100 protein-coding genes, 1 tRNA gene, 1 pseudogene, 2 riboswitches and 1 other annotated feature (2 of these 105 only partly in view) are annotated in these 115,343 nt (G+C 42.9%); of the genes and pseudogenes, 84 read left to right on the top strand and 18 right to left on the bottom strand.

Annotated elements, in window-relative coordinates:
- The 13 genes from recQ to A5870_RS09780 form a co-directional block, all read left to right on the top strand.
- On the top strand, nt 1–582 hold the 3' end of the coding sequence (recQ, locus tag A5870_RS09850) for a DNA helicase RecQ (protein ID WP_086292624.1). 1,185 nt of this gene lie to the left of the window's left edge; only the last 582 of its 1,767 coding nucleotides appear in the window; the start codon falls outside the window, past its left edge; the stop codon is at nt 580–582.
- 57 nt (nt 583–639) lie between these two features.
- A complete protein-coding gene (locus A5870_RS09845) occupies nt 640–1,059 on the top strand; it encodes a GNAT family N-acetyltransferase (RefSeq protein WP_081118492.1) in 420 nt (139 codons plus the stop codon).
- Between the two features lie 57 nt (nt 1,060–1,116).
- On the top strand, nt 1,117–1,857 hold the full coding sequence (locus A5870_RS09840; RefSeq protein WP_081118493.1) for a MurR/RpiR family transcriptional regulator: 741 nt from the start codon (nt 1,117–1,119) through the stop codon (nt 1,855–1,857).
- A 359-nt stretch (nt 1,858–2,216) separates the two neighbouring features.
- Nucleotides 2,217–4,361, top strand: a complete 2,145-nt coding sequence (locus A5870_RS09830; protein WP_086292620.1) for a glycoside hydrolase family 3 N-terminal domain-containing protein — start codon at nt 2,217–2,219, stop codon at nt 4,359–4,361.
- A 223-nt stretch (nt 4,362–4,584) separates the two neighbouring features.
- Nucleotides 4,585–5,586: a LacI family DNA-binding transcriptional regulator gene (locus A5870_RS09825; RefSeq protein ID WP_081118495.1), complete on the top strand. Its 1,002-nt coding sequence runs from the start codon at nt 4,585–4,587 to the stop codon at nt 5,584–5,586.
- A 13-nt stretch (nt 5,587–5,599) separates the two neighbouring features.
- A complete protein-coding gene (locus A5870_RS09820; protein WP_170924082.1) occupies nt 5,600–6,517 on the top strand; it encodes an ROK family protein in 918 nt (305 codons plus the stop codon).
- 57 nt (nt 6,518–6,574) lie between these two features.
- Nucleotides 6,575–7,522: an ABC transporter permease gene (locus tag A5870_RS09815; protein WP_077453845.1), complete on the top strand. Its 948-nt coding sequence runs from the start codon at nt 6,575–6,577 to the stop codon at nt 7,520–7,522.
- A gap of 12 nt (nt 7,523–7,534) precedes the next feature.
- Nucleotides 7,535–8,410 (top strand): carbohydrate ABC transporter permease, encoded by an 876-nt coding sequence (locus A5870_RS09810; RefSeq protein WP_077453844.1) that lies wholly within the window; start codon nt 7,535–7,537, stop codon nt 8,408–8,410.
- Nucleotides 8,411–8,428: 18 nt separating this feature from the next.
- A complete protein-coding gene (locus A5870_RS09805; RefSeq protein ID WP_086292616.1) occupies nt 8,429–10,072 on the top strand; it encodes an ABC transporter in 1,644 nt (547 codons plus the stop codon).
- A gap of 13 nt (nt 10,073–10,085) precedes the next feature.
- On the top strand, nt 10,086–10,664 hold the full coding sequence (locus A5870_RS09800) for a hypothetical protein (RefSeq protein ID WP_086292614.1): 579 nt from the start codon (nt 10,086–10,088) through the stop codon (nt 10,662–10,664).
- A gap of 164 nt (nt 10,665–10,828) precedes the next feature.
- On the top strand, nt 10,829–12,457 hold the full coding sequence (locus A5870_RS09795; protein ID WP_081118500.1) for a PTS transporter subunit EIIC: 1,629 nt from the start codon (nt 10,829–10,831) through the stop codon (nt 12,455–12,457).
- Complete coding sequence (locus A5870_RS09790; protein ID WP_077453863.1) at nt 12,457–13,788, top strand: 6-phospho-alpha-glucosidase; 1,332 nt, start codon at nt 12,457–12,459, stop codon at nt 13,786–13,788. Before A5870_RS09795 ends, A5870_RS09790 begins: the two co-directional genes overlap by 1 nt.
- Nucleotides 13,789–14,007: 219 nt before the next feature.
- Nucleotides 14,008–15,381, top strand: coding sequence for a gluconokinase (locus A5870_RS09780; protein WP_242595957.1), 1,374 nt, complete (start codon nt 14,008–14,010; stop codon nt 15,379–15,381).
- 18 nt (nt 15,382–15,399) lie between these two features.
- Here the strand turns inward: A5870_RS09780 and A5870_RS09775 are convergent, their stop codons facing one another.
- Complete coding sequence (locus tag A5870_RS09775) at nt 15,400–16,140, bottom strand: MurR/RpiR family transcriptional regulator (protein ID WP_086292612.1); 741 nt, start codon at nt 16,138–16,140, stop codon at nt 15,400–15,402.
- A 151-nt stretch (nt 16,141–16,291) separates the two neighbouring features.
- Here A5870_RS09775 and A5870_RS09770 point away from each other — a divergent pair, with 151 nt between their 5' ends.
- The 5 genes from A5870_RS09770 (at nt 16,292) to A5870_RS09750 (ending at nt 20,486) form a co-directional block, all read left to right on the top strand.
- Complete coding sequence (locus A5870_RS09770; RefSeq protein ID WP_170924083.1) at nt 16,292–17,044, top strand: IclR family transcriptional regulator; 753 nt, start codon at nt 16,292–16,294, stop codon at nt 17,042–17,044.
- 110 nt (nt 17,045–17,154) lie between these two features.
- Nucleotides 17,155–17,802, top strand: a complete 648-nt coding sequence (locus A5870_RS09765; protein WP_086292608.1) for a bifunctional 4-hydroxy-2-oxoglutarate aldolase/2-dehydro-3-deoxy-phosphogluconate aldolase — start codon at nt 17,155–17,157, stop codon at nt 17,800–17,802.
- Nucleotide 17,803: 1 nt separating this feature from the next.
- The gene (locus A5870_RS09760; RefSeq protein WP_086292606.1) at nt 17,804–18,802 is read left to right on the top strand and encodes a sugar kinase; all 999 of its coding nucleotides are present in this window, start codon (nt 17,804–17,806) and stop codon (nt 18,800–18,802) included.
- 12 nt (nt 18,803–18,814) lie between these two features.
- Entirely contained in the window at nt 18,815–19,657 is an 843-nt protein-coding gene (kduI, locus tag A5870_RS09755) for a 5-dehydro-4-deoxy-D-glucuronate isomerase (protein ID WP_005229915.1), read from the top strand.
- A 22-nt stretch (nt 19,658–19,679) separates the two neighbouring features.
- Complete coding sequence (locus tag A5870_RS09750; RefSeq protein ID WP_005229917.1) at nt 19,680–20,486, top strand: gluconate 5-dehydrogenase; 807 nt, start codon at nt 19,680–19,682, stop codon at nt 20,484–20,486.
- Between the two features lie 258 nt (nt 20,487–20,744).
- Here A5870_RS09750 and A5870_RS09740 read toward each other — a convergent pair whose 3' ends face one another.
- The 5 genes from A5870_RS09740 to A5870_RS09720 all read right to left on the bottom strand — a co-directional run bounded on the left by A5870_RS09740 (nt 20,745) and on the right by A5870_RS09720 (nt 26,814).
- Nucleotides 20,745–21,416, bottom strand: coding sequence for a rhamnogalacturonan acetylesterase (locus tag A5870_RS09740; protein ID WP_086292602.1), 672 nt, complete (start codon nt 21,414–21,416; stop codon nt 20,745–20,747).
- Nucleotides 21,417–21,426: 10 nt separating this feature from the next.
- Nucleotides 21,427–22,815, bottom strand: a complete 1,389-nt coding sequence (uxaC, locus tag A5870_RS09735; protein ID WP_086292600.1) for a glucuronate isomerase — start codon at nt 22,813–22,815, stop codon at nt 21,427–21,429.
- A gap of 20 nt (nt 22,816–22,835) precedes the next feature.
- On the bottom strand, nt 22,836–24,347 hold the full coding sequence (locus tag A5870_RS09730) for a UxaA family hydrolase (protein WP_086292598.1): 1,512 nt from the start codon (nt 24,345–24,347) through the stop codon (nt 22,836–22,838).
- Nucleotides 24,348–24,359: 12 nt separating this feature from the next.
- Complete coding sequence (locus A5870_RS09725; protein ID WP_086292596.1) at nt 24,360–25,763, bottom strand: tagaturonate reductase; 1,404 nt, start codon at nt 25,761–25,763, stop codon at nt 24,360–24,362.
- Nucleotides 25,764–25,833: 70 nt separating this feature from the next.
- Nucleotides 25,834–26,814: a LacI family DNA-binding transcriptional regulator gene (locus tag A5870_RS09720; protein ID WP_005229927.1), complete on the bottom strand. Its 981-nt coding sequence runs from the start codon at nt 26,812–26,814 to the stop codon at nt 25,834–25,836.
- A 162-nt stretch (nt 26,815–26,976) separates the two neighbouring features.
- Here A5870_RS09720 and A5870_RS09715 point away from each other — a divergent pair, with 162 nt between their 5' ends.
- The gene (locus A5870_RS09715; RefSeq protein WP_086292594.1) at nt 26,977–29,190 is read left to right on the top strand and encodes an AraC family transcriptional regulator; all 2,214 of its coding nucleotides are present in this window, start codon (nt 26,977–26,979) and stop codon (nt 29,188–29,190) included.
- A gap of 60 nt (nt 29,191–29,250) precedes the next feature.
- On the opposite strand, the gene A5870_RS09710 is transcribed toward A5870_RS09715, so the two are convergent.
- A complete protein-coding gene (locus A5870_RS09710) occupies nt 29,251–30,138 on the bottom strand; it encodes a carbohydrate ABC transporter permease (RefSeq protein WP_015509917.1) in 888 nt (295 codons plus the stop codon).
- Nucleotides 30,139–30,397: 259 nt separating this feature from the next.
- On the opposite strand from A5870_RS09710, the gene A5870_RS09705 reads away from it, so the two are divergent.
- The 12 genes from A5870_RS09705 to A5870_RS09650 all read left to right on the top strand — a co-directional run bounded on the left by A5870_RS09705 (nt 30,398) and on the right by A5870_RS09650 (nt 42,261).
- Nucleotides 30,398–31,366: an ABC transporter permease gene (locus A5870_RS09705; RefSeq protein WP_077453828.1), complete on the top strand. Its 969-nt coding sequence runs from the start codon at nt 30,398–30,400 to the stop codon at nt 31,364–31,366.
- Between the two features lie 15 nt (nt 31,367–31,381).
- Nucleotides 31,382–32,059: a YesL family protein gene (locus tag A5870_RS09700; RefSeq protein ID WP_086292592.1), complete on the top strand. Its 678-nt coding sequence runs from the start codon at nt 31,382–31,384 to the stop codon at nt 32,057–32,059.
- A gap of 165 nt (nt 32,060–32,224) precedes the next feature.
- On the top strand, nt 32,225–33,346 hold the full coding sequence (locus A5870_RS09695) for a glycoside hydrolase family 88/105 protein (protein ID WP_086292589.1): 1,122 nt from the start codon (nt 32,225–32,227) through the stop codon (nt 33,344–33,346).
- Nucleotides 33,343–34,659, top strand: coding sequence for a glycoside hydrolase family 28 protein (locus A5870_RS09690; RefSeq protein ID WP_077453825.1), 1,317 nt, complete (start codon nt 33,343–33,345; stop codon nt 34,657–34,659). The genes A5870_RS09695 and A5870_RS09690 overlap by 4 nt, the downstream gene beginning before the upstream one ends.
- Nucleotides 34,656–35,546, top strand: coding sequence for a dienelactone hydrolase family protein (locus tag A5870_RS09685; protein WP_086292588.1), 891 nt, complete (start codon nt 34,656–34,658; stop codon nt 35,544–35,546). The genes A5870_RS09690 and A5870_RS09685 overlap by 4 nt, the downstream gene beginning before the upstream one ends.
- On the top strand, nt 35,507–36,424 hold the full coding sequence (locus tag A5870_RS09680; RefSeq protein ID WP_086292586.1) for a pectinesterase family protein: 918 nt from the start codon (nt 35,507–35,509) through the stop codon (nt 36,422–36,424). Before A5870_RS09685 ends, A5870_RS09680 begins: the two co-directional genes overlap by 40 nt.
- Complete coding sequence (locus A5870_RS09675) at nt 36,421–36,867, top strand: DUF4064 domain-containing protein (protein ID WP_086292584.1); 447 nt, start codon at nt 36,421–36,423, stop codon at nt 36,865–36,867. The genes A5870_RS09680 and A5870_RS09675 overlap by 4 nt, the downstream gene beginning before the upstream one ends.
- Nucleotides 36,864–38,456: a glycoside hydrolase family 43 protein gene (locus A5870_RS09670; RefSeq protein WP_086292582.1), complete on the top strand. Its 1,593-nt coding sequence runs from the start codon at nt 36,864–36,866 to the stop codon at nt 38,454–38,456. Before A5870_RS09675 ends, A5870_RS09670 begins: the two co-directional genes overlap by 4 nt.
- A gap of 3 nt (nt 38,457–38,459) precedes the next feature.
- A complete protein-coding gene (locus A5870_RS09665) occupies nt 38,460–39,953 on the top strand; it encodes an extracellular solute-binding protein (protein WP_086292580.1) in 1,494 nt (497 codons plus the stop codon).
- 149 nt (nt 39,954–40,102) lie between these two features.
- A complete protein-coding gene (locus tag A5870_RS09660; RefSeq protein ID WP_170924084.1) occupies nt 40,103–40,936 on the top strand; it encodes a sugar phosphate isomerase/epimerase family protein in 834 nt (277 codons plus the stop codon).
- A gap of 160 nt (nt 40,937–41,096) precedes the next feature.
- On the top strand, nt 41,097–41,969 hold the full coding sequence (locus tag A5870_RS09655; RefSeq protein WP_086292576.1) for a VOC family protein: 873 nt from the start codon (nt 41,097–41,099) through the stop codon (nt 41,967–41,969).
- A 64-nt stretch (nt 41,970–42,033) separates the two neighbouring features.
- Nucleotides 42,034–42,261 (top strand): hypothetical protein, encoded by a 228-nt coding sequence (locus A5870_RS09650; protein WP_086292574.1) that lies wholly within the window; start codon nt 42,034–42,036, stop codon nt 42,259–42,261.
- Between the two features lie 88 nt (nt 42,262–42,349).
- On the opposite strand, the gene A5870_RS09645 is transcribed toward A5870_RS09650, so the two are convergent.
- The 4 genes from A5870_RS09645 to A5870_RS09635 form a co-directional block, all read right to left on the bottom strand.
- Complete coding sequence (locus tag A5870_RS09645; RefSeq protein ID WP_086292572.1) at nt 42,350–43,621, bottom strand: hypothetical protein; 1,272 nt, start codon at nt 43,619–43,621, stop codon at nt 42,350–42,352.
- Between the two features lie 31 nt (nt 43,622–43,652).
- Nucleotides 43,653–43,982, bottom strand: coding sequence for an Ltp family lipoprotein (locus A5870_RS17655; RefSeq protein WP_242595956.1), 330 nt, complete (start codon nt 43,980–43,982; stop codon nt 43,653–43,655).
- 133 nt (nt 43,983–44,115) lie between these two features.
- Nucleotides 44,116–44,973 (bottom strand): hypothetical protein, encoded by an 858-nt coding sequence (locus tag A5870_RS17650; protein WP_242595955.1) that lies wholly within the window; start codon nt 44,971–44,973, stop codon nt 44,116–44,118.
- A gap of 406 nt (nt 44,974–45,379) precedes the next feature.
- Nucleotides 45,380–45,462 (bottom strand) — tRNA-Leu (locus tag A5870_RS09635).
- Nucleotides 45,463–45,654: 192 nt separating this feature from the next.
- Between A5870_RS09635 and A5870_RS09630 the strand changes: the two genes are divergently transcribed.
- The 4 genes from A5870_RS09630 (at nt 45,655) to A5870_RS09615 (ending at nt 50,250) form a co-directional block, all read left to right on the top strand.
- A complete protein-coding gene (locus tag A5870_RS09630; protein ID WP_086292570.1) occupies nt 45,655–46,767 on the top strand; it encodes a hypothetical protein in 1,113 nt (370 codons plus the stop codon).
- Nucleotides 46,764–47,978 (top strand): ABC transporter permease subunit, encoded by a 1,215-nt coding sequence (locus A5870_RS09625; protein WP_086292568.1) that lies wholly within the window; start codon nt 46,764–46,766, stop codon nt 47,976–47,978. The genes A5870_RS09630 and A5870_RS09625 overlap by 4 nt, the downstream gene beginning before the upstream one ends.
- A 10-nt stretch (nt 47,979–47,988) precedes the next feature.
- Entirely contained in the window at nt 47,989–48,864 is an 876-nt protein-coding gene (locus tag A5870_RS09620) for an ABC transporter ATP-binding protein (RefSeq protein ID WP_081118522.1), read from the top strand.
- Nucleotides 48,865–49,032: 168 nt separating this feature from the next.
- Nucleotides 49,033–50,250 carry a pyridoxal phosphate-dependent aminotransferase gene (locus A5870_RS09615; protein ID WP_081118523.1) on the top strand — a complete coding sequence of 406 codons (1,218 nt, stop codon included), beginning with the start codon at nt 49,033–49,035 and terminating at the stop codon, nt 50,248–50,250.
- 55 nt (nt 50,251–50,305) lie between these two features.
- On the opposite strand, the gene A5870_RS09610 is transcribed toward A5870_RS09615, so the two are convergent.
- Entirely contained in the window at nt 50,306–50,485 is a 180-nt protein-coding gene (locus tag A5870_RS09610) for a DUF2187 domain-containing protein (RefSeq protein WP_077453812.1), read from the bottom strand.
- A gap of 160 nt (nt 50,486–50,645) precedes the next feature.
- On the opposite strand from A5870_RS09610, the gene A5870_RS09605 reads away from it, so the two are divergent.
- From A5870_RS09605 to A5870_RS09585, 5 genes are all read left to right on the top strand, one after another.
- On the top strand, nt 50,646–51,491 hold the full coding sequence (locus A5870_RS09605; protein WP_086292566.1) for a helix-turn-helix domain-containing protein: 846 nt from the start codon (nt 50,646–50,648) through the stop codon (nt 51,489–51,491).
- A gap of 68 nt (nt 51,492–51,559) precedes the next feature.
- Nucleotides 51,560–52,705 carry an N-acetylglucosamine-6-phosphate deacetylase gene (gene nagA / locus A5870_RS09600; protein ID WP_086292564.1) on the top strand — a complete coding sequence of 382 codons (1,146 nt, stop codon included), beginning with the start codon at nt 51,560–51,562 and terminating at the stop codon, nt 52,703–52,705.
- Between the two features lie 122 nt (nt 52,706–52,827).
- Nucleotides 52,828–53,667, top strand: coding sequence for an SDR family oxidoreductase (locus tag A5870_RS09595; protein ID WP_077453809.1), 840 nt, complete (start codon nt 52,828–52,830; stop codon nt 53,665–53,667).
- 159 nt (nt 53,668–53,826) lie between these two features.
- Entirely contained in the window at nt 53,827–54,528 is a 702-nt protein-coding gene (locus tag A5870_RS09590; protein ID WP_086292563.1) for an ABC transporter ATP-binding protein, read from the top strand.
- The gene (locus tag A5870_RS09585) at nt 54,529–57,951 is read left to right on the top strand and encodes an FtsX-like permease family protein (protein ID WP_086292561.1); all 3,423 of its coding nucleotides are present in this window, start codon (nt 54,529–54,531) and stop codon (nt 57,949–57,951) included.
- Between the two features lie 44 nt (nt 57,952–57,995).
- On the opposite strand, the gene A5870_RS09580 is transcribed toward A5870_RS09585, so the two are convergent.
- On the bottom strand, nt 57,996–58,595 hold the full coding sequence (locus A5870_RS09580; RefSeq protein WP_077453807.1) for an FUSC family protein: 600 nt from the start codon (nt 58,593–58,595) through the stop codon (nt 57,996–57,998).
- 98 nt (nt 58,596–58,693) lie between these two features.
- Here A5870_RS09580 and A5870_RS09575 point away from each other — a divergent pair, with 98 nt between their 5' ends.
- Nucleotides 58,694–59,656 carry an aromatic acid exporter family protein gene (locus A5870_RS09575; RefSeq protein ID WP_077453806.1) on the top strand — a complete coding sequence of 321 codons (963 nt, stop codon included), beginning with the start codon at nt 58,694–58,696 and terminating at the stop codon, nt 59,654–59,656.
- Between the two features lie 30 nt (nt 59,657–59,686).
- On the opposite strand, the gene A5870_RS09570 is transcribed toward A5870_RS09575, so the two are convergent.
- The gene (locus A5870_RS09570; protein WP_086292559.1) at nt 59,687–60,643 is read right to left on the bottom strand and encodes a Gfo/Idh/MocA family protein; all 957 of its coding nucleotides are present in this window, start codon (nt 60,641–60,643) and stop codon (nt 59,687–59,689) included.
- Nucleotides 60,644–60,766: 123 nt separating this feature from the next.
- Between A5870_RS09570 and A5870_RS09565 the strand changes: the two genes are divergently transcribed.
- The 9 genes from A5870_RS09565 to purB all read left to right on the top strand — a co-directional run bounded on the left by A5870_RS09565 (nt 60,767) and on the right by purB (nt 68,996).
- Nucleotides 60,767–61,270 (top strand): hypothetical protein, encoded by a 504-nt coding sequence (locus A5870_RS09565; RefSeq protein ID WP_077453804.1) that lies wholly within the window; start codon nt 60,767–60,769, stop codon nt 61,268–61,270.
- A gap of 31 nt (nt 61,271–61,301) precedes the next feature.
- Nucleotides 61,302–62,312, top strand: coding sequence for a M15 family metallopeptidase (locus A5870_RS09560; protein ID WP_086292557.1), 1,011 nt, complete (start codon nt 61,302–61,304; stop codon nt 62,310–62,312).
- The gene (locus tag A5870_RS09555; protein WP_077453803.1) at nt 62,309–62,914 is read left to right on the top strand and encodes a glycoside hydrolase family 73 protein; all 606 of its coding nucleotides are present in this window, start codon (nt 62,309–62,311) and stop codon (nt 62,912–62,914) included. Before A5870_RS09560 ends, A5870_RS09555 begins: the two co-directional genes overlap by 4 nt.
- 20 nt (nt 62,915–62,934) lie before the next feature.
- On the top strand, nt 62,935–63,612 hold the full coding sequence (locus tag A5870_RS09550) for a hydrolase (protein WP_077453802.1): 678 nt from the start codon (nt 62,935–62,937) through the stop codon (nt 63,610–63,612).
- Between the two features lie 82 nt (nt 63,613–63,694).
- Nucleotides 63,695–63,792, top strand: a riboswitch (purine riboswitch).
- Between the two features lie 77 nt (nt 63,793–63,869).
- Nucleotides 63,870–64,451: a xanthine phosphoribosyltransferase gene (locus A5870_RS09545; protein WP_081118531.1), complete on the top strand. Its 582-nt coding sequence runs from the start codon at nt 63,870–63,872 to the stop codon at nt 64,449–64,451.
- Nucleotides 64,451–65,755 (top strand): nucleobase:cation symporter-2 family protein, encoded by a 1,305-nt coding sequence (locus A5870_RS09540; protein WP_081118532.1) that lies wholly within the window; start codon nt 64,451–64,453, stop codon nt 65,753–65,755. The genes A5870_RS09545 and A5870_RS09540 overlap by 1 nt, the downstream gene beginning before the upstream one ends.
- A gap of 329 nt (nt 65,756–66,084) precedes the next feature.
- Nucleotides 66,085–66,573, top strand: a complete 489-nt coding sequence (gene purE / locus A5870_RS09535; protein ID WP_086292555.1) for a 5-(carboxyamino)imidazole ribonucleotide mutase — start codon at nt 66,085–66,087, stop codon at nt 66,571–66,573.
- Complete coding sequence (gene purK, locus A5870_RS09530; RefSeq protein ID WP_170924085.1) at nt 66,566–67,684, top strand: 5-(carboxyamino)imidazole ribonucleotide synthase; 1,119 nt, start codon at nt 66,566–66,568, stop codon at nt 67,682–67,684. The genes purE and purK overlap by 8 nt, the downstream gene beginning before the upstream one ends.
- A 13-nt stretch (nt 67,685–67,697) precedes the next feature.
- Entirely contained in the window at nt 67,698–68,996 is a 1,299-nt protein-coding gene (purB, locus tag A5870_RS09525; protein ID WP_086292551.1) for an adenylosuccinate lyase, read from the top strand.
- A gap of 47 nt (nt 68,997–69,043) precedes the next feature.
- Here the strand turns inward: purB and pbp4 are convergent, their stop codons facing one another.
- The 3 genes from pbp4 to A5870_RS09510 all read right to left on the bottom strand — a co-directional run bounded on the left by pbp4 (nt 69,044) and on the right by A5870_RS09510 (nt 72,235).
- Entirely contained in the window at nt 69,044–71,092 is a 2,049-nt protein-coding gene (gene pbp4, locus A5870_RS09520) for a penicillin-binding protein PBP4(5) (RefSeq protein WP_086292550.1), read from the bottom strand.
- Between the two features lies 1 nt (nt 71,093).
- Nucleotides 71,094–71,699, bottom strand: a complete 606-nt coding sequence (locus A5870_RS09515) for a DUF1054 domain-containing protein (RefSeq protein WP_086292548.1) — start codon at nt 71,697–71,699, stop codon at nt 71,094–71,096.
- Between the two features lie 101 nt (nt 71,700–71,800).
- The gene (locus A5870_RS09510; RefSeq protein ID WP_081118538.1) at nt 71,801–72,235 is read right to left on the bottom strand and encodes a hypothetical protein; all 435 of its coding nucleotides are present in this window, start codon (nt 72,233–72,235) and stop codon (nt 71,801–71,803) included.
- Between the two features lie 214 nt (nt 72,236–72,449).
- On the opposite strand from A5870_RS09510, the gene purC reads away from it, so the two are divergent.
- From purC to A5870_RS09410, 19 genes are all read left to right on the top strand, one after another.
- The gene (gene purC, locus A5870_RS09505) at nt 72,450–73,175 is read left to right on the top strand and encodes a phosphoribosylaminoimidazolesuccinocarboxamide synthase (RefSeq protein WP_086292546.1); all 726 of its coding nucleotides are present in this window, start codon (nt 72,450–72,452) and stop codon (nt 73,173–73,175) included.
- The gene (purS, locus tag A5870_RS09500) at nt 73,166–73,438 is read left to right on the top strand and encodes a phosphoribosylformylglycinamidine synthase subunit PurS (protein ID WP_086292544.1); all 273 of its coding nucleotides are present in this window, start codon (nt 73,166–73,168) and stop codon (nt 73,436–73,438) included. The genes purC and purS overlap by 10 nt, the downstream gene beginning before the upstream one ends.
- A complete protein-coding gene (gene purQ / locus A5870_RS09495; protein ID WP_086292542.1) occupies nt 73,435–74,112 on the top strand; it encodes a phosphoribosylformylglycinamidine synthase subunit PurQ in 678 nt (225 codons plus the stop codon). The genes purS and purQ overlap by 4 nt, the downstream gene beginning before the upstream one ends.
- A complete protein-coding gene (purL, locus tag A5870_RS09490) occupies nt 74,105–76,333 on the top strand; it encodes a phosphoribosylformylglycinamidine synthase subunit PurL (RefSeq protein WP_170924086.1) in 2,229 nt (742 codons plus the stop codon). Before purQ ends, purL begins: the two co-directional genes overlap by 8 nt.
- Nucleotides 76,318–77,742, top strand: coding sequence for an amidophosphoribosyltransferase (gene purF, locus A5870_RS09485; protein ID WP_010749590.1), 1,425 nt, complete (start codon nt 76,318–76,320; stop codon nt 77,740–77,742). The genes purL and purF overlap by 16 nt, the downstream gene beginning before the upstream one ends.
- A 115-nt stretch (nt 77,743–77,857) precedes the next feature.
- Complete coding sequence (gene purM / locus A5870_RS09480) at nt 77,858–78,901, top strand: phosphoribosylformylglycinamidine cyclo-ligase (protein WP_086292540.1); 1,044 nt, start codon at nt 77,858–77,860, stop codon at nt 78,899–78,901.
- The gene (purN, locus tag A5870_RS09475) at nt 78,901–79,485 is read left to right on the top strand and encodes a phosphoribosylglycinamide formyltransferase (RefSeq protein ID WP_086292538.1); all 585 of its coding nucleotides are present in this window, start codon (nt 78,901–78,903) and stop codon (nt 79,483–79,485) included. Before purM ends, purN begins: the two co-directional genes overlap by 1 nt.
- Nucleotides 79,478–81,013, top strand: a complete 1,536-nt coding sequence (gene purH, locus A5870_RS09470; protein ID WP_086292536.1) for a bifunctional phosphoribosylaminoimidazolecarboxamide formyltransferase/IMP cyclohydrolase — start codon at nt 79,478–79,480, stop codon at nt 81,011–81,013. Before purN ends, purH begins: the two co-directional genes overlap by 8 nt.
- 16 nt (nt 81,014–81,029) lie before the next feature.
- Nucleotides 81,030–82,316, top strand: coding sequence for a phosphoribosylamine--glycine ligase (purD, locus tag A5870_RS09465; protein ID WP_086292534.1), 1,287 nt, complete (start codon nt 81,030–81,032; stop codon nt 82,314–82,316).
- Nucleotides 82,317–82,485: 169 nt separating this feature from the next.
- Nucleotides 82,486–83,400, top strand: a complete 915-nt coding sequence (locus A5870_RS09460) for an aldo/keto reductase (RefSeq protein WP_081118545.1) — start codon at nt 82,486–82,488, stop codon at nt 83,398–83,400.
- A gap of 210 nt (nt 83,401–83,610) precedes the next feature.
- Complete coding sequence (gene guaC / locus A5870_RS09455; protein ID WP_005230038.1) at nt 83,611–84,588, top strand: GMP reductase; 978 nt, start codon at nt 83,611–83,613, stop codon at nt 84,586–84,588.
- Between the two features lie 121 nt (nt 84,589–84,709).
- Nucleotides 84,710–85,810 (top strand): non-hydrolyzing UDP-N-acetylglucosamine 2-epimerase, encoded by a 1,101-nt coding sequence (gene wecB / locus A5870_RS09450; RefSeq protein ID WP_086292532.1) that lies wholly within the window; start codon nt 84,710–84,712, stop codon nt 85,808–85,810.
- 389 nt (nt 85,811–86,199) lie between these two features.
- A riboswitch (M-box (ykoK) riboswitch) is annotated at nt 86,200–86,371 on the top strand.
- 187 nt (nt 86,372–86,558) lie between these two features.
- Nucleotides 86,559–89,150 (top strand): magnesium-translocating P-type ATPase, encoded by a 2,592-nt coding sequence (mgtA, locus tag A5870_RS09445; protein WP_086292530.1) that lies wholly within the window; start codon nt 86,559–86,561, stop codon nt 89,148–89,150.
- Between the two features lie 434 nt (nt 89,151–89,584).
- Nucleotides 89,585–90,694 carry a pyruvate dehydrogenase (acetyl-transferring) E1 component subunit alpha gene (pdhA, locus tag A5870_RS09435; protein WP_005231936.1) on the top strand — a complete coding sequence of 370 codons (1,110 nt, stop codon included), beginning with the start codon at nt 89,585–89,587 and terminating at the stop codon, nt 90,692–90,694.
- A gap of 2 nt (nt 90,695–90,696) precedes the next feature.
- Nucleotides 90,697–91,674 (top strand): alpha-ketoacid dehydrogenase subunit beta, encoded by a 978-nt coding sequence (locus A5870_RS09430; protein ID WP_086292528.1) that lies wholly within the window; start codon nt 90,697–90,699, stop codon nt 91,672–91,674.
- 25 nt (nt 91,675–91,699) lie between these two features.
- Nucleotides 91,700–93,346 (top strand): dihydrolipoyllysine-residue acetyltransferase, encoded by a 1,647-nt coding sequence (locus A5870_RS09425; RefSeq protein WP_086292526.1) that lies wholly within the window; start codon nt 91,700–91,702, stop codon nt 93,344–93,346.
- Between the two features lie 7 nt (nt 93,347–93,353).
- Complete coding sequence (lpdA, locus tag A5870_RS09420; RefSeq protein WP_005230052.1) at nt 93,354–94,760, top strand: dihydrolipoyl dehydrogenase; 1,407 nt, start codon at nt 93,354–93,356, stop codon at nt 94,758–94,760.
- 110 nt (nt 94,761–94,870) lie between these two features.
- Nucleotides 94,871–95,124 (top strand) — a binding site (T-box leader).
- 50 nt (nt 95,125–95,174) lie between these two features.
- Nucleotides 95,175–96,446 (top strand): O-acetylhomoserine aminocarboxypropyltransferase/cysteine synthase family protein, encoded by a 1,272-nt coding sequence (locus tag A5870_RS09415; protein ID WP_086292524.1) that lies wholly within the window; start codon nt 95,175–95,177, stop codon nt 96,444–96,446.
- Between the two features lie 162 nt (nt 96,447–96,608).
- Nucleotides 96,609–97,808: an MFS transporter gene (locus tag A5870_RS09410; protein WP_086292522.1), complete on the top strand. Its 1,200-nt coding sequence runs from the start codon at nt 96,609–96,611 to the stop codon at nt 97,806–97,808.
- A 72-nt stretch (nt 97,809–97,880) separates the two neighbouring features.
- On the opposite strand, the gene A5870_RS09405 is transcribed toward A5870_RS09410, so the two are convergent.
- Nucleotides 97,881–98,405, bottom strand: a complete 525-nt coding sequence (locus A5870_RS09405; protein ID WP_077453782.1) for a type 1 glutamine amidotransferase domain-containing protein — start codon at nt 98,403–98,405, stop codon at nt 97,881–97,883.
- A 188-nt stretch (nt 98,406–98,593) separates the two neighbouring features.
- On the opposite strand from A5870_RS09405, the gene A5870_RS09400 reads away from it, so the two are divergent.
- The 15 genes and pseudogenes from A5870_RS09400 to A5870_RS09325 all read left to right on the top strand — a co-directional run.
- Nucleotides 98,594–99,484: a hypothetical protein gene (locus A5870_RS09400; protein WP_242595952.1), complete on the top strand. Its 891-nt coding sequence runs from the start codon at nt 98,594–98,596 to the stop codon at nt 99,482–99,484.
- Nucleotides 99,485–99,706: 222 nt separating this feature from the next.
- Nucleotides 99,707–99,979 (top strand): UPF0223 family protein, encoded by a 273-nt coding sequence (locus A5870_RS09395; RefSeq protein ID WP_008381425.1) that lies wholly within the window; start codon nt 99,707–99,709, stop codon nt 99,977–99,979.
- Nucleotides 99,980–99,987: 8 nt separating this feature from the next.
- Nucleotides 99,988–100,755, top strand: coding sequence for an inositol monophosphatase family protein (locus A5870_RS09390; RefSeq protein ID WP_086292521.1), 768 nt, complete (start codon nt 99,988–99,990; stop codon nt 100,753–100,755).
- 129 nt (nt 100,756–100,884) lie between these two features.
- Nucleotides 100,885–102,723, top strand: coding sequence for a translational GTPase TypA (typA, locus tag A5870_RS09380; RefSeq protein WP_005230064.1), 1,839 nt, complete (start codon nt 100,885–100,887; stop codon nt 102,721–102,723).
- A gap of 240 nt (nt 102,724–102,963) precedes the next feature.
- Complete coding sequence (gene rlmD / locus A5870_RS09375) at nt 102,964–104,331, top strand: 23S rRNA (uracil(1939)-C(5))-methyltransferase RlmD (RefSeq protein WP_086292519.1); 1,368 nt, start codon at nt 102,964–102,966, stop codon at nt 104,329–104,331.
- Nucleotides 104,332–104,754: 423 nt separating this feature from the next.
- The gene (locus A5870_RS09370; RefSeq protein ID WP_086292517.1) at nt 104,755–106,416 is read left to right on the top strand and encodes a phosphoenolpyruvate carboxykinase (ATP); all 1,662 of its coding nucleotides are present in this window, start codon (nt 104,755–104,757) and stop codon (nt 106,414–106,416) included.
- 74 nt (nt 106,417–106,490) lie between these two features.
- Nucleotides 106,491–106,919 (top strand): VOC family protein, encoded by a 429-nt coding sequence (locus tag A5870_RS09365; RefSeq protein ID WP_086292515.1) that lies wholly within the window; start codon nt 106,491–106,493, stop codon nt 106,917–106,919.
- A gap of 330 nt (nt 106,920–107,249) precedes the next feature.
- A pseudogene (locus A5870_RS09360) lies at nt 107,250–108,079 on the top strand (prenyltransferase).
- A 108-nt stretch (nt 108,080–108,187) separates the two neighbouring features.
- On the top strand, nt 108,188–108,880 hold the full coding sequence (locus A5870_RS09355; RefSeq protein ID WP_086292512.1) for a response regulator transcription factor: 693 nt from the start codon (nt 108,188–108,190) through the stop codon (nt 108,878–108,880).
- Complete coding sequence (locus A5870_RS09350; protein ID WP_086292510.1) at nt 108,873–109,856, top strand: sensor histidine kinase; 984 nt, start codon at nt 108,873–108,875, stop codon at nt 109,854–109,856. Before A5870_RS09355 ends, A5870_RS09350 begins: the two co-directional genes overlap by 8 nt.
- Before the next feature lie 93 nt (nt 109,857–109,949).
- Nucleotides 109,950–110,708: an ABC transporter ATP-binding protein gene (locus tag A5870_RS09345; RefSeq protein WP_010749611.1), complete on the top strand. Its 759-nt coding sequence runs from the start codon at nt 109,950–109,952 to the stop codon at nt 110,706–110,708.
- Between the two features lie 2 nt (nt 110,709–110,710).
- Nucleotides 110,711–112,684 (top strand): ABC transporter permease, encoded by a 1,974-nt coding sequence (locus tag A5870_RS09340; protein ID WP_086292508.1) that lies wholly within the window; start codon nt 110,711–110,713, stop codon nt 112,682–112,684.
- Between the two features lie 320 nt (nt 112,685–113,004).
- Nucleotides 113,005–113,697 carry a M23 family metallopeptidase gene (locus tag A5870_RS09335; protein WP_086292506.1) on the top strand — a complete coding sequence of 231 codons (693 nt, stop codon included), beginning with the start codon at nt 113,005–113,007 and terminating at the stop codon, nt 113,695–113,697.
- A gap of 134 nt (nt 113,698–113,831) precedes the next feature.
- A complete protein-coding gene (locus A5870_RS09330) occupies nt 113,832–114,368 on the top strand; it encodes a CDP-alcohol phosphatidyltransferase family protein (protein ID WP_086292504.1) in 537 nt (178 codons plus the stop codon).
- Between the two features lie 139 nt (nt 114,369–114,507).
- Nucleotides 114,508–115,343: the 5' portion of a serine hydrolase domain-containing protein gene (locus A5870_RS09325; RefSeq protein WP_086292502.1), read on the top strand. 148 nt of this gene lie beyond the right edge of the window; 836 of the gene's 984 nt are visible here — the first part of the coding sequence; the start codon lies at nt 114,508–114,510; its stop codon lies off the right edge, out of view.

Below are 115,343 nucleotides of genomic sequence, written 5' to 3'. Positions count from 1 at the left end.
GATGAAAGAGAACAAGTGGATATCACCGTGGATACACAAAAAGTGTTGTCATGTGTGAAACGAATGGGCGAACGCTTCGGGAAAGCCTTGGTGGGGAAAGTGCTGACTGGCTCAGGCGATCAAAAAGTCAAACAGTGGGGCTTTGAAAAATTACCGACTTATGGATTAATGAAAGATTGGTCCCAAAAGGAAGTCACTCAGCTGATCGATTACTTGACAGCCTCCGGGTACCTTTTGCCGTCCGAAGGGCAATACCCTTTGTTAAGTGTGACAAATGCCGGTATCGATGTATTGCTTGGAAAAGCGAAAGTTTATCGAAAACAAACCAAAGTCAAACAGTTAGTGGTTGATGATGAACTGTTCGATCAACTGCGCACCTTACGATTGAATCTCGCACAAGAACAAAACTTGCCACCGTATGTCGTCTTTTCTGATAAGACCCTGCGAGAATTAGCAGAAGTGCAACCAAAAACACCAATCGAATTTTTACAAATCAAAGGTGTCGGGCAAAACAAATTGGATAAATATGGCGATGCCTTTCTTACCTTGCTTTCGGACTACCGAGGGAAGGTAAGCGACTAAAACAAACGGCTTCCTCAGAGATAAAATGCAGAATAACAAAGAAAAGGAGTAAAAATCATGATTGCGATTCGACTGGCGGTAGCAACAGATGAAGACTTCTGGCTTTCATTGGATACCCATTTGCCAAAGGAACGATTCTTCAAAAAGGTAGCTGAACAAACGGCTTATGTCTTGATCGATAATGGACAGCCAATTGGGTTGTTACGCTATAATTTTTTCTGGGATACGATTCCTTTTTGTACGATGCTAGTAATCGCCGAATCCCATCAAGGTAGGGGATTTGGGAAGCGTTTGGTCGATCACTGGGAACAACAGCAAAAAGTAGCAGGGCATGCTCTTTGTATGACGTCCACACAAGTCGATGAAAATGCCCAGCATTTCTATCGAAAATTAGGGTATCAAGATGCCGGCGGTTTGCTTTTGAATTCTCCCGGATTTGAACAACCGATGGAATTATTTCTTGTGAAACAGTTGTGATGTTTTTGCTAGCTTGTGGTACATTGATAGGAGAATGATAAAATAGGAGCGTTTACTATGTCTTTTTTTGGAAAAATCGATTTCAATGAGTTATCAGAGACCGATCGTGCGATTTATCATTATATGTCGAGCCAAAGTGATAAGATTCCCTATATGCGGGTCCGTGAGATCGCGCTTGAATCCCACACCTCAGCTTCTTCGGTTATGCGCTTTATCCGTAAATTAGGGTATGAGAGCTTTACAGAATTTCGTACCCAGTTCAAAGCACCTGAGTTAGAGGCGGTCAGTTTTTTTAGCAGTATGACCGTTTTGGATCCGGAACGCTTCCCGCGAGACATCGAAGGAAAAATCCGGCGAATCGCTGAAAGAATGCTGGTATGTGAGAATATTATATTTTATGGCATCGGTGCGTCAGGTTCAATGTGTGAATATGCTGCTCGCCGTTTTGCTACGATCGGATTTAATAGTTATGCTTTGGTGGATAATACCTATCCAATCTTTGCGAAGCTGAAACATACTTCAGACAATATGATCGTTGTCCTTTCAATTACTGGAACGACCACTGAGATCATTGAAGTGGTCAATGGCTTTCGTAACAATCCTGACTTCACCACGGTAGCGATCACCAGTGATGCCAACAGCACCTTGGGACGGATGTCCGATTACGTCTTGGACTATTCGGTTGATGTAAAACGCATCAACAAATATGAAGATTTGACGACACAAATTCCTTGCCTTTTCTTAGTGGAAGCGTTGTCGGAGACGGTTCGTCAGTTTTCTTTAACAGCAGAAGAATAGGGAACGGATTTTTTGTATGTTTAATCATAAATCAACAAACAGCTTCATTCCATCAAAAGGAAGTTCCTTTGTTGGGATGATCCGGCTGTTTGTTTTTTTATTAGAAACGTGGACGAGATAATGGCGAATGTATCAGCAGATTTGGTGCTATACATATTTGTGGTACACCTTGTACCATGATGATGATTTTTCCTTTCTACGAAGAGTTGCACCAAAGTATAAAAACAATCTATTTTTGAAAGCGTTTTTAATTATACTAAATGAAAGGAATAGACACCATCTTGCTTCTGTCGAGAAGGCGCAAATCAGGCAATTTCGACAAGCAAAAGAAGCGAGCCTAATGATTGGAGAGAAGAATAGTGGAAACCGTAAAACTAAAAAAACTGATTGACCGAATGACCGTAGCTGAAAAAGTGGGCCAATTGGTTCAACTAACGCCAGATTTTTTTGCACAAGGAGGAGAAATCACCGGCCCGATGCAGCAATGGCAAATGAGCGAAGAACAATTAGGGACGATTGGTTCAGTGTTGGGAACCCATACTGCTGAACAAGTCTACACGATCCAAACGTCTTACCTAGAGAAAAGTCGGTTAAAAATTCCCCTTATTTTTATGGCAGACGTTATCCATGGATATGAAACGATTTTCCCAATTCCTCTTGCTTTGGCATCCTCCTTTGATGCGCAATTAGTGGAAGAAGTCGCAAAAGCCTCGGCAAAGGAAGCGGCAGAAGCGGGTATCCATGTCACGTTTTCACCAATGGCGGATCATGTCAAAGATCCGCGCTGGGGAAGGGTTTTAGAGAGTAATGGAGAAGATCCGACCTTATCTGCGGTGCTGACGGCTGCTTATGTACGAGGGTATCAAGGAACTGCTTCCCTTGCAGAAAATAAACAGCGAATTGCTGCTTGTGTCAAACACTTTGTCGGCTATGGCGCTGCAGAAGGTGGGCGGGATTATCATACGGTCGATTTGTCTGATCTTGAGCTTTACCAAAATTATCTGCCCGCTTTTCAGGCAGCAATTGAAGCTGGTGCAGAATTGGTCATGACTTCTTTTAACACGATCCATGGTGTGCCAGCTACAGCTAATCAACCATTGCTGCAGGATGTATTACGAGAAAAGCTTGGGTTCGATGGCTTGATCATCTCAGATTGGGCAGCTGTGGCTGAATTGATGGCCCATCGTGTGGCTGCTGATCGAACGGAAGCAGCGAAAAAAGCCTTTACTGCAGGTGTCGAAATGGATATGATGAGTGATTGCTATTTAAATGCACTAGAACAAATCATTGATGCAGATCCTGCTATGAATGAGCAGTTGAATAAGGCGGTTTTTCATGTGTTACATTTAAAGAACAAGCTAGGCCTGTTTGAAGACCCTTATAGAGGGTTAACACCGGAAAACTTAGCCCCTAGACTCCTAAAAGAAACCCGTCTTCTTTCACGAGAAGCAGCAAAGAAAACAACAGTCCTTTTGAAAAATCAAGCATTATTGCCTTTACAGAAAAAACAAAAAGTGGCGCTGATCGGTCCAAAAGCAGATTCAAAGGATCTTTTAGGGGCTTGGTCGTGGATCGGCAAACAGGAAGAGGCAGTTTCATTAGCCAAAGGTCTTTCTCAAAAAGAGATTGACCTCACTATCTTGCCTTATCCTGATGGGAAAGTTTTGACGGCAGCCTATATTGAGGAAGCGTGTAGATTAGCAGAACAATCTGAAGTCGTTTTGTTGGCTCTGGGGGAAACCAGTGAGGAAGCGGGGGAAGCGGCAAGTTTGACCAAACTTTCTCTATCAAGAAATCAAGAAGCATTAGTTGCAGCAGTTAGTCAGGTCAATCCTAAGATCGCAACGATTCTTTTCTGTGGCAGACCACTGGTTTTGTCCGCCATCGAGCCTCTTTGTCAAGCCATCATGATTGCTTGGTTCCCTGGATCAGAAGGCGGAAATGCGTTGGCAGATTTGTTGATGGGCGAGTCTGAACCGCAAGGACGTTTAGCTATGAGTTTTCCTCGAGCAGAAGGACAGTTGCCGATGACCTATGCTCAACTCTCTACAGGTCGGCCATTGACAGAAGAGAATAGTGATCAAAAATATATTTCGCGCTATATGGATGAAAAAAACGATTCTCTCTTTTCTTTTGGCGCAGGAATAGGTTATGGACAATGCAAGATTAGCAAGACACAAATCGTTCACCCTGATGAAAAAAATAAACCATTTGAGATCATTTGTACGCTGAAAAATGAGGGAGATAGTCCTCATACCACAACACTTCAATTGTATAGCAGAGACGATGTTACTGAAGTGGCACGACCGATGAGAGAATTAAAGCAATGGCAAAAAATCAATCTTGCTGCTGCTAAAGAAACGCAGCATTCCTTCTATGTTACACCAGAGGATTTTGCTTATGTTCATTCCGATTTCTCGACAAAAAGTGATCCTGGTACGATTTCTTTATACCTTGGCTTTGCTGCTGCCTCAGCGAAGTTGATTGGTACGCTCACGATTTAAAAGCCTTTCGAGGCTTTTTTTTGTAGGTACAACTTGTACCATGATGGCACAGGTTTCAAGGTGCTGGTACATGCGCCAACTAGTTCTAGAACCATTGTGGGTGAAAACGTTTTTATATATAGTTGGTTTATCGGATGACCAATCTTAGAGTGGTCGTTGATTTTTTTAGCAAAATAAAAACGTTTTTATTTTTGAGAGGAATCGTTCAGGAGGGGAGAATCATTTGACAAATCGAATCACGATTCGGGAAGTGGCAAAGGAGGCAAACGTATCAATTGCGACTGTTTCTAAAGCACTGAACGGTGTCAATGTTGTTCGACCAGCAACGAAAGAACGAGTGCTGGCTGCCGCGCAACGTTTGCATTATGTCCCCAATTTAATGGGCAAACAATTGAAAAACACAAAAACCAAGATGCTTGGTTTTTACACCACTAGCATTAAAGGACCTTACTTTAGCGTATTAGTTGAAGCGATTGCCAGAGAGGCAGAAACGCATGGGTATGCAGTCAACGTCTTCTTATCCACGGATAAACGAGTGGTTCTCAATAGTATTTTAGGGGGGATGGTTGATGGCATTATTGGATTTGAAGATTTTTTAACAGAGCAGGATTTGGCAGCGATGGAAAGAGAACAAATCAAAGCCGTCTTTATCGATCGAAACATTCAAGAGAAGAACTTTGGTAGTGTGGTATTTGATTCCTTCGAAAAAGGAAAAGCTGCTACTAAGTATCTCTTGTCACTAGGACATAAAAAAATCGTTTTTATCAGTGGGATTGCTGGTGTTTATGATAGTGATGAACGCTTAAGAGGGTATTGCGAAGCATTAAAAGAAGCCGGCATCTCTTGGCGCTCGGATTATCAATTGCAGGGATTCTTTGAAGAAGAACGGACGAGAGCCAGCGTGCAGCAGTTTTTGTTAGAGCAAAAAGACTTGCCCACAGCATTTTTGGCAGGGAATGATCTTAGTGCGATCGGAACAGTCAAGGCGATCCACGAAACCAAGTGGCGGGTGCCTGATGATTTCAGCGTGATTGGTTTTGATGGTATTGATCTTTTAGACTATTTTACTCCTCGCTTGACGACAGTGAAAAATCCGATCCAACAGCAAGGGATCACGGCAGTAAAACATTTAGTAGAATTGATTGAGGAAAACGCATTTGGTATCTCCTACGTTTTACCAGGAGAATTGAGTATTAATCAGTCGACAAAACAAGTAAATGAATAATGAGGGTGAAGCGATGTTTATTGGAATTGATGTTGGAGGAACGGCTATCAAATATGGTGTGATCTTGAGAACTGGTGAAATTGTAAAGAAAGGACAGATGCCAACGATTCATGAAAAAGAAAATTTTTTGCAGTCTATCGAAGCATTGATCAAATCGCTGCAGCAAGATGCAGTGATCGAAGGTGTCGGTATTAGCGCACCAGGCATTATCCAAAAAGATGGCACGATGGTCACGGCAGGATCAATCAAATCCCTGTATGGAATCAACTTGAAGCTAGAATTAGAGGGACGTGTTAAGCTGCCGGTCATTGTTGAAAATGATGCCAATGCGGCGGCGATTGCTGAAAAATGGTTGGGGCACGCACAGACCTGTGAAAACTATCTTTGTCTCGTTGTGGGAACAGGCATTGGGGGCGGGATCATCGTCAACAATCGGCTCTATCGCGGCAGTCATGGTATGGCGGGGGAATTTGGGTGGATGCTGATCGACTCATTGCCTGAACAGGGAAATCTAGAGTCAGTTTCCTTGAACCAACGAGCTGCCATCGTGGGAGGGCTTTGCCATCAATACCAACTGGCACTCCAGCAACTAGGGCGAAGTGATCTGCCCCTAGATGCAATCGAGATTTTCCAGCGAGGAGAACAAGGAGAAGTAGTAGCGAATCAAGTGATTGCACAGTTCTTCCAAGATTTATCAGTGGGCTTACTGAATTTGATCAGTACATTTGATCCCGAGCTGATTTTGATCGGTGGTGGAATCAGTGAAAATGATGGTTTCATGACAAGGCTTGAAGAGACCATGAGTCAGCTAAAAGCTCGCCATGAAAGTATTGGTTATTTAGAAGGTCGCACGATTGCACCGATTCAACGAGCAAAATTAAAAAATGATGCTGGTATGATTGGTGCGGTCTATCAATTGATGAACCAATAAAGGAAAGCATGTATTTCCTTTGGGTGAAAAAGTAAGCGTTTTAGAAAGGGTGGAAAAATGGAATCAAAAGGTGTCATGCTAAAAGCAACCCCACAGAAAAGGTCATTTTTGCAAAAATTAAGAAGCCAAAGTTTTTATCAAGCGATGGTTTGGCCAGGTATTCTCTTGATGATCATTTTTAATTTTATCCCACTATATGGGATCGTCATCGCGTTTAAAGATTACTCGGTTCTTGATTCGATCGCAAATGCGGAGTGGGTTGGTACCCAGTATTTTCAAGAGTTTTTTAGTGATTCAATGTTTTGGACGGTGATGAGTAATACACTAGGCATCAGCTTTTTTAAACTGCTGATTGGTTTTCCAGCGGCGATTGGCTTAGCGGTATTGATCAATGAAATCGTTCATGTTCGTTTAAAGAAGGTCGTTCAAACGGTCTCTTATTTGCCCCATTTTCTGTCTTGGGTCATCTTAGGTGGCATGTTTATTACGTGGTTATCTGATACGGGATTGGTCAATAATTTGTTGCTAGGTGTTGGGGTGATCGATGAACCGATCCGTTTCTTGACTGACCCAGAAAAATATTGGGCCATCGCAGTCATTTCCGATATTTGGAAAGAAGTTGGCTGGAATACGATTTTATACATTGCTGCTATGACAGGGATCAATCCAGCTCTTTATGAAGCAGCGAGAATGGATGGTGCCACGAAATTTCAGCAGATCACGCGGATCACGATCCCTTCAATCCGCCATATTATCGCATTGACGTTTGTTTTATCCGTTGGTGGGTTATTGGGTTCAAACCTTGATCAAACACTCGTCTTACAAAATCCTGTCAATTATCAGTCCAGTGAAGTCATTAATTCATTCGTCTATAAAATGGGGATACAACAAGGAGACTTCTCCTATGCGACCGCCGTTGGCCTGTTTGTGTCGGTTGTTTCTTTGATCCTCGTGGTAGGAAGTCATCTTTTGACCAAAAAAATCAGTGATGAATCAGTTTTTTAGAGGAGGGAAAGTATGAAGCAAACATTTTCAAAAGATGAGAAAATCTTCAATGTTGCCAATGTGATTTTTATGGTGTTCTTTTTAGCCATCATTGCTTTGCCTTTGTGGAATATCGTCGCTTTATCTTTCAATGATGCGACCGATGCCGCAAGAGGGGGGATCTACTTTTGGCCCCGGAAATTTTCACTAGAAAGTTACTACACCGTTTTTGAAGATTCTGCGATCTATAAAGCCTTTGTCATCTCAGTTGCAAAAACTGTGATTGGTGTTGTGTTGCATACGGCACTGACGGCGATGGTCGCCTACGGGATGAGTCGTAGAAACCTAATGGGACGGAAAATTTATATGAACATGGGGATTTTAACGATGTTCGTTTCTGGAGGGATGATACCCACATTTCTCTTATTTAAGGAACTGGGCTTGTTAAATAATTTTTGGGTCTACATCATACCTGTCTTATTTTCTTTTTACGACATGGTGATTCTGATGAATTTTTTCCGGAGCATTCCATTTTCGCTGGAAGAATCTGCCATGATGGATGGCGCCAATCCTTTTATTATTTTCGTGAAAATCATTTTGCCATTGTCCCTTCCAGTTTTGGCAACCATCGCATTATTCCACGGGGTCTTTCAGTGGAACGATTATATGACGGCTAATATCTACGTTGATGATCGCAGCTTATATCCTTTACAAATGCTGCTATTTCGGATCGTTTCGGAAAATCTATCGCCCGCAGTGGCGACCGGAACCAATGTGGTCAGAAATACGACTTCACAGTCATTGCAATTAGCAACCATGGTCGTCACGACGGTTCCTGTCGTCGTGATCTATCCATTTTTACAAAAGTACTTTATTCAAGGGATGACTCTTGGATCAGTAAAAGAATAGACAAAAGGAGAGAAAAAAATGAAAGCAAGCAAATTATTTTTAGGGATCGGTCTCGCACTTACGTCAACCATAGTATTAGGAGCCTGCGGCAATTCCAATAATGAGTCCAAAGGGGCCGCCGTCGTAGAAGATCTGCCAGAAGCCCGCTTTGAAGCAGATAAAGACACGCCTAGCTGGCAAAAGGACACCGACCATGAAGCTACTTTGAAATGGTATGTCAATTTTGATTGGTATGCTCAGCCGGGTTGGGGCAAAGATACTGTGACGCGAAAAATCAAAGAAGATATGAATATCAATGTCGAATTTATTTCAGGAAATGACGAGAACCTTAATACGATGCTAGCTGGTGGCGATCTTCCAGATATCATGACCTTCGATAAAAACCTGTCTGCTGCAAATGAAGCGACAAAATTTGCCTTGCCATTAAATCTTTTGGCAGAAAAATATGACCCTTACTTCTTAGAACATGCAGCGAAACCGGAATCTGTTCAATGGTTTACTTTAGAAGATGGCAACATTTATGGATACCCAAGCTTTTCCACGACTGCACAAGATTATGAGGACGGCAATGTAGTAGGAGACCAAGTTTTCATTGTCCGCAAAGATATTTATGAAGCATTAGGGGAACCCGATATGTCGACGCCAGAAGGATTTTTAGATGCGTTAAAACAGGCAAAAGAAGCATTTCCGACAGCAGATGATGGTGCGGCTCTAGTCCCATTTGCTTCGACTGCATTAGATATTTCCAATGGCGGGGATGGCGCCTATGGTGGTACTTTGCAAGACTTTCTCAGTATCTCACCAAGTGTAGATGGTCAATTCAATGATCGTGACGCTGATGAGGAGTATATCACGTGGATCGAGACTTTTAGAAAAGCGTACAATGAAGGATACATCACCAATGACCAGTTTTCAGACAATGACAACACGATGAAAGAAAAACTAGGACAAGGGCGTTATTTTGCTTACCTGCATACGAATACGAAGGGACTCAATGAGTTTATGTCCGATAATAATGCCCGTAATCCTGAGCAAACTTATATTGTCGTCGATGGTCCAAAAAATTCGAATGGCGATGATTCCACTTTTACTGGCGGAAATATTGGTGGATGGACACAAACATTTATCACGACGTCGACAAAAGAACCCCAAAAAGCCATGGAACTTTTGACCTATTTAGCAAGTGAGTATGGCACGATGGTCACTACCTTTGGTATCGAAGGGGAAACATACAATCTCGTAGATGGCGTGGTTGAATACTCAGAAGAAACAGAAGCCTTAAGAAATTCGGACATAGCTCGTTTTGACAAGGAAATTGGTTTAGGTTCTTATTGGTTTGTTGGCAATGACAATTACGCCATTCAAATGGGACAAAAACCAGCAACATCGATTCGGCAGATGGTGGAATGGTCGCAAGACAAATTGGCGCCGCGTTTTGAGATCGAAGACATTGATCCTCGCACCGGTTCTGAAGCAAGAAATCTCACTTCCATCAACACAGCAAGAGTGCAAGCGTTGGTCAACTTTATTCAGGCAGACTCGGAAGAAGCGGGACGTCAGATTTGGGAAGACTACTTACAAGAACGAGAAAACAATGGTTGGTCAGCAATCGTTGATTATCGAAATGAGAAAATCGCTGAAAATATTGAAAAATTAAAATAAAGGTGTGTGTGTGATGTTTGCTTTAGAGAGTCGTTTTTATCGTCTTTGCGAAATCGTTTTTCGTATGCTGGTATTGAATCTCTTGTTTTTGGTGGTATCGTTTCCGATCGTCACGTTTCCAGCAGCTATGCGAGCGGTGGTCGATGCTTACGAACATCCTGAAGCAAAACTGCTAAGCCCTTTTTTGAAAAATAGCAAAAGCGCGTTATTGAAGACCCTGCCACTAGGGGTCTTCAATCTCTTCTCATTATTATGCGGACTCAGCTTGTGGCGTTCTGCTGCGTTGACGAATTCCTTGTTTTTCTCTTTTTTGACCATCATTTTTCTTACTTTTTTGTTGTCCTACAACATTAACCTGTATGTGATGCAATCAAAAATGCAAGATCGGCAAAACCTGTTTGACCTTTTTCGTAGTAGTTTTTTCTTTACGATGATGCACTACCATAAAGGGATCGGAATCTTAGTCCTAGCAGCGATCGGCTATTTCTTCACATGGCAATCAGCACCAGGTATCTTCTATCTGTTTTGTCTGTCTGGGCCTTTGTATTTCTATCAAAAAGTGTTGCATCTAAAAAGAGTGGATCAATCTTGATTCACTCTTTTTTTGTTGCTGGTAATCGCCACTAGCAAGGAAGGAAACAGGATGAAACACATTCCAATCTTTGAAACGCATTGAATTGAAAACGTTTGCTATTCTATTAGTAACAAATGTTTCCTATAATGAACCTACAAATCAACTACAAAGGAGTTTCCTCAATGAAAGAAAAAGTGATGGATGCGATGCAGAAATTCTCCAAGGCAATGTTTGTGCCCGTTTTGATTTTGCCGATCGCAGGGATATTGATTGCCGTTGGGAATGTGTTTACGAATGTCCGCTTGCTTGAGCAGTTTCCCTTTTTGGATAATCCGATAACCACCGGTTTTGGTAGTATCTTATCCGCTTCCTTATTACCGATTTTAACCAATTTAGGCATTATTTTTTGTGTCGGGATCGCTTTAGGGTTAGCCAATAAGAAAAAGGCTGAAGCGGGATTTACCGCGTTGTTAGGTTATTTCGTCTTCTTAAATGCCATGAACAAATTCATGGAGCTTCGGGGGATGTTGGTTCCAGCCGATGCCCTTCAAGGTTCAGGACAAGCGATCGTTTTAGGAATCCAAGTGTTGGACATGGGGGTCTTTCTGGGTATCATTTTAGGGATCGTCGTAGCATTGATCCATAATCGTTTTATCGATACGACCTTTAACAATGCCTTTCAAGTTTATGGCGGCGCGCGCTTCGTCTTTATTGTCTTGATTCCGGTCGTCGTGTTATTAGCCATCGTTTCCACGTTTATATGGCCAGTAATACAAACTGGTATCGACGGTTTAGGCGGCATCATTCAACAAACGGGCAACTTTGGCATCTTCTTGTACGGGATGTTGGAACGCTTATTGATTCCAACTGGCTTGCATCACTTGATCTATACGCCGTTTTTGTATACTTCATTAGGCGGTGTCGCAGAAGTTGGCGGTCAAGTCTTTGAAGGGGCACGGAATATTTATTTTGCGGAAATTGCGGACCCAGCAGTCCGCGTATTATCGCAAAGTGTCATTTGGGACGCTCGTGGGATCTCAAAAATGTTTGGACTGATCGGTGCTTGTTTGGCGATGTATCAAACGGCAAAACCAGAAAATAAAGTCAAAGTCAAAGCCATTTTGATTCCAGCTGTCGTTACTTCCTTTATTGCAGGTGTGACTGAACCAATCGAATTTTCTTTTATGTTCGTGGCACCTGTTTTGTTCGTCATTCATTCTGCACTTAGCGGCTTGAGTATGGTGGCGTTAAATCTCTTTGGTTCTCGTGCCATTGGACCGAATGGCTTCATCGACTTTCTTTTGTACAACTTGCCCTTAGGGATCGAGAAGACTCGCTGGCCGGTATACTTGATCGTCGGGGTCGTCTTCTTCTTTCTTTATTACTTCTTGTTCCGCTTTTTGATCACGAAACTGAACTTGAAAACGGTCGGGCGTGAAGAAGATGGAACAGAGACCAAACTGTATTCGAAGAAAGAGTACAAAGAAAAACAACTTGCTGGAGCAGGTGTCGGGGTCATGGCGAGTGATCAAGCCGCCACTAATCCAACTAGTGAAACAAGTATCTCAGCAATCATCACCAAAGCGCTAGGTGGCGATGACAATATCAAAACCATCGACAACTGCTATACCCGCTTACGTTTAAAACTAAAGGATCCTGAACTCGTGGATGAAGCGCTGCTAAAAGACGAAACACAAGCCAAAGGCGTGATCAAAAATGGTGAAAATGTCCATGTCGTTTACGGGTTGACCGTGCCGAAAGTGCGGGAAGAATTAGAAAATTATCTTGGAAGAGAAGGAGAGATTGAATGATGAAAAATTTTTCAGTAGTGATCGCAGGGGGCGGCAGTACCTTTACCCCGGGAATCGTTATGATGCTGCTTGACAATCAAGAACGCTTTCCTTTAAGAAAGCTGAAACTATACGACAATGATGAAGCACGCCAAGCGATCCTTGGTGAAGCCCTAGCGATCTTATTAAAAGAACAAGCACCGCAAATCGAATTTTCGTTTACGACGGATCCTGAGGAAGCCTTCAGCGATGTCGATTTCTGTATGGCGCATATCCGAGTAGGAAAGTATGATATGCGGGAAAAAGATGAAAAAGTCCCCTTGCGTCATGGCGTCTTTGGCCAAGAAACCTGTGGACCAGGAGGGATCGCTTATGGGATGCGCAGCATCACTGGTATGCTGGAGATCATTGATTACATGGAAAAGTATTCCCCCGATTGTTGGATGCTGAATTATTCCAATCCAGCTGCAATCGTAGCTGAAGCATGTCGAGTCTTGCGTCCTAAATCAAAAGTTCTGAATATCTGTGACATGCCCGTGGGCACGTTGCGTCGGATGTCGCAAATCATTGGCAAGCAGCCAGAAGAGTTAGAAGTTCGCTACTTTGGCTTGAATCATTTTGGCTGGTGGACCAGCGTCAAAGACAAAGAAGGCACGGAGTACATTCAAACCATTCGGGACTACGTGGCAGAACACGGCTATTTGACACAGATCGAAGTGGATACCCAACATACAGACCCAAGTTGGCAAGACACCCACAAAAAAGCCAAAGACCTCTTGGCGCTCACACCAGAATATCTGCCAAATACGTACTTGAAATATTATTTATACCCAGATTACGTCTACGACCACATGAAAGAACATCCAGAGTATACGCGTTCCAATGAAGTGATGGAAGGACGGGAAAAACGAGTGTTCGATCATGCCAAAAAGATCACGGCACAAGGATCTGCTGAAGGGATCGCTTTTGAGATTGATGCCCATGCAACCTTTATCGTTGATTTGGCACGCGCCATCGCTTTTAATACGCATGAGCGAATGGTGATGATTGTGGAAAACAACGGCGCGATTGCGAACTTCCCAGATGATGCCATGGTGGAAGTGCCATGCATCGTGGGTTCTGATGGACCAGAAGCCCTCGCTCAAGGGAAAATTCCTGCCTTCCAACAAGCGCTCATGTTCCAACAGGTGACTGTGGAAAAATTAGTGGTCGAAGCATATGTGGAAAAGAGCTATCAAAAAATGTGGCAAGCGTTAAGCCTTTCCAAAACGATTCCTAGCGCAAAAGTAGCCAAAGAGTTACTCGATGATTTGGTCTCGGAAAATGGTGATTACTGGCCAGGATTGTCTTGATTTGTTTCACATTTGCGAAACATTTGCTGATTGGCTAACTGGAAAGAGGAAGATTCTCCAAGAATCTTTCTTTTTTTATTTTTGCTGTGGAAGGATAATTCTCTGAAGAAAATCATCACTAAACGTCTTCTCAACAAAACGATCAGACAGGTATGCTAGAATATGCCACTAACTATGGTAGAATAAAGCTAATTGAATCAGATGAGAGGGAGCAATGCGATGTTTTTAGGGATTGATATCGGCACAACAGCCATAAAATTTGGGGTCATTGAAGATCGGAAAATCATTTACTCACAGTCATTACCAATCAAAACCCATAGCCACGGGTTAAAACAGACCCAATCAGCGACCCAGATCAGTAGCCAATTAATCAGTGGTGTCACAACGATTCCCGCTCAATTAAAAGCGGCAATCACAGTGATCGGGTTCAGTACCGCCATGCACAGTTTGATGCCAGTGGCTGGTGAGACAGCTGAAGAGATTTACATTTGGTCAGACAATCAAGCGAGTCAAACGATGACGGCCTTTCGTCAAACGGATCTGGCGGCAACGTTTTATGAAGAGACAGGGACACCGATCCATGCAATGTCTCCCTTTGCGAAACTGGCTTATTTCCAAACAAATGGTTCATATTCCAAAGATACGAAATGGTTTGGCTTAAAAGAACTAGCAATGGCGTTGTTTACCGGACAAGCACGGATCGATTATAGTACCGCATCAGCGACCGGTCTTTTTTCTTTGAAAGAAAAGCAATGGAGTCAAAAGATTCTTAACTATTTATCCCTTTCAAAAGCCCAGTTAGCGCCTTTATGTGCACCGACTGATCGTTTTTTGATTACCGAGGAGATGGCGCAGCGGTGTGGCTTGAAGCCTGAGGTAGAAGTGATGTGTGGGGCTAGCGATGGGTGTTTAGCAGCATATGCTGGCTATATTTCTACAGGGATCCGCAATAGCTTGACGATCGGAACCAGTGCGGCGGTTCGTAAAGTAAGTGAGACCACCGTCTTTGATCGCCAAAAACAAAATTTTTGCTACTATCTGCAAGATGACCTCTATGTCGTAGGGGCACCTTCGAATAATGGTGGCTGTGTCCTTGCTTGGGCAAAAGAGACCTTATCAAAAGATCCTGATGGGTTTTATCATTATCTGCCGCAAGTCATGGAGGAATCACCGATCGGCAGCAACGGCTTACGTTTTTTCCCCTATTTAAACGGAGAGCGGGCACCCTTTTGGACGAATGAGATCACAGGCGGCTTTTCTGGCTTGACTCTGAAACACAATCGCTCAGATATGTTACGGGCAGTCATCGAAGGCATGCTGATGAACATCGATTTATTAAAGCAAATGGCGCAGTTGGAAGGGGCAGTCACTGTAAGTGGTGGTTTCTTTCAAACAAAACTTTTAGGTCAAATGACCGCGGATGTGTTGGGACTGACCTGTTATCTTTCCGATGAAAATGAGCCAATATTCGGCTTGTATGATTTATATAAAAGCTCTGTTGTGCGGCAAGATCAGCCAGCTGAAAAATTTGTACCTGATCCGCAGAACCAAGCGCTTTATCAAGAACTGGCAACAACGTACTTTCAAGCATAAGCAAAAACCAGCAATCCACTAGGGTTGCTGGTTTTCTTTTTCAACACGGGTAAAAGCGTCGACGATATATTCCATCAATAAGAGCAGTTTACCAAAGAAGCTAGTGTACTGGATGTTTTGGGTGTCGTAGGGACGTTCATCTGTCACTTCAAAGGAAAAGGTCGCTAGTTGATTGGCGCGATGATCACCGTTCCCGCAAAATAAAACAGTTGGTATGTGATGTTCATTGGCTAATGCCATCTTTTCCAGCACTTTTTGTGTTTCGCCAGATTTAGAAATGGTGATCAACATACTGATGTTCTCGATGTTGTTACTAATGATCCCACCTGAGTCAGAAGCACTGACTAATAAGGTTTTGATGCCGTTGACCAGCATTTTTTTGTGGAGGTATTCTGCCACGATCCCCGAAAAACCTGTTGCATAAATCGTAATAAACTTGTCCTTATTTTGTCCATAGATTTCTTTGATCGCGTCGATCGTATCTGCAATACTGGCAGCGTCAATTTGGTAATCGATGGCGGCTTCAGTGATCGTCTGATTTTTCAAGCGATTCTTTAAGAAGTAAAGTAGCTCTAGATAGCCAGAAAAACCTAATTTTTGCGCAAGCCGCACGATGGTTGCTGGGGAAGTGTAGATCGCTTTAGCGATTTCTCTTAAGGGTAGTCCATCGATCGCAGCGGTATTTGCAAGCAAATAATCAAGAATTTGCAGCTCATTGTCAGTCAATTTTTTTCCTTTGATCAATACATTTAAGTCCATTGTTCGGCACTCCTTTGTCTTGTCTTCATCATACAATGAATAACGACAGAAAGTAAAATAGGAATCGCGTCTTGCTGATATATAGGAAAAAAGATTGTGCATTTCCTAAAAAGATATTATAATTTCTTATATAGAAAATAAAGGTGGAGAAATGATGACACAAAAACCATATGGAACCGTACTACTAAAAGCAGCAACCATTTTAGATTATCTCGCAGAAGCGCCCAGTAAACCATTGCAAGAAATTTCAGAAGCAACGAAACTGACCCCATCCACAGCTTTGAAAATATTGGAAACGCTGCAAATGATCGGCTATGTCAAACGCGACAAAGAGAAGAATTATCGCTTAGGGTCTAAACTGATCAAGTATGCCAATCAAAACATTCAAGAGCTTGATTTAGTGGAAATCAGCTTGCCATACTTGGAAGCATTGCAGAAAACGGCGGATGAAACGATCCACTTAGGGGTCTTGACTGCCAATGAGATTCTTTATGTCAATAAATTGGAGCCTCAGAATCAAACGATTCGCATGTCTTCAAAAGTAGGGATCACAAGACCGTTGTATAGCTCTGCCATGGGGAAAGCCGTTTTAGCGGAGTTTGATACCCCTCAAGTAGAGGAGTACTTGGCAGCAACGCCTTTAACCGCTTATACCGAAAATACCATTACAAATCAGTTGAAGTTGAAGAAAGAATTGGAACAGGCAAAAGAAAACCAAGTAGCGTTTGATGATGAAGAAATGGAACAAGAAATCTATTGCATCGGCGCCTCACTGATAAAAGATCAGGAGATCGTTGGGGCGTTTTCTATCAGCCTACCGAAATACCGCTTGACCCCAGAATACAAAATGACATTGATCGATGCGATTATTGCGACAAAACAACAAATTGAACAAGCATTATAAACTTTTTAATGGAAAGCCCTTGCAAATAAAAACAAGAACGGTATAATAAACGTGTAAGTTTCTTTATAATAAATACCATTTTCCAAATAGGAAATAAATGGAGGGTCTCAATGAAAAAAGTAGCGAATTTAATGAAACTAAAAGAAAGCGGTGTGATCGCTGTTGTGCGTGGCGCTTCAAAAGAAGAAGCACTACAAGCAAGTAAAGCGATCGTTGCAGGGGGGATCACCGGCATTGAGTTGACTTTTACAGTGCCTCAAGCGGCGGATGTAATCGCTGAATTGGTAACAACCTTCAAAGATAATCCAGAGGTAGTCGTTGGTGCGGGGACCGTTCTTGATGCAGTGACCGCTCGCTTAGCGATCATGGCAGGAGCAGAATATGTGGTAAGCCCAACCTTTGATCAAGAAACAGCTGAATTATGTAATTTATATCAAATCCCGTATCTGCCTGGTTGCATGACCATTTTAGAAATGAAGGACGCCTTAAAAGCAGGCGCAGATATCATTAAACTATTCCCGGGTAGTGCGTATGGACCAAGTATCATCTCGGCCTTCAAAGCGCCATTGCCACAATTAAACATTATGCCGACCGGTGGTGTCAGCTTAGACAACATGCAAGAATGGTTTGCGGCGGGTGTCGTAGCCGTTGGTGTAGGGGGCAATTTGTTAGCGCCAGCAGCAAGTGGGGATTTTGACAAAGTAACAGAAGTAGCGAAACAATATGCGGCAAAATTAAAAGAGATTCGAGGAAAGTAAGATGGCAAACATTCTGACACTAGGAGAAATCATGTTGCGTCTATCGACAACGTTAGGCGACCGAATCGCCCATAGTTCGATGTTTGCTGCCCATTATGGCGGTGGAGAAGCCAATGTTGCGATCTCCTTAGCGAATTTTGGTCATCGCGTTTCTTTTGCTACTAAAGTGCCGGAAAATGCTTTAGGAGATGCCGTTTTTCATCATTTACGAAGCTATGGCGTCGATTGTCGCCACGTGCTTCGTGGCGGTTCCCGACTAGGTACTTACTATATTGAAACCGGTATCGGGGAACGAGCAGCGCGAGTGGTTTATGATCGCGCAGGCTCTAGCTTTGCTCAAATGAAAGAAAATGAGTGGCAATCTGACCTTTTTGATGGGGTTGATATTGTTCACCTTTCAGGGATCACGCCCGCTCTTTCAACGACTTGGCAGACACTTTTGCTGACGTTGATCAAAGAAGCGAAAGCAGCTGGTTGTAAAATCAGTTTCGATATCAATTATCGTGGAAAGCTGTGGACGACCGCTGAAGCACGCGTCTTTTTGCAAGAAGTGCTCCCCTATGTCGATTATTGCTCGGCAGGACAGTTAGATGCCCAAGTCTTTATGGATGTATCAGCTCCAACAGAGGAAGTCGAAGATGACTACTATTATCAAGAAATGCATCGGAAATACCCAAATATCCAGCTCTTTTATTCAACTAGTCGTCAGGTGCTCTCAGCAAGTCACAATCAATTGACAGGAAGCCTATGGCACAACGGCAATTATGTCGTTTCTGCTACCCATGAGATCAATCCCATCGTTGATCGCGTCGGCGGCGGCGATGCCTTTTCAGCTGGTATCCTACATGGTCTTGTCACGAAGAAACAAGACCAAGAAATCATTGATTTTGCCACTGCAGCATCTGCTTTGAAACATACGATCCATGGCGACTGTAATCAGTTTAGCGCCAATGAGATACAAGAATTTATTGCAACAGGTTCAGGAAAAATTATCCGGTAGGAGGAATAAAACATGCAACACATGGAAACACGCTATACCCATAGTCCACTTGATATTCGTCACTATAGTACCGAGGAATTACGCAGAGAATTTTTGGTAGAGAAAATTTTCACACCAGGACAAATCATGCTGACCTATACCCACAATGATCGCATGATCTTTGGCGGAGTGACACCGACAGAAGAAGCGTTAGAAGTGCAATTAAGCAGCGAATTAGGGGTGGAATACTTCTTAGAACGCCGTGAATTAGGCGTCATCAATATTGGAGGACCCGGTGCGATCACGATCGATGGCCAAAAAGAACCAATGAAGAAACAAGACGGTTACTATATCGGCAAGGAAACCAAACAAGTCTTGTTCCACTCAGATGATCCAGCAAATCCAGCGAAATTCTATCTATCTTGCGTGCCAGCACATAAGAAATACCCAAATGTAAAAATCAGTATCGATCAAGTCACACCAATGGAGACTGGTGAGGGCTTGACCTTAAATGAACGGAAAATTTATCAATACATTCACCCAAATGTTTGCGAAAGCTGTCAATTACAAATGGGGTACACGATCTTAGAACCAGGCAGTGCTTGGAATACGATGCCCAGCCATACTCATGAACGTCGGATGGAAGCATATGTGTATTTTGATTTTGCTAATGAAGATACAAAAGTATTCCATATGATGGGCAAACCAGATGAAACGAAGCATTTAGTGGTTAGTGAAGAACAAGCCGTTATTTCTCCAAGCTGGTCGATCCATTCGGGTGTTGGAACCAGTAACTACTCCTTTATCTGGGCAATGTGTGGCGAAAACATCACCTATACCGATATGGATATGGTGGCTATGGACGACTTAAAATAAAAAGAAAGAGGGTTTATCAATTATGGATTTTTCAATGGATCAATTTCGTTTAGATGGTAAGATCGCCTTAGTGACAGGCGCTGTCTATGGGATCGGTTTTACGATCGCTCGTTCACTAGCAGCAGCAGGAGCAACGATCGTTTTTAACAACTTGGATCAAGAATCAGTGGATAAAGGATTAGCAAACTATCGTGAAGCAGGGATTGAAGCCCACGGCTATGTCTGTGATGTAACGGATGAAAAAGCAGTCAACGAAATGGTCAAGCAGATCGAAGAAGAAGTTGGCGTGATCGATATCTTAGTCAATAATGCTGGGATCATCAAACGAATCCCGATGTTGGAGATGTCTGCTGAAGACTTCCGTCAAGTCGTTGACGTGGACTTGAACGCTCCATTTATCGTTTCAAAAGCAGTCTTACCGTCAATGATCAAAAAAGGACATGGAAAAATCATCAACATTTGCTCAATGATGAGTGAATTGGGAAGAGAAACAGTGGCTGGTTATGCAGCGGCTAAAGGCGGCTTGAAAATGTTGACGAAAAACATTTGTGCTGAATTTGGTTCAGCTAACATTCAATGTAATGGGATCGGACCTGGTTATATTGCAACACCGCAAACCGCACCATTACGAGAGATCCAACCAGACGGTTCTCGTCACCCATTTGATCAATTTATCGTAGCAAAAACACCTGCTGCCCGTTGGGGTGAGCCAGAAGATTTAGCAGGACCAACGGTTTTCTTAGCTTCTGAGGCATCAAACTTTGTCAATGGCCATGTCTTATATGTAGACGGCGGTATCTTGGCGTATATCGGGAAACAACCTGAATAAAACAATCAATAGTAAGGATGGGGACGATTGCAATCGTTCCCATTTTTATGGTACAACACCCAAAAAATGTAGGTCTTTAAAAGGTAGCTTGGCGATTAATGGGTTGAAGCAAAGGAACTGCAAACAAATCTTTTAAAAAGAAGGAAAAGCAAAACGCTGTGAAGGGAAATGCTCTTCGCAGCGTTTTGCTTGAGTTGCTCTTTTTAAAATCAGGTAGTGTATTTATGTTAAGGGAAGTTTCAACACGAACAATGAGTTTCAATCTAAAAGAACTTGTTGTGCAAGCGGTAATGGAGCATTTGTCAAACATTTGGCAACTAATTTGGCGACGGCTGTAGCACCTTGGTCATTCAAATGCGTGTTATCCGTAATGCCGGCTGGATAATTGGGGTGCTGGTTTTTTTCTAAATGAAGAAAATAGGTTTTCGCCTGTTGTGGTTCCAGTGCTGAAAAGAACCGTTGTGTTGCGGCAAAAAGATCCAGACAGACCACATCCAAGGAGGTAGCCAAAGCACGCATTGCTTCTGGGTAAGGACCGACTGCCAAAGGATCAAGTTGCTGTTGGTCCACGTAATGCAAACGGGTGATCGAGGTCAATAGGATCGGTGTCGCTTGCTGCTGGCGTGCCGTTTGCACGAAGGTTGCTAAATTATGCTGATATTCTACAGGTGTCGTACCACGACTATCTGTTTTTTGATCGTTGTGTCCAAATTGAATCAAGAGATAATCACCAGCATGTAGTTCTTTTTTTGCCTGCAACAAGCGTCCTTCTTCAATGAAGCTTTTGGAGGAACGCCCATTTTTTGCCAAGTTGACGATTTGATGCTGGGGGAGATAGCGTGAGATCTTTTCACCCCAGCCCGTTTCTGGACGAGCGCTAGGCTCTTTGATCGATGCGGTGGAATCCCCGACGATGACGATTTTTTCCATTGTCTTTCTCCTAAAATTTGAAGTAGTTGTTGGCGTTTTGATAACAGACATTTTCTACTAATGGTTTTAGCTGACGAAGATCAGCAGGTGCTTCACCACGTACAACGATCTCAGCAAGCCATTCACAAAAGACGCGTCGGAAATATTCATGACGGGTGTAAGACAAAAAGCTTCTTGAATCCGTCAGCATGCCGACAAAGTTAAAGATCACACTGCCGTCTGCGAATTTCGTCAATTGGTGACGCATGCCTGCGCGGGTGTCGTTATACCACCAACCAGATCCTAACTGCAATTTATTATTGCCTTCTTGCTGGAAGCACCCCATCAAAGCGACGAGTGCATCATAGTCATTGGGATTTAAGGAGTAGAGAATCGTTTGAGGCAAATGGTCTTGCGCATCAGCAGCGTTCAATAATTTCTGCAAGTTTTGAGTCAGTGGTTGATCATTGATGCCATCGTAGCCAGTATCTGGTCCCAAGCGCTCAAACATTCGTTGGTTGCAGTTACGGTACGCATGGACATGCAGTTGCATCGTCCAACCATATTCGTGATACAGCTTCATCAGTTCAACTAGAACATTGGTTTTGAAGAACGAGACTTCATTTTGCTCCAAAGATTCTCCAGCTAATGCTTTGGCAAAAATTGCTTCAAGGGATAACTGTTCGTCTGCAGCATACACTAAAGTATCCAGCGCATGGTCAGACAAGCGGCAGTGATGCTGGTGAAAGTAGGTTACACGGTCCCGCAAGGCTCTCAAGAAAGCATCGTAGGTAGTGATCGCTTTTTCGAAACGCTTTTCGAGTTTGGTAACATAGGCAAGAAAATTCGGATGGTCGATTTGTAACGCTTTGTCAGGTCGAAAGGTCGGCAAGACACGAAAACGTTGTTCTGTTTGGCTTAATTGGTGATGATAGTGAAGATCATCGACTGGATCATCTGTGGTGCAAACGATCTCGACTTTACTGCGAGCAATCAAAGCTCTTCGAGTAAAGTCTTTTTGCTGCAATTTTTCGTTGCAGAGCGTCCACAAGGTTTCGGCATTTTCTTCAGTAACGGGAAGATCGATCGCAAAAAATCGTTTTAATTCTAAATGAGTCCAACTGTAAAGGGGATTTCCCACCAATTTTGGCACTGTTTGACACCATGCCAAAAACTTTTCATAATCACTGGCATTGCCGGTGATCGCTTCTTCTGGTACGCCACAAGCGCGCATCAAGCGCCATTTGTAATGATCACCACTTAGCCAAGCCTCGGTGATAGTTTTAAAGGGACGATCCTCATAGATTTCTTTCGGGTCTAAGTGGCAGTGGTAATCAATGATCGGCAGTTCTTTGGCATATTCATGGTAAAGGGTTTGAGCAATTTCATTTGGCAATAAGTAGTTTTCATTTAAAAACATGTCGAACCTCTTTTCTTTGATTAAAGTGTCACGCCATTTTTAAAGATGGCGATCTCACGAACGTTGTTGGCTTCATTACGCGTCGGTTTTCCACTGGCAGTATCGATGATCGCTTGAATAAAGTCTTCCAGCACGACCTCCATCGGCTCTTCCAACAAGCGACCGGCGTTGAAATCCATCCAGTGGGGTTTCTTATGATAAATCTCTTGATTCGTGGCAACTTTCATGGTCGGCACATAGGCACCAAATGGCGTGCCGCGACCCGTGGTAAATAAGACGAGTTGGCAATCGGCAGAAGCCAGTGCAGAAGCGGCAACAAGGTCGTTTCCTGGACCTTCCAGCAGGCTCAAGCCTGGCTTACGGAGTTTCTCCCCATATTTTAAGACATCGACGACAGCGGAAGTCCCAGATTTTTGGGTACAGCCTAATGACTTATCTTCTAGCGTAGTGATGCCGCCTGCCTTATTGCCAGGAGAAGGATTTTCATAGACCGGCTCACCGTAAGCAAGAAAATAATCTTTAAAGTCATTGATTAAATGGAGGATTTTTTCAAAGGTTGCTTCATCTTGTGCACGCGCCATCAAGACTTGTTCAGCGCCAAACATTTCGGGTACTTCCGTTAAGACCGTACTGCCACCTTGAGAAACTAAAAAGTCAGAAAATGCCCCCAACAAAGGGTTGGCGGTGATCCCAGAAAACCCGTCGGACCCCCCACATTTTAACCCGATCTTTAGCTCACTCAAGGGAACGGCTTCTCGTTGATCCTCTTTTGCTGCTTCCAGTAATTCTTCTAATAAGCTTTCGCCAACCGCAATTTCATCGTCGCTTTCCTGTGCAACCATAAATTTGACGCGCTTTGGATCGTAGTCACCAAGGTTTTTCTTAAACTCGGGAACGGTGTTGTTCTCACAACCTAAGCCAAAGACCAAGACGCCACCGGCATTTGGATGATGCACCGCATCAATTAAAATTTGACGGGTGTTTTGATGATCTTGGCCTAACTGGGAGCAGCCGTAGGGATGTTTAAGGATCGTAATATGATCAAACGTGCCAAGATCTGGATGATTCTTCTTGAAGTTTTCAACAATGATCTCTGCGATGCCATTGATGCAACCAACTGTTGGTACGATCAGTAAATCATTCCGAATCCCAACTTTGCCATTCGCCCGACGGTACCCTTGGAACGTCGCAGCCCTTTTTGGATAACGGACGGGATGCAAATCGGGGGCATAGGTGTATGCCAAGGTACCAGAAAGGTTGGTTTTGACATTGTGGGTATGCAACCATTGGCCGGTTTTAACGTCAGCTAAGAGATGTCCAATGGGATAGCCGTATTTGATCACGTCTTGTGATTGTGCTAGGTCTTTGAGGGCGATTTTGTGTCCTTGCGGAATATCCTCAAAAAGGGTGATCGTTTGGCCTTCAAATGGAAGAGTCGTTTTAGCAGCTAGTGGTTTTAATGCGACTGCGACATTGTCTTTAGGGTGCAATTTCAATAGTTGCGCGGGTGTTTCTGTTAATGTGGTGGACATAAAGATTCTCCTTTATTTCAAACTTGGCTCAGGGGTGTCAATCGACGCAAGTAACTGGCGTGGTCCGTCTTGTTTTAGACATGTGCACATTTCATTGATCGTCTCTGTCATGAAGCTCAGGTCTGCATGCCAAAGTTGCTCATTTTTTAATAGAGCGGCGATCTGTTCTTCTGCTGGTAATTGTTTCACTTGCTGAAATATGGTTGTCACTAGCTCATCATCTTGAAAGGGTCGTGTGAGATAGAAAGTCAGTAACCCTGCCAATGCAGCAGTGATTCGTTTTGGTACCTGCTGGTTTTGTTGGACATAACGAGTTAAGACTGGTTGAAGACGCGCACGGAATTTTGAAACACTGTTTAAAGCGATCGATTGCAGCTGATGCTTCACATAAGGATTTCTGAAGCGCTCTTTGATTTGTTCCGCATAAGCTGTAAGCTGCGCTTTAGGCAAATCAAGCATTGGAATCAACTCTTCTTGAAAAAGACCATCCAAAAAGGCTGCAAAATCACGGTCGTTCATTACTTCTTCAACGGTTTCTAAACCAGCTAAAAGACCAAGTGGAACCATCGCCGTATGAGGACCATTTAATAAATGTACTTTTTGTTCACGGTAAGGGGTCATATCTTCTGTCACGATTACATTCAACCCAGCTTCTTGCAAGGGGAGCTTTTCAGCTACGCCGCTTCCTTCGATCACCCATAACATAAAGGGTTCTGCAGTGACCATTACGGCATCCTCATAGCCAAGAATCTCTTGGTATTGTGCCACTTTGTCGCGAGGATATCCTGGAACGATCCGATCGACTAAGCTACAGCAGAAGGTGTTTTCTTTTTCTAACCAGTTGACGAAGTCTGACTTCAAAGACCATAATGCGGCATATTGTAAGACGATCTCTTTTAATTTTTCCCCATTCCGATCGATCAATTCGCAAGGAATGATCAAAAATCCCGGTTTTTGTCGTTGAAAACGACGATACAAAAGGGCGGTCAGTTTTGCAGGAAAACTGTGGGGAGGGGTATCGTGCAAGGAATCCTCTGGGTGAAACGCAATACCTGCTTCCGTCGTATTAGAAACGATGATCTCGAGTTGCTCATCTTCGGCTAAAGCAAGATAGTCTTCCCATTGCTGATAAGGATTTAACACTTGATCGATAGTGGAGACAACTTCAAATGTTTGAGATAAAGCGCCATCGACAAGTCCTTCTAAGATAACGGTGTAGAGATTTTCTTGTTGTGCCAACAGCTCTTTCAAGCCGTGATCGATCGGCTGTACCACAACGGCACTGCCGTTAAAAAGTCCTTGCTTGTTCATTTGCTGCAGCTGCCAGTTAAAAAAGCCCCGCATAAAATTGCCTTCCCCGAATTGAATTACTCGGGCTGGATAAGTTTGACGGGTTTGTTCGGTAATTTTTTTCATAGAATCCTCCTTAAAAAATAGTTATGCACACGTTAACATTTTTGCGTAAGCACTCTTGAAAACAAGAGGCTTACAGCGATTGACGAATGATTAACGAGGTATCAAAGAAATGTTGTTTCTCAACTACTTGATTGGCAAATGCTTGCAACAGCAGAGTTGCTGCCAATTGACTCATTTCATAAACTGGTTTGCGGATCGTTGTTAATGGGGGATACGTATAGGGAGAAAAAGAACTATCATCAAAACCGATGATACCGATCTCCTCTGGGATCTTTCGTCCTGCTTGATGACAGGCATTGATCGCACCGATCGCCATATCATCATTGGCGCAAAAAATCACTTCAGGTGGTTCAGGTAAAGCGAGTAGTTGCTGGGCACCCAGCTGACCACTTTCCAAAGAGTAGTCGCCAGCTACGAAGTATTCTTTCGGGCAGACAAGCTGCTTTTCTTGAATCGCTTTCATAAATCCTTTACGACGCTCTCTAGCGGAACCAAAGGAAGCGATCCCTTCAATCATGGCGATCTTTCGAAAGCCTTGTTCAAGCACATAGGTGATCATTTGATAGACCCCTTGGGCATCATTACTAGTGACATTCATCAAGGTTGCATCCTGCAATTGACGATTCAAAACGACGATGGGAATGTTTTTCTTTGAAAGAGCAGCAATAAAGCCGTCATCCCGATCACTTTGACTCATCACGATCGCTCCATCTAAACGATTCGGCTCTTCATCAAATGTATCGGATTGCAATAATTCATGAACCGCCAAAGTATATTCGGATGGTAGGGTATCACTGATTCCTTTGATCACTTCGACTAAAAAGCTATCGGAAGTACCAATGGATAGATGGGAAAAATAAAGACCAATGATATAGGATTTTTGATTCACCAGACTTTTGGCATTGACATTGGGCACATAGTGTAAAGATTCAGCGATGGCTGCGATCTTCTTTTTTGTTTCTGGCTTAATTAATGGGCTATCGTTTAACGCACGAGAAACAGTTGTATGTGAAACACCAGCGACTTTGGCGATATCTTTGATCGTGACCATAGAAAACCTTCTTCCTTTTTGCTTGATTCAAGCATAGCTTGTTCCCACGAGAATGTCAATACACCAAGGATGCACACGTGAAACATTTTTCAAAATAACATAGGAACTTTTTCTGGGATGTGCTAGTATAAAAGGAGATAGTTAGGTAATGGGAGGGAGTCTATGAAATTCTTTTTAAGCTACCATCAAACGTCCAACTTGTTCTATAAAATTTTCATTTGGGTCTCTTTGATTGGTAGCGCTTTAATTATCGGCTTTAGTGGAGTCATTTATCATCGAACGTATCAAAACATTCAAGAAACCTTTTTGCAAAGTCAACATAATTTGGTCAACCAAGTCAAAGAAAATCTGGATCAAAAAATTCAGATGGTGGAGTATGCCTTTTCTACATATAGCAGTACTCAAAGCTTTTCCGATACGATGGAACAGCCGTTTTCCGTGACGAATTATCGACAAGTGCGCGAGATCAATTCGCAACTGGCTTACATTGGTGTGATGGGGATCGAAAACGCCAGCTACCAATTGGTGAATTTGAATCAGCATTGGAAAATCGAAGAAGGCTCCTTAAAACAGATCGATGATACTGAATTCGCTGCTTTTCAAGCGCTGATCGATAACCAACGCTACTTGTATTGGTTACCAGAAGACGGTTATTTAAAAATGGTGATGACGCTGCCTGTGTTTCGACAGGAAACCACTGCTTTGGGGATTGCTGAAATCCAAGACCATACCATTGCGCAGTTGGTGACAGATCATGACGATTCGTTTTTGAATATTTTTCATGCGGATGGACAACTGCTTTTCGATAATGGTGAAGTGATCGATTCTGACTTACACGAAACAATGATCGCAGCTGCCCACGGCGATGGCATCTTCACTGACAAAGAAAACAACAAGTATGTGGTCACACAATCGGATTACAATCAGTGGTATCATGTGATCCGTCTGGCGCCAGCCAGTGTTTCGCAAGCAATTCGTGAGTTAAGAAGCGGTTTGATCGTGATTGGTAGTCTATTGATTTTCCTGTTTTTATTAGTATCTTATCGCATTGCGATCGTGGCTACTTCACCCATCAATCGGATCGGAGAGCTTTTAAAGCCCAAAAAACAAGGTCAAAAATTAGAAGTCAATCAATTGATTTCCGATATCGACCAAGTCTTGCATCAAAACCATGATCTTGCTGTTAAAGTTGAACACCAAAAGCCCGAGTTAGAATCCTTGTTTTTATTAAACTTGTTTCGCGGCTGTATCTCAGAAGCAGATATTCACTTAAAACTGTCACAATTTGGGTATGAAGTATCCGAAACGGAACACTTTGCCGTATTACTGATTCAAATCGATGATTTGTGTGGGCGAGAAACAGCGACCAGTGATATTTTCTTGCTTGCCATTGAGAATCTCGTTTCTGAGATCATTCCGGCGAATTTGCGTTTTCAGCCAATCATCTCTAGTCAAGAAACCCAAGGAACGATTTTAAAACTTCCGAAAACGATTGATCAAAAACAAGTATTGACCTATTGTCAAAAGATCCATCAAGCGGCAAAAGACTATTTAAGAATTAAAATAAGTTGTGGGGTCTCACAATCCTACGACCGCCTCGTAGAAACCAAACTAGCGGTTGATAACGCCAAAGAAGCCTTGCACTATCGAATGAATTTAGGGGAAGAAGTCATTATCTTTTTTGACGACATTGCGGCACAATTGGACAATAACGCGATCGTTCAATACCCTAGAGAAGCAGAAAGTACCTTTTTGGATGCGATGCGTAGTGGGGAGCTAGCGACCATCAAAGCGAGTTACACGGAAGTTGTACGAGAAATCATCCATGAAAATAAAAATCCGTTGACGATTGAAAGCGCCTTGTTTAAGTTGATCAACAGTATCGTTCAGCTAGGGCAACTCTTAGGAGCAGATCATACCAGCTTGCAAAATAGTCGTAAAGTTTATCAATCCGTGCTCAACCAAACCAGCTTAGTCAAAGTTGAGCAAAGCATCTATCAAGAGTTAGTTTTACCTATCGTTGAAACGACACAAGCCAAAACAGATCGAGAAATTCGCTCCTTGTCTGAAAAGATGGTCTTGATCGTACACCAACAATACGATCAGGATCTTTCCTTAGATAGCATTGCTGAACAGCTGCATTATAATGCCAATTACTTAAGTAATGTGTTTAAAAAGGAATTATCCATCAATTTTGCCGATTACTTACAAAACTATCGGTTGCAAATCGCCAAAAAATGGTTGCGGGAAACGGATATGACGATCAAGGAAATCGCAGCCAACCTTCAATATACCAACTCTCAAAACTTCATTCGCTTTTTCAAAAAGAAAGAACAGATGACGCCCGGAGAGTATCGCAAACGTTCCAAAGAGTAAAAGAAAAACGCGCTTTTTGATTAACGATCAAAAAGCGCGTTTTTCTTGGCTGCCTGTTGGTTACCCTTTGACGGAACCAACCATTGCCCCTTTCACGAAATACTTCTGAACAAATGGATAGGCGATCAACATTGGCAGCGTCGCAACGACGATCACGGCCATTTTTACGGATTGTGCTGGGGGGACAACATCGACACTCGCGGCATCGGCGTTCATCCCGCTGGAGACGATCACGATTTGTCGAAGGAGCACTTGGATCGGCCATTTCGCTGAATCATTGATGTACAAAATCGCTGATTGATAAGTATTCCAATAACTAACAGCGTAGAACAAAGAGATCGTCGCAATCGATGGTAAGGAAAGGGGTAAGATGATCCGGAAAAAGACGCCCCAATCAGAGCAACCATCCATTTTTGCTGATTCTTCTAAACTATCAGGAATTCCTTGGAAAAAGTTTCTCATAATGATCATATTATATGCACTGATCGCACTCGGTAAGATCAGTGCCCAGAGAGAATCGATCAAGCCGAGGCTTTGTACCAAAATAAAACTTGGGATCATCCCACCGCTAAACAACATGGTAAATACGACAATAAAGTTGAAGATGCCGCGTCCATGCAAATATTTTCTTGAAAGAGCATAGGCCATAAAAGAGGTCAAGATCATTGAAAGAACTGTTCCGACGATGGTCACAAAAAGGGAAACACCAATACTCGTAAAAATCGTGGGTGTCGAGAGAATATACCGGTAAGCATTTAAGCTAAATTCACGAGGGATAATGATAAATGTTCGTGTCGCGATCTCAGAAGAAGAAGCAAAGGAGCTTCCGAGAATGTTTAGAAAAGGTAAGAGACACGTTAAGGTGAAGAGTAGTAGAAAGCCAATAATAAATCCTTGAACGACCCGTTCACTTTTCGGGCGGTTCGTTTTTTTCAGGGTTTGTTGCATAGAAAAAACCTCCATCTTTTTTTACTTAAATAGGTACTTCCAACGTATCATGAGGCGGGGACAACGTATATAATCACTTTTACATGTTAAAAAAATCACAATCATGACAAACGTTGATAAATAAAGGATTATCCAATTCGACTGCGAGATAATCCTAAAAAATGTATGCCTTTTCAAAGCTGAGAAAATGATTATATACGTTATCTTTTTTTCACGCTACCATGGGACTATCAAATCAAAAAAATTCGGAGGAACAAGTATGGAAACAAAAGTTGATAATTACTTCTCACCACTAAATGAAGAAGAACAGCGGCTGCGGCTAAAAAAGAAAAAATGGGCGCAAATCAGAAAAAATCGTGCCCTCTATATTATGGTATTGCCGGGGATTTTATATTTTCTTATATTCCGTTACATACCGATGGGCGGGTTAGTCATCGCTTTTCAAGACTACCAACCATTCTTGGGGATCCTAGGAAGCCCCTTTGTTGGCTTCACTCATTTTATTCGGCTCTTTACTGAAGATACCTTCGTGATGTTGATGCGCAATACATTGATCATGTTCTTCTTAAATATCACGATTTCCTTCCCTTTTCCTATAGTATTGGCACTTATGCTAAATGAAGTAAACAATCGCCGTTTGAAAAAAGGGATTCAAACCATCATTTATTTGCCTCATTTTATGTCGTGGGTCATCGTTGTTTCCATCTTCTATGTTTTATTAACGACAGAAGGTGGTGTGATCAATAACATGATCGAAAGTCTTGGTGGCGAACGTATCCCGTTTCTAACAAGTCGCACGTGGTTGCGTCCAATGTACATTTTCCAAGATCTTTGGAAAGGTGCCGGTTGGGGGACGATCGTTTATCTAGCCGCTATTACCAATGTTGATGAACAGCTTTATGAAGCGGCGGATATGGATGGGGCTGGCAAGCTACGAAAAATGTGGCATATCACATTGCCTTGTATTCGTCCAACGATCGTAACCTTATTGATTTTAAAGATCGGTTCGATCTTAGATATGGGCTTTGAGCATATGTTCTTGTTGATGAACTCAATGAACCGTGAAGTTGCCCAAATCTTTGATACCTTTGTCTATACCGCCGGGATTCAAAATGGTCAATTGAGTTACTCGACAGCTGTTGGGCTGTTTAAAGGACTTGTTGGCTTGATCCTCGTTATCTTTGCGAATCGTTTGGCGAAAAAAATTGGCGAAGACGGGATTTATTAAGAAAGAAGGGATCACATGACGATCGAAAAGATCACGAAAATCAACGAAGGATTACTCGCATTTTTGACGCTGATCGCCCTTCACTTTCTTTGGCTAAGTGTGACTCTCCTGGGAGGCATCCTCTTTGGCATTGGCCCTGCGTCGTATGCCATGATGAAATATTATGATCGCTGGCTTCGTCTTCATGAACGACCGCCTTTGATCAAAAGTTTTTTCTACTATAGTAAAGAACGGTTCCGGCAATCGGTGCTGGTCAGTTGGTTGTTTTTGATTATCGCAGCAATCGTGATCACCAATATATTTGCGCCATTTCCATGGTTTATCCAAGTGGCGAATGTCCTCTTTTTGATTGCGTTCCTCTTTTTATTCATGCACGTGTATACCGTCATGGCAGCCACCAACTTTGTGACCGTGCTTGAGATCCTGCGGGGGAGTGCCTTGTTAGGTTTAGGCTATCTGCATTATTCGATCATTAGTTGGACGATTTTGATCCTTGGCTATTTAGTCCTGGGCAGTTATTTCTTGATCGGTCTCTTTTTGATGGGGAGTAGCTTAGTTGGTGGTGTTTTTGCCCTTGCTGGTAAAAAAATTCTTCAAGATATCCACCCAATTGAAACAGATCAGGTGGTTTCAAAAGCGGCATCGACTACGGAGCAAACCGTTGCCAGCAAAGGAGATGAGGTCATTATCTAAAGAAAACGGCTCAAAGACTTTTACTGGTCCGCAAACAAAACGGTCACTAGAGAACACCTGGAAATAGTAAAACAAGCTGAACCCTCATGAAATACAGCCAATAAAACGGATTTATTGAAATAGCTCTATGAATTGAGGAGACTACAATAAAAGGAAGTATCGTACATGAAGAACTATTCGGAAATTGCTTTGAACACGTTATTTGAGCGCTATGACTACTTATGCAAAGAAAAAATTTATCACGGAAAATGGTCCTATGACATCGGGGTCGTTTTACAAGGCGTGAAAGAAGCCTATGAACAGACTGGTGACAAACGTTATTTCGACTATATCCAAAACACGATGGATTTTTATATTGACGAAAACGGTCGTATCAAAAACTATCAGATGGATGCGATGAATATTGATTACATCAATAATGGCAAATGTTTATTCTTACTATACAAAGAAACAGGTGCTTCAAAATACAAGATCGCCTTGGACACGCTGTATCAACAATTACAGCAGATGCCAAGAACAAGCGAAGGCGGGTTCTGGCATAAAAAAATCTATCCATATCAAATGTGGTTAGATGGCTTATATATGGGGGCCCCATTTCTAACAGAATACGCACTGACATTTGAGAAAGCAGAAGCATTGGCAGATGTCATCAAGCAATTCACCTTATGCTTTACGCATACCCTAGATCCAAAAACGGGTCTTTTGTATCACGCGTGGGATGAACAAAAAGTCCAGCCGTGGGCAGATCCTGAGACCGGTTGTTCAAAAAATTTCTGGGGACGGTCAATGGGATGGTTCATGATGGCTCTCGCAGATACGATGGTGCTATTAGGGAAGTCAGAGCAGAAGAATCCATTAGAAAAAATGTTTGTCTCCTGTCTAGAAGCTCTTGCTAAAGTAAGAGATCCCCAGAAAAAAGTGTGGTATCAAGTCTTAGATAAAGGCAGTGAGCGTGGGAATTATTTAGAAGCATCCGCTTCTTCAATGATTTGTTACGCAACAGCGAAAGCAGTCAAAGCAGGGATCATCGATCAAAAATGGCAAGTGTTTGCCAAAGAAACCTATCAAGGATTGCTGGATGAGTTTGTCTTTTTAACAAAAGAAGGCTGGTTGAATTTGATCAGAAACTGTGAAGTTGCTGGTCTTGGTGGACCAGATAATCGGGATGGTACGTTTGTTTACTATATCAGTGAACCCGTTATCACGAATGATTTCAAAGGATACGGTGCCTTTTTACAAGCGAGTTTACTGCTGCAACCACTAACGGAGGAAGGAAGCAAGAAATGAATATCCAATTAACTACAGCTGATTTACAAGGAAAAGAAGGTCTGTTGACAGAAGCGATTCAAGAAAAAATTGATGAATTGCATCAACAAGGAGGAGGCAGAATCACTTTTTCTGCAGGACGCTATCCGACAGGTGCGCTCTTTTTAAAAAGTAACATTGAACTGCACCTACTATTGGGGGCGACCTTAGTATTTTCTGATGATCCCAAAGACTATCCCGTCGTCGTGTCTCGCTGGGAAGGGGTCAAACGGGAAGTTTATGCCTCTTGTTTATATGCCGAGAATGCGGAAAATATCGCTGTCACAGGATTAGGAATGCTTGATGGACAAGGGCAAAGATGGTGGAAGACCTTTCGGCAAAACCGTGAAGAGCTTGCTTATCCACGACCAAAATTAATCAGTTTTGACTCTTGCCAGCAAATTACGTTGAAAGATATCCGTCTTGTCAATTCACCAAGTTGGACCGTCAATCCGATTCTTTGCCAAGATCTAACGATCGATAATCTTCGCATCAAAAATCCAGCGGATTCGCCAAATACGGATGGGATCGATCCTGAATCTTGTAAAAATGTCCGCATCAGTAACTGTCATATCGATGTTGGCGATGATTGCATCGCCATCAAATCAGGAACGGAGGACACTAAAGAACGGGTCGCTTGTGAGAATATCACGATCGTAAATTGCCATATGCTTCATGGGCATGGGGCAGTCGTTCTAGGGAGTGAGATGAGCGGCGATATTCGTAATGTCACCATCAGTAATTGTATTTTTCAAGATACCGATCGTGGGATTCGTTTGAAATCCCGTCGTGGACGTGGCGGAACGATCGAAGATATTCGAGTGAATAACATTGTGATGGATAATGTCATCTGTCCATTCACTTTAAATCTTTACTATTTCTGTGGACCGAAAGGCAAAGAGAAGTATGTTTGGGATAAAAATCCGTACCCAATCACCGAGGAAACCCCTCATTTCCGGAGAATCCATTTTGCAAATATCTCGGCTCGGAATGTCCATGCGGCCGCTGGGTTTGTTTATGGCTTGGCTGAACAATTTATTTCAGATATCACTTTCCAAGATATTGCCATCTCTATGGCTGAACACCCAATTCCAGGAAAGCCTGCAATGATGACAGGTATCGAAGAGATGACAAAACAAGGCTTTTATATTGGCTGTGGACGGAATATTCAGTTTGATCGTATCAATTTGGAAGGCGTAACTGAAGCGTTCCATATCGAGAATAGTCGGGAAATCACCGTCACACAGTCATTTGAGAATCGTCAGCCTCTGGCATTTCAAGGAGATTTTTTGTGAGGGATCCTCAGTTACTTCAGCTGCTAGGTCCTGATATGAAAGTTGCACCACAAGTGGTTCAGCAAACAAAAGAGCAGGTGCATAATTATACCTTGGAACATTTAATTCTACGATTAAATCAAGAAGAAGATGTCCCTGCTTACTTTGCTTATCCTAGCTCTCAGCAACCTGTTCCACTCGTTTTGTTCAATCATTCTCATGGCGGTGACTTCACGATAGGGAAAGAAGAACTTCGGCAAAGTCCGCCTTATATGCAAAAGGAAAGCCTATTCGCTGCATTTATGAAGCTGGGCGTCGCTGTTGGGGTGATCGACATGTGGGGCTTTGGCGAACGAAAAAATGGTGAAAATGATAGCTACAAGCGATTTCTCTTGCAAGGCAAAACGTTATGGGGGCAGCGAATCTATGACAATCAACAGTTTTTGACGTATCTTGCTTCCCGCAAAGAAGTGAAACATTCCGCTATCGCCACATTGGGACTTTCCATGGGCGGCTTGATGAGTTGGTGGTTGGCAGCGCTTGATGAACGGATATCAATGGTGGTGGACATGGCAGCACAAGTGGACTATCAAGCATTGATCGAAGAGGACCGTCTAAGCAAACATGGGTTTTACTATTATGTTCCTAATGTGTTGAAAGACTTTACGACTGCGGCGATCCAAAAACAGATTGCACCACGCCCGCGTTTGAGTTTGGTTGGCAAAAAAGATCGTGGCTGCCCCTCAAGCGGCGTCGCTCGTTTGGATCTGCAGGTCGGGCAGCATTATGAAGCAATGGGCTACAAGGAGCATTGGCAGGCGCGCAGCTTGCCAGGTGGTCATGAAGAAACCAAGGAGATGAGAGCGCAGTGGATCGAATTTCTAAAACAGCACCTCCTATCAAGCTAAAGGTTAGTAAAGACCCGCAAAAGGGTGATTTTACGAGTATCCAAGCAGCTGTGCTGGCTGCTGAAGCCTTAAACGCACCTTGTGAGATCACGATCGCCTCTGGCGTGTACCAGGAACAGGTGAAAATCTATAAAAACCAGCTTACGTTGATCGCAGAACCCAACACGTTCTTATGCTACCACTTGGCTGCCGAGCAAACCGATGAGAATGGGCAAAAAAGAGGAACCTTTCAAACAGCGACGCTCTTTATCAATAGCCGAGAAGTCTTTGTAAAAAACCTGACCATCATCAATGACGCAGGGTATGGGCAAGCAGTCGGGCAAGCAGTTGCTGTCTATATCGAAGGGGATGACATTCGCTTCGAACACTGTCATCTCGATGCTTTTCAAGATACCTTGTGCCTGGGACCATTGCCAAAATATACCAAAGAGGGCGAACCAATGAACAGTCCTTGGCGAAAAACAATCTTTGACCAACAACAGAGTTTGTTTTTGCATTGCAGGATCAGTGGAACAGTCGATTTTATTTTTGGCGGTGGTTCCGCCATCTTTGAAGAGTGTCGCTTGCATTGTAAAAATACACTACAAACGAACTACATTACTGCTGCCTCAACTAGCAAACAAGCAAGCGGGTTAACCTTCGATCGGTGTCGGGTGACAGGGGACAAAGTCTATTATTTAGGCCGCCCTTGGCGTAATGACGCCAAAGTCACCTTTTTATCCTGCTGCTTTGATCAACAGCTCGTTCCTTGCGGCTGGTCTGATTGGGGAAAAGCAGCAAGCCACCAAACGGTCGCGTTCACGGAGCGAATGTGTTGTTACCAAAGAAGTCCCCAACGTACTGAATGGGTGACTATCGAAGGAGTGATAGAAAAATGAGCAAGGCAAAATGGTCTGGCTGGATCGGGATGGTTCTCGCTCTGGTGTTTATGGGCGGCTTTTCCTTGACGATCAATCAAATGACTGTCCAGCAGTTCGAAGAGATCTTTCAAAGTGCTTTTCCTACTGTACTGAAGCAAATGACGGCAGAAGCAGCATTGGCGCAATTTCAAACACTCGGTGCTTGGTTTGTCTTCACGCTGTTGGCACTCCTGATATTGGTTTCAGTGGCGACGATGCTTGTTCGCTATCGTAATTATCGAAAACAAGCGTGTGTTCTTTATTTTTTGACTGGTGTCGTGACATTGATTGGTAGTCAAATGATCGCTTTTCCGATTGCCTTTTGTTTCTTTTTAGCGGCGGGTTTTTGTTTTCTCCATCGTGATGACCGACACAAGAAAAAAACAATGGACACAGTCAGCAAACAAGGAGGGGTTGCATGAAGGCAATGATCAATAATCCGATTTTAAGAGGGTTTCATCCTGATCCGAGTATTTTAAAAGTCAAGGATACTTATTATTTAGCGGTTTCTTCCTTTGAATGGTTGCCAGGAATTCGGGTCTACTGTTCTCAAGATCTAGTCAATTGGTCCCATGAAACAGATATTCTGACGAATCAAGTGGATTTATTAGGCAACGCAGCAAATGGCAGCATTTGGGCACCGCAAATCAGTTACGAGAACGGACAATACTATTGTGTCTATACAAATGTTCGCAACACGACACGTCCCTTCAAAGACTGTCGAAACTATCTCATGACGGCTCCTACGATTTATGGGCCATGGAGCGAGCCCATTTATTTAAATGGTAGTGGCTTTGATCCTTCCTTGTTTCATGATCAAGAGGGGCGTATCTGGTTATTGAATGCGCTTTGGGATTATCGTAAGGATACGCCAAATAAATCGGTGGGGATCGTGCTCCAAGAATACTCTGAAGCACAAGGCCGCTTGATCGGTGACAGAGTGCCAATTTTCTCTGGAACCCAGCTGGCGAAGACCGAAGCACCGCATCTTTATTACCACAATGAGTTTTATTACTTACTGACGGCAGAAGGAGGAACGGGTGCAGGTCATGCGGTAACGGTTTGTCGTAGTAAGACCATCACTGGACCTTATGAAGTAGATCCGCATTTTCCCATGATGCGTGCCTATCAGCGCCAAGATTCCCCTTTTCAATGTACAGGTCATGGCAGTTTGACGATTGCGCCATCAGGAGAATGGGTCATGAGCTATTTGATGACTCGGCCAGTAGCAGGGGCAGCGATCCTTGGACGAGAGACGGCACTCCAAACCGTCTATTGGGATCACGAAGGATGGCTGCGTCTTAGCAATGATGATACGATCCCAGATCAAACCATCAGGCTCGCTAGCGAGGTTCAGAAGCAAGAGACATCACCTGCTGTTTTTGTTGATGATTTTCAAGGATCGTTGCAAAAAGCATGGAACGGTAGACGATTGCTGCCCAATGAACAGTGGTGCAATCTGACTGAGCGACCAGGGTATTTGCGATTGATCGGTGGAGAATCGATGCAATCGAACTTTCATAAGCACTTATTAGCGATTCGCCAACAAGACTTTTGTTTTGAAGCTGAAACAGTGATGGAATATCAACCCCAATCGTTTAACCAGATGGCTGGATTGTCGCTTTTCTTAAACGAAGAAAACTATTTGTTTTTCTATGTGACCTATGATGAAGAAGCAGGCAAGGTCCTTCGGTTGCTGCGCTGTTGTGAAGGAGAATTTCACTTGTTCCCAGATAAATTGCCCCTCGCTGCTGCAAGTGAGCCGATCAGATTGAAAGTAGTCTGTTCTTATCTAGAAGCCCAATGGTTCTATCGGCAATCACAAGCGTGGCATCCCTTTAAAAAGCAAAACATTCAGTTCTTGTCTGGTGGTTTTACGGGGAATTTCATAGGAATCAGTGCGCATGATTTAGATCACTTTGCCGGAAGCTATGCCGATTTTGAATATTTTACGTATCAAGGGAAAGATCAGCGCGATGATGGCTCCCTAAAAATAGAGAAAGAAGGTTAACAAATGAAAAAGTTGAAAGTTGCAAGTTTATTATTATGTGCCGGACTGTTTTTAGCAGGCTGCGGCGATGGCGGAGGTTCATCTGAAGGTACAGAAGGTGAAACAAAATCAAGCATTTCTTGGATGGCGATGTTGCATACCGCTTCGCCTCCGTCTGGGGATGTGACGCAAAAATTAGAAGAATATACAGGGATCGAGATCGATTTCACTTGGGTGCCGGACGCATCAAAAACAGAACGCTTGAATGCAGCATTAGCATCAAATTCTTTAGCAGATATCGTTAGTCTGACAGAAATCAATAACACGACCGTCCGTAGCTCGCTAGCGTCCGGGATGTTCTGGGATGTGGAACCGTATTTAGAAGAGTTTCCAAATTTGGCAGAAATTTCTGAGGATCGCTTAGAGTCCTCGCGGATCGATGGTCATATCTATGGTGTTCCGTTTTTAAAACCGATCGCTCGTTATGGCGTCCTTGTCAGAAAAGATTGGTTGGATAATTTAGGCTTGGACGTGCCATCGACATTAGAAGAATTAGCGGCTGTCGCTCAGGCCTTTACGGAAGGTGATCCAGATGGCAACGGTGTAGATGATACGGTTGGTTTCGTAGAGCGTGATGAGTCCTTTAACGTTGGTTTCCGTTCACTTTCTGGTTACTTTGGCGCAGACAATTGGTTTACGATCACGGATGATGATGAAGTGATGCCATCCTTTATGCAACCAGAATACAAAGAAGCAATGGAATGGTTCCGTAATATCTATGATAACGGCTGGATGAATTCTGATTTTGCGGTAATGGCGAAAAATGACCAGAAGAACTATATCGTTCAAGGTCGTGGTGGGATCGTATTGAGTGGTCTGCAAGAAGTACGTAACTACATTGATGATGCAGCTGGTACTGATGAAGAGCATATGGAATGGGTCTTGATCAATGATATCGTCCATGAAAATGTGGAACGTCGTATCCTTTCTGATACCAATGGTGGAATGGGCGGCTGGTTAGCCATTCCGAAAAACAATGTTGAAACCGAAGAAGACTTACGTGTTGTTTTGAAATTTATCAATGATTTGATGGACGAAGAGCCGTTTACGTTGATGACGCAAGGGATCGAAGGTGTTCATTATGAAATTGATGATGAGGGTGTTTATGTCCGTTTAGATGATACGAAGTGGCAACAAGAAGTACAACCATTTTCTTCGTCTCGTCCATCAGAATTAGTAACAGTTTTCCCTTCAAGCAACCCATATGTCAACTTAGCCAATGAAAAGATTCGCGAAAATGAAGAGTTTGCGGTGATCAATCCTGCACAATCGCTGACCTCTGAAACCTATGATCGTTCATGGTCAAGCTTGATTGAAGGAATCTCAGACGCTTACTACCAATATATGACTGGGGAAATCGAGATCGATGGGTTTGATACAGCGATCGAAACCTTCTTAAGAAATGGTGGACAGCAAATCATTGACGAGTTCACGGAAGACTATCGTTCACAACAATAAAGGCCACAAAAGGTTCTGATCATCTATTGAGAAGCAATAGATGAAGTGAGGAGCCGCTACTGCTGAATGATTTGAAGACCAAGACCAGTTGAAGTGATTCGCTGCTTGGTCTTCTTTTTGCTTCAAAAGCAGTGAAGAAAGGAGAAGCTATGTTTCAACTAACTGTTCGGGGGCATGATGTAAAGAATTATGGGTCCCCAGAAGAATTAGCGCAAAAAATTGCCGCCCAAAACATTCATAACATTCAATTTGCATTAAATAAATCCTTCCCGCAATGGGCAGAGCCAGAGCAATTAAGCCCTGGTTTAGGCCGCTTTTTCAAACGAGTTTTTGGTCAATCTCACGTTCAGGTCGCTTTATTAAGTTGTTATTGTAATCTGATCCATCCTGATCTGGAAGAACGGGAAGCGATTTTATCCAGATTCGAGACCTATCTCGCACATGCCAAATATTTTGATGCAGCTATGGTCGCAAGTGAAACTGGTTCGGTTTTGCCAAATATGGGGTATACCGAGGAAAATTTTAGTGACGTCGTTTTCGATGATTTGGTTCAGGTGATCAAGCGTTTGGTCCAAGTGGCTAAGAGACATCAAGTGATGCTAGGAATTGAAGCGGGCTTAAATCATCCACTATCATCGATCGACCGAATCGAAGAATTGCTGGAACGGGTACCCTCTGACTATTTAGGGATCATCTTTGATCCAACCAATCTGATTACGGCGAAGAACTATCAAGAGCAAGTCGCTTTGACGAGGGAAGCTTTTTCCCGCTTTGGCGATGCCATCGTTTGCTTGCACTTGAAAGATTATCAAGTAATCGATGGTAAAATCAAGGTAGTGCCATTGGGAGAAGGAAGGGTTGATTATCAACAACTATTGGCCATCACCGCTGAATACAAGCCGTATTGTTATGTTGTGTTAGAAGGGACGACCGAAGAAGCGATGCAGTCAGCGATTTCCTTGATTGAAGCAATGCAAAACTAATTGGTTCTTCATTGCTTGGGACTGTTGAAGACACGATTTATGAAGCAACGAGCAGTCGATTGCTCCGTCGCTAAACAAGCAGATTTGTTTACTTACTAAAAGTTAGTGTTATACTTAAAGTAACAAGTGAACTTAACTGTTTAGAAAAGAGGAAATAGCGATGACCATGATTCAATCAACTTATCAAATCGATGCAACTGCCGCAATTGGTAAAGTCGTTTTAAAAGTAGCAAACATAGAAAAAATGAGCCAGTTTTATTCGGACGTGATCGGTCTGACTTTATTGGAACAAAGTGTAGATCACGCGCGATTAGGCGTGGGAGCGCAAGAGCTTTTAGTTCTAGAGAAGGTAAGCGATCCGTTGCCTTTGACACGGAAAACAGGCCTTTTCCATACGGCATTTCTTTTGCCTAGCCGTAAAGACCTAGGAAATATGCTGATTCATTATTTGGAGGCCAAAGCCCCCCTCGATGGTGCCAGCGACCATGGGTATAGTGAAGCGTTATACCTGACCGATCCAGAAGGAAACGGGATCGAAGTGTATCGTGACAAACCAAAGAGTGAATGGGATATTCGAGCAGACGGTGAGATCGTAGGCGTTACTGTCGAAATGGACGCACAAGGCGTGCTGGGAGCCGCTGACCGATCTCAAACGACCTTTCCAGTTGGCACTATGGTAGGGCATGTCCATTTGAAAGTGGCGGACTTGGTAAAAACAGAAGAATTCTACACTCAAGTTTTAGGCATGCGTTTGACTTCAGATTTTGGTAGCCAAGCAAAGTTTTTTGCTGCTGGTGCGTATCATCACCATATCGGATCGAATATTTGGATGGGAAGAAATGTTCCAGCTATGGAAGAAAAGGATCTAGGCTTAGCGTACTTTACGATCGTTTTGCCAGCTTTGGCTTTTTCTACATTACGAAGTCATCTCAAGGCAAGTGGCGTTTCTTATGGGTTAGAAACAGAAAGCCGCTTGCATTTGACTGATCCGAATGGGATCAATCTGATCATTGAAAGAAAGAATCAGCCTTAAGATGGAGGTTTTTTCATTCTTGAAATGAGAGAATAACCTATAATCAAGTAAAAGGAGAGCAAGCATGAAAAAAAACGGGGCGGGACAGTCACTATTTCTAGCATTATTGATCAGTATGGGCTTATTTTTCTTTGTCCAAGGGAAACAATTAATAGAAAGTGGGGCGTCTCCTGTGATTTTTATTGCTTTTTCGGCTTTTGCTGGAATTATCGGAGTTGGGGTCTATGGTCTTCAAGCAATAATGAAGCAGCATCGTCGCAAAACCATGGTACCAATCAAAACCAAAAAATAAAGAAACCGGCCAATCTTAAACAGGAAGATTGGTCGGTTTTTTGTTTACGCTAAGACAAAATGGAGAATTGGGATTCGTCCACTACATACTAATTTTCCATGTTTTCAATCGCAAATTCGATCTCATCAGGTAAGAAGCCGTTCCCTTCAAGATGAGCAGCCATATTTCTTTGGCGGATCCCTAACACCCGACGGGATTGATTGGCGCGTCCTAAAGCATGACGATACCAGTCTACATCGAGGGTTTCCAATGCCCATTGTGTTTCCTCCGCAGTAAAACCTTCTGTTTCTAACAGTTCTGCCATCTCTTGTTTTGAATAAAAGCGACGATTTCCTTGCGCTCTAACGAGGAAAAAGGCTTCCAGTTCTCGTTCTGTCGCATTGTTTTCGCGCTCATAGCTTGCTGCTACAGTCGGGGCGCGATGAAACCCTGCTAATATCGTTTCCTCGGTCACTTCGTTATCAAACACGTAGGTTCTGAAGTGAAAACGATTGTCGTTTTCCAGTTCAAGCCATAGTGATTCAACCAGAAATAGATAGCCAGATGGAATCGTTTCATAAACAGCAGCGGCTATTTCGTTAAAATAAGCGGAAACGGCTTCGTAAGGAGTCATTATCTCGGGAACGATTTCCGTCGTTTGGCCATTAAACAAAGTGATTGCGGAAGGATAGGTCTCGCCAGCATTCGTAAATGTGAGAATCTCCACTGGCTCATGTTTTGTTGAAAAGACATTCATGGTCACACCGTTCGCCAAATCAATAGCGGTCTGCCACTCGATTTCTTGGTCTTCGCTTTGTTGGTGTAAGTGTTCAAGTGTATCAGGCGTCAAACCAAGCTTTTCTCGTGAATCTTCATTGATCGTTTCTTCATCGTCAAGTGGATTGTTTGCCCCAACTGTCACTAGTGCCAAATCCTCTTCGTATTCGTTGAATAATTCTTGCAATTTTGCTCGTCTACTGACGATGATCGGGCTTTCCTCATGGATGGCAAGTAAGGCTTCGATCCGGCCATTGCGAGCGGTAACCCAACGCGGCATATCCAGATAGCGAGCTTCGATCGCTTCTTGAGCGAGTGCGATCATTGTTTCCGTGTTTTCAATGAATGCCGCCTTGTGTTTTGAGTTGCTATTGACCTGGTCTAGAAAGGCCAATTCTGCTTCTTTGCCTCGAATCATCAGTTCGAGATTTTCAATACTTAACTCATAAGTAAGATTTTCTGCATGATAGGTATGTTCCCAACCGGCATCTAAAGCGGCACCAATGCGCTCAGAAAGTTCCTCAGGACTTGCTGAATTTCTCGTCCCACATCCTGAAATCAGGCATAATAGCAGCAATAAGGGCAGCAAAACTTGTTTTTTCATTTTTCTCCTTCTCGTGAGTCTCTGGTAAACTTCACTTTTTTGTTCGAATGAACGCATCAAATCGAGACTTTTCTTGGGTATAAAAAATAGCAACAATATAAGGGGCAACATAAGGGCATCGCGATGCTCCTTTTTTTGTTAGTTTGTAATTATCCATGGTTGTCATCGCAGAGTCGATTTGTTCTGCTGAAAAGACTTCTGAAGCCAATAAACGACGGATATTGGCATGAGGTAGATTCATCTTGAGACGGTAGCTGTTTGCTTTTTGCAACGCTTGTTCGTTCCAGTCGATAGTGAGGTGGTCCACTGCCCATTGCGCATCATCATGGGAAACGCCCTCAAATTCTAGTTGTCGTATCATGCGAGTACGGGAAAAGTCATTCGTCTAGTATAGGCTTTGGCACGGGCTATCCCTCGTCTTTGTTCTGAAGATTTCTTGCTCTCGGTCTGAGTTTGTTCATCATTGTTTTGCTGGCTTTGCGTTTGGCGCTAGCTTATTGAAGCTGCTGATAAACGGTAGCGACCATGTCTTGGTCAATGTCATGATCAAAGCCATAGGTCATCACCGCCAACTGATGTTCATCAGAAGATTGATCGAATCGATTCATAAACATCAAGGATTCACGAGGAATATTTATGACCAGCGCTCGTAAAATCGTTTCATAGAAGGCAGCTTTTTGCTCGTCGGCAGTTTCCCGATTAAGAACAGTAAACCCAGATGCGTACTCCTCATCGGACTTCGCAAAAACCAATACGTCAACATTCGTTTCCCTTGTGTGGTAAACAGTGGCAGTGAGTCCATCGTCAAGTTCGATCCTGCGATGAAGAGTAAGCGTATCTTCTGTGAGCTGTTGAAGCTGTTCGATATCGTCTGCTAAAAGCCCCAGCTTTTCCCGTGGGTCGGCTTCAGGAATCGTTTCGTTTGCTACCTCCAGTAGACTGTTGAGGTTGTCTTGATTACTGAGAATGATAGGGCTCCGTTCATGAATCGCAACCAGAGCCTGGCTATAACCAATGCGGGCAGCAAACCAAGCAGGGACATCGATCCGACGCTCCACTAGCGCTCGTTCAGCGGTTGCCATCAAATCAACCGTGTGGCTGATCAATTGCTGAAGATCTTCGTCGGAAGAATCAAGTTCTTCCAAAATAGCCAGTTCGGCATGGCTGCCGGCAATCAGCAATTCTAAGGTCGCAGGTTGATAATAGGCCCAGCCCGTTCCAGACTGGTTTGTATATTCCAGTCGTGCTTCGATGCCAAGCGCAACGGTCTCTGACAGTTCTTCATCTGCCTTCGCGCAGCCGATAAGCAGAATAACGAATGACAATAGGGTGATCAGTATTCTTTTTTTCATTAGGCTCCTTCTTTCTATCGAAAGTAACTGAGAAAACGGTCGGAAGAGGTTTGTTCATCGGGGGAAAGGAGGAGGATAGGTAAATGGAAAAAATGCTGAAAAGATTTTCCATCACTCGTTCATTCAAGTAACTATTTCTGATACGCTAATAAGAAAAAACGGAACATCGAACTAGCTTTCATTAATACCTGTTATATTATTCATTTTATATTAAAAATAGATTCATATGCAATGATAAAAGAATTTTTATTGTGATTTTTGTGTTTAGGGAAAGGAGGGTTACTATTAACTTTTTAGGAGTAGTTGCTCAAGATCAAGCGATCGAGAGAATTCATTGAAGGATCGCCAGGGGGGAATTTTTTGTGCAAACAAAAAACAGCTTCCCACAATGGGGAAGCTGTAAGGATGCGGAAAATGGGATTTGAACCCACACGAGCGATTGCTCACAAGACCCTCAATCTTGCACGTCTGCCATTCCGTCATTTCCGCAGATACTATAGAAGGTAACGCAGGCTGAAGTAGTTCTGTCACACCGCGTCTAAAAAATATCTTACCTGATTTTTGACAGGTTTGTCAATAACTTTTCCTAGAGCTATTTAAAAGAATATTCAGACAATGGATTGCAATTTTTGTCATAAACGGTATGCTAAAAGAATGAATGATTTTTTGAGAGGAGAGCAAATGAATTACTTTAGAAACCAATTAGCCAAATCTGCGAAACAAAGAATATTTATCTTCCTACTCATGGGTGCCTTTAGTTTAGGCTGCTGTTTTTCCGTTTATTTGAAACTAATGGAACCCATCAACTTGCCCGCCACGATCACTGCAGAAAAAGCCGAAGCCTCACGGCTTGTTGATCGCTACCAAGCCAATCAGTCGGGCTCGCCTGATGAGCAAGAGGTGTATCAACTTTTGCTTGAAAATAATACATTGACCTCACGGCAGTTATCCAACTTGATTATGGAGGAATACGAACGATTTAATCAAACGAGTATTCAAATTGCAGAACTAAAAAAGCAGATTTGGGCGTCTGAAGTTGAGGACAAAGCCTTTTTACCGCCTATGTGGACGATCGAACAAGAGCGAACGGTCTATCAAGCCTTAGCCGAGCAAGAAAAAGAGCCGGTCCTCACGGCTGCCAATACCCAGACCGCTGTCGCTTTGGCAATAACGCTTTTGCTGAATTTTGGGTTCTTCTTTTGGGCTTTTTTTGCCAGTGACAATTTGATAGAAGAAAGAGAACACTTCTCTTTGATTCGCTCGTACCCGCAGATTTTTCCGATTCGGATGTTAAGTAAAATTGTGGTCAAAGGGATTACAAATTTAGGCGTTTTGGTTGTGTTCTTCTTAGGTGTCTTTCTTTCAATGAGCCTTTTGGGGGAGTTCGGGGATTGGCAGTATCCAGTAGCCGTCTATCTCAGTGGGGATTGGGTCGCCGTACCTTTTTGGCAAAGCGTTTTATATAGTATGGTTTCTTTTGCCTTGCTGATTGGTTTGATCGAATGCTTAGGTTTTGTTATGAATATGATCGCAGCCAATCGATATGTCTCTTTCTTTTTGCTAGTGCTTTTTTATGGGTTAGGCTTGATTCCGATGCTGCAAAAGATCCCACTGTTACCAGTTCATCTAGCTGCTATGGATAAATTTTATTCGGGCGCCTTTGCTTTGGGTTCTGGTACTTCTTGGGGCGTCTATGTTAGTTGGCTGCTCACGGTGGTGTGGATCTTCCTTTGTTTAAGCATCATGCTCGTTGCGGATAAACAGAATCGCTTGTTGAAAGGAGGCAAAGGATGAAAGACTATTTTTTCTTTGAATTACGTCAACTCTTAAAGAGCAAGAAAACCATTGGTCTTTTTTGCTTGCTTCTTATCTACAGCGGCGTTTACAGTTTTTGGCAAAGAGACTTTCGCCCGATTGAACGAGTAGATGAAACGGAAATGCAACAACGCTATACTGTGCGACAAGATTTTCTTGATCAACAAGCAGCCAATCCTTCTGACCATTGGTCGGCAAGCTTAGCAGTTGAAATGTTTACCCCATGGAACGAAGCGGAAAAACAACGTTTAGATGCACTAGCTGGTGAAGACTGGCAAGCTTATGCACAAGGAACAAGTACGTGGTACCAATTGGCGTTGCAGTTTACCGATGAACGAAATGTTTTTTATACACCGGATTATTATACGTTTCAAAATTACTACGCTGCCTATGACGGTCGCTTTGGTTATGCTTCAACCGCTAAGCTTATGGAAGCCTTCAGCCAGTTGCCGAATAAGAAACTCTCTCAAGCAGTCATGGAGCAAAAAACGGGGATACAGGCATTGCAGCGAAGTTTTACTGGATATTTACCGATTCTATTGCTTGCTGTTTCTTTATTTTTTGCGATTGATTGTTTACCAAAAGAACGAAGACATAAATCCCTGTTTCTTTCACTGCCATTATCGGCAGAAGAGATTCTTTGGAGCAAAACGGCAGTATTGATGGTCGGTTCTGCAATTTCAACACTTGGGACTATGTTCTTTCTCTGGTTGGGTTCTGGTATACAATTCGGCTTTGGTTCCCTGGAACTGCCGGTCACGATTTTATCATCGACCTTTGATGCCCGCTACCCGATCACCGATTTCAACGCTTTTGAAACACAAGCCATCGGTCTTTTTATAGGCCAATGTTTTCTTGCGACGCTTTTCTTGCAGTTTATTTATTGTCGCGGCATCTTGTTGTTCAGTGCCCTGTTTCGCTCAGAACTGGTTAATTTGCTTGTGGCTGGTTTTTGCTTGCTTTCACCCTATATTTTCCAAAGACGTTGGTTCAGTGCTTACCTTGATAAAACGCTGTATGTCTATCTGTATCAAAATGTGGGACAAGTCCTTTCAGGCTGGACACGTTTTTATTTTGGTTCTGCAGGGTTTACGATGGAAAAAGGGTTGCTTTTATTAGGAGGCGTTTGGCTTCTGATCGAAATATGTTTCTTCGTGACGATCCAACGCAAAAAATTTCATTTGGCATAGGAGGAACGATATGTTAGAACTGAAAAATGTGACGGTCACGTATACGAGAAATGTATTGGATCAACTTTCCATCGCCTTTTCTCCCGGTGAGATCGTCGGATTAGTCGCCCCAAACGGTACTGGGAAATCCACGCTATTAAATGTGGCGATGAATTTCATCCAGCCGAATGAAGGCGCAGTATTTTTGAATGGCAGTCAAGTATATGTGACCAAAAAATCAGAAGTGGCAGCGCATCAACAAATTTCGTTTTTTCCTGACCAAAATGATTTGTACAATGATTTGAGTGGTTTCGAGCATCTCAAGCTGTATCAGCGAATGTGGCGTTCAGAGGAACACTTAGTGGACGAAACGATTGAGCGCTTGCGGATGAGTGACTATATCAAACGCCCCGTGGGCACCTATTCACTTGGGATGCGGCAACGTCTTTGTTTTGCGATGCAGATCGTGACGGATACGCCATATATGCTGATGGATGAAGTCATGAATGGCTTGGATCCAACCAATGTCGAATTGATCTCCAACGTGTTGAAAGCCTTGCGAGCGCAAAAGAAAGCGATCGTGATTGCTTCGCATATTTTGACGAATTTGGATTCCTACGCGGATCGGGTCTTGTTTTTAAAAGACGGCAAGATCATTCACGAATACTTTGGGCGCAAGTCGTTAGTCAATGAACCGTTGTACTTAAAAACGGACTCGGCAGATTTTTTGGTGGCTTTTCCAGAATTAACGACAGTGACCATCGATCTGCAAGGACGGATCTATCTGGTAGAAATCAGCGATCCTCAGCTGCCGCAACGGTTTATCGCTGCAGGGATCACTGATTTTTCTGTGGGGCACTTGGCACTAAATGAATTGTATTTGACGTATTTTCCTGAAAATCACTGACTGTCGCACTATTTACGAGATGAGAGCGGGACAAGCACAGATGAAGGAGAAGCAAAAAAATTTCGCCATAGGTAAAAGTTTTTTGCTATAATAGGTTCAATCTGAAAAGAGATCAACGACGAGAACCAATAACCTGACGTTGACCTATGGTTAAAGGAGAAATGGAATATGAAGAAATTTTCGAAGTCGTCAAAACTTGAAGGGGTCAGTTATGATGTACGCGGCCCAGTTTTAGAAGAAGCCGATCGGATGCAAGAAGAAGGCATCAGTATCTTGAAATTAAATACGGGGAATCCAGCGCCTTTTGGGTTCGAAGCCCCAAATGAGATCGTTAGAGACCTGATTATGAACGTGCGAGAATCGGAAGGCTATTCTGATTCGAAAGGGATTTTTTCGGCCCGTAAAGCGATCGAACAATATTATCAATTACAGAAATTTCCTGATGTGACCATCAATGATATTTATACCGGTAACGGCGTTTCTGAGCTGATCACGATGTGCATGCAAGGTCTTTGCAACAATGGGGATGAAGTGTTAGTGCCGATGCCTGACTATCCCTTATGGACAGCGTCGATCTCGTTAGCTGGCGGAAAGCCCGTCCATTATATTTGTGATGAGCAAGCAGATTGGAATCCTGATATCGAGGACATCAAAGCTAAGGTCACCAGCAAAACCAAGGCGATCGTTATTATTAATCCAAATAATCCCACCGGCGCCGTTTATCCAAAAGAAGTTTTGCAACAAATCGTCGAGGTTGCCCGTGAGCATGACTTGATCATTTTTTCTGATGAGATCTACGACCGTTTAGTCATGGATGATTATGTCCATGTGCCGATTGCTACATTAGCGCCAGATCGATTCGTTGTGACGTTAGGTGGCTTGTCTAAGTCTCATCGAGTGGCAGGTTTCCGGGTGGGCTGGATGGTCCTCAGTGGCGACAAGTCCAATGTGAAAGACTATATCGAAGGCTTGAATATGTTGTCTTCAATGCGGCTGTGTTCCAATGTTTTATCGCAACAAATCGTCCAGACCGCACTTGGCGGCTATCAAAGTTCCGATGAGTTGCTACTACCAGGTGGTCGTATCTACGAACAAAGAGAGTTTATCTACAAGGCAATCAATGACATTCCGGGATTGTCAGCGGTGAAACCGAAAGCCGCCTTTTATATTTTCCCTAAAATTGATATTCAACGCTTTAATATCACCAATGATGAACAATTTGTTTTAGACTTTTTACACGAGCACCACATCTTGCTGGTTCACGGCGGTGGGTTCAACTGGCAACAGCCAGATCATTTCCGAATCGTTTATCTTCCTAATATGGAAGACTTAAAAACGACTGCTGAAAAAATGACAGAATTTTTGGCGTCCTATCGTCAGAAATAAGAATATAAAAAAGCACCGCTCCTTCAACAACCGTGAGGGAGCGGTGCTTATGTTTTTATTCGGCAACTGGTTGACAAATTTTTTTGCTGACAATCATTCGATTGGTAAATTTATCCAGCATTTCAGCACTAGGATCGGTCACTTGAACGAGGACTGAATTTTCATATTCCCGTTCGATGATCCCTTGGTATTTTTTGCCTTCCCATGTAAAAAAGATCGTACTGTCGATCGTCATCTTAACACCTCATTTGAAATTGTGGAAAAATAACAAGACATTCTTGAAATTGCTTTCCTTTTTGTCATTATGTGCTAAAATAAAGAAAATTAAAAATGCGAATTCGCATTTTTGACAAGAAACGTTCGGTTCTTATAAGAATTTCCCATGGAGGACGATCATGAAGAAAAAAGAAGAATCTTTTGGTCAAATCATCCGTACTATTCGTCTAAAACGAAAGATGACACAGAAGATGTTAGCGGAAGATATTTGTTCGCAAAGTGTTTTAAGCCGTATTGAAAACAATGAAGAGCTGCCCAATGTCTGGGTGATGTATCAAATCTGTCAACGTTTAGGTGTCACCTTGGATCAAGTGATGATGCTTCATTCGGAAGAGATCAACAAAACCAATCAAATTTTTGCGGAAATCGAATCGCATTTTGTCCATAAACAGTTTCGAGAAATGCGGGAAAAAATGGAAGACAAGGCAATCAAAGAGTATCTGTATTTAGATTCGGATATGCAAATGTATTACTACTACTTAGGAAGTTGCGATTATTTTCTCGATCAAAACTATGATACCGCCCTCGAGGCATTAAAAAAAGGATTGGCCTATTCCTATCAACAGGATAAAACCAATGTTTCCGTGATGGAAATTCGCATTCTTAGTTGCATGGGGCGCGTCTACAGTGACTTGCTGCAATTGGGTGAAGCACGCTTTTATCTAGAAAAAGCTTATGATGCCATGCATGCTTTGCCACCGGAACGTCTATCTACGGCGTTGACCAAAATTTATTACAATTATGCGGTCTTTCTGAAGGAACAACAGGAAGACTGTCTCGCACTAAAAGTAACGAACGAAGGCATTGCCCTAGCGAGAGAGAAAAATAGCTTGTATTTTCTAGAAGAATTGTTTGAACTAAAAGGACAATTGCTTCAAAGACTAAAAGAAGAAAAAGCGGCTGAAAAAAGTTTTCAACTGTATCGTGCCGTCATGGATATTCGCCAATCTGATAAAGTGGTGTAGACCTTTCTTGACTTCTGCTGCAAATAAGAGTACTTTTAAGGAAGAAAAGAAATAGAGGAGCGATCAAGATGAATAAATATATTTACGCAGACAAATTCTTTCTGAAATCAGCGGTTCATGGCCCTGGTTACTTGGAGGTCAAGGAGGGAAAATTCGGCGCGATCGTCGATGAAGTCCCTGCTGATGCGGATGTAGAAGATTATTCAGGCAAATGGGTAGCACCAGGTCTTGTGGATACTCATATCCACGGGTTTATGAACCATGATGTGATGGACAACGATGCAGAGGGCATCAAAGCCATGTCAGAAGGTCTTTTGTCTTGCGGTGTGACATCTTTCTTACCAACAACCTTAACATCAAGCAAAGAACGGTTGCGTGATGTAGCAGAAACCGTTGGGAAAGTCAAAGACGAAGTTACAGGAGCAAAAATCCAAGGAATTTATTTTGAAGGCCCATTCTTTACTGAGGAACACAAAGGTGCACAAAATCCGATTTATTTTGGTGATCCTGATATCGATACCTTCCATGAATGGCAAGAAGCTTCTGGTGGAATTATCAAGAAAATCGCCTTGGCTCCTGAGCGCGAAGGTGTGAAGGAATTTGTTTCGCAAGTGACGGAAGAAGGCGTAGTGGTTGCTCTAGGCCATAGTAACGGTACATTACAAGAAGCGCAAACAGCAGTTGAAGCGGGGGCTAGCGTTTTTGTTCATGCCTTCAACGGAATGCGCGGATTAAACCATCGCGAGCCTGGAATGGTTGGTGCCCTACTTTCATTAAAAGAAGTTTTTTCAGAGTTGATTTGTGATGGCCACCATGTGCATCCTCAAGCAGCTGAGATTTTGATGGAAAAAGCTGGTCACGACCATGTTGCCTTGATCACTGACTGTATGATGGCTGGCGGCATGCCAGACGGTGATTACATTTTAGGTGAATTTCCAGTAGTGGTGAAAGATGGAACGGCTCGGTTGGAAACTGGCAATCTTGCCGGCAGCATTTTGAAACTAAAAGAAGCTGTGAAAAATGTAGTAGACTGGGGAATCGCTACCCCTCAAGAAGCGGTTATGATGGCCAGCTTGATTCCAGCAATTAGTTGCAAAATTGACCATGCTTGCGGCATGATCAAAGAAGGTCGCCCAGCTGACTTTATCGTTTTGGATCAAGAAATGAATGTAACAGCCACCTATTTAGATGGTGTCTGCCGCTACCAAGCGTAAAATGAAACAATCTGCTTAAAGAAACAAGAAGAGAGCTTCTCTTGATCTGTTTTTTAAGCAGATTTTTTTGTTTTCAGTTATGATGAAAGAAAACGACATCCTATGAAGGAGATGATTGGGATTTGAAGACGATTTTAGTAACCGGCGCCAATGCCGGCATGGGCTTTGCAACAGCCAAACAGTTAGCAAAAGCAGGGATGCATGTGATTTTGTATTGCCGTTCTGCCGAACGAGGACAGGCAGCACAGCAACGTTTGAAGGAAGAGACAGGAAATTCAGCGATCGATCTAGTGATCGGTGATCTGGGGTCGTTGGCTAGCGTACGCAAGTCAGCCGCTGAAATCAATGCCCGCTTTGAGAAATTGGATGTACTGATCAATAATGCGGGCATCGTCAATTTAAAAAAGGAGCGAACGGCCGATGGATTCGAGCAAATGCTGGGAGTGAATTACGTGGGTCACTTTGAACTGACCCGCCAGTTACTACCTCTATTGAAGCGTGCCGATGCCGGCAGGATCGTCAATGTGGCATCCGGCGCCTACAAATTTGTAAAGAAAAAGGATCAGCGCTTTTTCGATGTACCGGATTTTTTCCCTTGGCGGGAATATGGCCGCTCAAAAAAAGCCCTGATTTTATTTACAGATGCGCTTGCGTTTCAGCTACGCAATACGACCGTTACTGCTAATTCCTTGCATCCGGGAGCTGTGGCGACCAGCTTAGGGGTCAGTCGACAAACAGGATTTGGTCAATCTATTTATAAAATGTTGACGCCTTTTTTTAAAACAGCCGAAGAAGGGGCAGATACAGCGATTTACTTAGCTCTAAGTCCAGACGTTGCAGGGATCAGTGGCCACTACTTTGTTGATCGTCAAGCAGTCCCAACCGAGATCCCGAAGGAGCAGCAACAAGCACAGAAACTTTGGCAAGAAACGCAACAAAGAATTGCGGACCACACAAAATGATTTGTTTTGCTTTTGCCAATCTGGATCACTTTAAATAAATGACTTGTTTTTAGCAGCACGACCTTGTGCTGCTTTTTTGCGGTTTCTTTCAAGGGAAAAAATGTGATACACTGATAAGCGAGAAAGCGCATGCGGCGCTGGAATTCTTGGAGGAATAAAATGAGTTATATTGATGTAGTGAAAGAAGTGAAGAAATACACAATGGGCGATACGGTGATTGCTGCCAATGATGGCGTTTCTTTTTCCGTAGAGAAAGGCGAGATCGCGCTGATCCTTGGACCTAGTGGTGCCGGTAAATCCACCGTATTGAACATACTAGGCGGGATGGATCAATGCGACAGCGGCCAAGTGATTGTCGATGGAACGGATATTGCTGGCTTTGATGCTAAACAACTAACGACCTATCGTCGCAAAGACGTCGGATTTGTCTTTCAATTTTATAATTTGGTGCCGAATTTGACGGCTAGAGAAAATGTGGAACTATCGGCACAAATCGTACCCGAAGCACTTGATGCAGCTGAGATTTTGACCCAAGTTGGATTAGGTGATCGCTTGGATCACTTTCCTGCACAATTGTCTGGCGGTGAACAGCAAAGGGTCACGATCGCTCGTGCCATAGCCAAGAAGCCCAAACTGCTGCTTTGTGATGAACCAACTGGGGCACTTGACTATGAAACAGGAAAACAGATTTTGGCTATTTTAGAAAAAACAGCTCGCGAGACCGGGACGACCGTTTTGATCATTACACATAACAGTGCATTGGCTCCCATGGCGGATCGCGTGATCCATATCAATGACGCAAAGGTTCGCAAGATGGAAAAAAATACTCATCCAATTCCAATTGCCTCTATTTCTTGGTAAATGCCTATGAAAAAAACATTATTACGTTCCAGTTTACGTGAAATTAGACAAGCACCCGGGCGGTTTCTGTCCATTTTAGGCATTATCTTTTTAGGAGTCGCTTTTTTTGTCGGGATCAGCGCCACCGGCCCTAATATGAAACAAGCTGCTGAAGATTACTTTTCTCGCCAACAATTAGCCGACCTCACGATAGCTTCAACTTTGGGGTTGTCGGATACGGATCGCCAAATCATTGAGGAAATGCATGGTGTTAAGGCGGTTGAGACGGAGCAGATCGCCGATATCAATGCCGAAAATCATCGTGCTGTGATTCGTGTCTTCTCTCTTTCAACTGAACGACCTGTCAATCAATATGAGGTGACTTCTGGTCGATTGCCACAAAAATCAGGGGAAATCGCCTTAGATCAAGCGGCGCAAAATAGTGGTAGTTTCGAATTAGATGAATCCTTTGAGTTACCAGAAAGTGGCGAAAATCAATTAAAAACCCATACCTTCACGATCGTGGGCTTTGTCAATAGTCCTGAATATATTGAGAACTTTCATCGGGGGAACAGTACCGTTGGTAATGGGACTGTGGATTACTTTGCGGTGATTCCTGAGGAGGATTTTAAAGAAAGTGCGTACGCTCGAATTTTAGTTCGCTTTGATGACTTATCTCAAATGGAAAGCTATTCAGAAGCGTATCAGACGAAAAGAGATCAAATAAGTGATGAAGTTGAGAAAAAGTTGGCTCCTCGGGCGCAAGGACGCAGGCAAGAGCTGATCGATGAAGCGCAACCAGCCATTGACGAAGCCAAAGAACAGATCCGCGACGGAGAAAAGGCTCTGCAAGAAGCACAAAGGGAACTCGACGACGCACAAGAAAAATTAGCACAGGCGCACCGGGAACTGACGGAACAAGAAGCAGCCTTCCAGACAAAAATTCAAGCTGCCCAAGAGCAGTTGACTAGTGAAGCACAAAAAATAGCTGAGGGCAAGCAAGCATTGGCGGAAACCCAACGATTGCTAGATCAAAGCGAACAAGCGTTGCTTCAGCAAGAAGCCCAAGTAAAATCGGCCCAAGACCAATTAGCGCCTATTTCGGCACAAAAAACCGAACTACAAAATGGCGTCCAACAAGTGGAGGAGCAACTTGCTCTGGCATACCAAGGCATGGATCAAATCAAAAGTGTGGGTCAACTTTCTGCAGAGGAGCAAATGGCCCAGCTGCCTACCGTCTATGCACAAGTAACGGCCGCTCTGGCACAGTTGAACCTGCCGACAGATGTCATTGGTCCGATTCCTGACCTGGAGGAAATCGATGAAACGATGATTGCTACTATGCTGACGGCAGCTGAAGATGCATTAAATCCACTCATTACCGAAGGTGAGCAACAACGTGCCCAATTACTCGGGCAATTGGCTACGATCAATGACCAAGAAGCGCAACTTCAGCAGGCACAGCAGCAAGTCAACGCTGGTTGGGGCCAAAAAAGTGCCGGACGCCAAGAATTGGCACAGGCGCAGACCCAGATCACTCAAGGAGAATCGCAGCTGAGTGTTGCTCGGGAGACTTTAGCTTCTGAGCAAGCCAATGGTCGGTCTTTGCTAGATAAGGGCTGGCTGGAATACCAAGAAAACGAAGCAACCCTTCAAGAAAAGCTTGCTGAATTTAAAGAAAGAGCGCCCAAAGAACGCGAAAAACTTGAAGATGCCAAAAAAGAAGTTGCGGAAAAAGAGCAAGAATTGTTGGAGCTAAAACCGGCAGTTTATCGTGTAGCAAATCGGGATGCCAATCATGGTTATTCAGAGTATCAAGACAATGCGGAACGCGTTTCGTCTTTAGCCACGATTTTTCCTGTCATTTTCTTTTTGATCGCAGCCTTAGTGAGTCTAACCACTATGACGCGGATGATCGATGAAAAACGCAGTGAGATCGGAACGTTGAAAGCACTAGGCTATCGTAACTGGGAAATTGGCCAGAAGTTCTTACTATATTCCTCTGCAGCAGGCATCACAGGTGCTGTATTGGGACTAGCAGTAGGCTTTTCCTTTTTTCCAGCAATCATCATTCAAGCTTATGGACCGCTATACAATCTCACGGAGTATGACACCCCATGGTATTTGCGGCTTTCATTGATTGCTGTGGGAGTCAGCTTGCTTTGTACCATCGGTATCGCGCTACTGGTTTTACGTTTTGATTTAAGACAGTCGTCGGCATCCTTGCTAAGACCAAAGGCGCCAAAAACAGGGAAACGAATTCTCTTAGAAAGAATCACCGTTATATGGCGTCACTTAAGTTTTATTCAAAAAGTTACAATGCGAAACTTGTTTCGCTACAAGTCAAGAATGCTCATGACCATCTTAGGGATCGCCGGATGTACGTCCATGATCTTGACTGGATTTGGCTTAAGAGATTCCATCAGCAATATCATTCCTTTACAGTTTGAGAAGATCTGGCAATATCAGGCAGTGATCACCTTTGATGACGAGGACTCCCAGGCAATGAATGAAACAAAAGCTGCTGCAGAAGAAATCGACGGTTTTGACGAAGGATTGTTCTTGCATACCGAAAGCCTGACGTTGGCTCAACCGGGGGTGACGCAGCAAGAAGTGACCGTAACCGTGCCAGAAGATCCTGCGGCTCTATCGAGATTTGTCCACTTAAATGATAGGGTTTCAGGAGAAGCTTACGAACTTGGAAAAGATGGTGCGATCATCAATGAAAAACTTGCTAAGTTGTTTGGTTTATCAGTGGGGGACACCCTGACGTTAACGAATGAAAGCGGCGAAGAATTTCAACTAGAGGTAGCTGCCATCGCAGAAAACTACACGGGTCATTTTGCTTATTTGACACCTGAAATGTACGAAAAAGTCTTTCAGGAAACGCCTTCTTACAACAGTGAATTATTGAAATTCAATCAGCACTTAAGTAAAACGGAAGAAGAAACGATCGCAGCTGACCTGATGGCACAAGACAATATCATCAATGTTTCCTTTCTTTCAGCTTCAGCAGATGCCTTGGATGACACGACAGCAACCTTGAACATCGTTATTTGGATCTTGATCTCGTCAGCAGGAGCATTAGCCTTTATCGTATTGTACAACTTAAACAATATCAATATAGCGGAACGCATTCGAGAGTTGTCGACCATCAAAGTATTGGGCTTTTATGATCGAGAAGTGACGATGTACGTCTTTCGAGAAAATATCTTTCTGACGATCTTCGGCATTGCATTTGGTTTATTATTAGGGGTGCTTCAGCATCAATTTGTCCTACAGACCATTGAAGTCGATATCGCCATGTTTTCACCGACAGTCGAACCAATGAGCTATGTGTATGCCGCTGGATTGACCTGCTTGTTTTCAGGCGTGGTAGGGATCGCGATGTATTTCAAGTTGAAACATGTCAATATGATTGATGCCTTGAAAGCCAATGAGTAACAAAAACAGCCTTTTTTCAGAAGTATTCTGGAAAAAGGCTGTTTTTATTTGTCTTGTTTTTCTTGTTCAGAGATTTCCCCTTGGACTTCTTCTAGCATGGCTTTTAGTTCAAGTTCTTTTTGCCTTAGAACGACCAGATCTTCTTGGATCTCATCCTTTTTCTCTTCCTCAGGCGGTCGAATAACGAAATTGATCGACAAGGCTACTAAGGTGCCGATAAAAGTATCAAGTACACGGTCCAATGCAAAGATGATCGATTCCCCTTGAGGGACACTGGAAGTAATCAAAAGCATCGTCGCAATGGCAGAGATAATGCCAGAATTGTTATTGATGCCATCTGAAAAAACGATGACAAAGATGACCAGTGCGGGCAGGACAAACAATTCGATCAGAAAGTCATTTTGAAAATATTGCTTGGTCAAAAAGTAAAAAATAGCTGTACCGCCACCGATCGTATTTCCTAATACCCGTGATTTCCCAAAAGAGATCGTTGTGGTCAGGTCTTGCCGCAATGAAAAGACAGCGGATAAGGCAGCAATCAAAGGCTGGCCGCGATCAAGGAAATGAAAGAGCAGGATACAAAGCATGACAGCGATGGCTGTTTTTATCGTTCGCATACCTAAGCGAAAACGCCCCAGTTTCATGGTAGAATGCCCCCTTTACTTAATCATACCCAAAGCGGTTGAGAAATTCTAGTCTTATTCCTCACAATTTAGTATACTTTTCAAAGGAGGTGACAAAAATGAAAATCGGATTGAGAACAGTTAAGACGGCAATTGCTGCGGGTTTGTCCATGTTTCTGGCACAGCAGATCGGTCTATTGTATGCACCAGCAGCAGGGATCATCGCAATTTTGAGTGTAGGGAATACAAAGAAAACCTCGCTGTTTACAGGGATCGGTCGTTTGGTCTCCTTGGCGATCGCGACGCTCTTAGCTTTTGTCAGCTTCCATCTTTTAGGCTTTGGTCCGCTGGGCTTTGTTCTTTTTCTCTTCCTATTTATTCCGACGGCAGTCTCTTTCAAATTAACCGATGGGATCGTGGTCAATTCGGTCTTGGTGACCCATTATATGATGGAACGTTCGTTTGCTTGGCCACTGATAGGGAATGCCTTTTTATTGATGAGTATTGGCATTGGTTTTGCGCTTTTATTTAACTTGTATATGCCAGACGGCGAACGGGCATTGAAAGAAAAACAGCAGTTGGTGGAAGAAACGTTTAAAAGTCTTTTAAAAGACATGTCGATCGCGTTAACAGAAAAAGAGAAAGCGACGCTTCCCCATGTCTGTCAAGCACTGTTAGGAGAGATCAAACAGGGCAAGCAGCAAGCGATGGTTCATAGCGAAAATCAATGGCGAGGAGAAGGCTCCTATTATGAAGAGTACTTTACTATGCGGCAAAGCCAAGCCCGCTTACTCTTGGAAATGGTTGATCTTTTACAATTATTTTGGGTAGAAGAAGCCTATACAAATGCGTTTCAAGAGCTACTATCCTTTACCGCTGAGTCCTTTCATGAAAACAACAATGGCAAAGAAATCTTGGCAAAAATCGCTGCGCTTTATGAAGATTATCGACAAAAGCCATTGCCCCAAACAAGAGCAGAGTTTGAAAATCGCGCTCAGTTGTTTCAGTTTCTGCAAACTTTTAAAAGTTTTATTGAAATCAAAGCCGACTTTTCTGAACAGATTGAAACTATGGAACGTTAAAAAAGACTCCCGCAAAGGAGTCTTTTCATTTTACTGCTGTTCCCAAAAAGCTTGCATTTGATCCAAAACATCAATGACATCAGTGGTCAAGTGGATCGATCCTTTGATTTCGCCATCGATGGCTTTGATCATATTGGCAATTTCATAATTAAGGGCTTGACTGCTGTCACCATCTTCAATCAGTTCATTTGTTCCATCCCGGAAATGAATCACGGCTTTGTCTGCACGAGGATATTCATCTACGGTAATGTATCCTTCTTCGAAAGCGACGATACCGGTTTTAGGCATTTTCGCTTGGAAAGTCAGCGTGACACTAGCCATTTCATCGGCTGGATTTTGCAGGATCGTGACTGATTGTTCATCCACCCCTGTAGAGAATGGTTTCATGCTGCTAAACGTCACTTCTGGTGTATCCGTCATGAAAAAGCGGGCAAATGAAACAGCATACGTACCAATATCCAACAAAGCACCGCCGCCTAAATCTGGATTAAAGAAACGATTGCTTGGATCTGGATCTTTGTAGCTGCCAAATGGCGCTTGGATCATTTTTAATTTTCCTAAGCGTCCGGCATCGATCTCTTCTTTCAACCGAGCGTAAACCGGCATATTGAAAATCGTCATTGCTTCTTCTAAGACTAGATTTTTTTCTTTGGCTAAAGCTAGTTCTTCCGCCAGCTCATCGGCACTGGTGGTGATGGCTTTTTCGCAGAGGACATGTTTTCCTGCCATTAGAGCTTTCATAATAAATTCATGATGAAGATCATTAGGTACAGCAATATAAACAATGTCGATCTGTGGATCTTCCAACATGGCATCTGTGCTTTCATAAGCATGGGGAATAGCATATTTTTCGGCAAAGGCTTGGACTTTAGCGAGACTGCGGGCACTGACCCCATACAGTTCACTTGCTTCATTAGAAAAGCCAGCAGCAAATTGCGTTGCGATATCTCCAAGGCCAATCATTCCCCAACGGTATTTTTTCATCATTGATCATCTCCTTCGTATTTAGTATAACAAAAGAAATCAATTCTTTAAAATAATCAAAAACAATCGCAAAAAGTTTCCATTATGACAGACTTTCAGTAAAATATAGAAGAGGAGGGATAACATATGCATAATGTATCAATTGCCATTATTTTAAATACGATCATTGAGCAATACACATCAGAAAAACAGTTTTATGAGACGCATTTAGGTATCACCGAGGAACAGTGGGAAGCATGGAAAAACGGCACAATGAGTCTGTCACCTGCTGAAAATCAGAAAGTAAAGCTGTTGTTTTCGGATTATGAATGGATGCTGATCCAAAAAATCATTCGACAGACTGTGATTTATCCAGAAAAACGCAATCAAGCGGTCGTCGAGTTCAAAAAAATGAAGACGCAAATCGCCAGAACGTGGTTAGCTAGTGATTTAGCGAAAGTCGAATTGTTAACAGAATCTGAAGAAACAGCCCAATACCTTGATTTGAGAGTCAGTATTACGTATGATGAATGGGGTTATGATGATATATTAAACTTCCGTTTGCCAGCTATTGTTCAACAGCAAATTCGCAATGAAAAAATCGAACTGTTAGAGTGGGTCAAAGAGAATTTGGAAGAAACTTATAATTAAAGGTAGGGGTTTTTTGAAAAAGTATTATGGAATGGCTGCGGCGGCGGGCTTCTTGTTCTTGGTTCTTTTAACCATTCAAGTGAACCGGGTGACCGCAGTCACCCCAACTAAGAATGGAAACATCGCTCGTTCTACCGATCAAACGGTGACGAGCGCAACATCAGAATCCAGCAGTCAAGCTTCTATGGGAAGCGCAGAAGATGCCCAAGAGCAGGCAGCTGTTAGTGATGAAGTGAACGAAGAGAATTTCCCAACCGTTTCATTGGATGATTGGTCATGGGTTTTGGTAGGACCAAGCAATAAAATCGAAAAGGAAATTGCCCAAAAAGATTTGGGGAAGTTGTCGAATGGCTATCTCGTCGATCAACGCATCGTATCAGCATATGAAAAGCTGGCAGACGCTGCAAAAGCTGCGGGACATCCTTTGGCGATGGTCTCTGCCTACCGTTCAGTAGCGTATCAAGAGGAGATATTCAATGCCAATGTCAACACCCTAATGAGTCAAGGTCATACAAAAGAAGAAGCAATTCGTATCACGAAACTGACCTTTACTGAACCCGGGTATAGCGAACACCATACTGGGCTTGCTGTTGATGTTGTCGATCAGGACTGGTATCAAAATCATACAGGTGAACTGCTCAATGAGGGGTTCGGTGATACTGATGGGGGAAAATGGTTACAAGCTCATGCAAGGGAGTATGGGTTTATCATCCGTTATCCGAAAGGAAAACATGATATAACCCAAATCGATTATGAGCCATGGCATCTAAGATATGTAGGAGTCGAAGTGGCGACATACATTGAGGAACATGCGTTGACCTTTGAAGAGTTTCTCGAAGAAGCAAAAGAACACATCGCTGGAAAAGAAGCAGAACTGTCATACTATGAATTGGAAAATCCTTTGGAAGAAAACTGGATCTATGAAGATTCTCTTGCTAAAAGCCAGAAAAGTAGTGATCGTCCACAAGATGAGTTGTTGCTGAATGGAGGCAATTTATTCGCCAAGAATGCGTTTAGTCAGACAAAGGAAGTGAAAAAATGAGTGCAAGACGAAAAAAACAGAAGACCCGCTTCCCGCTAGTTTTTCTAGGGCTATTCTTAATTGGGATTGCCTTTATTTTTTCCTTGAATAGTTTGGCAGACCCTCTTCCAAAAGAGGAGGAAACAAACACGGAAGCACTGTCTCACGAAGAATTTATTGATCGCATCGCTCCTTACGCACAAGAATTGCAAAAGGGCTATGGGATTTTACCAAGTATCATAATCGGGCAGGCGATCCTTGAATCAGATTGGGGTCAGAGTTCTCTAGCCAGCGAATACAATAATTTATTTGGCATCAAGTCGTTTGGTCATTCAAAAAAGGTGACATTAGATACCCAAGAGTTTTATAATGGAGAATGGGTCACGATTCAGGGAGATTTTCGTGTCTATGACACTTGGGAAGAATCAATGGATGATCATACGATGTTATTTGTAAATGGTGTGGATTGGAATCCTGCACTTTATGTAAATGTCTTGACAGCAAACGACTACCGCAGTGCCGCACAAGCCTTACAAGATGCAGGGTATGCAACGGATCCAGATTATGCCAGCAAAATCATTCAAGTCATTGAAACCTACCAATTGAATCGATTTGATCAATAAGAAAAGAGAGTTGGCTGCTTATGGAAGAAAAATATATGCCAAAAATCACCACTGATTTACGCAAAGATATCGTGAAAGTGCCTAAAGTTATTCGAGAGGCTAGCGGTATTCAAATATTTGGCAAACAAATCCGCTCCATTATTTTCACTACGGATATTGCGATCATCCGTAATACAAATGCGGATGCTGTGATTGCGGTTTATCCCTTTACACCACACCCAGCAATTACGAAAGCAATCATCGAAGCAGCAGACATTCCAGTGTTTTCTGGTGTCGGCGGGGGCTTGACCCAAGGATTTCGCTCGTCTTATATGAGCATGTTTGCTGAAGCCCAAGGATCGATCGGAGTCGTTTTAAACGGACCGACGCCACTGAAAACTGTGGAGCAAGTCTGTAAAGTTGTAGATATTCCCGTTATCAGTACCGTAACGAGTAAGTATACCGAAATTGATGCCAAGCTTGAAGCTGGTGTGAAGGTCATCAATATCAGTGCTGGCAAGGACACAGCAGATACCGTGGCTTTCTTCCGTAAAAAATATCCGAAGCTGCCGATCATTGCAACCGGTGGACCAACCGATGAAAGCATCGTAGAAACGATCGAAGCAGGCGCAAATGCCATCACCTACACGCCACCTTCCAATGGGGAGCTTTTCAGTAAAAAGATGGAGCACTATCGTGATATGGAGAAGCCAGAGTAGGAAATGATCCACAAATGAGAATATTTTTATTTATAAAGGGCATTCCATGCTTGTGTTTTTAATCAAAGACAGGCATAATCGAATCTATCATTTAAAAATTACTTGTATATCGTCGAAATATGGTCGACAGTCTCTACCCGATACCGTAAATATCGGACTATAAGTAAAAATCGTGCCTGTTAGACACTTTTTTTGCTTTGGCAAAAAGAGTGTCTTTTTTTTTCAGGATGGAATAGAAAGGAACGAGGAGAGCTAGGATGGAAAAATTAGTTGAGCGTATCAAAACACACGGAAATGTGCTGGGCGAAGGGGTTCTTAAAGTGGACCAATTTTTGACCCACCAAGTGGATTATGAGTTGATGAAAGAAATCGGTACAGTCTTTGCGCAACGGTTTCAAGGAAGTGGCATCACAAAAGTAGTGACCATCGAAGCTTCAGGGATCGCACCAGCACTCTATACTGCAGAACAGTTACAAGTACCAATGATCTTTGCCCGTAAAGCAAAGAGTCTGACGATGGATGAAGAGCTACTGACTGCATCTGTCTATTCCTTTACCAAGCAAGTGACCAGCCAAGTGTCGATTTCAAAGAAATTCTTATCTTCAGATGATACGGTCTTGATTATTGATGATTTTTTAGCAAACGGACAAGCAGCAAAAGGGTTGATTGAACTGTGTCAACAAGCAGGAGCGAACGTCGTCGGTATCGGTATCGTGATTGAAAAATCATTCCAAAGTGGTCGACAATTACTTGAAGAAATGGGGATTCCTGTTGTTTCACTAGCACGGATCGCCTCATTGTCTGAGGGACAAGTCAGCTTTTTAGAAGGAGATGCCTAATGAAAGAAACGAATAGCCGTTCAGCAGTTTTAGGCTTGCAGCATTTGCTAGCGATGTATGCAGGAGCTGTTGCCGTTCCTTTGTTGATTGGAACTGGTCTGGGCTTCAATGAAGCACAAATGACGTATTTGATCTCGATCGATATTTTCATGTGCGGAATCGCTACGCTTTTGCAACTAGTCGTTACCCGCTTTTTCGGGATCGGCCTACCAGTCGTTTTAGGCTGTGCCATCCAAGCTGTCTCCCCATTGATTTTGATCGGCACCAAATCGGGGATCAGTGCGATTTACGGAGCGATCATTGCCGCTGGGATTTTCATTGTTCTAATCGCTGGCATTTTTTCGAAAATCAAAGTCTTGTTTCCCCCATTGGTGACGGGAACGGTGATTACCGTCATTGGCTTGACCTTGATTCCAGTCGCCATCACTAAAATCGGTGGAGGGGATGCCGCAGCTGCTAACTTTGGTGATCCCACGAATTTATTGTTAGGTTTTGTGACGATTGCCTTGATCATTGGCGTGCAGGTGTTTGGCAAAGGCTTTATTCGCTCGATTGCCGTTTTGATCGGTTTGATCGGTGGGACTATTCTAGCAGCGCTCTTAGGATTGGTGGATCTTTCTGCCATTGCCCATGCGCCTGTCTTTCATTTGCCTCAGCCTTTTTATTTCGGTTTACCAACCTTTGATCTGTGGTCGATCGTCTTGATGATCATTATTTCTATTGTTAGCTTGGTAGAATCAACCGGCGTTTATTTTGCATTGGGAGACATCACTGAGAGACCGATCACAGGCAATGACTTAAAGCGCGGCTATCGTGCGGAAGGCTTGGCAGTGATTCTTGGTGGGATTTTCAATACGTTTCCTTATACTGGGTTTTCACAAAACGTAGGGTTGGTTCAACTTTCAGGTATTAAGACGCGACGCCCGATTTTCTTTTCAGCTATCTTTTTGATCGTATTAGGGTTATTTCCAAAAGTCGGTGCCATTGCGCAAATCATTCCAGAAGCAGTACTGGGGGGCGGTATGTTAGTGATGTTTGGCATGGTCGCTGTCCAAGGGATGCGAATGCTGAGCAAAGTTGATTTTATGAATGACAAGAACTTGTTAGTGATTGCAGTATCGATCGGTTTTGGTTTAGGGTTCAATATGATGCCCACCTTATTCAGTCAAATGCCTGAAACTGTTCAAATGTTTACAGGCAATGGGATCGTCATGAGTAGTTTGACTGCCATTGTTTTGAATCTGTTCTTCAATGGATTGCCGAAAGAAACAGACGAAGTGACGGAATTGAGCTTGCAACAGTAAGTTGATTTGATCCAGACGAGGATTCGTCTGGATTTTTTGCATTGTTCCTTTATTTTTCTTATTATCGGTTATCTGACTTGATGAATACGGATCATTGAGAAAAAAACGAACAATGGGAAGTAAATTTCGTTGATAGTTCGAAAATATTTTGACAATGCACGGGCTACTCGTTACTATTTAGAGGTGAAAGTGATTGTTAGCAGAGCCGTGTGGCTTCGGGATATCTCAGACGCAGCGACAAAAGGTTGCTAACAAAAGGATTTTCGTAAAAATTACTTCTGAGGTTTATTCAGAAGAAACTAGTAAAAAATCGTTGGAGGGAAAATCGAATGAAACCAGCAGTTGCAGTGATTATGGGAAGTCAATCAGATTGGGAAACAATGAAGGAGTGCTGCTTGATTTTAGATGAGTTAGCGATACCTTATCAGAAAAAAGTCGTTTCGGCACATCGTACACCAGATTTGATGTTCGAATTTGCCGAAACAGCCCGTGCAGAAGGAATCAAAGTCATTGTTGCAGGAGCAGGGGGAGCAGCCCATTTGCCGGGAATGGTGGCAGCTAAAACAACATTGCCGGTCATTGGTGTACCCGTGCAATCCCGCGCGTTAAATGGTTTGGATTCCCTTTTATCGATCGTGCAAATGCCAGGTGGTGTACCAGTAGCAACAACGGCGATCGGAAAAGCTGGCGCAACTAACGCAGGACTACTTGCAGCCCAGATGCTTTCCATGTATGATTTAGAGATAGCGGAGAAATTAGACGAACGAAGAAATACATTAAAAGAAATCGTATTGGAAAGTAGTGATCAACTTGATTAAACCTTTAATGCCCAACGCAACGATTGGAATCGTTGGCGGAGGACAGCTAGGTCGTATGATGGCAATGAGTGCCAAAGAAATGGGCTTTCGGGTTGGCGTTTTAGACCCTACTGCCAATTGTCCAACAGCCCAAGTCGCTGATTGGCATATTGTTGCTGCTTATGATGATGTGTTTGCTTTAGAAGAAATGGCTCGACGTGCCGATGTAATCACCTATGAATTCGAAAATGTCAGCGTTGAAGCATTGAACTCTATTTTGCCTTATTCCCATATCCCTCAAGGCACCGATCTGTTAGCAATCACCCAAGATCGTTTATTAGAGAAGTCCTTTTTAGAGGCAAACAATATCGTGATTGCACCTTATGCCACCATCATCAGCCCGACAGACATCCAAGATGCCATCGACAGCATTGGTTACCCTTGTGTATTAAAAACCACCAGAGGCGGCTATGACGGAAAAGGACAGCACGTGCTTTACAGTACGGCTGATTTGGCGCCTTCCATGAATTTGCTTCGCGAAGGAACTTGCGAATTAGAAGCATGGATTCCTTTTGAAAAAGAATTGTCGATTTTAGTTGCTGGTAATGGAGAAACTTTTACCACTTTCCCAGTGGTAGAAAACATCCATCGCAACAATATTTTGCATCAAACGATCGCTCCTGCGCACATTGATCCAGAAGTCGCGGAAGAAGCCAAACGGATCGCTCATATTATTGCGAAGGCATTGGATCTGCAAGGCGTTTTAGCCATCGAGATGTTCCTGACCAAAAGCGGCGGCTTGTATGTCAATGAATTGGCGCCACGTCCGCATAATTCGGGTCACTATTCGATCGAAGCTTGCTCCATGAGTCAGTTTGACGCTCATATCCGCGGCATCTGTGGCTGGCCGTTGCCGGAAGTTTCTTTGCTTTCACCTGCAGTCATGGTCAATGTCTTAGGCGATGAATTGACAGAAACCTATGAGTTGATTGCCACAAAACCTTCTTGGCAATTTCATTACTATGGCAAAGATGAAGCAAAAACCGGTCGCAAAATGGGACATATCACTATTTTGACGGAAGATATTGCAGAAACCACTGAAGAAATCTATCAAACCAATATTTGGGATTAAAGGAGATAAAAACATGTTAGAGCGTTATACAAGACCAGAAATGGGTGCTATTTGGACCGATCAAAATCGCTACCAAGCGTGGCTAGAAGTCGAGATTTTAGCTGATGAAGCTTGGGCGGAATTAGGTGAGATACCGAAAGAGGATGTTGCATTGATTCGTGAAAAAGCATCCTTTGATATCGACCGTATCTTAGAGATCGAAGCGCAAACGCGACATGATGTGGTTGCTTTTACCCGAGCAGTCTCTGAATCTTTGGGTGATGAAAGTAAGTGGGTCCACTACGGCTTGACGTCGACGGATGTTGTTGATACGGCGTATGGCTACTTGATGAAACAAGCCAACGATTTGATTCGGGAAGATTTGAACCGTTTCGTGACGATCATTGGCGAAAAAGCCAAAGAATACAAGCATACCGTGATGATGGGACGTACCCATGGCGTTCATGCGGAACCAACGACCTTCGGCTTGAAATTAGCCTTGTGGTATTCAGAAATGAAACGCAATGTCGAACGTTTTGAGCGGGCTGCAAAAGGGGTCGAAGCGGGCAAGATCAGTGGTGCCGTTGGAACCTTTGCAAATATCCCTCCGTTTGTCGAAGAGTATGTCTGTGAAAAACTAGGGATTCGTGCGCAAGATATTTCCACGCAAGTATTGCCTCGTGACCTACATGCAGAATATTTCTCAGCAATGGCATTGATCGCAACCAGCATTGAGAAATTTGCCACCGAGATCCGTGGACTACAAAAATCAGAAACGCGGGAAGTCGAAGAATTCTTCGCCAAAGGACAAAAAGGTTCTTCTGCTATGCCCCATAAGCGTAATCCAATCGGTTCTGAAAATATGGCAGGACTTGCAAGAGTCGTTCGCGGTCATATGGTGACGGCTTATGAAAATGTCTCCCTTTGGCATGAACGGGATATCTCACATTCATCGGCAGAACGGATCATTATTCCGGATACGACGATTTTGATCGATTACATGCTGAATCGCTTTGGCAATATCGTCAAAAATCTGACCGTTTTCCCAGAGAATATGAAGCGCAATATGAATGCGACCTTTGGATTGATCTACAGCCAACGAGTGATGTTGAAATTGATCGATCACGGAATGACCAGAGAGCAAGCCTATGACTTGGTTCAGCCAAAAACAGCGCAAGCTTGGGATGATCAAACGGATTTCCGTCCATTGTTAGAAGCAGATCCAGCGATCACGGATGTGTTGACCAAAGCCGACTTGGACGATGCCTTTGATTACAACCATCATTTAAAACAAGTCGACACGATTTTTGAACGTGTCGGTTTAGCCGAATAAAAAAAGCCGCAACCTTGAGACATCCGTCTTAAGGTTGCGGCTTTTTTTTAATAATGTTCAGCTAAGTAGGTCAATAGATCAGGGGCTAAACCAGTTGCTGATTGGTTATCCTGGCGATCTTCTAACATGGAAACCATTAGAAATCCTTGATCTTGCGAATCGAAGGCGAATAAGAAGCTGTTTTCTTGGCCTTTTTCATCTTGCTTTTCTTTGATTTCAGCAGTTCCTGTTTTGGCAGCAAGTGGAATGTTCAGCGCTGCCAAAGAGTGTGCCGTTCCGTTGACATCTGAGACAACCGCCGTCAAATCTTGATTGATTTGCTCAATCGTCTCTGCTTTAAAGACTTCTTTGTCCTTTTGTTCTGTCTCTTTCAATAAACGAGGATAAACCAGTTTTCCTTGATTGGCAAAGACCGAATAAGCAGCAGCTTGCTGAATGGGATTCAGTAAAAGTTCTCCTTGTCCATATCCGGTATCTGCCAGTAAAATCTCTGAGTTGAAGGAGTCTTCATTGGAAATTTGAGCAGGATTCATCGCAATCGGTAAATCCAACGTTTCACCAAAAATCAATTTCGACAAACCGTTACGAAAAGCATCTTCACCCATAGCTAAGGTTTGTTGTGCCATATAGATGTTATCAGAGTAAACCAGTGCATCTTTTAGATTGACAGAAGCTACGTCGCTGACTCTGGTGACAAAATAGTTCCCCCATGAGCTGTCTTTTTGCCACTTCAATCCATCGATCGCAATACTTTGGGTAGGGTCGATCGTACCGTTTTCTAAGCCAATCGCTGCCGTGATGGTCTTAAAGGTCGAACCTGGCGCATAGGCCGTAGCAAAGCGGCTGATGAAAGGCAAGTCTTCGTTTTGTTCATACGCATCGTAGTCTTCTTGGGAGATCCCTTGGGTCATTTTATTGGGATCATAACTCGGTGAGCTGGCTAATACCAGCAGATCACCGGTTTTTGGTTCTGTGACGACCGTGGACCCCGCCTGATTTTGTAAGGCGTCAAAAGCTGTCTTTTGGGCTTGTGCGTCAATGGTCAGTTGGATATCTTTACCATCTGCCCGTTCTTTTTCTAAAAGAACCGATTTTTCAGCACCGTCTTCATCTGTGATGGCGATTTTTCCGCCATTTTCGCCCCGCAACTCTTTGTCAAAGGCAGCTTCCAGACCACTACGACCAATTTGACCGTTGCTTGCTAGCGTTTCATCCTTTTCGATATCTTCTGCAGTCACGTTCCCTAGATAACCAATCAACTGGGCAGCGGCTTCTCCAAGAGGATAAGTCCGTCCCGTCGTTTCTTTTAAACTTGTTCCAGTTGGCATTTCATCGGTTGGTTCGATAATCTTTAAGGGAACGAACAACTCATCTTGGACCCACGATTGCGCCAATGCTTGATCGATCGCATCTTCTGTTAGGTCAAAACGCTCCGCGATTGCTTTGATATTGGCGGTTTTTTCGTCTCCCGTACCCAGCTGCCCCGGAATGACGCCTAGTTGATAGAGCGTGCCATTTTCTGCTAGCGGTTCATTATTTCGGTCGAGGATTTCTCCGCGTGTGGCATTATCTACCGAGATACTGATTTTGTCTTGGCCTTCCATTCCCGGAAAAATCAATTGAGGCGACCAATCGATCTTGGCTTGATCATCATTCAGAGTAATCGTGCCACTATAAGACAGCTCTGTTAATTCACCTAAGGAGGTGGTTAAGGAACCGTTGTATTGGAAATTGAATTGATCGGAATCCTTATCATCGGGCGTTACCTCAATTCCTGAAGCTTTAAATGATTCGGCACCGATACCAGTGAAAATCGCTTCGTATTTTGCTGAGACTTCGTCTGCGGTAAAGCCGTTTGATTCCAAACTTTCTTCGGTCAGTAAAGCAGATAAATCGCTGTACTTCTGATCAGATATAGCATCGATAAAGGAATTGAGGACTTTTTTTGCTGCTGCTTCTTCTTGTCGATTTTGATAGACTGTATAGCCATAATAACCGCCACCAAGTACTAATAAGGCGGCAGGGAGTGCCAGCCAGACGAAACGCTTAGGTTTTTTCGCTGGTTTTTCGTTGCGAGAGCGCCGGTTTTCTGACATATTATTGTTCCTCCTTTAGTGCCGACAAACGGGCGTGATAAAGCGGCAACAGCGTTTGATAAACTGCTAAAATATCCGCCATATCAACGTCTTCGATCATTTCTTTTGGAAAGATCTTACCAATCTGAAGTTCACTTTTTTTGACTTTCTGTAATCGTTCTAAGTAGGTTGGCCACATAGCGATAGGGAAGTGATCGTATTTGGTATGATCAGGAGATAGCGTAAAGTCTGCTGGCAATTGATCAAATAATTCTTTTTGAGCCAGCCAAGATTCCGCGATCGTTGCTTGATTTTTCGGTTGATCGATCACACTGAGCCAAACAAAAACATACGCTTGATTGATCCCAATTTGAAAGTGGGCATCCATTTTATAACCACGCTTGTTAGGGCCGATCCCCGCCCACGTTTCGGCAGGAGGGTAGACGGTTCTACGCCGATGCTGAGCAATATGCAAATAAAAAGGTTCGTGACAACTTTCTTCAAATAATGGGATCGCTGCCTCGCCGATGGTTTGGAAAATCGGCTGGATCTCTGAACGGATTTTTTCCATTCTTTCTTCTAATGTTTCTAAAGCAAAAACATCAAATGACTCTTTTGTAAATAGCATAATCGTGTCCTTTCTTTTGTCTGAAAACAGTATAACAAAAAAAGCCCGTAAAATTTCGGGCTTTTGTTTTTTTTATCTTTTTTTTATTTAGTGATCACTAGCTAATTCGCAGCGGGACTTAAGTTAAAGGTAGGGGCTAGGCTTTGTTCCTTCAAAAGATGCAGAAGATCATCCAAGAAAGAAAAATCCATTTCTTCTAAGTTAAAATAAATACGGAAAGAATACGTATGTTTAAATAAGCTTTGACGATGAATCTGGTGAATGATCAATTCGTCATTGCGGCCATTTTGAAATTGTAAGACTCTTTTTTGTTCTTCCGCATAGTGAGGACGTGCCCCTTTTTTGAAGGGACTGAATACATAGAAACTTGTTTGTTGGTTGATGGAAAGGATTTGCTGCACGGCCAATAATTCGTTATGGAGCTGTTGTTTTTCTTTGTCTGATAAATGAGCTAAAAAAAGTTCAGCACGATTCTTTAGCGACCACATATAGTACTCCTCCTTGAATGTAGCTACAATACGACCTAAATATAGCATGAAAAAAGAATATTGTAAACGCTTTATAAATTCTTCGCTGCTTCTAAAGAGGAATCTGCTTTCAATCAACTGGTTAAAAGGCGAACATTCGTGTTTATTAATATGTAAATGTACAGATAATCGTTGACCCGCTTTTTCAGCGTTGTTAGAATAATAAGCAAATAAAGATGTGTGTCATCGCTATGTGAAAAATAATACTTAACTGAGGTGGATTATGGAATCAGAAGTGCTTCTTTATGAAGGAAAAGCCAAGAAATTGTTTAAAACCAACGAAGAAGATGTGTTGAGAGTCCTTTATCTGGACCAAGCAACTGCGCTGAACGGTTTAAAGAAAGATGCAGTCGCAGGGAAGGGTGCCCTAAACAATCAGATCACTGCGCATCTTTTTCAGCGCTTAGCGGATAAAAATGTGCCAAGTCACTTTCTTCAATTAGTGTCTAAACACGAACAATTAATTCGAGCTGTCACCATGATTCCTTTAGAAGTCGTTGTTCGCAACACGGCTGCTGGTAGTTTTTCAAAGCGCTTGGGCATCGAAGAAGGAACCAAACTGCCAAAGCCGATCGTGGAGTTTTACTACAAAGAGGATCGCTTAGATGATCCGTTTATCAATGATGATCATGTGTTCTATCTGGGTCTTGCCACAAAAGAGGAACTGGACCAGATCAAAAAACTGGCGCTACAAGTCAACGCTGCGTTACTGGAAATCTTTGCAAGTATAAACATTCGATTGATCGATTTTAAAATTGAGATCGGCAAAACCAAGAAGGGCGAGTTGCTCCTGGCTGATGAGATCTCACCAGATACTTGCCGCTTATGGGATATGGGTACAAATGAACATCTTGATAAAGATGTCTATCGTCGTGATTTAGGGGACATCGTTCCTGTTTATGAAGAAGTTTTAAATCGTTTAGAAAAGGAGAATTCAACATGTATTTAGTCAAAGTTTACGTCACTTATAAGGAATCTGTTTTGGACCCTCAAGGAGAAGCCGTCAAAGGAGCTGTTCATCGCTTAGGGTATCAAGATGTCAGTGATATTCGCATCGGGAAATACTTTGAAATCAAAGTGACACCTTCCAACAAGCAAACACAAGCAGCAGTAGCAGAGGAGATTGAAGCGATCTGTGACAAACTTTTAGCAAACGTCAATATGGAAACCTACCGTTATGAAATGGTTCAAATGGAGGAAGCAGCCCTATGAAATTTGCAGTGATCGTCTTTCCTGGATCAAATTGTGATGTTGATTTGATGTGGGCAATCAAAGATATCATGGGTGCAGAAGCAGAATATGTGCGCCATGATGCAGAAAGCTTAGCCGGTTTTGACGGTGTTTTGCTCCCAGGAGGATTTTCCTATGGTGACTATTTGAGATGCGGTGCAATTGCTCGTTTTTCAGCGATCATGTCAGATGTCATTCGTTTAGCAAATGAAGGCAAACCTGTCTTTGGTACCTGCAATGGGTTCCAAATTTTAACGGAAGCGGGCTTGTTACCGGGAGTTTTACAAAGAAATGAATCATTGCATTTTATTTGCAAGCCGGTCCGTCTACAAGTGAATAATCAAACAGCTTTTACTTCTGAATATGAAACAGATCAAGTCATTACGCTTCCTGTCGCTCATGGTGAGGGCAATTATTATTGTGATGAAACGACTTATCAGGAATTGGTTGCCAACAATCAAATCGTTTTCCGTTATGAAGATAACGTCAACGGCAGTCTACACAATATCGCTGGTATCTGCAACAAAGCAGGCAATGTTCTAGGCATGATGCCTCATCCAGAACGAGCGATGGAAAGTTTATTAGGCTCAGAAGATGGCAAGAAGTTTTTTGCTTCATTATTGAAAAATTTTGGGAAGGTGCCGGTAAATGGATAAAATGATCGTAAAAGAACCTACACCACAAGAAATCAAAGACACGAAATTATACGAGCAATGGGGATTGACCCAAGAAGAATATCGGATGATCTCAGAAGATATTTTGGGACGTTTACCAAACTATACCGAAACTGGACTGTTTTCAGTGATGTGGAGTGAACATTGTTCTTACAAAAATTCCAAACCTGTTTTGCGGAAATTCCCGACAGAAGGGCCGCAAGTGCTGCAAGGACCAGGAGAAGGTGCGGGTATCGTGGATATCGGCGATGATCTAGCCGTCGTTTTCAAAGCGGAAAGCCATAATCATCCTTCTGCGGTGGAACCTTATGAAGGAGCAGCAACTGGTGTTGGTGGGATCATCCGCGACATCTTCAGTATGGGAGCAAGACCAATCGCTGTTTTAGACTCCTTACGATTTGGTGAGTTAGACAATCCAAGAACGAAATATCTTTTGGAAGAAGTCGTTGCTGGGATCAGTGGCTATGGCAACTGTATCGGGATTCCGACCGTCGGTGGTGAAGTGGCATTTGATCCTTGTTATGAAGGCAATCCATTAGTCAATGCCATGTGTGTAGGGATCATTGCCCACAAGGATATTCAAAAAGGGCAAGCCAAAGGTGTTGGGAACACCATCATGTATGTCGGCGCAAAAACAGGACGCGACGGGATACATGGGGCGACTTTTGCATCGGAAGAATTTGTCGAAGGAGAAGAACAACAACGTTCCGCCGTACAAGTCGGTGATCCTTTTATGGAAAAACTCTTGTTGGAAGCTTGTTTGGAATTGATCGTGGATCATTCGGACATTTTAGTCGGGATTCAAGATATGGGCGCTGCTGGATTGGTTTCTTCGAGTGCCGAGATGGCATCAAAAGCCGGATCAGGTTTGCGCTTAACGTTAGATGATGTCCCACAGCGAGAAACCAATATGACGCCTTATGAAATGATGTTGTCAGAATCCCAAGAGCGGATGCTGATCTGTGTCAAAAAAGGGCATGAAGCTGAAGTGGAAGCCCTCTTTAAGAAATACGATCTAGAAGCAGTCGTGATTGGTGAAGTGACGGATGATGGCAACTATCGTTTGTTCCATCACGGACAGGAAGTCGCTGATTTACCAGTAGATGCTTTAGCTGAAGATGCGCCGACTTACTACAAAGAGATGGCAGAACCAGCACGGATCAAAGTGTTTAAGGAAACACCGGACTTTGTTCCAGTGATTCATTCAGCAACGTCTGTATTTGCGGATTTGCTGCAGCAGCCGACGATCGCTTCGAAACGCTCGATTTTTGAAACCTACGATTCGCAAGTTCGTACCAATACCGTGGTAGGCCCCGGCAGTGATGCCGCTGTTTTACGAATCAAGGGAACCAATAAAGCCTTGGCGATGACGACTGACTGTAATGCTCGTTACCTCTACTTAGATCCAGAAGTCGGCGGACAGATCGCAGTTGCAGAAGCAGCTCGAAATATCGTCGCTTCCGGTGGGCGTCCATTGGCGATCACTGACTGCCTTAACTTCGGCTCGCCAGATAAACCAGAAGGATTCTGGGAGTTATCTACGGCTGCTGACGGAATCTCAGAAGCTTGTCGTGTGTTAGAGACGCCAGTCATTTCTGGCAACGTCTCGTTATACAACGAAACAGACGGACAATCGGTCTATCCAACGCCTGTTATTGGGATGGTCGGATTGATCGAAGAGTTGGCGCATATCACGACGCAGCATTTCCAAGCAGCAGGGGATGTGATCTATGTCTTAGGTGAAACCCATGCTGATTTTAATGGGTCTGAATTGCAAAAACTGCAGACGGGAAAAATCGCTGGGCGTTTAATGTCCTTTGATCTTGAAACAGAAAAAACGAACCAACATTTGGTTACCGCAGCGATCCAAGCAGGTCTTGTTCAAAGTGCCCATGACTGTGCCGAAGGTGGTTTAGCGATCGCTTTAGCCGAATCCGCCTTTGACAAGGGCTTTGGTCTAAATGTGACCGTATCATTGCCAGCAGCACAATTGTTTTCAGAAACCCAATCCCGTTTTGTGCTTTCAGTCGCACCTGATAAGCAAGCGGCTTTTGAAGCGCTGGTAGGCGCTGCGGCAACTGCGATCGGCGAAGTGACTGCTGATGGCCAGATTCGCATGCAAGCACAAGATGATGCGATCGAGATGCCCCTTGCTGAGGCGAAATTGAAATGGGAGGAAGCCATTCCATGTTTAATGAAGTAAAGAGCCTCAACGAGGAATGTGGGGTCTTTGGTGTTTGGGGTCATCCAGATGCCGCTCGTGTCACCTACTTCGGACTACACAGTTTGCAACATCGCGGCCAAGAAGGTGCAGGGATCGTCACGAATGATGCCGGGAAACTCAATGGCCACCGTGATTTAGGGTTGCTAGCGGAAGTGTTTTCGGATGAACGTGTCCTCCAGCGTCTGACAGGAGATGCTGCCATTGGTCACGTTCGCTACGCAACTGCTGGTAATGGTAGCGTTGATAATATTCAACCATTTTTATTCAAATTTTTTGATCAGCAGATTGGCTTAGCTCATAACGGCAACTTGACGAATGCGAAAAGTCTACGGAAATCCTTAGAAAAGGCTGGTGCGATTTTCCACTCGAATTCCGATACAGAGATTCTCATGCACTTGATCCGCCGCAGTGAAGAACCGCTTTTTATGGATCGGGTCAAGGAGGCATTAAATCAAGTTAAAGGCGGATTTGCGTACCTTTTACTGACCGAAAATGCCATGATCGCAGCACTAGACCCCAATGGCTTTCGACCATTGTCAATCGGGAAAATGGTCAATGGTGCCTATGTGGTAGCTTCAGAAACCTGTGCGTTGGAAGTCATCGGTGCGGAATTTATTCGTGATGTCCGACCGGGCGAAGTCGTGATCATTGATGATGCAGGCATTCAAATCGAGCAGTATACCCAAGAAGTACAGCCGGCGATTTGCTCGATGGAGTTTATTTATTTTGCCCGTCCTGATTCCAACATCGCTGGCGTCAATGTCCATCGTGCCCGTAAAAATATGGGCCGTCGCTTAGCACAAGAGGCGCCGATCGAAGCGGATATGGTCATTGGTGTACCGAATTCATCTTTATCTGCTGCCAGCGGCTATGCCGAAGCTTCAGGTATTCCTTATGAATTGGGCTTAGTAAAAAATCAATACATTGCACGAACGTTTATTCAACCGACGCAGGAGTTAAGGGAACAAGGCGTGCGGATGAAGCTCTCAGCTGTTCGTGGCGTAGTCGAAGGCAAACGAGTGATTCTAGTCGACGATTCGATCGTCCGAGGAACCACCAGCCGCCGTATCGTGCAGCTGCTAAAAGAGGCAGGTGCCAAAGAAGTTCATGTGCGTATCGGTTCGCCGCCTTTGCGCTATCCATGTTTTTACGGGATCGACATTCAAACGAGAAAAGAATTGATCGCAGCCAAATACACAGAAGCTGAGATTTGTGAAAAAATCGAAGCAGATTCTTTGGCCTTTTTAAGTGAAGACGGGTTGATCGAAGCGATCGGTTTAGATTTTGACGCACCTTACTCAGGCTTGTGTATGGCCTATTTCAATGGCGATTATCCAACCCCTTTGTATGATTATGAAGAAAACTATCTCGCGTCTTTAGCTGAATAAAAAGTAGGCAAGAATGGTTTTTCAAGCGAAGCATTGAAGGACTGATGGTTTGCTTACGTTAACGACGAGTGAGCTGAATGAAGAAAAGCGGATGAATGATTGAGGAGGAACGAACGTGGCAAATGCATATGCAAAAGCCGGTGTCGATGTCGAAGCCGGTTATGAAGTAGTCGAACGGATCAAAAAGCATGTGAAACGAACAGAACGACTAGGCGTGATGGGGGCAATCGGGGGCTTTGGTGGCTGTTTTGACTTATCATCGTACCAATTAAAAGAACCGGTACTTGTTTCTGGGACTGATGGTGTAGGAACCAAGCTTTTGTTGGCGATCCAACAAGAACAGCACGCAACGATCGGCATTGATTGCGTCGCGATGTGCGTGAATGATATCGTCGCTCAAGGGGCAGAACCTATCTACTTCCTTGACTATGTTGCAGTTGGTAAAAACGATCCGGCAAAGATCGAACAAATCATTGCTGGTGTCGCAGAGGGCTGTGTGCAAGCGGGGGCTGCTCTGATTGGTGGGGAAACCGCTGAAATGCCGGGAATGTACCAACCAGAAGAATATGATCTTGCTGGCTTTGCCGTAGGGATCGTCGAAAAAAGTCGCTTGATCACTGGAGAAACCATTAAAGAAGGCGATGAGCTGATTGGTTTGCCTTCTTCAGGCATTCATTCCAATGGGTACTCTTTAGTCAGAAAAATCTTTTTTGAACAGCATGGCTATACAGGAGCAGAAACGTTTGCGGAACTTGGCAACCAAAAACTTGCAGAAAGTTTATTGACGCCAACGAGAATTTACGTTGATGCATTGAAGCCTTTATTGACAGAAGGATTGCTCGCTGGAATTTCTCATATCACTGGTGGCGGCTTTGTTGAAAATATCCCACGGATGCTGCCTGAAGGTCTGGCGGCAGAAATCTCCTTAGACACTTGGCCGCAGTTGCCGATATTTGATCTGATCGCTGCTCATGGCGCGATTCCTCACCAAGAAATGTTCGAGATTTTCAACATGGGGATCGGTATGGTCTTAGCCGTTGCGCCAGAAAATGTTGCGGCAGTGATGACACTTCTATCCGCCAATGAAGAACAAGCATACCGGATCGGTATAGTGACCAAACGTAACAACGAAGCCGTTTGCTTCAAAGAGGCAGTCTGATGAGGATCGCCGTCTTTGCTTCTGGAACGGGCAGCAATTTTACCGCGATCGCCGATGCGATCCAAGCAAATAAAATCAAAGGAGCGCAGATCGGGTTGGTCTTTTCCGATAAACCTACAGCGCCAGTAATAGAAAAAGCCCGCACGAGAGACTATGAAACGCTTGTCTTGGAGCCAGCGGCATTTGCGTCAAAAGCAGCCTTTGAAAGTAAATTGATCGAAGAATTGCAAGATCATGTCATCGATTTTATTGTTTTAGCAGGGTACATGCGGATCATCGGCAATACCTTATTATCCGCTTATGAAGGACGAGTCATCAATATCCATCCCTCCTTGTTGCCAAGCTTCCCAGGTAAGTCTGGGATTGCCGATGCCTTCGCTTATGGCGTGAAAGTGACGGGGGTGACGGTTCATTATGTCGATGCTGGCATTGACACAGGGCCAATCATTGCCCAAGAAATCGTTCGGATCGACACCGACGATACATTAACAAGTGTGACAGAGAAAATTCATCAAGTGGAACACCAAATCTATCCAGCTGTTTTAGCTGAAATTGTGGAAAAGGGGCTATCAAATCGTGAATAAACGTGCATTAATCAGTGTGTCTGACAAAGAAGGACTGGTACCATTTGTCCAAGAATTGACCAATTTAGGATTTGAGATCATTTCAACTGGCGGGACCAAAACCGTCTTAGAGAAAGCAGGGCTTCAACCGATCGGCATCGAAGCGATCACAGAATTTCCTGAAATGATGGACGGTAGGGTCAAGACGCTACATCCGCGGGTGCATGGGGGTCTGTTAGGGCGACGTGATCTGCCTTCTCATATGGAGGCAATGGCTGAGCACGGTATTTTACCAATCGACCTCGTTGTCGTCAATCTTTATCCATTTAAAGAAACCATCAGCAAGCCTGATGTCACTGAAGCCGACGCAATCGAAAATATCGACATCGGCGGACCAAGCATGCTGCGTTCTGCGGCGAAAAACCATGCCTCAGTAACTGTTGTCGTTGATCCCAAGGATTACGACTGGGTATTAGCTGAGCTGAAGGAAGGCAATACGACGTTGGCATCAAGAAAGAAATTAGCTGCCAAAGTCTTCCGCCATACCGCAGCCTACGATGCCTTGATTGGTGAATACTTGACCAAAGCGGTGGCTGAAACAGAAACGGAGACCTTGACGAAAACCTATGTTTTGAAACAAACATTGCGTTATGGTGAAAATAGCCATCAGAAAGCTTCCTTCTATCAAGACGCACTACCCGTGCCATATTCGATTGCCAGCGCAAAACAAATCCACGGCAAAGAATTGTCTTATAACAACATTAAAGATGCTGATGCTGCCTTGCGGATCGCAGAAGAATTTACAGAGCCAACTGCGGTAGCCCTCAAGCACATGAATCCATGTGGGATTGGAAGTGGAGAAACGATTGCTGAAGCTTTCCAAGAAGCTTACGAAGCAGACCCAGTGTCGATTTTTGGCGGGATCATCGTCTTGAATCGTCCAGTTGATGTGGCAACTGCGGAGCAACTGCAGCGGATTTTTCTTGAGATCATTATTGCACCTGCATTTGAAGAAGAAGCACAAGAAATTTTAACGAAGAAAAAAAATCTGCGCCTGCTGGTTGTTGATTTCCAGAAAGCAGCCAAACAGCCAGAAGTTGTCTCTGTCCTTGGGGGCTTATTGGTGCAAGAACCAGATGATCAAATAGAAACACCAGAAGATTGGACCGTGGTGACCAAAAGAAAGCCGACACCAGAAGAAATCGCAGCTTTGGCATTTGCTTGGAAAGCGGTGAAACACGTGAAGTCTAATGCTATCGTTTTAGCCAATCAACAGCAAACCGTTGGGATCGGCGCTGGTCAAATGAACCGCGTGGGTTCAGTGAAAATCGCTGTGGAACAAGCCCGTGAAAACAATAAATTGGCTGGTTCAGTGCTGGCAAGCGACGCCTTTTTCCCAATGGATGACAGTGTTGAATATGCAGCGAAACAAGGAATCAAAGCGATTATTCAACCTGGTGGCAGTATCAAAGATCAAGAGTCGATCGACATGGCAGATAAATACGGTGTGGCGATGGTCTTTACTGGTGTTCGTCATTTTAAACACTAAGAAATAGGAGAAGACGATGAAAATACTTGTTATTGGTAGTGGCGGTAGAGAACATGCCGTCGCAAAAAAGTTTCTGCAGGATCCTCAAGTGGAAACAGTCTTTTGTGCGAAGGGTAATCCCGGTATGCGAAAAGACGGGATCCTGACAGTCGCAATTGAAGAGTCCGATCATGAAAGCCTAATTGCTTTTGCTCAAGAGCAGGAGGTTGATTGGACCTTCGTTGGTCCGGAAGTTCCGTTACTAAATGGCATCGTAGATGATTTTCAGGCGGCGGGCTTGGCAATTTTTGGCCCCAATCGACAAGCAGCGATGATTGAAGGATCAAAAGAGTTTGCCAAAGAATTGATGCGGGACAATCAGATTCCGACAGCAGATTACCAAAGTTTTACAGATAGTGCGCAAGCAAAAGCCTATATCCAGCTTAAAGGTGCACCAATCGTTATCAAAGCAGATGGTTTAGCGGCGGGCAAAGGCGTAGTCGTCGCTGAAACCGTTGATGAGGCGAATGCGGCTGTCGAAGCGATGCTAGAGCAAAATGCTTTCGGTGAAAGTGGTGCAAAAGTGGTGATCGAAGAGTTTTTGGCTGGCGAAGAGTTTTCTCTCTTGGCGTTTGTTAAGGACGAAGCCGTCTATCCAATGGTCATTGCTCAAGACCATAAACGTGCCTTTGATGGCGATTTAGGGCCGAATACAGGAGGTATGGGGGCATACACACCGGTACCGCAGATACCTCAAGAAATGGTCGATCAAGCAGTAGCAGAAGTTTTACTTCCTGCAGCAAAAGGGATGATTCGTAATAAGACACCGTTTACGGGGATTCTCTATGCAGGTCTGATTGCTACCAATGATGGACCGAAAGTCATCGAATTCAATGCGCGTTTCGGCGATCCAGAAACACAAGTCGTGTTAAGTCGTTTAGAAAGCAGTCTGGCCCAAATCATTAATGATCTATTGCAGGATCGAGTGCCCGCGATCCAATGGAATCAATCGGCTTCGATCGGTGTCGTGATTGCATCGCAAGGATATCCAGGCAAGTATCAGCAAGGAATGCCTGTCCCAAGCCCTCAAGGAGAAGGAATACAATTCTTTTATGCAGGAGTGGATGAAGCTGCCAACCAAGGTGGTTTGACGGCAGCTGGTGGGCGCGTTTTTCTTGTGGAAGCTTCAGCTGAGGATTTAGCTACTGCACAAAAGAACGTCTATGAAGCAATCAGCAAGTTGTCGTTATCTGGCTTGTATTATCGAAACGATATCGGCGATAAAGCCTTGCAATATAGCAACTCATCAAAGGCGATGAAGTAAAGAACCTTTCTGTGTGTAACGCAAACTGTAATGATAGGAGGACTGCCAGTAGAACCGATCGGTTGTGCTGGTGGTTTTCGTTTTATGGGAGGTTTTTTTGACGTTGGTATAGCGTTTTCATCTTGTTGTGCTAAAATAGGAGTGTAGTTTAAATAAGGAGGAACTTTACGTGAAAAATATTAAATTCGGTCCTACTGATTTAGAAGTATCTAGTGTGATTTTAGGCTTGATGCGAATCAACAATGCCAAAGATCCTGTGAAGGTCTTGACGACTGCGATTGAAAATGACATTACCTTCTTTGACCATGCGGATATTTATGGTCGCGGGGAGTGTGAAACGATTTTTGCGGAAGCGTTAGCAAAAACGGATGCCAAAAGAGAAGATTTGTTCATTCAATCAAAATGTGGCATCGTTCCAGGTGAAATGTTTGATTTTTCGAAAGAGCATATCATTTCTTCTGTGGAAGGTAGTTTGCAACGATTGAAAACCGATCATTTGGATGCGCTATTGCTGCATCGTCCTGATACTTTGTTTGAACCAGAAGAAGTGGCAGCTGCCTTTGATCAATTAGAAAAAGACGGCAAAGTGAAATACTTCGGTGTCAGCAATCAAAAACCTGGTCAAATCGAGCTATTGAAAAAATATGTTTCCCAACCTTTAGTAGCGAATCAGCTGCAATTCGGGATCATGCATACGGGAATGATCGATCAAGGAATTCATGTCAACATGACGGATGCTGGTAGTGTCGATCATGATGGAGAAATTCTTGAATATTCTCGCTTGCATGAGATGACGATCCAAGCTTGGTCTCCGTATCAGTATGGTTTCTTCGAAGGGGTCTTTATCGGTAACGAGAAATTCCCAGAGTTAAACGAAAAATTGACCGAACTAGCGGACAAGTATCAAACGACACCGACAGGTATTGCCTCTGCGTGGATCTTACGTCATCCAGCAAATATGCAAGTGATTGCCGGAACAATGACCCCGCATCGAATCGAAGAAATCGCGCAAGCTTCTTCAATCGTATTGACCCGCCATGAATGGTATGAAGTGTATAAAGCAGCAGGGAACATCTTGCCTTAATTTATCCGTAAACTCCGTTTTATTCAGTAGTTATAAGGATGAATGTTCGTCAAACACGAACATTCATCCTTTTTTTTGGAAAAGTATTTCTAAAAAGCTTGTATTTCATTTCCAGGTGGTTTAAATTGTTGTGGGCGTTAAAAATAGGCTGATGCCATTTGATGCTTGCTTCACTCTTAGTAAGATTTGGAGGATATTTTTATGTTTGACATGAAAGTTTTTGATTACGAAGATATACAACTGATTCCTAATAAGTGTATCGTGAACAGCCGTTCAGAATGTGATACCACGGTGACATTAGGCGGACACTCGTTTAAAATGCCTGTTGTTCCTGCAAATATGCAAACAATTATTGATGATTCAATCGCAGAATTTTTAGCTGAAAATGGCTATTTTTATATTATGCACCGCTTTGATGAAGAAGCACGGATTCCATTTATCAAAAAAATGAAAAGCCGCGGCTTGATTGCTTCTATCAGTGTGGGTGTCAAAGAAAATGAATATGCCTTTGTGGAAGAACTAGCTGACAAAGAGCTTGTTCCTGATTTTATTACGATCGATATTGCTCATGGCCACTCAAACGCCGTGATCAATATGATTCAACACATCAAGAAGCATTTACCAGCAACGTTTGTGATCGCTGGAAATGTTGGAACGCCAGAAGCAGTTCGTGAATTGGAAAACGCTGGCGCAGATGCAACGAAAGTCGGCATTGGACCTGGGAAAGTTTGTATCACAAAAATCAAAACTGGTTTCGGAACTGGCGGATGGCAATTGGCAGCACTACGCTGGTGTGCCAAAGCTGCTCGCAAACCAATCATTGCAGATGGAGGCATTCGAACACACGGCGATATCGCTAAATCTGTCCGCTTTGGTGCAACCATGGTCATGATCGGTTCATTGTTTGCAGGTCATGAAGAATCACCAGGGGAAACCAAGGTAGAAAATGGCGTTGTGATGAAAGAATACTTTGGTTCTGCATCGGAATTTCAAAAAGGCGAAAAGAAAAACGTGGAAGGAAAGAAAATTTGGATTCAATACAAAGGTTCTTTGAAAGACACGTTAGTTGAAATGCAGCAAGACTTGCAGTCATCGATCTCTTATGCAGGTGGAAAAGATTTAGAATCGATTCGTAAAGTGGATTACGTTATCGTGAAGAATTCGATTTTCAATGGAGATACTATTTAAGCTGGATACTGAAGAAACGGCCTTTTAGCGGTCGTTTCTTTTTTTGTTGGAAGAACCATTTTGTTTTTCTGTTTTCTTCGTTATAATAGAAGCAATGAAGAGTAGAGGAGCGGGTGACCAAATGACAATCAAAGTGATGTCAGTGTTCGGTACCAGACCGGAAGCCATCAAAATGGCGCCACTAGTAAAGGAATTGGAAAACGACCCGCGTTTTGAATCGATCGTTGTGGTGACGGCGCAGCATCGAGAAATGTTGGATCAAGTATTAACGGTTTTTGAGATCGCACCAGACTATGATCTGGATATTATGACTTTAGGGCAAACCTTGACAGGGATTACTACCAAAGTTTTACTGGATCTAGAACCGATCCTGCAAAAAGAAACTCCTGATATCGTGCTGGTTCATGGGGATACGACCACAGCTTATGCAGCCGCGACGGCAGCCTTCTATCAGCAGATTCCTGTGGGGCATGTGGAAGCCGGTTTGCGTACATGGAACAAAAAATCTCCTTATCCGGAGGAAGCCAATCGTCAGCTGATCGATGTATTAGCGGATTTTTATTTTGCGCCAACTGCCCAAAGTAAAGAAAATTTATTAGCGGAAAATCGCAATAAAGATGCAATTTTTGTAACGGGGAATACCGCCATTGATGCGATGCGTTATACGATCTCGGAGGACTATCAGCATCCAGAACTTTCCGCAGCAGATCAAACCATGATTCTTCTGACAATGCACCGTCGAGAGAACTTAGGTGTTCCGATGCAGCAAGTCTTCCGCGCTTTAGCGAAAATCGCTAAGGAGAAACCAACCATCAAAGTGGTTTTTCCTATGCACAAGAATCCTCAAGTCCGAGGGATTGCTATGGAGATACTTGGGGAACTAGAAAATGTCACGCTGATTGAGCCTTTAGACGTCATTGATTTTCACAATGTTGCCAATCAAAGTACCTTGATTTTAACGGATTCTGGCGGTGTCCAAGAAGAAGCACCGTCGTTAGGCGTTCCTGTTTTGGTCCTGAGAGATACAACAGAGCGTCCGGAAGGAATTGCTGCAGGTACGTTAAAACTGATCGGTACGTCTGAAGCTGCGGTTTATCAAGAAACAAAGCGACTGCTAGAAGATCCAGAAGCTTACAATGCCATGGCACATGCAGAAAATCCCTATGGCGATGGGAAAGCAAGCCAGCGAATCCTGCAGATTTTAGTTGAACATTTTTCGTGAGAGTTAGAAAGAACAATCTCTCAGTATGAAAAACAATAGATGATTAGACAGCTATTTGATAAATGGCTGTCTATTTTTTTGTGCAAGTTTAAGGAATGTACTGTATCATCTTTTTCATTTTCTCGTTTAAGGGGATAGACGAACGGCTTGTTGTGCTATGGCTTTTGTTAGGAGAAACTTTCTATCTATTCATGAAAAAAGTTTTATCACGTATAAAATCACAACAGTTCTTTAACATTGTTATTTTATTGTAAGACCTTTCATTTAAAAACGAACGAAAATCTAAGAAAAAAGGGTGCTTTTTTCCATTGTTGCGGTTGACATTGGCTAGGATAGCAGTTATTATGTGGGTAGTTGGAAGGAAGACTTCCGGCGAACTGACATTTTATACAAATAATTGTTAGGTGAGGCTCCTATATGGACACAAGCTGCTGCCGCAAAAGTATCGAGAGATACTTAGTTGGTAGGACAGGTCTAATCGTGAAGGTTAAACCCAAAGTAGCTGATAGCAGATTTGCTATCTACGCCCTATAGTGCTAAAGCTCTACAATGATCATGAGTTTTTTACGCATGCTTATTGGGAGCGTGCGTTTTTTTGTGTCTTTTACGCGCGTTCCACAGTGACTTACCTAATAAAAAGAAAGGAAGATTCACATGGAATACCCCAGTCCCCAGATGAAACAGCGGAGTAATTATCGAATCGCTAGGGGTGGCGTAAGCAACTCCTAAGTGCTAGGAGGAAAAAAAGATGTTAAAAAAACTATCGAAAGATCAAGAATTAAAATTACTGGCAAAATTGACCGAAAGAGAATTGCTGATGGAAATGCGGACATCTTTCCAAGGGTTATCGGAAGAAGATGCTGCAGAACGTTTGGCAGAGTATGGTCCAAACAAAGTGGATGCGCAAAAACCAACACCTGCTTGGTTGATGATCCTAGGTGCTTTCAAAGATCCTTTTGTGTTAGTTTTGGCATTATTAATGGTTATTTCTTTTGTAACAGGCGATATTGAAGCAGTGATCGTGATGGGAATCATGATTTTGGCAAGTGTCATGATTACTTTCGTCCAAGAATACCGTTCCCAAAAAGCAAGCTTAGCGTTAAAAGAACTTATTGAAAATACTTGTTCCGTCACTCGAGATGGTATCACGAGAGAAATTCCAATGGATGAAGTCGTTCCAGGAGACATCGTCACCTTAGCAACCGGCGATATGATCCCTGCTGATGCCATCTTGATTTGGACCAAAGATTTATTTATCAATCAATCATCATTAACTGGCGAGTCAATGCCAGTTGAAAAATTTGTGGATGCTGGGATCAAAGAAAGTGATGAACAAATTTCTGCACTAGATATGCAAGATCTTGTTTTCATGGGTACCGATGTCTTAAGTGGTCAAGGAAAAGCCATTATATTGAAAACCGGTCAAAGTACATTCTTTGGCGATATAGCTAAAAATGCGACCACGAAACGCGGCAAAACAACTTTTGAAGATGGCTTAACGAAAGTCAGCAAACTATTGTTGCGAATGGTCATGGTTCTTTTCCCAATCGTTTTACTGATCAATGGTTTGACCAAGGGCGATTGGGGCGAAGCGTTGTTCTTCGCGATTGCAGTAGCAGTTGGTTTGACGCCAGAAATGCTACCAATGATCGTCACCAGTAACTTAGCCAAAGGGGCGATCTCTTTATCAAAAGAAAAAGTGATCGTCAAAGAGTTGCCTTCTATACAAAACTTAGGCGCAATGGATGTTTTATGTACCGATAAAACGGGTACGATCACCGAAGATCGTGTTGTACTGGTACAGCATTTAAACCCATTTGGCGTAGAAGATAAACAAGTCCTTGATATGACGTATTTAAATTCTTACTATCAAACAGGGTGGAAAAACCTGATGGATATTGCTGTCTTAAACTACTATGAAGAAGAAGGCTTGTCAGCGCCATTTAACGATGTGACAAAAATCGATGAGATTCCGTTTGACTTCTCACGTCGCCGCTTGACGGTTGTGGTCAATGCAGATGGTCATCAACTGATGGTCACTAAAGGGGCAGCCGAGGAAATGGAACAAGTCTGCAAGTATGTAGAAGTTGATGGCAAAGTGATGGAATTGACTCCTCAATTGAGAGAACAATTGCGTCAAGTGAATTTGCGCTTGAACAAACAAGGAATGCGCGTGTTGACTGTTGCTGTAAAACGTGATGCTCACGCAGATGCCGTTTATTCTGTAGAAGATGAACAAGACATGATCATGATTGGCTTTATGGGCTTCTTAGATCCAGCAAAAGAAACAGCAAAAACAGCGATTGCTTCTTTACATGGCCATGGCATCAATGTCAAAGTGCTGACGGGAGATAATGCGATCGTTGCGCAAAAAGTTTGTCGAGATGTTGGGATCGATGCAGATGAATACTTGTTAGGAACCGATATAGATCATCTGTCAGATGAAGAGTTAGCAGAGAAAGCTGCAAAAACTAATCTGTTTGCAAAATTAAATCCAATGCAAAAATCCCGAATCATTGAAACCATTCAAGCGGCAGGTCATACGGTCGGCTTTATGGGAGATGGCATCAACGATGCACCTGCTTTACGCACGGCAGATGTTGGTATCTCAGTTGATACCGCAGCAGATATCACCAAAGATGCCAGCTCGATCATTTTATTAGAAAAAAGTTTGAATGTCCTTGATAAAGGGGTCATCGAAGGCCGCAAAGTATTTACCAATATGATGAAGTACATCAAAATGACTTTGAGTTCGAATTTCGGGAATGTGTTCTCGATTTTAGTTGCTAGTGCCTTTTTACCTTTCTTACCAATGTTGTCCATTCAACTGTTGGTTCAAAACTTGGTGTACGATATGGCCCAATTGACGATTCCATGGGACAACGTAGATAAAGAAGAGTTAGAAAAACCAGTTAAATGGCAAGTGGGTGGACTATTGAAGTTTACCGTGGGCATTGGACCTGTTAGCAGCATCTTCGATATTTTGACCTTCTTTATGATGTGGCATGTCTTTAGTGCAAATACCATCCAAGAGCAAGCCTTGTTCCAAGCAGGATGGTTTATGATTGGCTTAACGACACAAACCTTAGTCGTTCACATGATCAGAACGAGAAAATTACCATTTATCAAAAGTATCGCATCACCTGCAGTTTTGATTTCAAGTGTTCTAGCGATTGCAGTTGGCTTCTTAGTCATCTTGACGCCATTGCATACCGTCTTTGATTTTGCAGCACTGCCATCAAGTTACTGGCCATGGTATGTCGGTATCAATCTAGCTTATTTAGTAACAGTTGAGTTTGCGAAACGCATTTACATTCATGTCACGAGAGAATGGATTTAAAAAAACAGGTCGGCGTTCTTCCTAACAGGGGGAGAATCGCCGATCTGTTTCTTTTTATCCGTTCTCTGTATTATTTTTTTCTCATATTAAGAAATTTCTCTTAGATTCAAGTCGAATCTTTCACAAGTGATAATAAAAGGATTATGCTTAATCTGTTTTGTATAATGATGATTGCTGTACTATTCTTAAATAAAAAAAAGAATCTGAAAAGAAAAAATCGAAGAAAGCGATTGCTTTAATGTGATTAATTTCACTAATGTTTTCTTAAGAGTTGCTACAGTGGGAATTCTTTTATTAAAAAAAATACCCTTTTCACTTGTCATTTTCGAAGTTAAATGATAATTTATAAGAGTAAATGAAATTTCGATAGTACAGATTTAAACCCTGTTACATACGAAAGTGAATTTTTATATCAGAGAGGAAAGTGTGTCAAGATGGCAAAAAAACAAAAAGCACTTGATTTCCAAGCGATTTTGGAGCAAGTCAATGCGGATTTTCCAACTTACCAAGCTTTGGACAAAGACGGGAAAATTGTAAATCAAGAGTTAGTACCAGATTTAAGTGACGACGAATTAGTTGAATTGATGACTCGTATGGTATGGTCTCGTGTATTAGACCAACGCTCAACTGCGTTAAACCGTCAAGGTCGTCTAGGTTTCTTCGCGCCAACTGCTGGACAAGAAGCAAGCCAATTAGCAAGTCAATTTGCTTTTGAAAAAGAAGACGTTTTATTACCTGGTTACCGTGATGTACCACAATTGATCCAACACGGCCTGCCATTGAAAGAAGCTTTCTTATGGTCACGTGGTCACGTTGCTGGGAACCTTTACCCAGAAGATTTAAAAGCATTGCCACCACAAATCATCATTGGTGCACAATACGTCCAAGCAGCCGGTGTTGCTTTAGGATTGAAAAAACGTAACAAGAAAAATGTAGTATTTACTTATACAGGTGATGGCGGTTCTTCACAAGGGGACTTCTATGAAGCAATCAACTTTGCAGGGGCTTACCATGCAAACGCTGTATTCTACATCCAAAACAATGGTTTTGCGATCTCTACACCTCGTGAAGTACAAAGTGCGGCACCAACCTTGGCACAAAAAGCTGCAGCAGCTGGGATCCCTGGTATCCAAGTTGACGGTATGGATCCATTGGCAGTGTACTATGTTTCTAAAGCAGCTCGTGAATGGGCAGCAAACGGCAACGGTCCTGTATTGATTGAAACCTTGACTTACCGTTACGGTCCACATACCTTGTCTGGTGATGATCCAACCCGTTACCGTTCAAAAGACATGGACAGCGAATGGCAACAAAAAGATCCATTGGTACGTTTCCGTACTTACTTAACTGAAAAAGGACTTTGGTCTGAAGAAAAAGAAGAACAAGTCATTGAACAAACAAAAGAAGAAATCAAAGCAGCGATCGCTGAAGCTGACCGCGTGCCAAAACAAAAAGTTTCAGATTTCTTGAAAAACATGTTTGAAGTTCAACCACAAAACATTAAAGAACAAATTGCAACTTACGAAGCGAAGGAGTCGAAATAGTCATGGCACAAAAAACAATGATTCAAGCAATTACAGATGCCTTAGCTGTTGAAATGGAAAATGACAAAGAGATTTTAGTCTTTGGTGAAGATGTCGGTAAAAACGGCGGGGTTTTCCGTGCAACAGAAGGTTTACAAGAAAAATTCGGCGAAGATCGTGTCTTCGATACCCCTCTTGCTGAATCTGGTATCGGCGGCTTGGCTTTCGGTTTAGCATTAGAAGGTTTCCGTCCAGTTCCAGAAATCCAATTCTTTGGTTTCGTATTTGAAACATTTGACGAAATCGTTGGTCAAATGGCGCGTACTCGTTACCGTATGGGTGGTACACGTAATTTACCAATCACTATTCGCTCACCATTTGGTGGCGGTGTGCACACACCAGAATTACACTCAGATAACTTGGAAGGATTGATCGCTCAATCACCTGGTATCCGTGTCGTTATTCCATCAAACCCATATGATGCAAAAGGATTATTGATTGCTTCTATCCGCAGCAATGACCCAGTTGTTTTCTTAGAGCACATGAAACTTTACCGTTCATTCCGTGAAGAAGTGCCAGAAGAAGCATACGAAGTTCCTTTAGACAAAGCAGCAGTAACTCGTGAAGGTTCTGATGTTTCAATCATCACTTATGGTGCGATGGTTCGTGAAGCAATCAAAGCTGCTGACAACTTAGCAAAAGAAAACATCAACGTTGAAATCATCGACTTGCGTACAGTTGCTCCTCTTGATGTTGAAACAATCATCAAATCAGTTGAAAAAACTGGTCGTGTAGTTGTCGTTCAAGAAGCACAAAAACAAGCAGGTGTTGGCGCTCAAGTCGTTTCTGAAATTTCTGAACGTGCGGTTCTATCACTAGAAGCTCCAATCGGACGCGTGTCTGCACCAGATACGATCTTCCCATTCGGTCAAGCTGAAAACATTTGGTTGCCAAATGCAAAAGACATCGAAGACAAAGTGAAAGAAATCGTGAACTTTTAATAGTTGAAGAAGGGAAGAATAGAAAATGGCATTTCAATTTAAATTACCGGATATCGGTGAAGGAATTGCAGAAGGCGAAATCGTAAAATGGTTCGTCAAAGCAGGGGATACCATCAATGAAGATGATACCTTACTAGAAGTTCAAAATGATAAATCAGTGGAAGAAATTCCATCTCCAGTAACAGGAACAGTGAAAAACATCGTTGTCCCGGAAGGTACAATCGCAAACGTTGGGGATGTCCTTGTTGAGATCGATGCACCAGGACATGAAGACAACGAAGGCGATGCAGGTGTAGCAGCAGAGTCTCAAACACCAGCAAAACCAGCGGCAGAACCTACAACGGAAACGGCTGAAGCATCAGCTGGTTCTTCTGAAGGCGCAGGCGTTTTCCAATTCAAATTACCAGATATCGGTGAAGGGATTGCAGAAGGCGAAATCGTAAAATGGTTCGTTAAAGCAGGAGATACCATCAATGAAGATGATACGTTGCTTGAAGTTCAAAACGACAAATCAGTGGAAGAAATCCCATCTCCAGTAACAGGAACAGTGAAAAACATCGTTGTTGCTGAAGGAACAGTTGCAAATGTTGGGGATGTTTTAGTTGAAATCGACGTACCTGGTCACAACAGTGCGCCTGCTTCATCAAGCGCACCTGCAGAAGCACCAAAAGAAAAAGTGGAAACTTCTGGTTCAGCAAGTGTTGTTGAAGCAGCAGATCCTAACAAACGTGTCTTGGCTATGCCTTCTGTCCGTCAATTTGCTCGCGAAAAAGATGTTGATATTTCTCAAGTATCAGCAACAGGTAAAGGCGGCCGTGTAACAAAAGAAGATATCGAAAACTTCCTATCAGGTGGCGGACAAGCTGCAAAAGCTGAAACTCAAGCTCCTGCGAAAGAAGAAACAAAAGCTGCAGCAACTGAAAGCAAACCAGCAGCTCCAGCAAAAGCCTTCAAATCAAACTTAGGTGATTTAGAAGAACGTGTTGCCTTAACACCTACCCGTAAAGCAATCGCTAAAGCGATGGTAAACAGCAAACAAACAGCACCTCATGTAACCTTGCATGATGAAGTTGAAGTAACAAACCTATGGGATAACCGTAAGAAATTCAAAGAAGTTGCTGCTGCAAACGGCACAAAACTTACTTTCTTACCATATGTTGTAAAAGCATTGACTGCAACAGTGAAAAAATTCCCTATCTTGAATGCGTCAATCGATGATGCAAAACAAGAGATCGTATACAAAAACTATTACAACATCGGTATCGCAACAGATACTGACCATGGGTTGTATGTACCAAACGTAAAAGATGCAGATCGTAAAGGCATGTTTGCTATCGCTGATGAAATCAACGAAAAAGCAAAACTTGCTCATGACGGCAAATTGGCTGCAGATGATATGCGTAATGGTACCATCACAATCAGTAACATCGGTTCAGTTGGTGGCGGCTGGTTCACTCCAGTAATCAACTACCCTGAAGTAGCTATTTTGGGTGTAGGTACGATCGCGCAACAACCAATCGTAAACGCTGAAGGCGAAATCGTTGTCGGACGTGTGATGAAACTTTCATTAAGCTTCGACCACCGTATCGTTGATGGCGCAACAGCGCAACAAGCAATGAATAATATCAAACGTCTATTAGCTGATCCAGAGCTATTAATGATGGAAGGATGATTAACAAATGGTAGTTGGAGATTTTGCTGTTGAATTAGATACAGTTGTAATCGGTGCGGGACCTGGCGGCTATGTAGCTGCCATCCGCGCTGCTGAAATGGGACAAAAAGTAGCAATCATTGAAAGAGAATATATCGGCGGCGTTTGTTTGAACGTTGGTTGTATCCCTTCAAAAGCCTTGATCGCTGCAGGTCATCATTACCAAGAATCTTTGGATTCAACAATGTTTGGTGTAACAAGTGAAAATGTTTCCCTTGATTTTACCAAAACTCAAGAATGGAAAGACAACAAAGTCGTTAAAACATTAACTTCAGGTGTTGGTTTCCTATTGAAAAAACACAAAGTAGAAACGATTGAAGGAGAAGCTTTCTTCGTTGATGATCACACATTGCGTGTCATCCACCCAGATTCAGCACAAACATACTCTTTCAACAATGCAATCATCGCAACAGGTTCTCGTCCAATTGAAATCCCTGGTTTCAAATTCGGCGGACGTGTTCTTGATTCAACTGGCGGATTGGCATTAAAAGAAGTTCCTAAAAAATTCGTTGTTATCGGTGGCGGTGTCATCGGTTCTGAACTAGGTGCAGCTTATGCAAACCTAGGGGCAGAAGTAACGATCCTTGAAGGCTCTCCTCAAATCTTGCCAACCTATGAAAAAGACATGGTCAAATTGGTTGAAGAAGACTTTGCGAAAAAAGGTGTAACAGTCGTTACCAACGCAATGGCGAAAGAAGCAATTGACAATGGCGATAGCGTAACTGTGAAATATGCCGTAGATGGTAAAGAAGAATCAGTTACTGCTGATTACGTAATGGTTACTGTTGGTCGTCGTCCAAATACTGATGACATGGGCTTAGAACAAGCAGGTGTTGAAGTAGGCGAACGCGGATTGATCACGGTTGACAAACAAGGCCGTACCAACGTATCAAACATCTACGCAATTGGTGATATCGTACCTGGTGCTGCATTAGCACATAAAGCTAGCTACGAAGCAAAAATCGCTGCTGAAGCAATCTCTGGTAAAAAAGTTGCCGTTGATTACAAAGCGATGCCAGCAGTTGCCTTTACTGACCCAGAATTGGCTTCTGTCGGTATGACGATCAAAGATGCCAAAGATGCTGGAATTGAAGCAAAAGCATTCAAATTCCCATTCTCAGGTAACGGTCGTGCGTTATCTCTAGGAAAAACTGAAGGATTCATCCGCTTAGTAACAACGGTTGAAGACAATGTGATCATCGGTGCGCAAATTGCTGGTCTAGGAGCAAGCGATATGGTTTCAGAACTTGCTCTTGCTATTGAATCTGGCATGAACGCAGAAGATATCGCTTTAACCATCCATCCACATCCATCTCTAGGTGAGATCACAATGGATGCTGCTGAGTTAGCTCTAGGTTTACCAATCCACATTTAAGCTTTTTGAAACTCGTTCATCATTTGGTGAACGAGTTTTTTTATCACCAAAAATAAAGCGATCCTAAGCTATTGACAGAATCTTCTGGAAATGATACGATGCTCTTAATATTTCAACCGTTGATGAGGAAAGTACATTGATTTGGCAAGCCTAGAGAGTCTTCGTAGGGTGCAAGAAGAACTTGTAGAATCAATCGAAAATGGCCTCAGAGGTGATCTTCTGAACTTGTACGAAAGATAAGAAGATCCGGGTGCGCCCGCTATCGCGTCAGAGTATAACGACGTTTATTTGTCGCGTACTTGCTGAGAAGCATGCTGGAAAGTCTGCTTGAATAAAGGTGGTAACACGTAAACACGTCCTTTGATATCTCGATATCAGAGGGCTTTTTTATTTGTATTATTAAGGAGGAATAGTATGACAGAAAGATTTGAGACGATTCAATTACACGGAGGACAAACACCAGATCCTACCACAGGGAGTCGCGCCGTACCCATTTATCAAACCACATCGTATGTGTTTGAGGACGCAGATCAAGCGGCAGCGAGATTTAGTCTTAGTGAAAATGGCAATATCTATACCCGTATTACCAATCCGACAACGGCTGTTCTAGAAGAACGATTAGCCCTCTTAGAAGGCGGTGTCGGTGCGTTAGCAACGGCTTCTGGCTCAGCAGCGATCACCTATGCGATTTTAAATCTTGCACAAGCAGGAGATCATATCGTTTCTGCTGCTTCAATTTATGGGGGGACCTATAATTTATTCGCTCATACGTTGCCAGATTTTGGCATCACTACAAGCTTTGTTGATAGTGAAGATCTGGCAGCACTAAAAGCAGCCATCCAAGAAAATACTAAAGCAGTTTTTCTAGAGTCTTTAGGCAATCCAGATATTGGTATTGCCGACTTTAAAAAGATTGCAGCGATCGCTCATGAAGCAGGGATTCCCCTCATCATTGACAATACCTTTGCGACTCCCTATCTGTTTCGAGGATTTGAGCATGGGGCGGACATCGTCGTTTATTCCACGACAAAATACCTCGGTGGTCACGGTGCTGCTTTGGGAGGGGCCATTATCGACAGCGGCAACTTTGATTGGACAAATGGCAAATTTCCCAAGCTGGTCGATCCCGATCATAGCTACCATGGAATCTCATGGGTAGAAGCCGCTGGTAACGCTGCCTACATCACTCGGGCACGAACGATTCTTTTACGGGATACAGGCGCTGCGATTTCTCCCTTCAATTCATGGGTGTTGCTGTTAGGCATCGAGACGCTTTCGTTGCGGATGGAACGTCATGTAGAAAATGCGCAACAAGTTGCTGAATTTTTAGCCAAGCACTCGGAAGTTTCTTGGGTTCATTTCCCAACCCTGCCGGACAGCCCCTATTTTGAACGGGCGCAGGAGTATTTCCCCAAAGGAACCAGTTCGGTCTTTTCCTTCGGATTAAAGGGTGGGGCAGAAGCAAGCAAAACCTTTTGTGGCGCAACTAACCTCTTCTCGCTACTGGCGAACGTTGGCGATGCAAAGTCCTTGATCATTCATCCAGCTTCGACGACCCATTCCCAGCTTAGCGTAGAAGAACTTGCAGCAGCCAAAATTCGTCCAGAGACGATTCGCTTATCCATTGGATTGGAAAACATCGATGATCTATTGGAAGATCTCACACAAGCTTTTCAACAGCTCTAAATAGTTGGATAAGTAGGAAAAGCGCAGGATACTATGCTGCGCTTTTTTGTTGTGGGTTAGTGTTTCAAATAAAACTGCGGTTTCTGTTGATAGAAGGATAGTAAATCCATCGGTTCTATGCTATATTTAGTTGCTAAGGAATATGGATAAGGTGGGGGATGTATGCGTAATCATGCAAGTGACAAGAGGATTCGGTTTTACTACACAAGTTTGCAATTTCTTTATTGGATGATGTTTTGCTCAATCTATGGCTTTGCGACACTCTTTTTGATTTATTTCAAGGTCGATCCGGCAAAAATTGGCGGTATTTTAGCCCTAGTCAATATTGCGTCTACGATTTTGCAGCCCTTCATCAGTCAAGTCATTATCAAAAAAAGCAAAGTACCGCTGATCGTTGTCTTGAAAACGATGACAATCGGCGTGGTCACGGTGCTCTTAGCAGGTGTGATTTTCCCTGCATTATCGATACTGACTTATGTTTTAGGAGGGATTTTGCTCGTTTCCATGCAGTCCTTTCTCAACGCCTTGGCATTTGAATACACGAATAGCGGCAACAAAATCAATTTTGGCTTTTCCCGTGCCGGTGGGTCACTAGGATTTGCGGGTACTTCCTTTTTACTGGGGCAGCTCTTAGAGGAGTTTTCGGCAGCCCTGTTGCCAATGATCGCTATCGGGCAAGCCGTTTTGTTTCTCATTATTTTGCTTTTGCTGCCAGCGATCAAGAAGCCAGAAATGCCCGTGATACTTACAGAACAAAGTCATTCAGGTGCCTTTTTGAAAAAATATCCTTTTTTACTCTTTCTCTTTGTCGGGTTTAGCTTTCTCTTCAGCTTCCACACGATGATCAACAGTTTTTTGGCACAAATTTTTGCCGATATTGGCGGTGGCAGTAAGGAAGTTGGCATCGCCCTGATGATTGCGGCGTTATGTGAATTGCCAGGCATGATTTTCTTTGAACAGTTAGTGAGGATACGTTCTAGTCGTTTTTGGCTGTTGCTGTCCAGTGTTGCCTTTGCCATTCGTGGGGTGCTGATGCTGTTGATCAGCTCCATCATCCTGATGGAAATGAGCCATTTGATGCAAGGGATTAGTTTTGCTTTGTTTATTCCAGCTTCGGCTTATTTGTTCAACCATAGTTTGGCAGATGAAGATCGGGTTTTTGGACAAACGATTATTATCATTGCTACCACGATCGGTGGCGTGATCGGCAATCTTTTGGGGGGGATGCTGATCCAAAGCTTCGGTGTCTGGGAAATGCTTTTGATTGGGACTGGGTTTGCCGTTTTGGGTGCTGCATTGACCTTTATCGGTGTGAAAAAAATCCCTAAAAGCGACAAGAAATTAGCGATCATAAGTGAATGATCGATAGTTAAAAAAAAGAGTTGCGGCCGTATTTGCTTCGGTCGCAACTCTTTTGAATCTGATCAACGGGTACTATTTCTTTTCTAATACAGCGATAAATTCCCGCATATAGTCTGGTAGATCTGGGGGACGGCGGCTGGAAACGATATGTCCATCCGTAACAACAGGTGTATCGACCCATGTGGCCCCAGCATTTGTCATATCATCTTTGATGCCTGGCGTACTGGTGACTGTCTTGCCTTGCAGGATATTCGCAGAAATCAAGACCCAGCCTGCATGACAGATTTGACCAATGATTTTTTGGTCTTTGTCCATCGTTTGCACGAAAGAGATGACCTCTGGGAAACGTCGTAATTTATCAGGCGCCCAACCACCTGGAACTAAGATGGCATCGTAGTCATCGGCATGAATATCAGAAAAAGCAAAGGCTGATTCTGCGGGTACGCCGTATTTGCCAATATACGTTTTATGCGCTTCTTCACCGACTAAATCGACTTGTGCGCCTTCTTCCCGTAACCGATGGACCGGATACCACAGTTCTAAATCTTCGAAATCATTGTCGACTAAGGCAATGATTTTTTTGTTTTCTAAACGCAAGAGAATTCCTCCTTTTTCTTGTTATTCTTACTGTAACATCATGCAGAGGGAAACACCAAAAGTATGCTTCTTGAAAAATGCCAAGAAGCTATTTTGAGAATGGTCATTCAGAGAAATGGTATTGATGTAAGCGTTATAATCATTAGGAAAGTAAGCGATAATAAAAGAAAGCCAAAGGAGGCGAAGATGTGGAAGCATTCGAAAAAGCTCGGAAATTTATTTACAAAAACGCGCGCCCTGTAGACCTTGCTCGTTGGCAGTACCATTTTGAAAATGGATCTCGCGAGGCTGTCTTACAGGCGTTACAAGTCTACCAAAATGAAGATGGGGGGTATGGGCATGGTTTGGAACCTGATCATTGGAATCCCAACAGTACACCAATTGCAGTGTGGGAGGCATGTCGAATTTTAAGAGAGCTTGAATGCCTTCATTCGACAAATCCACAAGTCCAAGGGATTCTAAGGTATTTAGCTAGTGGAAAAGAATTTTCTGAAGGGAAATGGTTCAACCAAGTGCCGTCAACGGTATCCTATCCGCATGCGATTTGGTGGGAGAGTCCTGTGGGCGTGCCAGCAGACAACCCAACGGTCAGTCTAGCTGGTACGATCTTAAGGACAGGGGAAACGACCCTCTATCAAAAAGCACAAGCAATCGCCGAAACAGCGGTTGCAAGTTTTCTTAATGAGCCAACCAGTGAAATGCACACATTAGTCGTCTATCTAGAATTATTACAAGACTGTGAAGAAATCCAGTATCAGCCTGTTTTAGCAAATGAATGCTTTCGCGAGATCTTATTCCAGCAAATTCGCCATACAGTCTCAAACGAGCCAGAAGAGTGGTTCACATCTTATGTCAGCAAACCTTCAAATTTTTTCTTTACAAGAGAGCAGCTGCTTGGGATCTTTAGTGAAGAATTATGTAAAAAAGAAGCTCAAAAAATTTTAGAACACCAACAAGCAGACGGATCATTTGTCATTCCATGGCAATGGGGAACGGATTACCCAGAGTTTTTCATTAGTAAACAGTGGTGGAAATCAATTGCTATCATTAAAATTTTTTGTTTTTGCGGGCTTTTCTAGACGAACCTTTTTGAAATCGGCCATCTTTTAATCAGCGATCTCGTTGAAAGAACAAAGGAATTTCCTTCTTATTTGAGATTCATGGAGTTCAGCTTCTAAAAATCCCAATAGTTTGTAAACAAGAGGTACATTCATTGCCAGGATGTACCTTTTTTTGCAGTGGAGGCTCTGACCTATTTTCAATTTTGTGGTACACTGAATAAGATGAATAGGAGTGGTAATATGCGGGATTATCAATATCCTCTGGACTTAGATTGGTCGACGGATGAAATGGTCGTCGTCATGAAGATGTGGGAACGGTTAGAACAAGCCTATGAAAAAGGCCTTCCTAGTAGTACGTTTCTTGAGGCGTATCAAGCCTTTAAAAAAGTCGTTCCCAGCATTGGCGAGGAACGCCGTTTAGGTAGAGAATTTGAAGAACTATCAGGCTATTCGTTATACCATGCCGTGCAGGCAGCGAAAAAGACTGAGGGAAAACTAAAAATGAAAGGGTAGATCAACGAATGCATGAAATAGTTAATGAAGTTCGCCAGTGGATGATCGCTGCAGGCGAAACGATCAAAGACAATTTAAATAAAGAAGACTTGGTGGTCGAGACAAAATCAGGACGGAAAGACTTAGTGACAGAATTGGATAAAGCCACGCAAGATTTTCTGATTGGTAAGATCCAATCCTATGATCCGGATGCCAAAATTTTAGGTGAAGAAAACGGTCTGGACACACTTGCTGACATGAGTGGGCGGGTCTTCATCATTGATCCGATCGATGGAACGATGAATTTCGTTTTAGAAAAAGAAAACTTTTGTATCATGATCGCGATTTACGAAGAGGGCAAAGGGCGCTTTGGCTTTGTCTATAATGTCATGAAAGATGAATTCTTATGGGGTGGTCCAGAGATTGGTGTCTATAACAATGACAAGAAGATCGAACCCCCGAAAGATATTGCCTTATCCGAAGGTCTCGTTGGCTTGAATTCACCCATGTTGATCCATAACCGCCACCATGAAACTGAGGTCAGTGACAAAGCATTAGGTATTCGTATGACTGGATGTGCTGGAGTAGAGCTGATCGCCCTCGCTAAAGGACAAAGAGCAGGCTATCTTTCTCATCTTGCGCCATGGGATTATGCGCCAGGGGGCGTTTTGTTAGAAACCCTTGGATTAAAAATGGCAAACATCAAAGGTGAGCCATTATCCCTGAATGGACGGGAATTGTTTGTCGGCGGTACACCGAAAGCTTTTGAAGAATTATTGGCGATCGTCAATCAATAAGAAAAAACCAGATATTTTTTTAATATCTGGTTTTTTCTGTAAAAATGAAAACTTTGCACTATATTTCAGAAAGAAATTCTGGTATAATGGCTTGTCGAGTGCAATGTCACCAAAAAAGGAGTTTATAAATTGAATATTAGAAATGATATCCGCAACGTCGCTATTATTGCCCACGTTGACCACGGAAAAACTACATTAGTTGATGAATTATTGAAACAATCCCAAACGTTAGATAGCCATACCCAATTACAAGAACGGGCGATGGATTCAAATGCGATCGAAAAAGAACGTGGTATCACGATCTTAGCGAAAAATACAGCGGTTGAATACAACGGAACCAAAATCAATATCATGGATACCCCAGGACACGCGGACTTCGGTGGTGAAGTAGAGCGGATCATGAAAATGGTCGATGGTGTGGTTTTAGTTGTTGATGCTTATGAAGGAACGATGCCTCAAACACGTTTCGTATTGAAAAAAGCATTGGAACAACATTTAGTCCCAATCGTTGTTGTTAACAAAATCGACAAACCATCTGCTCGTCCTGAGCACGTGGTAGATGAAGTCTTAGAACTATTTATCGAATTAGGTGCCGATGATGACCAATTGGACTTCCCAGTGATCTACGCTTCAGCGATCAACGGAACCTCAAGTGAATCAGATGATCCTGCCGACCAACAAAAAACGATGGCACCATTGTTTGATACGATCGTAAAACACATTCCAGCACCAATCGACAATAGCGATGAGCCATTGCAATTCCAAGTATCTTTACTTGATTACAATGACTACGTTGGACGTATCGGAATCGGACGTGTCTTCCGTGGAACGATCAAAGTTGGCGACCAAGTTGCTTTGATGAAACTTGATGGCCAAGTGAAGAAATTCCGTGTCACAAAATTATTCGGTTTCTTCGGTTTGAAACGTTTAGAGATCCAAGAAGCGAAAGCTGGCGATTTGATCGCTGTTTCTGGGATGGAAGACATCTTCGTTGGTGAAACAGTCACACCGATCGATCACCAAGATTCATTGCCTGTTTTACACATTGATGAGCCAACGTTACAAATGACCTTTGTCGTGAACAACTCACCATTTGCAGGTCGTGAAGGGAAATTCGTAACCGCTCGTAAAATTGAAGAACGCTTGATGGCGCAACTACAAACAGACGTGTCTCTACGTGTTGAACCAATCGGACCAGATTCTTGGACTGTTTCAGGACGTGGCGAACTTCATTTATCGATCTTGATCGAAAACATGCGTCGTGAAGGCTTTGAATTGCAAGTTTCTCGTCCAGAAGTTATCGAACGCGAAATTGATGGCGTGAAATGCGAACCATTTGAACGGGTGCAAATCGACACACCAGAAGAATACATGGGTTCAGTGATTGAATCACTAGGAATTCGTAAAGCAGAAATGCAAGATATGATCAATACTGGAAATGGACAAGTACGGATCATTTTCTTAGCACCAGCTCGTGGCTTGATCGGCTATACGACAGAATTCTTATCAATGACTCGCGGCTACGGTATCATGCACCACACCTTCGACCAATACTTGCCAATGATTCAAGGGCAAATCGGCGGACGCCACCACGGCGCACTTGTATCGATCGATACAGGAAAAGCAACGACTTACTCAATCATGAGTATTGAAGAACGTGGAACGGTCTTCGTTGAACCAGGTACTGAAGTATATGAAGGAATGATCGTCGGCGAAAACTCTCGTGACAATGACTTAACGGTCAATATTACGAAGGCAAAACAAATGACCAACGTCCGTTCAGCAACGAAAGACCAAACATCTGTCATCAAAAAACCAAGAATCCTTTCACTAGAAGAATCATTGGAGTTCTTGAACGATGACGAATACTGTGAAGTAACACCAGAAAGCATTCGTTTGAGAAAACAAATCTTAAACAAGAGCGAACGGGAAAAATCACAGAAAAAGAAAAAAACAGCTGACAAATAAACAATGATCAAGGTTTTTACCAACTTCTGATCTGTTCGATTTTCCGAAGGATGGAAAAGGGATTGCTCCTGTGGTGCAGCGGCTCTTCGCCGCAACCCCTAGAAAAGCAATCAGCCGATTTCCCTCCTTCGGTTCTTTTTTGCACGTCTACCCGATCTGTTGAAACGTTAAAATAAGCACCGCTTGCAATTTCGACCATTCCTTTTTAAAATGGAGAAAGTAAGCACAAAGGAGAAATCTATGAAAAATTATCCTGTTAAAAAGAATCAGGAACTTGAAGTCGATATTTTGGACCTTTCCCATGAAGGAAATGGGATCGCCAAAGTCGATGGGTACTTATTATTTATTGAAAACACCCTGCCATATGAACGTGCCTTAGTCAAAGTGTTGAAAGTCGGCAACAAATTTGGTTTTGCCAAAGTGATGAAACTGTTGCAAGCGAGTCCTGATCGGCAAGAATTACCGAATGAAGCATTGTTGCGCACTGGGATCGCCCCATTGAGTCATTTGAGCTATGACAAACAATTAGCCTTCAAACAGCAGCAAGTAGAGAATGTTTTGGCTAAAATCGCCAAACTGCCTGAAATCAAGGTCAATGCACCAATCGGAATGGAAAAACCATTTGGTTACCGCAACAAAGCGCAAATCCCTGTGCAAAAGATTCATGGGAAATTAACGACTGGATTTTACCGCAAAAATAGCCATACTCTGGTACCGATCGAAGACTTTTATATTCAAGATCCAAACATCGATCAAGCAATCATCAAAGTCAGAGATATTTTGCAGCGCTTCAATGTCAAAGCCTACAATGAAGAAGCCCATGAAGGGTTCTTACGCCACATTGTCGTTCGTCGTGGGCATCACTCAGGTGAAATGATGGTCGTATTAGTGACACGTAAACCGAAATTCTTCAAGGGAGAAGAGATCGCGGAAGTGATCCACGAAGAGATTCCAGAAGTTGTTTCTGTCATTCAAAACATCAATGAAGAAAAAACTAATGTGATCATGGGCGAGTTCGAGCGTGTTTTGTATGGCAAGTCATCGATCGATGATCAATTATTAGGCAAAACCTTCCAAATCTCAGCGAAATCTTTCTACCAAGTCAACACAGCGCAAACAGAAGTCTTGTACCAAACCGCCTTCGAGATGGCACAACTGTCTGAAAATGATGTCGTTGTGGATGCCTATGCAGGAATCGGAACGATCGGGATCAGTTTGGCTGATCGCGTGAAAGAAGTGTTAGGGATGGAAGTCATTCCTGAAGCAGTGAACGATGCCAAAGCCAATGCCAAAAGAAATGGTGTCGAAAACGTGCATTACTTTATCGGAAAAGCCGAAAAAATCATGCCGCAATGGCTACGTGAAGGCATTCAACCGACAGTCGTCTTCGTTGATCCACCTCGCAAAGGTTTAGATGCTAGCTTTATCGAAACGACCGCTGCGGTTAAACCAGAGCGCATCGTCTACATTTCCTGCAATCCAGCAACCTTGGCTCGTGACCTCGCATTGTTTGCGGAAGAAGGGTATGTGACAAAGGAAGTCCAACCTGTTGATTTGTTCCCGCAAACGACCCATGTGGAGTGTGTCGTGTTGTTAGAACGTCGTTAAGAAATAACAAGTTTTTTCAGCAATTTTGACCGTGAATTCTTTTTATGGTAATTGTCATAAAACCTTACGATACCAAAGTTACTAGAGAAAGCGAGTCAATTGAGAAATAAGCAACTATAACCCATTTGTCTCTCTAATTACGTCGATTGTGACGTTTAGAATGGATGAAAGATAAAACCAAAAACTGGAACTGAAAGACACTCTTTCTGTTCCAGTTTTTTTTGTTCTTTCTCACTATTGATGAGCAGGGAAAAAATCAATGCAAAAAGCAGTGAAGCTTCAAATATGCAGACAGCCAAATCCTTTAACAAAATGGTTTGTCGGCAATTTATAGTTAATGTGTATAAAAATATGGCATGTGGTGATTAGAAAGTATTATAATAAACGTAGTGAATAGAAAATTTTTGTTAGGAGGGATTGCACATGGCAACGATTCGTGCATTTTCACACAAAGAGATTACACCGCAGAATACGCATTTGTCGAGTTTTAAAGTGTTGATAGAGTCAGCTTTTTATGGGAACAATGTCACTTGGATTGATGATCTAGCCACTGCTTATCACTTAGCAAAAGAATCTTCTGGCGCTATTCTTACGGATATGCCGGTCACCAACACCGAAGAGCTAGGTTTACCAGAGGATGCAAAAGTCATCGTGTTTAATGACGGGAAAGTAGTCGGGCGGACAGCGGCAGCTCGACGCATCATCGGACATCCCGGGATTGATCGAAAATTGTATGAAGGGATTTTAAGAGATGCTTTGTTTCAAGGGACACGTAAAAAATTTTATGGCAGTGAAGTTGTTGTAGGATTAGACGAAGCGTTTATGGTCAAAGCTCACCTGTTGTTACCAGAGCACTATGAAACCAATTTTTACTCTTATTTGTTGAATTTTCAATTGATGACGAAATCATGGGAGGAAAGGTATCAACGTTCCAAAGAATATCCAGAGACGGACATTTTTTTGTACGCTGATCCAGATTGGTCTCATCCTGATTTTCCTTATGGGCTGTCTCTCTTTGATCCTGAACACAATGTTGCGGCAGTCTTAGGCTTAAACTATTTTGGTGAATTGAAAAAAGCGACATTAACTTTGGCTTGGGCTACCGCGCATCGCAATGGCTTTGTGGCGTGTCATGGGGGAATGAAGCAATATCAGTTACCGAATCGAACATTTACGATGGCTGCTTTTGGTCTTTCAGGATCAGGAAAATCGACTATCACATTGGCGGAACATGATGGCAAATATGAGATCAAGGTTCTGCATGACGATGCATTTGTGATTAATCAAACAAAGGGTGCCTCCACTGCTCTGGAGCCTTCTTATTTTGATAAAACGCAAGACTATCCATTAACCAACCCAAATGTCCGCTACTTTATCACCTGTCAAAATGTTGGGGTTACTTTAGACGAGAAAGGAAAAAAGGTCCTCGTGACCCAAGATATTCGTAATGGGAATGGTCGAACCGTCAAATCACGATATGTCACACCTAATCGGGTGGACCATTTAGATTCGCCGATCGATGCCGTATTTTGGATCATGAAAGATGACACGCTGCCTCCTGTAGTAAAAATTGACGATCCGATTTTAGCCGCTGTTTTTGGTTTGACCTTAGCTACGAAGCGCACGACAGCTGAACATATTGTCGAGACCACGGATATAGATAAACTGGTCATCGAACCTTATGCCAATCCATTTAGAGTCTATCCTTTAGGGGAAGATTTTGCCCATTTCATGCACTTATTCAAAGAAAACCAAACGGCTTGTTATATTCTAAATACAGGCTTTTTCAAAGACAAGAAAGTCACGCCTGAAATCACGCTGACATCGATTGAAAAAATCGTAGAAGATGAGGCTGAATTTAAAAATTTTGGCGGGATCACAGAGATGAGTTTCCTGCCAGTAACAGACTTTGAAGTTGATTTTCAAGATGCCTCTTATGTTGCTTATTTAAGAGAGCGAATGCAAGGACGGCTGGACTTTATTTTGGCTCAAGAAACAGAAAATGACGGTTATAATAAGCTGCCTAAAGAAGTAGCAAAGGCAATGGAAAAGGTGATTTCTAAATTAAGTGAGCTTCCTAGTTAATTCAATTGAATCAAACTTTCGCAAGCGGCTTTTCTTCCTGAAACACTTATTTGGTTAGCCAGAAAGGAGCGATTATGAGCATTCAGTTTCACCATATCCAAATCACAGTCAATGATGTAAAAAAAGCAGAAGGCTTTTATGACCAATTATTTGCACTATTAGGTTTCGACCTTCAAAAGAAATATTCTGGGTATTTAGAACATGCCGAGATGGAAGTAGTAGAATATATAGGGGATTCATTTGATTTCGGTATTTGTTCCCCACGAAAAGAATGGAAGAACGAGAAAATCGATTCAAGAAAACCTGGCTCTGTTCAGCACATAGCATTTAAGGCGGAAAGCCGCGAAGTAGTAGATGCGATTTTTCCCAAAATAAAAGCTTTAGGGGTAAAGATCCTTCACGATCGACCAATGGAATACAAAGAGCGCATCGCCCCTAACTACTATGCCTTATTCTTTGAAAGCCCAGAAGGCATTCGTTTTGAACTATTTCATTATGCCTGATTCTTTAAACTAAAAGAGCGTGGCATGAACTTGTTGCGTGAACGTGTTCCTATTCAGGTGATCTTTCATTATGGGGTTCGAATGACCATGCGATATCAGAGACAAACTTTTTTCGAACCTGTCATCAGGAAAACTAGACCACTCTTTTTTTAGTACGTCCCTCTTGAAAAACTATTTGATTTCTAAAATTCATTTGGACAATTCGAAGATGAAAATCTAACTTATGTGTTGAAAAACGTCGATTTTATCATTCTAGAAGCTGTTGCACTGTGGGTCAATAAGGATTGTTGCGTTGATCGCAGGACACTTAAGAGATGGAGGAAGATCAATATGGATCAGAGCATTCAGCAAGATATCGAAGCAATCATTTCCCATCAATATGATCATGGTGTCGATTTATGGTCGACGCCAGACCATAAATTACTAAAAGGAGCACCCTTTACAACCTTAGAGTGTCCTCATTATTTACTTGAACTTGGTATGTCTCGTGAGGAGAACTTATTAAAAGAGACAGCTGCATTGATCTTTCAAGGATGGAGAGAAGATGGCAGATTTAAAATTTCGCCGTCAGGGGGGATCTATCCTTGTCATACAGCACAGGCTTTGCGAACGCTGTGTGCTCTTGGTTACGCAAGGGACCAACGGCTGCAACAGACCTTTCACTATTTTCTTGCTACTCAGGAAGCAGATGGCGGCTGGAAGTGTAATAAGTATAGTTTTGGTCGCGGACCGGAGACCCACTTTTCTACTCCAATGACGACGTTAACGGTCCTTGATGCCTTTCGATATACTCATGATCGTGAGCAGATGGAAACGCTTCATCAAGCAATCGAATTTTTGCTTGCTCATTGGGAGATCCGGCAGCCAATCAGTCCTTGTCATTATGGGATGGGCACATTATTTATGCAGACAGAATATCCCTTTAGAGGGTACAATCTTTTTTATTATCTGTATGTCTTGTCTTTTTATCCTGCTGCCGGAAAAGACGCACGGTTTTGGAGGCTTTGCAGCAGTTTGAATCAAAAGTTCAAAATGGCAATGTCATCGTAGAACGGGTCGTACCAAAACTGGGGAAACTGAATTTTTGTAAAAAAGGACAAATCAGTCCCTTTGCTACACAGCGTTACCAAGAAATCCTTGCTCGATTGGCAGAGGATTGAGGAAAAAACAGCCCTTTGAAAGTTTTCCCTCATCTAGACGATTCTTTTTCTTTTCTGGTACACTGTCTGTATAGAAGCAGTTGATTAAACAACAGAGGGGAGAAAGACATGCAAAAAATATATCTTGTTGAAGATGATGCAACGATCGTCTCTGTTTTAGCAGAATATTTGCAGCAATGGGGGTACGAATGTGTTTCGGCGAAGAATTTTGCTAGTATCTTGCAAGAGTTTCATGAGATCAAACCGGATCTCGTTCTTTTAGATATTTCGCTGCCTTATTACAACGGGTATCATTGGTGCCAAGAAATTCGCAAGACGTCAGAAGTGCCGATCATTTTCCTTTCGTCGATGGATCAACAGATGAATCAGATCATGGCGATGAACATGGGGGCGGATGATTATTTAACAAAACCCTTTAATTTAGCCTTCGTTTTAGCAAAAATCCAAGCGTTGCTGCGGCGCAGCTATCAGTATAGCCACCAACAAGCGCTGACCTTTGAGATAGGGCAAGTAACCTTTTATCCCACAGAAAATGTATTAAAAAAACAGGGGGAACAGTTACCACTGTCTCCAAATGAAGCTCGGATTCTTTCCTTGCTTTTGCAGCATCGAGGGAAGATCGTAGCCAAAGAGACCATCATTGAAATGCTCTGGAATAGTGAAGAATTCATCGATAATAACACATTAGCGGTCAATATGACCCGCTTGCGAAAAAAATTAAGCCAGATCGAACTATCCGATTTGATCCAAACGGTAAAGAATAAAGGCTATTTGATCGAAAAGGAACACGCCTATGACTAACGTGAAAGAATATTTCGTGCTTTATGGAAAGTTTTATCTCGTTTACCTGCTATTTAGTGCGGGCTTATTTGGGCTATTCTTTCTCCATAGCCTTTCATTGGAGCCCTTCATTGACTATGTGGTCTTTTCAGGGGTGATCTTAGGGGGACTTTCCCTTTTTCATTATTTTCGTTACGCACAAAAAAGAAAGCAGCTGCAGCATTTATTAAGAAAAGAACGTATGACGGAAGCGGCGTTGGCGTTCTTGCCTGCCACTCGAAATCGTTTAGAAGACGAATACCAAGCCCTTCTAAGGCAGCTGGCAAAAGAAAAAACGCTGTCCGATTACAAAGCAACCATGAAAAATGAAGAAATTTATGAAGATTTCGGTTTGTGGCTTCATCAAATCAAAACGCCTCTAGCGGCGCTAGATCTTTTGGTGCAAAGCGATTCGTTGTCACCGACGGAGGTCAAAGCGGAATTATTTAAGGTGAATGATTACTTGCAAATGATGTTGAATTATTTACGACAAAATTTAGCGAATGAAGATTTTGTCTTTGAGTCGATTGCTTTAGCGCCCCTCGTTCGTCAAACGATCAAAAAGTATGCCTTGTTTTTCTCGAAAAAGAATCTGCAACTGGACATGGCGGTGGATTTGACGGTGACATCTGATCGAAAGTGGCTCGTTTTTATTTTTGAACTGGTTCTTTTCAACAGCTTGAAGTATACCGAAACCGGTAGCATCAACGTTTTCACTAAAAATAATGCCTTGGTGATTCAAGATAGCGGCATTGGTATTCGCAAGGAAGACTTGCCAAGGGTTTTTGAGAAAGGATATACGGGACAAAATGGTCGCTTTCAGCAACGAGCGAGCGGGCTAGGCTTATATATGAGTCAACAAGCGGCTGAAAAAATCGGCTGCCGTTTAGCGATTGATTCTGAAGTAGGACACGGAACCATCGTCACGCTTCATTTTCCCACCACAAATAACCGATAGCCGCAAACTTTCAACACTGTAAGTTTGCGGTTTTTATTGTAAGTCGATTTTTTCTGCCAGTCAGCTTATTCTAAAAAGGAAGGAGGGAACAAGATGACACTTTTAAACATTCAACAAGTAAAAAAAATCTATCAAAGCCAGCTGAACGGACAACCCGTTGAAGCGTTGAAAAATATTACCTTTATGGTAGAAGAAGGGGAATATGTCGCTATCATGGGGGAATCAGGTTCGGGAAAGAGTACGCTGCTGAACTTGATGGCAACGTTAGATCAACCGACAGCGGGTGAAATGCAGCTGAATGGCATCGATTTGACCACGATCAAAGAAAAAGACGCAGCGAGTTTTCGACGGGATCACTTAGGCTTTGTTTTTCAAGACTTTAATTTGTTGGACACCTTTTCAGTAAAGGACAATATTTTATTGCCATTAGTTTTATCGAAAGTTTCCGTCAAACAAATGGAAAAACAGCTTCAGCCCATCGTACAAACTTTAGGGATCGCCGATTTATTGCAGCACTATCCGTATGAATTGTCTGGCGGACAAAAGCAACGAGTTGCTGTCGCACGAGCGATCATCACAAAACCAGAACTGCTTTTAGCAGATGAGCCAACCGGAGCGCTGGATTCGAAAACCTCTGATCAACTGCTGACATTATTTCAACAGATCAATCAAAATGGACAGACGATCGTGATGGTCACTCACAGTTCGATCGCAGCCAGTCGCGCACAACGCGTCTTGTTTATCAAAGACGGGTATGTGTTTCACCAGCTGTATCGAGGGGATCGCAGCAATACCGCTTTTCTAGAAGCAATCGCCGAAACAATGACTGCTGTCTTTGCAAAGGAGGAGTAACGATGTTCTTTCAAAAAATCGCCTTCTCCAATTTGCGTAAAAATGCCAAAGCTTACACACCCTTTTTATTATCCATGAGCTTCTTGGTGGCTGTTTTGATGATGACGCAAATCATCGTAAACAATCCGGGAATGAGAGAACTTCCTAGTAGTCAAAGCGCCATCTTCATGTTTCGTTTAGGAAATATCATCCTCATGATTTTTGCGGCGATCTTTTCCTTTTACACCAATAACTTTTTGATCAAGCAGCGAAAAAAAGAATTTGGTCTCTACAATGTTTTAGGACTAGGAAAACGCGAGATAGCCTTCGTGGTCTTTTGGGAACTCTTTTACAGTTTTCTCATTAGCCTTGCTGCCGGATTGATCAGTGGCTTATTGTTTGCACGATTAGGATTTTTGATTTTGAAGAAAATCTTAGCCGTAGGCGAGTTCTTTGTTTTTAAACTGTCATTTGAGAGTATTGGTTTGGTGATCCTGTATTTTATATTCATCTTTGGGTGTTTATTTTTATTTGACCTGTTGCAAGTACGCAAAACCAACCCACTTCAACTGCTACAGGGAAGCAAACGTAATGAAAAAGAGCCTCGTGCGAAAGGCATTTTAGCACTTTGGGGTGTCCTTTGTTTAGTGGCAGGATATACGATTTCTGTGACAATCAAGTCTCCCATAAGTGCCTTAGGCCTCTTCTTTGTCGCAGTTATCCTCGTGATTTTAGCCACCTATCTGTTGTTTATTTCTGGCAGTATCAAAGCATTGCAGTTTTTAAGAAAACGAACGGCCTATTATTATCAAACGAACCATTTTATCAATGTCTCTACCATGTTGTATCGGATGAAACAAAATGCGGCTGGTTTAGCGAGTATCTGTATCTTATCAACGATGGTGTTAGTGACCGTTGCTACGACCGCCAGTCTTTATTTTGGACAAAAGAATGTGATCGAAACCCGTTATCCGTACGATGTTCAAATTGAATCAGCAGCTGATTCCCAGCAAATCAACACAGCGATTGATGGACTTGAAGAGAAGCTAACGATCAAAGAGCGCCAACAAGTCACTACAACAAGACCGTTGCTTTTTACCTTTGAGGAACCAAATTTTGTTCCCTCAACCACTTTTGAAGAAAATAGCGGTAGCTTAGATAAAGCCGTGTATCTTATTTTTCTTACCAGTTCTGAATACCATGAAATCACCGGGAAAACAGGACCTGCTGAAGATGAATTATTCGTTTTTCCGGCAACCTGGACGCAAAAAGCATTACCAGAAAAGACGACGATCGATGATCGTCAATTTCGCTTGCGGGAATTGAAAGAACTGCCAACATTCACGAAAACAGAAAACCCCGTTCAGCATCTTGTTCTCGTGGCGGATGATCAGTGGCTTGCCGAAAAGCTAAGCTCTTGGTATCAAAACGAAGATTTCCAGCTTTACCAGCAACCAGTAACAACAACAGTCTTCAATTTTCAAACAGCAGAAGCAAGCGATCGTGAAATCATCGCAAAAGAGATTCGCAGCGAACTTCTGGCAGCAGATGCTCATGCGAGCGTTCAGTCAAAAGATCTTTTTGAAGATGAGACAAAAACCTTTACTGGTGGATTTTTCTTCTTAGGCTTGATTTTTGGTGTGATCTTTATTTTAGCTGCCGCGTTGATCATTTATTATAAACAAGTCTCCGAAGGAATGGAGGACAAAGAACGTTTCGAGATCTTGCAAAAAGTTGGCTTAAGCCATAAGGAAGTCAAACAAGTGATCCAGCAGCAAGTCTTGATGATCTTCTCGTTTCCTTTGGCTGCTGCGATCATCCATTTGGCGTTTGCTTTTCCGATGATTCAGAAGTTGTTGCTTCTTTTTGGTCTAACAGATCGCAACTTATTGATTACGGTATCGATTATTTCTGTCCTATTGTTTACAATGATTTATCTGCTGGTGTATTTCATCACCGCAAGGGTCTACTATCGATTGGTGGAGCGCAAACAGTAGAAGATGGACAAACGCTATTTTGTCAGATGATAGCTGGATGGATTAGCCGTCACCGACAGGAGCTACAAAAATAAAATGTAAGAACACCTCATTCGTGAAGCGACGCTCAAAAGTTAGAATTTTTGGTCTAACATTTTGGAATTGCTACATGATTGAGGTGTTTTTTTGATAACACACCCGTTAGCCCACTTTTTTAGAGTTGAAAAAAAGCCTTAGGTGACCTATAGTGAAAAGGAGTAAAGCGCAGGTGTAGAGTGCCGTGCGGATGATAGTCATTTCCAAATAAAAGGGATCATGTGATCCAAAAAGGAGAAAGCCCTATGAAAGAGCAGCCGATAACCATTGGATTCCCCTTAAGAGGTGAGTGGCTTGCGCCGACTACACCAGCCGAAAAGATTCCTAGCCATGGTACCGATCGAATGGGGTTGCGTTATGCCTTTGATTTTTTACAAGTTAATTTTGAGGGGAAAACCAAGGCTTTTCATGATCGAAGCTTTCTGCGCTATTTCTTCTTAGGGGTTCCGCTGGAGAGCTGTTATTGTTGGGGCGAAAAAATCTATGCACCTTGTGATGGCGAAGTAATTGTTGCAAGAGATGGCTATCGGGAACGGAAAATCGTTCACTGGATCAGAGACTTTTCGATCGCTGTAAAAAATGGTTTGTTTTATAATGAACACAAAGATGATTATCAACAAATAGCTGGCAACTACATTGTGATAAAAGCTTCTGAGGGCGTTTATATGGCATTTGTCCATCTGCAAAAAGGATCTGTCACTGTTTCCGTAGGACAAAACATCACCAAAGGGATGGTGATCGGAAACGTCGGCCATTCAGGAAATTCGACTTCGCCTCATCTGCATTTTCAAGTGATGGACACCAGTGATATCGCTCATGCAAAAGGGCTTCCTTGTTGTTTCGAAGAATACGAGGTTTACCGAGAAGGACGATGGATAAAGGTTTGGAATCAGATGCCAGATAGTACAGAACGGATAAGATTTTTGCAGGAGCATTAGGGACAAGCTGTGAAACATTCATAGGGGGCATCGCCGAAATGATTAGAAGAAAGAACATGTAAACGTTTCTGAGCTTCTTTAAAAAATTTGCAACAATCTTAGGTATTCAGAAAATGTATCTCTGGGGGAAACAAATGAAGCAATTACCCAATATTCTTACCACTTCTCGACTAATTCTAGCACCATTTTTACTATTCCTTCAGCCAATGTCTGGCTGGTTTTGGCTGCTTTATTCTTATTGTTTTTTAAGTGACCTCGTCGATGGGCTACTTGCAAGAAGGATGAAGCTCACCAGTGAGGTCGGTGCCTTACTAGACAGTTTCGCAGATGTCAGCTTTTTTCTCGCCGTTTTTCTTTCTTTACTACCACGGCTTCTGGAAACCCAAGCAATCATGGTTTGGATCTTGATGATCGCTATCATCCGTTTCGTCAGATATCTGATTGGCTATGTAAAATATCGGTCTTTTAGCAGTCTGCATACATGGCTCAACAAAGTAGTCGGATTTCTTTTATGTATTTTCCCGTTGTTGCTCATCATGTTCCATGAAAAAATTGTTGTCTTGATTTTGGGGATCATCGCCACTATTTCTGCATTAGAAGAATTGCTGATAACGATCCTCTCAAAAAAACTGGATAGAAATCAAAAATCGATAATCGAAAGTTTTAAGTAAGGCGCCTCTGTCATTGAGGGCCTTTTTTTGCTTATTCAAAGCTAACAGTCTTTTAAAAGATTCGTTAAAAACAATTTTAAAAATAACATTGAAAACCATTTTTAATGGCCTTATGCTTATCTTTGAAGGAGGCTTACAAATGAATAGACAAGAACTGCATGCATGTATCAGTAAAAACCAGCCTAATATTTGCCAAATTTCTGCCTACCAAAATGGAAAGGAAATTTACTCGGATGAATGGCATGAGTATAAGCCAGAGGACACTTGCCACCTTATGTCCGCTACGAAAAGTATCGTTTCTCTACTAGTCGGGATAGCGATCGATCAAGGCTTCATCAGGAGTGTCAATGACAAAGTACTTGATTATTTTCCAGACTATCAAGTAAAACGGGGCGAAAAAACGATTTACGACATTACCATCAAACACCTATTAACGATGCGAGCCCCGTATAAATGCAAAGGTGATCCATGGACAAAGGTTTGCTCGAGTGATGACTGGACCAGCGCCTCGCTTGATTTATTGGGAGGAAGAAAAGGAGTGACAAATGAATTCAATTATCAAACCGTTTGTCTGCAGATTCTCACTGGTTTGTTAGCGAAAGCTTCTGGAATGACGACTGTTGATTATGCGAACCATTATTTATTTCGACCTCTTGGCGTAGCCGAAATGACCAGCTATTATGCGGAAACGGCAGAAGAGCATAAGCACTTTACGATGGACAAGGCACCAAAAAAACCAGTTTGGTTTTGCGATCCTTTAAATATTGGCACTGCAGGTTACGGGCTTTGTCTTTCAGCAAAAGATTTAGCCAAAATTGGTGAGCTATGCTTGAACCATGGCATCCATCAAGGAAAACAAGTGATTTCCTCACAATGGCTCACTGAAATGGTCAATCCGCTAGAGACAAACATAGAGAAATTTCAAAACATGAGTTATGGATATTTGTGGTGGATTTTGGATACTGAGAAAAGCAC

Source organism: Enterococcus sp. 2G9_DIV0600 (assembly GCF_002140615.1).
Classification (GTDB): Bacteria; Bacillota; Bacilli; order Lactobacillales; family Enterococcaceae; genus Enterococcus_D; species Enterococcus_D innesii.
This window is presented reverse-complemented; position numbering and strand designations above follow the sequence as displayed.

What these genes read in the sequence shown, in the direction of transcription:
- purF (WP_010749590.1), top strand. Translation starts at nt 76,318, where the DNA reads ATGTTTAATGAAGTAAAGAGCCTCAACGAGGAATGTGGGGTCTTTGGT.
- purS (WP_086292544.1), top strand. Translation starts at nt 73,166, where the DNA reads ATGTATTTAGTCAAAGTTTACGTCACTTATAAGGAATCTGTTTTGGAC.
- A5870_RS09780 (WP_242595957.1), top strand. Translation starts at nt 14,008, where the DNA reads ATGTTTTTAGGGATTGATATCGGCACAACAGCCATAAAATTTGGGGTC.
- A5870_RS17655 (WP_242595956.1), bottom strand. Translation starts at nt 43,982, where the DNA reads ATGATACGACAACTAGAATTTGAGGGCGTTTCCCATGATGATGCGCAA.
- A5870_RS09760 (WP_086292606.1), top strand. Translation starts at nt 17,804, where the DNA reads ATGGCAAACATTCTGACACTAGGAGAAATCATGTTGCGTCTATCGACA.
- A5870_RS09655 (WP_086292576.1), top strand. Translation starts at nt 41,097, where the DNA reads ATGACCATGATTCAATCAACTTATCAAATCGATGCAACTGCCGCAATT.
- purC (WP_086292546.1), top strand. Translation starts at nt 72,450, where the DNA reads ATGGAATCAGAAGTGCTTCTTTATGAAGGAAAAGCCAAGAAATTGTTT.
- A5870_RS09540 (WP_081118532.1), top strand. Translation starts at nt 64,451, where the DNA reads ATGAAAGAAACGAATAGCCGTTCAGCAGTTTTAGGCTTGCAGCATTTG.
- A5870_RS09365 (WP_086292515.1), top strand. Translation starts at nt 106,491, where the DNA reads ATGAGCATTCAGTTTCACCATATCCAAATCACAGTCAATGATGTAAAA.
- A5870_RS09720 (WP_005229927.1), bottom strand. Translation starts at nt 26,814, where the DNA reads ATGGTCACGATCAAAGATATCGCCAAAGTCGCTGGTGTTTCACATACA.
- A5870_RS09570 (WP_086292559.1), bottom strand. Translation starts at nt 60,643, where the DNA reads ATGATGAAAAAATACCGTTGGGGAATGATTGGCCTTGGAGATATCGCA.
- A5870_RS09815 (WP_077453845.1), top strand. Translation starts at nt 6,575, where the DNA reads ATGGAATCAAAAGGTGTCATGCTAAAAGCAACCCCACAGAAAAGGTCA.
- A5870_RS09695 (WP_086292589.1), top strand. Translation starts at nt 32,225, where the DNA reads ATGAAGAACTATTCGGAAATTGCTTTGAACACGTTATTTGAGCGCTAT.
- A5870_RS09345 (WP_010749611.1), top strand. Translation starts at nt 109,950, where the DNA reads ATGACACTTTTAAACATTCAACAAGTAAAAAAAATCTATCAAAGCCAG.
- lpdA (WP_005230052.1), top strand. Translation starts at nt 93,354, where the DNA reads ATGGTAGTTGGAGATTTTGCTGTTGAATTAGATACAGTTGTAATCGGT.
- A5870_RS09660 (WP_170924084.1), top strand. Translation starts at nt 40,103, where the DNA reads ATGTTTCAACTAACTGTTCGGGGGCATGATGTAAAGAATTATGGGTCC.
- A5870_RS09565 (WP_077453804.1), top strand. Translation starts at nt 60,767, where the DNA reads ATGCATAATGTATCAATTGCCATTATTTTAAATACGATCATTGAGCAA.
- purB (WP_086292551.1), top strand. Translation starts at nt 67,698, where the DNA reads ATGTTAGAGCGTTATACAAGACCAGAAATGGGTGCTATTTGGACCGAT.
- A5870_RS09625 (WP_086292568.1), top strand. Translation starts at nt 46,764, where the DNA reads ATGAAAGACTATTTTTTCTTTGAATTACGTCAACTCTTAAAGAGCAAG.
- A5870_RS09645 (WP_086292572.1), bottom strand. Translation starts at nt 43,621, where the DNA reads ATGAAAAAACAAGTTTTGCTGCCCTTATTGCTGCTATTATGCCTGATT.
- A5870_RS09750 (WP_005229917.1), top strand. Translation starts at nt 19,680, where the DNA reads ATGGATTTTTCAATGGATCAATTTCGTTTAGATGGTAAGATCGCCTTA.
- A5870_RS09730 (WP_086292598.1), bottom strand. Translation starts at nt 24,347, where the DNA reads ATGTCCACCACATTAACAGAAACACCCGCGCAACTATTGAAATTGCAC.
- A5870_RS09425 (WP_086292526.1), top strand. Translation starts at nt 91,700, where the DNA reads ATGGCATTTCAATTTAAATTACCGGATATCGGTGAAGGAATTGCAGAA.
- guaC (WP_005230038.1), top strand. Translation starts at nt 83,611, where the DNA reads ATGAAAGTTTTTGATTACGAAGATATACAACTGATTCCTAATAAGTGT.
- A5870_RS09580 (WP_077453807.1), bottom strand. Translation starts at nt 58,595, where the DNA reads ATGAAACTGGGGCGTTTTCGCTTAGGTATGCGAACGATAAAAACAGCC.
- A5870_RS09775 (WP_086292612.1), bottom strand. Translation starts at nt 16,140, where the DNA reads ATGGACTTAAATGTATTGATCAAAGGAAAAAAATTGACTGACAATGAG.
- A5870_RS09370 (WP_086292517.1), top strand. Translation starts at nt 104,755, where the DNA reads ATGGCAACGATTCGTGCATTTTCACACAAAGAGATTACACCGCAGAAT.
- A5870_RS09630 (WP_086292570.1), top strand. Translation starts at nt 45,655, where the DNA reads ATGAATTACTTTAGAAACCAATTAGCCAAATCTGCGAAACAAAGAATA.
- A5870_RS09805 (WP_086292616.1), top strand. Translation starts at nt 8,429, where the DNA reads ATGAAAGCAAGCAAATTATTTTTAGGGATCGGTCTCGCACTTACGTCA.
- A5870_RS09350 (WP_086292510.1), top strand. Translation starts at nt 108,873, where the DNA reads ATGACTAACGTGAAAGAATATTTCGTGCTTTATGGAAAGTTTTATCTC.
- A5870_RS09810 (WP_077453844.1), top strand. Translation starts at nt 7,535, where the DNA reads ATGAAGCAAACATTTTCAAAAGATGAGAAAATCTTCAATGTTGCCAAT.
- A5870_RS09340 (WP_086292508.1), top strand. Translation starts at nt 110,711, where the DNA reads ATGTTCTTTCAAAAAATCGCCTTCTCCAATTTGCGTAAAAATGCCAAA.
- purE (WP_086292555.1), top strand. Translation starts at nt 66,085, where the DNA reads ATGAAACCAGCAGTTGCAGTGATTATGGGAAGTCAATCAGATTGGGAA.
- A5870_RS09790 (WP_077453863.1), top strand. Translation starts at nt 12,457, where the DNA reads ATGAAAAATTTTTCAGTAGTGATCGCAGGGGGCGGCAGTACCTTTACC.
- A5870_RS09715 (WP_086292594.1), top strand. Translation starts at nt 26,977, where the DNA reads ATGAAATTCTTTTTAAGCTACCATCAAACGTCCAACTTGTTCTATAAA.
- purN (WP_086292538.1), top strand. Translation starts at nt 78,901, where the DNA reads ATGAGGATCGCCGTCTTTGCTTCTGGAACGGGCAGCAATTTTACCGCG.
- A5870_RS17650 (WP_242595955.1), bottom strand. Translation starts at nt 44,973, where the DNA reads ATGAAAAAAAGAATACTGATCACCCTATTGTCATTCGTTATTCTGCTT.
- A5870_RS09415 (WP_086292524.1), top strand. Translation starts at nt 95,175, where the DNA reads ATGACAGAAAGATTTGAGACGATTCAATTACACGGAGGACAAACACCA.
- A5870_RS09705 (WP_077453828.1), top strand. Translation starts at nt 30,398, where the DNA reads ATGGAAACAAAAGTTGATAATTACTTCTCACCACTAAATGAAGAAGAA.
- A5870_RS09395 (WP_008381425.1), top strand. Translation starts at nt 99,707, where the DNA reads ATGCGGGATTATCAATATCCTCTGGACTTAGATTGGTCGACGGATGAA.
- A5870_RS09555 (WP_077453803.1), top strand. Translation starts at nt 62,309, where the DNA reads ATGAGTGCAAGACGAAAAAAACAGAAGACCCGCTTCCCGCTAGTTTTT.
- A5870_RS09605 (WP_086292566.1), top strand. Translation starts at nt 50,646, where the DNA reads ATGAAGAAAAAAGAAGAATCTTTTGGTCAAATCATCCGTACTATTCGT.
- uxaC (WP_086292600.1), bottom strand. Translation starts at nt 22,815, where the DNA reads ATGTTTTTAAATGAAAACTACTTATTGCCAAATGAAATTGCTCAAACC.
- A5870_RS09700 (WP_086292592.1), top strand. Translation starts at nt 31,382, where the DNA reads ATGACGATCGAAAAGATCACGAAAATCAACGAAGGATTACTCGCATTT.
- A5870_RS09355 (WP_086292512.1), top strand. Translation starts at nt 108,188, where the DNA reads ATGCAAAAAATATATCTTGTTGAAGATGATGCAACGATCGTCTCTGTT.
- A5870_RS09510 (WP_081118538.1), bottom strand. Translation starts at nt 72,235, where the DNA reads ATGCTATATTTAGGTCGTATTGTAGCTACATTCAAGGAGGAGTACTAT.
- A5870_RS09650 (WP_086292574.1), top strand. Translation starts at nt 42,034, where the DNA reads ATGAAAAAAAACGGGGCGGGACAGTCACTATTTCTAGCATTATTGATC.
- A5870_RS09410 (WP_086292522.1), top strand. Translation starts at nt 96,609, where the DNA reads ATGCGTAATCATGCAAGTGACAAGAGGATTCGGTTTTACTACACAAGT.
- A5870_RS09710 (WP_015509917.1), bottom strand. Translation starts at nt 30,138, where the DNA reads ATGCAACAAACCCTGAAAAAAACGAACCGCCCGAAAAGTGAACGGGTC.
- A5870_RS09330 (WP_086292504.1), top strand. Translation starts at nt 113,832, where the DNA reads ATGAAGCAATTACCCAATATTCTTACCACTTCTCGACTAATTCTAGCA.
- A5870_RS09725 (WP_086292596.1), bottom strand. Translation starts at nt 25,763, where the DNA reads ATGAAAAAAATTACCGAACAAACCCGTCAAACTTATCCAGCCCGAGTA.
- A5870_RS09430 (WP_086292528.1), top strand. Translation starts at nt 90,697, where the DNA reads ATGGCACAAAAAACAATGATTCAAGCAATTACAGATGCCTTAGCTGTT.
- A5870_RS09820 (WP_170924082.1), top strand. Translation starts at nt 5,600, where the DNA reads ATGTTTATTGGAATTGATGTTGGAGGAACGGCTATCAAATATGGTGTG.
- A5870_RS09615 (WP_081118523.1), top strand. Translation starts at nt 49,033, where the DNA reads ATGAAGAAATTTTCGAAGTCGTCAAAACTTGAAGGGGTCAGTTATGAT.
- A5870_RS09840 (WP_081118493.1), top strand. Translation starts at nt 1,117, where the DNA reads ATGTCTTTTTTTGGAAAAATCGATTTCAATGAGTTATCAGAGACCGAT.
- A5870_RS09690 (WP_077453825.1), top strand. Translation starts at nt 33,343, where the DNA reads ATGAATATCCAATTAACTACAGCTGATTTACAAGGAAAAGAAGGTCTG.
- A5870_RS09795 (WP_081118500.1), top strand. Translation starts at nt 10,829, where the DNA reads ATGAAAGAAAAAGTGATGGATGCGATGCAGAAATTCTCCAAGGCAATG.
- A5870_RS09770 (WP_170924083.1), top strand. Translation starts at nt 16,292, where the DNA reads ATGATGACACAAAAACCATATGGAACCGTACTACTAAAAGCAGCAACC.
- A5870_RS09845 (WP_081118492.1), top strand. Translation starts at nt 640, where the DNA reads ATGATTGCGATTCGACTGGCGGTAGCAACAGATGAAGACTTCTGGCTT.
- A5870_RS09585 (WP_086292561.1), top strand. Translation starts at nt 54,529, where the DNA reads ATGCCTATGAAAAAAACATTATTACGTTCCAGTTTACGTGAAATTAGA.
- A5870_RS09545 (WP_081118531.1), top strand. Translation starts at nt 63,870, where the DNA reads ATGGAAAAATTAGTTGAGCGTATCAAAACACACGGAAATGTGCTGGGC.
- A5870_RS09800 (WP_086292614.1), top strand. Translation starts at nt 10,086, where the DNA reads ATGTTTGCTTTAGAGAGTCGTTTTTATCGTCTTTGCGAAATCGTTTTT.
- A5870_RS09560 (WP_086292557.1), top strand. Translation starts at nt 61,302, where the DNA reads ATGGCTGCGGCGGCGGGCTTCTTGTTCTTGGTTCTTTTAACCATTCAA.
- A5870_RS09670 (WP_086292582.1), top strand. Translation starts at nt 36,864, where the DNA reads ATGAAGGCAATGATCAATAATCCGATTTTAAGAGGGTTTCATCCTGAT.
- A5870_RS09740 (WP_086292602.1), bottom strand. Translation starts at nt 21,416, where the DNA reads ATGGAAAAAATCGTCATCGTCGGGGATTCCACCGCATCGATCAAAGAG.
- pbp4 (WP_086292550.1), bottom strand. Translation starts at nt 71,092, where the DNA reads ATGTCAGAAAACCGGCGCTCTCGCAACGAAAAACCAGCGAAAAAACCT.
- wecB (WP_086292532.1), top strand. Translation starts at nt 84,710, where the DNA reads ATGACAATCAAAGTGATGTCAGTGTTCGGTACCAGACCGGAAGCCATC.
- A5870_RS09335 (WP_086292506.1), top strand. Translation starts at nt 113,005, where the DNA reads ATGAAAGAGCAGCCGATAACCATTGGATTCCCCTTAAGAGGTGAGTGG.
- A5870_RS09590 (WP_086292563.1), top strand. Translation starts at nt 53,827, where the DNA reads ATGAGTTATATTGATGTAGTGAAAGAAGTGAAGAAATACACAATGGGC.
- A5870_RS09550 (WP_077453802.1), top strand. Translation starts at nt 62,935, where the DNA reads ATGGAAGAAAAATATATGCCAAAAATCACCACTGATTTACGCAAAGAT.
- A5870_RS09610 (WP_077453812.1), bottom strand. Translation starts at nt 50,485, where the DNA reads ATGACGATCGACAGTACGATCTTTTTTACATGGGAAGGCAAAAAATAC.
- A5870_RS09675 (WP_086292584.1), top strand. Translation starts at nt 36,421, where the DNA reads ATGAGCAAGGCAAAATGGTCTGGCTGGATCGGGATGGTTCTCGCTCTG.
- mgtA (WP_086292530.1), top strand. Translation starts at nt 86,559, where the DNA reads ATGTTAAAAAAACTATCGAAAGATCAAGAATTAAAATTACTGGCAAAA.
- A5870_RS09665 (WP_086292580.1), top strand. Translation starts at nt 38,460, where the DNA reads ATGAAAAAGTTGAAAGTTGCAAGTTTATTATTATGTGCCGGACTGTTT.
- pdhA (WP_005231936.1), top strand. Translation starts at nt 89,585, where the DNA reads ATGGCAAAAAAACAAAAAGCACTTGATTTCCAAGCGATTTTGGAGCAA.
- purD (WP_086292534.1), top strand. Translation starts at nt 81,030, where the DNA reads ATGAAAATACTTGTTATTGGTAGTGGCGGTAGAGAACATGCCGTCGCA.
- purL (WP_170924086.1), top strand. Translation starts at nt 74,105, where the DNA reads ATGGATAAAATGATCGTAAAAGAACCTACACCACAAGAAATCAAAGAC.
- kduI (WP_005229915.1), top strand. Translation starts at nt 18,815, where the DNA reads ATGCAACACATGGAAACACGCTATACCCATAGTCCACTTGATATTCGT.
- A5870_RS09575 (WP_077453806.1), top strand. Translation starts at nt 58,694, where the DNA reads ATGAAAATCGGATTGAGAACAGTTAAGACGGCAATTGCTGCGGGTTTG.
- A5870_RS09390 (WP_086292521.1), top strand. Translation starts at nt 99,988, where the DNA reads ATGCATGAAATAGTTAATGAAGTTCGCCAGTGGATGATCGCTGCAGGC.
- A5870_RS09515 (WP_086292548.1), bottom strand. Translation starts at nt 71,699, where the DNA reads ATGCTATTTACAAAAGAGTCATTTGATGTTTTTGCTTTAGAAACATTA.
- A5870_RS09765 (WP_086292608.1), top strand. Translation starts at nt 17,155, where the DNA reads ATGAAAAAAGTAGCGAATTTAATGAAACTAAAAGAAAGCGGTGTGATC.
- nagA (WP_086292564.1), top strand. Translation starts at nt 51,560, where the DNA reads ATGAATAAATATATTTACGCAGACAAATTCTTTCTGAAATCAGCGGTT.
- purQ (WP_086292542.1), top strand. Translation starts at nt 73,435, where the DNA reads ATGAAATTTGCAGTGATCGTCTTTCCTGGATCAAATTGTGATGTTGAT.
- rlmD (WP_086292519.1), top strand. Translation starts at nt 102,964, where the DNA reads ATGAAAAATTATCCTGTTAAAAAGAATCAGGAACTTGAAGTCGATATT.
- A5870_RS09620 (WP_081118522.1), top strand. Translation starts at nt 47,989, where the DNA reads ATGTTAGAACTGAAAAATGTGACGGTCACGTATACGAGAAATGTATTG.